This window comes from Labrenzia sp. ATLA3, assembly GCF_057180185.1.
Map to the genome: position 1 here is coordinate 171,156 of NZ_JBXUKV010000003.1, position 112,465 is coordinate 283,620.

General features: G+C 60.4%; 113 protein-coding genes, 1 tRNA gene and 1 pseudogene (2 of these 115 only partly in view). 69 read left to right on the forward strand and 46 right to left on the reverse strand.

Annotated features, from left to right (window positions below):
- Positions 1–662 carry the 3' portion of an alkaline phosphatase D family protein gene (locus AC2A6O_RS08695; RefSeq protein ID WP_498926483.1) on the forward strand. Its footprint begins 913 nt before the window's first position, so only the last 662 of its 1,575 coding nucleotides appear in the window; its start codon lies beyond the left edge, outside the window; its stop codon occupies positions 660–662.
- A gap of 144 nt (positions 663–806) precedes the next feature.
- Here the strand turns inward: AC2A6O_RS08695 and AC2A6O_RS08700 are convergent, their stop codons facing one another.
- The gene (locus AC2A6O_RS08700; RefSeq protein WP_498926484.1) at positions 807–2,018 is read right to left on the reverse strand and encodes a multidrug effflux MFS transporter; all 1,212 of its coding nucleotides are present in this window, start codon (positions 2,016–2,018) and stop codon (positions 807–809) included.
- Positions 2,015–2,476, reverse strand: a complete 462-nt coding sequence (locus tag AC2A6O_RS08705; RefSeq protein WP_498926485.1) for a MarR family winged helix-turn-helix transcriptional regulator — start codon at positions 2,474–2,476, stop codon at positions 2,015–2,017. Before AC2A6O_RS08705 ends, AC2A6O_RS08700 begins: the two co-directional genes overlap by 4 nt.
- 203 nt (positions 2,477–2,679) lie before the next feature.
- On the opposite strand from AC2A6O_RS08705, the gene typA reads away from it, so the two are divergent.
- From typA to AC2A6O_RS08745, 8 genes are all read left to right on the forward strand, one after another.
- Entirely contained in the window at positions 2,680–4,503 is a 1,824-nt protein-coding gene (gene typA / locus AC2A6O_RS08710; protein ID WP_498926486.1) for a translational GTPase TypA, read from the forward strand.
- Positions 4,504–4,935: 432 nt separating this feature from the next.
- The gene (locus AC2A6O_RS08715; protein WP_498926487.1) at positions 4,936–5,859 is read left to right on the forward strand and encodes a sulfurtransferase; all 924 of its coding nucleotides are present in this window, start codon (positions 4,936–4,938) and stop codon (positions 5,857–5,859) included.
- 1 nt (position 5,860) lies between these two features.
- Complete coding sequence (locus AC2A6O_RS08720; protein WP_498926488.1) at positions 5,861–6,991, forward strand: YeeE/YedE family protein; 1,131 nt, start codon at positions 5,861–5,863, stop codon at positions 6,989–6,991.
- Positions 6,988–7,164 (forward strand): hypothetical protein, encoded by a 177-nt coding sequence (locus tag AC2A6O_RS08725; protein ID WP_498926489.1) that lies wholly within the window; start codon positions 6,988–6,990, stop codon positions 7,162–7,164. The genes AC2A6O_RS08720 and AC2A6O_RS08725 overlap by 4 nt, the downstream gene beginning before the upstream one ends.
- Before the next feature lie 148 nt (positions 7,165–7,312).
- Positions 7,313–8,365 (forward strand): MaoC family dehydratase, encoded by a 1,053-nt coding sequence (locus AC2A6O_RS08730; RefSeq protein WP_498926490.1) that lies wholly within the window; start codon positions 7,313–7,315, stop codon positions 8,363–8,365.
- 75 nt (positions 8,366–8,440) lie between these two features.
- The gene (locus tag AC2A6O_RS08735) at positions 8,441–9,214 is read left to right on the forward strand and encodes a helix-turn-helix transcriptional regulator (RefSeq protein ID WP_148583629.1); all 774 of its coding nucleotides are present in this window, start codon (positions 8,441–8,443) and stop codon (positions 9,212–9,214) included.
- Positions 9,215–9,299: 85 nt separating this feature from the next.
- Positions 9,300–10,781 carry an indoleacetamide hydrolase gene (iaaH, locus tag AC2A6O_RS08740; protein ID WP_498926491.1) on the forward strand — a complete coding sequence of 494 codons (1,482 nt, stop codon included), beginning with the start codon at positions 9,300–9,302 and terminating at the stop codon, positions 10,779–10,781.
- Positions 10,782–10,870: 89 nt separating this feature from the next.
- The gene (locus AC2A6O_RS08745; RefSeq protein WP_498926492.1) at positions 10,871–11,488 is read left to right on the forward strand and encodes an HD domain-containing protein; all 618 of its coding nucleotides are present in this window, start codon (positions 10,871–10,873) and stop codon (positions 11,486–11,488) included.
- Positions 11,489–11,713: 225 nt separating this feature from the next.
- On the opposite strand, the gene AC2A6O_RS08750 is transcribed toward AC2A6O_RS08745, so the two are convergent.
- The 3 genes from AC2A6O_RS08750 to AC2A6O_RS08760 all read right to left on the reverse strand — a co-directional run bounded on the left by AC2A6O_RS08750 (position 11,714) and on the right by AC2A6O_RS08760 (position 15,462).
- On the reverse strand, positions 11,714–12,976 hold the full coding sequence (locus AC2A6O_RS08750; RefSeq protein ID WP_498926493.1) for a L,D-transpeptidase family protein: 1,263 nt from the start codon (positions 12,974–12,976) through the stop codon (positions 11,714–11,716).
- A 363-nt stretch (positions 12,977–13,339) separates the two neighbouring features.
- Positions 13,340–14,299 carry an acetyl-CoA carboxylase carboxyltransferase subunit alpha gene (locus AC2A6O_RS08755; RefSeq protein WP_148583633.1) on the reverse strand — a complete coding sequence of 320 codons (960 nt, stop codon included), beginning with the start codon at positions 14,297–14,299 and terminating at the stop codon, positions 13,340–13,342.
- 329 nt (positions 14,300–14,628) lie between these two features.
- On the reverse strand, positions 14,629–15,462 hold the full coding sequence (locus tag AC2A6O_RS08760; protein WP_209001029.1) for a DUF3108 domain-containing protein: 834 nt from the start codon (positions 15,460–15,462) through the stop codon (positions 14,629–14,631).
- Between the two features lie 340 nt (positions 15,463–15,802).
- Here AC2A6O_RS08760 and rpmB point away from each other — a divergent pair, with 340 nt between their 5' ends.
- The gene (gene rpmB, locus AC2A6O_RS08765; RefSeq protein WP_148583634.1) at positions 15,803–16,099 is read left to right on the forward strand and encodes a 50S ribosomal protein L28; all 297 of its coding nucleotides are present in this window, start codon (positions 15,803–15,805) and stop codon (positions 16,097–16,099) included.
- A gap of 115 nt (positions 16,100–16,214) precedes the next feature.
- Entirely contained in the window at positions 16,215–16,880 is a 666-nt protein-coding gene (locus AC2A6O_RS08770) for a VUT family protein (protein ID WP_498926494.1), read from the forward strand.
- Positions 16,881–17,037: 157 nt separating this feature from the next.
- Here AC2A6O_RS08770 and AC2A6O_RS08775 read toward each other — a convergent pair whose 3' ends face one another.
- The 4 genes from AC2A6O_RS08775 to AC2A6O_RS08790 form a co-directional block, all read right to left on the reverse strand.
- A complete protein-coding gene (locus AC2A6O_RS08775; protein ID WP_498926495.1) occupies positions 17,038–18,135 on the reverse strand; it encodes an esterase-like activity of phytase family protein in 1,098 nt (365 codons plus the stop codon).
- Positions 18,098–20,008 (reverse strand): cobaltochelatase subunit CobT, encoded by a 1,911-nt coding sequence (gene cobT / locus AC2A6O_RS08780; protein ID WP_498926496.1) that lies wholly within the window; start codon positions 20,006–20,008, stop codon positions 18,098–18,100. The genes AC2A6O_RS08775 and cobT overlap by 38 nt, the downstream gene beginning before the upstream one ends.
- A gap of 7 nt (positions 20,009–20,015) precedes the next feature.
- A complete protein-coding gene (cobS, locus tag AC2A6O_RS08785) occupies positions 20,016–21,002 on the reverse strand; it encodes a cobaltochelatase subunit CobS (RefSeq protein WP_148583637.1) in 987 nt (328 codons plus the stop codon).
- Positions 21,003–21,070: 68 nt separating this feature from the next.
- Positions 21,071–21,661 (reverse strand): DnaJ domain-containing protein, encoded by a 591-nt coding sequence (locus AC2A6O_RS08790; protein ID WP_148583638.1) that lies wholly within the window; start codon positions 21,659–21,661, stop codon positions 21,071–21,073.
- A 179-nt stretch (positions 21,662–21,840) separates the two neighbouring features.
- Here AC2A6O_RS08790 and AC2A6O_RS08795 point away from each other — a divergent pair, with 179 nt between their 5' ends.
- The gene (locus tag AC2A6O_RS08795) at positions 21,841–22,140 is read left to right on the forward strand and encodes a BolA family protein (RefSeq protein ID WP_498926497.1); all 300 of its coding nucleotides are present in this window, start codon (positions 21,841–21,843) and stop codon (positions 22,138–22,140) included.
- An 85-nt stretch (positions 22,141–22,225) separates the two neighbouring features.
- Here the strand turns inward: AC2A6O_RS08795 and AC2A6O_RS08800 are convergent, their stop codons facing one another.
- From AC2A6O_RS08800 to AC2A6O_RS08810, 3 genes are read right to left on the reverse strand one after another with little or no spacing between them, the layout of a single operon-like run.
- Complete coding sequence (locus tag AC2A6O_RS08800; RefSeq protein WP_148583640.1) at positions 22,226–23,566, reverse strand: HlyC/CorC family transporter; 1,341 nt, start codon at positions 23,564–23,566, stop codon at positions 22,226–22,228.
- Positions 23,563–24,684, reverse strand: coding sequence for a 3-dehydroquinate synthase (gene aroB / locus AC2A6O_RS08805; protein WP_498927072.1), 1,122 nt, complete (start codon positions 24,682–24,684; stop codon positions 23,563–23,565). The genes AC2A6O_RS08800 and aroB overlap by 4 nt, the downstream gene beginning before the upstream one ends.
- A 45-nt stretch (positions 24,685–24,729) precedes the next feature.
- Positions 24,730–25,377, reverse strand: coding sequence for a shikimate kinase (locus tag AC2A6O_RS08810; protein WP_498926498.1), 648 nt, complete (start codon positions 25,375–25,377; stop codon positions 24,730–24,732).
- 157 nt (positions 25,378–25,534) lie between these two features.
- On the opposite strand from AC2A6O_RS08810, the gene AC2A6O_RS08815 reads away from it, so the two are divergent.
- The 3 genes from AC2A6O_RS08815 to AC2A6O_RS08825 all read left to right on the forward strand — a co-directional run bounded on the left by AC2A6O_RS08815 (position 25,535) and on the right by AC2A6O_RS08825 (position 28,457).
- Positions 25,535–25,678 carry a hypothetical protein gene (locus AC2A6O_RS08815; protein WP_162855012.1) on the forward strand — a complete coding sequence of 48 codons (144 nt, stop codon included), beginning with the start codon at positions 25,535–25,537 and terminating at the stop codon, positions 25,676–25,678.
- 65 nt (positions 25,679–25,743) lie between these two features.
- Complete coding sequence (xerD, locus tag AC2A6O_RS08820) at positions 25,744–26,667, forward strand: site-specific tyrosine recombinase XerD (protein ID WP_498926499.1); 924 nt, start codon at positions 25,744–25,746, stop codon at positions 26,665–26,667.
- A gap of 161 nt (positions 26,668–26,828) precedes the next feature.
- Positions 26,829–28,457: an AMP-binding protein gene (locus AC2A6O_RS08825; protein ID WP_498926500.1), complete on the forward strand. Its 1,629-nt coding sequence runs from the start codon at positions 26,829–26,831 to the stop codon at positions 28,455–28,457.
- 10 nt (positions 28,458–28,467) lie between these two features.
- On the opposite strand, the gene AC2A6O_RS08830 is transcribed toward AC2A6O_RS08825, so the two are convergent.
- The 3 genes from AC2A6O_RS08830 to AC2A6O_RS08840 form a co-directional block, all read right to left on the reverse strand.
- On the reverse strand, positions 28,468–29,586 hold the full coding sequence (locus AC2A6O_RS08830; RefSeq protein ID WP_498926501.1) for a GNAT family N-acetyltransferase: 1,119 nt from the start codon (positions 29,584–29,586) through the stop codon (positions 28,468–28,470).
- The gene (locus AC2A6O_RS08835) at positions 29,576–30,997 is read right to left on the reverse strand and encodes a lipopolysaccharide biosynthesis protein (RefSeq protein WP_498926502.1); all 1,422 of its coding nucleotides are present in this window, start codon (positions 30,995–30,997) and stop codon (positions 29,576–29,578) included. Before AC2A6O_RS08835 ends, AC2A6O_RS08830 begins: the two co-directional genes overlap by 11 nt.
- A 441-nt stretch (positions 30,998–31,438) precedes the next feature.
- A complete protein-coding gene (locus AC2A6O_RS08840) occupies positions 31,439–31,837 on the reverse strand; it encodes a YchJ family protein (RefSeq protein ID WP_498926503.1) in 399 nt (132 codons plus the stop codon).
- Positions 31,838–31,943: 106 nt separating this feature from the next.
- On the opposite strand from AC2A6O_RS08840, the gene AC2A6O_RS08845 reads away from it, so the two are divergent.
- The gene (locus AC2A6O_RS08845) at positions 31,944–32,915 is read left to right on the forward strand and encodes an endonuclease/exonuclease/phosphatase family protein (RefSeq protein WP_498926504.1); all 972 of its coding nucleotides are present in this window, start codon (positions 31,944–31,946) and stop codon (positions 32,913–32,915) included.
- A 159-nt stretch (positions 32,916–33,074) separates the two neighbouring features.
- Here AC2A6O_RS08845 and AC2A6O_RS08850 read toward each other — a convergent pair whose 3' ends face one another.
- Positions 33,075–33,440: a c-type cytochrome gene (locus AC2A6O_RS08850; RefSeq protein ID WP_209001032.1), complete on the reverse strand. Its 366-nt coding sequence runs from the start codon at positions 33,438–33,440 to the stop codon at positions 33,075–33,077.
- A gap of 187 nt (positions 33,441–33,627) precedes the next feature.
- On the opposite strand from AC2A6O_RS08850, the gene ggt reads away from it, so the two are divergent.
- Complete coding sequence (gene ggt / locus AC2A6O_RS08855) at positions 33,628–35,373, forward strand: gamma-glutamyltransferase (RefSeq protein WP_498926505.1); 1,746 nt, start codon at positions 33,628–33,630, stop codon at positions 35,371–35,373.
- A 74-nt stretch (positions 35,374–35,447) separates the two neighbouring features.
- Here ggt and AC2A6O_RS08860 read toward each other — a convergent pair whose 3' ends face one another.
- From AC2A6O_RS08860 to AC2A6O_RS08870, 3 genes and pseudogenes are all read right to left on the reverse strand, one after another.
- Complete coding sequence (locus AC2A6O_RS08860; RefSeq protein WP_498926506.1) at positions 35,448–35,837, reverse strand: hypothetical protein; 390 nt, start codon at positions 35,835–35,837, stop codon at positions 35,448–35,450.
- Positions 35,838–35,849: 12 nt separating this feature from the next.
- Positions 35,850–36,005: pseudogene (locus AC2A6O_RS08865) on the reverse strand (TetR/AcrR family transcriptional regulator); the annotation flags it as partial.
- Position 36,006: 1 nt separating this feature from the next.
- Positions 36,007–36,384 carry a hypothetical protein gene (locus AC2A6O_RS08870; RefSeq protein WP_209001033.1) on the reverse strand — a complete coding sequence of 126 codons (378 nt, stop codon included), beginning with the start codon at positions 36,382–36,384 and terminating at the stop codon, positions 36,007–36,009.
- 376 nt (positions 36,385–36,760) lie between these two features.
- On the opposite strand from AC2A6O_RS08870, the gene AC2A6O_RS08875 reads away from it, so the two are divergent.
- Positions 36,761–37,546, forward strand: coding sequence for a ThuA domain-containing protein (locus tag AC2A6O_RS08875; RefSeq protein ID WP_498926507.1), 786 nt, complete (start codon positions 36,761–36,763; stop codon positions 37,544–37,546).
- 120 nt (positions 37,547–37,666) lie between these two features.
- The gene (locus tag AC2A6O_RS08880) at positions 37,667–38,683 is read left to right on the forward strand and encodes a Gfo/Idh/MocA family protein (protein WP_498927074.1); all 1,017 of its coding nucleotides are present in this window, start codon (positions 37,667–37,669) and stop codon (positions 38,681–38,683) included.
- Between the two features lie 282 nt (positions 38,684–38,965).
- On the opposite strand, the gene AC2A6O_RS08885 is transcribed toward AC2A6O_RS08880, so the two are convergent.
- The 3 genes from AC2A6O_RS08885 to AC2A6O_RS08895 form a co-directional block, all read right to left on the reverse strand.
- Positions 38,966–39,997, reverse strand: coding sequence for an urea transporter (locus tag AC2A6O_RS08885; RefSeq protein ID WP_498926508.1), 1,032 nt, complete (start codon positions 39,995–39,997; stop codon positions 38,966–38,968).
- Between the two features lie 400 nt (positions 39,998–40,397).
- Entirely contained in the window at positions 40,398–40,769 is a 372-nt protein-coding gene (locus AC2A6O_RS08890) for an excalibur calcium-binding domain-containing protein (RefSeq protein ID WP_498926509.1), read from the reverse strand.
- A gap of 202 nt (positions 40,770–40,971) precedes the next feature.
- Positions 40,972–41,046, reverse strand: a tRNA-Gly gene (locus AC2A6O_RS08895).
- Positions 41,047–41,290: 244 nt separating this feature from the next.
- On the opposite strand from AC2A6O_RS08895, the gene AC2A6O_RS08900 reads away from it, so the two are divergent.
- The 4 genes from AC2A6O_RS08900 (at position 41,291) to AC2A6O_RS08915 (ending at position 43,957) form a co-directional block, all read left to right on the forward strand.
- Positions 41,291–41,812: a prolyl-tRNA synthetase associated domain-containing protein gene (locus AC2A6O_RS08900; protein ID WP_148583651.1), complete on the forward strand. Its 522-nt coding sequence runs from the start codon at positions 41,291–41,293 to the stop codon at positions 41,810–41,812.
- A 139-nt stretch (positions 41,813–41,951) separates the two neighbouring features.
- Complete coding sequence (trxA, locus tag AC2A6O_RS08905) at positions 41,952–42,962, forward strand: thioredoxin (RefSeq protein ID WP_498926510.1); 1,011 nt, start codon at positions 41,952–41,954, stop codon at positions 42,960–42,962.
- 84 nt (positions 42,963–43,046) lie between these two features.
- Complete coding sequence (locus AC2A6O_RS08910) at positions 43,047–43,724, forward strand: LON peptidase substrate-binding domain-containing protein (RefSeq protein ID WP_148583652.1); 678 nt, start codon at positions 43,047–43,049, stop codon at positions 43,722–43,724.
- A gap of 41 nt (positions 43,725–43,765) precedes the next feature.
- Positions 43,766–43,957: a Trm112 family protein gene (locus AC2A6O_RS08915; protein WP_006937943.1), complete on the forward strand. Its 192-nt coding sequence runs from the start codon at positions 43,766–43,768 to the stop codon at positions 43,955–43,957.
- Between the two features lie 164 nt (positions 43,958–44,121).
- Here the strand turns inward: AC2A6O_RS08915 and AC2A6O_RS08920 are convergent, their stop codons facing one another.
- Positions 44,122–44,418 (reverse strand): YggT family protein, encoded by a 297-nt coding sequence (locus AC2A6O_RS08920; RefSeq protein WP_148583654.1) that lies wholly within the window; start codon positions 44,416–44,418, stop codon positions 44,122–44,124.
- Positions 44,419–44,644: 226 nt separating this feature from the next.
- On the opposite strand from AC2A6O_RS08920, the gene AC2A6O_RS08925 reads away from it, so the two are divergent.
- Complete coding sequence (locus tag AC2A6O_RS08925; protein WP_148583655.1) at positions 44,645–45,445, forward strand: MipA/OmpV family protein; 801 nt, start codon at positions 44,645–44,647, stop codon at positions 45,443–45,445.
- Between the two features lie 343 nt (positions 45,446–45,788).
- Here the strand turns inward: AC2A6O_RS08925 and AC2A6O_RS08930 are convergent, their stop codons facing one another.
- The 5 genes from AC2A6O_RS08930 to AC2A6O_RS08950 all read right to left on the reverse strand — a co-directional run bounded on the left by AC2A6O_RS08930 (position 45,789) and on the right by AC2A6O_RS08950 (position 50,832).
- On the reverse strand, positions 45,789–46,616 hold the full coding sequence (locus tag AC2A6O_RS08930; RefSeq protein WP_148583656.1) for a pentapeptide repeat-containing protein: 828 nt from the start codon (positions 46,614–46,616) through the stop codon (positions 45,789–45,791).
- A gap of 437 nt (positions 46,617–47,053) precedes the next feature.
- A complete protein-coding gene (locus AC2A6O_RS08935; protein ID WP_148583657.1) occupies positions 47,054–48,067 on the reverse strand; it encodes a patatin-like phospholipase family protein in 1,014 nt (337 codons plus the stop codon).
- A gap of 72 nt (positions 48,068–48,139) precedes the next feature.
- Entirely contained in the window at positions 48,140–48,922 is a 783-nt protein-coding gene (locus AC2A6O_RS08940; protein WP_148583658.1) for a 3-hydroxybutyrate dehydrogenase, read from the reverse strand.
- A 195-nt stretch (positions 48,923–49,117) separates the two neighbouring features.
- Positions 49,118–50,005, reverse strand: coding sequence for a 4-hydroxy-3-methylbut-2-en-1-yl diphosphate synthase (locus AC2A6O_RS08945; protein ID WP_498926511.1), 888 nt, complete (start codon positions 50,003–50,005; stop codon positions 49,118–49,120).
- Positions 50,006–50,046: 41 nt separating this feature from the next.
- Positions 50,047–50,832, reverse strand: coding sequence for a hypothetical protein (locus AC2A6O_RS08950; protein WP_498926512.1), 786 nt, complete (start codon positions 50,830–50,832; stop codon positions 50,047–50,049).
- 221 nt (positions 50,833–51,053) lie between these two features.
- On the opposite strand from AC2A6O_RS08950, the gene ispG reads away from it, so the two are divergent.
- Genes ispG through AC2A6O_RS08965 form a run of 3 tightly spaced genes read left to right on the forward strand, consistent with a single transcriptional unit; the run spans position 51,054 to position 53,961 of the window.
- Entirely contained in the window at positions 51,054–52,313 is a 1,260-nt protein-coding gene (ispG, locus tag AC2A6O_RS08955; RefSeq protein ID WP_498926513.1) for a flavodoxin-dependent (E)-4-hydroxy-3-methylbut-2-enyl-diphosphate synthase, read from the forward strand.
- Positions 52,314–52,334: 21 nt separating this feature from the next.
- The gene (gene pdxY, locus AC2A6O_RS08960) at positions 52,335–53,231 is read left to right on the forward strand and encodes a pyridoxal kinase (protein WP_498926514.1); all 897 of its coding nucleotides are present in this window, start codon (positions 52,335–52,337) and stop codon (positions 53,229–53,231) included.
- On the forward strand, positions 53,224–53,961 hold the full coding sequence (locus tag AC2A6O_RS08965) for a DUF429 domain-containing protein (protein WP_498926515.1): 738 nt from the start codon (positions 53,224–53,226) through the stop codon (positions 53,959–53,961). Before pdxY ends, AC2A6O_RS08965 begins: the two co-directional genes overlap by 8 nt.
- A gap of 92 nt (positions 53,962–54,053) precedes the next feature.
- On the opposite strand, the gene AC2A6O_RS08970 is transcribed toward AC2A6O_RS08965, so the two are convergent.
- Positions 54,054–55,118: a DNA topoisomerase IB gene (locus tag AC2A6O_RS08970; protein ID WP_498926516.1), complete on the reverse strand. Its 1,065-nt coding sequence runs from the start codon at positions 55,116–55,118 to the stop codon at positions 54,054–54,056.
- A gap of 326 nt (positions 55,119–55,444) precedes the next feature.
- Here AC2A6O_RS08970 and queC point away from each other — a divergent pair, with 326 nt between their 5' ends.
- The 4 genes from queC (at position 55,445) to queF (ending at position 58,138) form a co-directional block, all read left to right on the forward strand.
- Positions 55,445–56,134, forward strand: coding sequence for a 7-cyano-7-deazaguanine synthase QueC (gene queC, locus AC2A6O_RS08975; protein ID WP_498926517.1), 690 nt, complete (start codon positions 55,445–55,447; stop codon positions 56,132–56,134).
- On the forward strand, positions 56,127–56,501 hold the full coding sequence (queD, locus tag AC2A6O_RS08980; RefSeq protein ID WP_498926518.1) for a 6-carboxytetrahydropterin synthase QueD: 375 nt from the start codon (positions 56,127–56,129) through the stop codon (positions 56,499–56,501). Before queC ends, queD begins: the two co-directional genes overlap by 8 nt.
- A 5-nt stretch (positions 56,502–56,506) precedes the next feature.
- The gene (queE, locus tag AC2A6O_RS08985; protein ID WP_498926519.1) at positions 56,507–57,235 is read left to right on the forward strand and encodes a 7-carboxy-7-deazaguanine synthase QueE; all 729 of its coding nucleotides are present in this window, start codon (positions 56,507–56,509) and stop codon (positions 57,233–57,235) included.
- A 435-nt stretch (positions 57,236–57,670) separates the two neighbouring features.
- Positions 57,671–58,138 carry a preQ(1) synthase gene (queF, locus tag AC2A6O_RS08990; RefSeq protein ID WP_148583668.1) on the forward strand — a complete coding sequence of 156 codons (468 nt, stop codon included), beginning with the start codon at positions 57,671–57,673 and terminating at the stop codon, positions 58,136–58,138.
- Positions 58,139–58,330: 192 nt separating this feature from the next.
- Here queF and AC2A6O_RS08995 read toward each other — a convergent pair whose 3' ends face one another.
- From AC2A6O_RS08995 to AC2A6O_RS09005, 3 genes are all read right to left on the reverse strand, one after another.
- Positions 58,331–58,951, reverse strand: a complete 621-nt coding sequence (locus AC2A6O_RS08995) for a hypothetical protein (RefSeq protein WP_498926520.1) — start codon at positions 58,949–58,951, stop codon at positions 58,331–58,333.
- A 469-nt stretch (positions 58,952–59,420) separates the two neighbouring features.
- On the reverse strand, positions 59,421–60,020 hold the full coding sequence (locus AC2A6O_RS09000) for a hypothetical protein (protein WP_498926521.1): 600 nt from the start codon (positions 60,018–60,020) through the stop codon (positions 59,421–59,423).
- A gap of 196 nt (positions 60,021–60,216) precedes the next feature.
- Positions 60,217–63,009, reverse strand: a complete 2,793-nt coding sequence (locus tag AC2A6O_RS09005) for a bifunctional aconitate hydratase 2/2-methylisocitrate dehydratase (RefSeq protein WP_498926522.1) — start codon at positions 63,007–63,009, stop codon at positions 60,217–60,219.
- Positions 63,010–63,497: 488 nt separating this feature from the next.
- On the opposite strand from AC2A6O_RS09005, the gene acnA reads away from it, so the two are divergent.
- From acnA to ccmB, 11 genes are all read left to right on the forward strand, one after another.
- On the forward strand, positions 63,498–66,173 hold the full coding sequence (gene acnA / locus AC2A6O_RS09010) for an aconitate hydratase AcnA (protein WP_498926523.1): 2,676 nt from the start codon (positions 63,498–63,500) through the stop codon (positions 66,171–66,173).
- Between the two features lie 287 nt (positions 66,174–66,460).
- A complete protein-coding gene (locus tag AC2A6O_RS09015; protein ID WP_498926524.1) occupies positions 66,461–67,081 on the forward strand; it encodes a DUF4129 domain-containing protein in 621 nt (206 codons plus the stop codon).
- Positions 67,078–68,406, forward strand: coding sequence for a hypothetical protein (locus AC2A6O_RS09020; RefSeq protein ID WP_498926525.1), 1,329 nt, complete (start codon positions 67,078–67,080; stop codon positions 68,404–68,406). Before AC2A6O_RS09015 ends, AC2A6O_RS09020 begins: the two co-directional genes overlap by 4 nt.
- A complete protein-coding gene (locus AC2A6O_RS09025; RefSeq protein ID WP_148583675.1) occupies positions 68,396–69,352 on the forward strand; it encodes an AAA family ATPase in 957 nt (318 codons plus the stop codon). Before AC2A6O_RS09020 ends, AC2A6O_RS09025 begins: the two co-directional genes overlap by 11 nt.
- 53 nt (positions 69,353–69,405) lie before the next feature.
- Complete coding sequence (locus AC2A6O_RS09030; RefSeq protein WP_498926526.1) at positions 69,406–70,647, forward strand: DUF58 domain-containing protein; 1,242 nt, start codon at positions 69,406–69,408, stop codon at positions 70,645–70,647.
- Complete coding sequence (locus AC2A6O_RS09035; protein ID WP_498926527.1) at positions 70,647–71,642, forward strand: stage II sporulation protein M; 996 nt, start codon at positions 70,647–70,649, stop codon at positions 71,640–71,642. The genes AC2A6O_RS09030 and AC2A6O_RS09035 overlap by 1 nt, the downstream gene beginning before the upstream one ends.
- Complete coding sequence (locus AC2A6O_RS09040; protein WP_498926528.1) at positions 71,639–72,562, forward strand: RDD family protein; 924 nt, start codon at positions 71,639–71,641, stop codon at positions 72,560–72,562. The genes AC2A6O_RS09035 and AC2A6O_RS09040 overlap by 4 nt, the downstream gene beginning before the upstream one ends.
- 45 nt (positions 72,563–72,607) lie before the next feature.
- A complete protein-coding gene (locus AC2A6O_RS09045) occupies positions 72,608–73,543 on the forward strand; it encodes a hypothetical protein (RefSeq protein ID WP_498926529.1) in 936 nt (311 codons plus the stop codon).
- A 259-nt stretch (positions 73,544–73,802) separates the two neighbouring features.
- Positions 73,803–74,585: a hypothetical protein gene (locus AC2A6O_RS09050; protein WP_148583679.1), complete on the forward strand. Its 783-nt coding sequence runs from the start codon at positions 73,803–73,805 to the stop codon at positions 74,583–74,585.
- Positions 74,586–74,776: 191 nt separating this feature from the next.
- Positions 74,777–75,439, forward strand: coding sequence for a heme ABC exporter ATP-binding protein CcmA (gene ccmA, locus AC2A6O_RS09055; protein WP_498927076.1), 663 nt, complete (start codon positions 74,777–74,779; stop codon positions 75,437–75,439).
- Positions 75,436–76,107 (forward strand): heme exporter protein CcmB, encoded by a 672-nt coding sequence (ccmB, locus tag AC2A6O_RS09060; RefSeq protein WP_148583681.1) that lies wholly within the window; start codon positions 75,436–75,438, stop codon positions 76,105–76,107. The genes ccmA and ccmB overlap by 4 nt, the downstream gene beginning before the upstream one ends.
- 6 nt (positions 76,108–76,113) lie before the next feature.
- Here ccmB and AC2A6O_RS09065 read toward each other — a convergent pair whose 3' ends face one another.
- On the reverse strand, positions 76,114–76,746 hold the full coding sequence (locus tag AC2A6O_RS09065; RefSeq protein WP_148583682.1) for a LysE family translocator: 633 nt from the start codon (positions 76,744–76,746) through the stop codon (positions 76,114–76,116).
- 174 nt (positions 76,747–76,920) lie between these two features.
- On the opposite strand from AC2A6O_RS09065, the gene AC2A6O_RS09070 reads away from it, so the two are divergent.
- The 11 genes from AC2A6O_RS09070 (at position 76,921) to AC2A6O_RS09120 (ending at position 87,117) form a co-directional block, all read left to right on the forward strand.
- Positions 76,921–77,688 (forward strand): heme ABC transporter permease, encoded by a 768-nt coding sequence (locus AC2A6O_RS09070; protein ID WP_498926530.1) that lies wholly within the window; start codon positions 76,921–76,923, stop codon positions 77,686–77,688.
- 5 nt (positions 77,689–77,693) lie between these two features.
- Positions 77,694–77,876 (forward strand): heme exporter protein CcmD, encoded by a 183-nt coding sequence (gene ccmD / locus AC2A6O_RS09075; protein WP_498926531.1) that lies wholly within the window; start codon positions 77,694–77,696, stop codon positions 77,874–77,876.
- The gene (locus AC2A6O_RS09080; RefSeq protein WP_498926532.1) at positions 77,873–78,493 is read left to right on the forward strand and encodes a DsbE family thiol:disulfide interchange protein; all 621 of its coding nucleotides are present in this window, start codon (positions 77,873–77,875) and stop codon (positions 78,491–78,493) included. Before ccmD ends, AC2A6O_RS09080 begins: the two co-directional genes overlap by 4 nt.
- Positions 78,494–78,647: 154 nt before the next feature.
- Positions 78,648–79,568: an NAD-dependent epimerase/dehydratase family protein gene (locus tag AC2A6O_RS09085; protein WP_498926533.1), complete on the forward strand. Its 921-nt coding sequence runs from the start codon at positions 78,648–78,650 to the stop codon at positions 79,566–79,568.
- A gap of 125 nt (positions 79,569–79,693) precedes the next feature.
- Positions 79,694–80,812: an acyltransferase family protein gene (locus AC2A6O_RS09090; RefSeq protein WP_498926534.1), complete on the forward strand. Its 1,119-nt coding sequence runs from the start codon at positions 79,694–79,696 to the stop codon at positions 80,810–80,812.
- Between the two features lie 137 nt (positions 80,813–80,949).
- Positions 80,950–81,576 carry a DUF6962 family protein gene (locus tag AC2A6O_RS09095; protein WP_498926535.1) on the forward strand — a complete coding sequence of 209 codons (627 nt, stop codon included), beginning with the start codon at positions 80,950–80,952 and terminating at the stop codon, positions 81,574–81,576.
- Positions 81,577–81,585: 9 nt separating this feature from the next.
- Positions 81,586–82,725, forward strand: a complete 1,140-nt coding sequence (locus AC2A6O_RS09100) for a cyclic nucleotide-binding domain-containing protein (RefSeq protein WP_498926536.1) — start codon at positions 81,586–81,588, stop codon at positions 82,723–82,725.
- Between the two features lie 57 nt (positions 82,726–82,782).
- Entirely contained in the window at positions 82,783–83,718 is a 936-nt protein-coding gene (locus AC2A6O_RS09105; protein WP_498926537.1) for a fatty acid desaturase family protein, read from the forward strand.
- Positions 83,719–83,734: 16 nt separating this feature from the next.
- Complete coding sequence (locus tag AC2A6O_RS09110; RefSeq protein ID WP_498926538.1) at positions 83,735–84,967, forward strand: class I SAM-dependent methyltransferase; 1,233 nt, start codon at positions 83,735–83,737, stop codon at positions 84,965–84,967.
- Complete coding sequence (locus tag AC2A6O_RS09115) at positions 84,964–86,181, forward strand: glycosyltransferase (RefSeq protein ID WP_498926539.1); 1,218 nt, start codon at positions 84,964–84,966, stop codon at positions 86,179–86,181. The genes AC2A6O_RS09110 and AC2A6O_RS09115 overlap by 4 nt, the downstream gene beginning before the upstream one ends.
- A gap of 3 nt (positions 86,182–86,184) precedes the next feature.
- Positions 86,185–87,117 carry a diacylglycerol/lipid kinase family protein gene (locus AC2A6O_RS09120; protein ID WP_498926540.1) on the forward strand — a complete coding sequence of 311 codons (933 nt, stop codon included), beginning with the start codon at positions 86,185–86,187 and terminating at the stop codon, positions 87,115–87,117.
- 15 nt (positions 87,118–87,132) lie between these two features.
- On the opposite strand, the gene AC2A6O_RS09125 is transcribed toward AC2A6O_RS09120, so the two are convergent.
- Positions 87,133–88,299 (reverse strand): hypothetical protein, encoded by a 1,167-nt coding sequence (locus AC2A6O_RS09125; RefSeq protein ID WP_498926541.1) that lies wholly within the window; start codon positions 88,297–88,299, stop codon positions 87,133–87,135.
- A 348-nt stretch (positions 88,300–88,647) separates the two neighbouring features.
- Here AC2A6O_RS09125 and AC2A6O_RS09130 point away from each other — a divergent pair, with 348 nt between their 5' ends.
- Positions 88,648–89,421 (forward strand): DUF1223 domain-containing protein, encoded by a 774-nt coding sequence (locus AC2A6O_RS09130; protein WP_498926542.1) that lies wholly within the window; start codon positions 88,648–88,650, stop codon positions 89,419–89,421.
- 229 nt (positions 89,422–89,650) lie between these two features.
- The gene (locus AC2A6O_RS09135) at positions 89,651–90,538 is read left to right on the forward strand and encodes a cation diffusion facilitator family transporter (protein ID WP_148583764.1); all 888 of its coding nucleotides are present in this window, start codon (positions 89,651–89,653) and stop codon (positions 90,536–90,538) included.
- A gap of 8 nt (positions 90,539–90,546) precedes the next feature.
- On the opposite strand, the gene AC2A6O_RS09140 is transcribed toward AC2A6O_RS09135, so the two are convergent.
- Positions 90,547–91,032 (reverse strand): hypothetical protein, encoded by a 486-nt coding sequence (locus AC2A6O_RS09140; RefSeq protein ID WP_498926543.1) that lies wholly within the window; start codon positions 91,030–91,032, stop codon positions 90,547–90,549.
- A gap of 446 nt (positions 91,033–91,478) precedes the next feature.
- On the opposite strand from AC2A6O_RS09140, the gene AC2A6O_RS09145 reads away from it, so the two are divergent.
- Positions 91,479–92,303, forward strand: coding sequence for an ABC transporter permease subunit (locus tag AC2A6O_RS09145; protein ID WP_498926544.1), 825 nt, complete (start codon positions 91,479–91,481; stop codon positions 92,301–92,303).
- Positions 92,304–92,373: 70 nt separating this feature from the next.
- A complete protein-coding gene (locus tag AC2A6O_RS09150) occupies positions 92,374–93,057 on the forward strand; it encodes an HAD family hydrolase (protein WP_498926545.1) in 684 nt (227 codons plus the stop codon).
- 364 nt (positions 93,058–93,421) lie between these two features.
- On the opposite strand, the gene AC2A6O_RS09155 is transcribed toward AC2A6O_RS09150, so the two are convergent.
- Positions 93,422–94,786 (reverse strand): ammonium transporter, encoded by a 1,365-nt coding sequence (locus AC2A6O_RS09155; RefSeq protein ID WP_498926546.1) that lies wholly within the window; start codon positions 94,784–94,786, stop codon positions 93,422–93,424.
- Between the two features lie 20 nt (positions 94,787–94,806).
- A complete protein-coding gene (locus tag AC2A6O_RS09160; RefSeq protein ID WP_006938248.1) occupies positions 94,807–95,145 on the reverse strand; it encodes a P-II family nitrogen regulator in 339 nt (112 codons plus the stop codon).
- A 657-nt stretch (positions 95,146–95,802) separates the two neighbouring features.
- On the opposite strand from AC2A6O_RS09160, the gene nudI reads away from it, so the two are divergent.
- Both nudI and AC2A6O_RS09170 read left to right on the forward strand, forming a co-directional pair.
- Positions 95,803–96,234: a nucleoside triphosphatase NudI gene (nudI, locus tag AC2A6O_RS09165; protein WP_498926547.1), complete on the forward strand. Its 432-nt coding sequence runs from the start codon at positions 95,803–95,805 to the stop codon at positions 96,232–96,234.
- Positions 96,235–96,869: 635 nt separating this feature from the next.
- The gene (locus tag AC2A6O_RS09170) at positions 96,870–98,348 is read left to right on the forward strand and encodes a methyl-accepting chemotaxis protein (protein ID WP_498926548.1); all 1,479 of its coding nucleotides are present in this window, start codon (positions 96,870–96,872) and stop codon (positions 98,346–98,348) included.
- Between the two features lie 199 nt (positions 98,349–98,547).
- Here the strand turns inward: AC2A6O_RS09170 and AC2A6O_RS09175 are convergent, their stop codons facing one another.
- On the reverse strand, positions 98,548–99,099 hold the full coding sequence (locus tag AC2A6O_RS09175; protein WP_498926549.1) for a DUF924 family protein: 552 nt from the start codon (positions 99,097–99,099) through the stop codon (positions 98,548–98,550).
- A gap of 245 nt (positions 99,100–99,344) precedes the next feature.
- Between AC2A6O_RS09175 and AC2A6O_RS09180 the strand changes: the two genes are divergently transcribed.
- Positions 99,345–99,578, forward strand: a complete 234-nt coding sequence (locus tag AC2A6O_RS09180; RefSeq protein WP_498926550.1) for a sulfurtransferase TusA family protein — start codon at positions 99,345–99,347, stop codon at positions 99,576–99,578.
- 31 nt (positions 99,579–99,609) lie between these two features.
- Here AC2A6O_RS09180 and AC2A6O_RS09185 read toward each other — a convergent pair whose 3' ends face one another.
- Positions 99,610–99,909, reverse strand: coding sequence for a 4a-hydroxytetrahydrobiopterin dehydratase (locus AC2A6O_RS09185; protein WP_148583702.1), 300 nt, complete (start codon positions 99,907–99,909; stop codon positions 99,610–99,612).
- Between the two features lie 135 nt (positions 99,910–100,044).
- Between AC2A6O_RS09185 and AC2A6O_RS09190 the strand changes: the two genes are divergently transcribed.
- The gene (locus AC2A6O_RS09190) at positions 100,045–100,503 is read left to right on the forward strand and encodes a low molecular weight protein-tyrosine-phosphatase (RefSeq protein ID WP_498926551.1); all 459 of its coding nucleotides are present in this window, start codon (positions 100,045–100,047) and stop codon (positions 100,501–100,503) included.
- Between the two features lie 89 nt (positions 100,504–100,592).
- Positions 100,593–100,886, forward strand: coding sequence for a hypothetical protein (locus tag AC2A6O_RS09195; RefSeq protein WP_498926552.1), 294 nt, complete (start codon positions 100,593–100,595; stop codon positions 100,884–100,886).
- Positions 100,887–100,899: 13 nt separating this feature from the next.
- Here AC2A6O_RS09195 and AC2A6O_RS09200 read toward each other — a convergent pair whose 3' ends face one another.
- Positions 100,900–101,760, reverse strand: a complete 861-nt coding sequence (locus AC2A6O_RS09200) for a phosphatase PAP2 family protein (RefSeq protein ID WP_498926553.1) — start codon at positions 101,758–101,760, stop codon at positions 100,900–100,902.
- 81 nt (positions 101,761–101,841) lie between these two features.
- On the opposite strand from AC2A6O_RS09200, the gene AC2A6O_RS09205 reads away from it, so the two are divergent.
- From AC2A6O_RS09205 to map, 3 genes are all read left to right on the forward strand, one after another.
- Positions 101,842–102,519: a 2-hydroxychromene-2-carboxylate isomerase gene (locus tag AC2A6O_RS09205; RefSeq protein ID WP_498926554.1), complete on the forward strand. Its 678-nt coding sequence runs from the start codon at positions 101,842–101,844 to the stop codon at positions 102,517–102,519.
- Positions 102,520–102,636: 117 nt separating this feature from the next.
- Positions 102,637–102,843 (forward strand): ParD-like family protein, encoded by a 207-nt coding sequence (locus AC2A6O_RS09210; RefSeq protein ID WP_498926555.1) that lies wholly within the window; start codon positions 102,637–102,639, stop codon positions 102,841–102,843.
- A gap of 1 nt (position 102,844) precedes the next feature.
- On the forward strand, positions 102,845–103,615 hold the full coding sequence (gene map, locus AC2A6O_RS09215) for a type I methionyl aminopeptidase (RefSeq protein ID WP_498926556.1): 771 nt from the start codon (positions 102,845–102,847) through the stop codon (positions 103,613–103,615).
- Between the two features lie 11 nt (positions 103,616–103,626).
- Here map and AC2A6O_RS09220 read toward each other — a convergent pair whose 3' ends face one another.
- A complete protein-coding gene (locus AC2A6O_RS09220) occupies positions 103,627–104,790 on the reverse strand; it encodes a hybrid sensor histidine kinase/response regulator (protein ID WP_498926557.1) in 1,164 nt (387 codons plus the stop codon).
- 174 nt (positions 104,791–104,964) lie between these two features.
- On the opposite strand from AC2A6O_RS09220, the gene AC2A6O_RS09225 reads away from it, so the two are divergent.
- On the forward strand, positions 104,965–105,939 hold the full coding sequence (locus tag AC2A6O_RS09225) for an AEC family transporter (protein WP_498926558.1): 975 nt from the start codon (positions 104,965–104,967) through the stop codon (positions 105,937–105,939).
- 9 nt (positions 105,940–105,948) lie between these two features.
- Here AC2A6O_RS09225 and gluQRS read toward each other — a convergent pair whose 3' ends face one another.
- A complete protein-coding gene (gluQRS, locus tag AC2A6O_RS09230) occupies positions 105,949–106,833 on the reverse strand; it encodes a tRNA glutamyl-Q(34) synthetase GluQRS (RefSeq protein ID WP_498926559.1) in 885 nt (294 codons plus the stop codon).
- A 126-nt stretch (positions 106,834–106,959) separates the two neighbouring features.
- Here gluQRS and AC2A6O_RS09235 point away from each other — a divergent pair, with 126 nt between their 5' ends.
- Positions 106,960–107,601, forward strand: coding sequence for a DNA-3-methyladenine glycosylase family protein (locus tag AC2A6O_RS09235; protein ID WP_498926560.1), 642 nt, complete (start codon positions 106,960–106,962; stop codon positions 107,599–107,601).
- A 22-nt stretch (positions 107,602–107,623) separates the two neighbouring features.
- On the opposite strand, the gene AC2A6O_RS09240 is transcribed toward AC2A6O_RS09235, so the two are convergent.
- A complete protein-coding gene (locus tag AC2A6O_RS09240) occupies positions 107,624–108,409 on the reverse strand; it encodes an alpha/beta hydrolase (protein ID WP_498926561.1) in 786 nt (261 codons plus the stop codon).
- An 85-nt stretch (positions 108,410–108,494) separates the two neighbouring features.
- Between AC2A6O_RS09240 and AC2A6O_RS09245 the strand changes: the two genes are divergently transcribed.
- On the forward strand, positions 108,495–109,670 hold the full coding sequence (locus tag AC2A6O_RS09245) for a glycosyltransferase family 4 protein (protein ID WP_498926562.1): 1,176 nt from the start codon (positions 108,495–108,497) through the stop codon (positions 109,668–109,670).
- 46 nt (positions 109,671–109,716) lie between these two features.
- Here the strand turns inward: AC2A6O_RS09245 and thpR are convergent, their stop codons facing one another.
- The 3 genes from thpR to AC2A6O_RS09260 all read right to left on the reverse strand — a co-directional run bounded on the left by thpR (position 109,717) and on the right by AC2A6O_RS09260 (position 112,160).
- Entirely contained in the window at positions 109,717–110,253 is a 537-nt protein-coding gene (gene thpR / locus AC2A6O_RS09250) for an RNA 2',3'-cyclic phosphodiesterase (protein WP_148583711.1), read from the reverse strand.
- 200 nt (positions 110,254–110,453) lie between these two features.
- Complete coding sequence (locus AC2A6O_RS09255) at positions 110,454–111,506, reverse strand: NADP(H)-dependent aldo-keto reductase (protein ID WP_148583712.1); 1,053 nt, start codon at positions 111,504–111,506, stop codon at positions 110,454–110,456.
- 78 nt (positions 111,507–111,584) lie between these two features.
- Positions 111,585–112,160 carry an arylesterase gene (locus AC2A6O_RS09260; RefSeq protein WP_498927078.1) on the reverse strand — a complete coding sequence of 192 codons (576 nt, stop codon included), beginning with the start codon at positions 112,158–112,160 and terminating at the stop codon, positions 111,585–111,587.
- A 174-nt stretch (positions 112,161–112,334) separates the two neighbouring features.
- Here AC2A6O_RS09260 and AC2A6O_RS09265 point away from each other — a divergent pair, with 174 nt between their 5' ends.
- On the forward strand, positions 112,335–112,465 hold the start of the coding sequence (locus AC2A6O_RS09265) for an ABC transporter ATP-binding protein (RefSeq protein ID WP_498926563.1). It continues 580 nt past the right edge of the window; only the first 131 of its 711 coding nucleotides appear in the window; the start codon lies at positions 112,335–112,337; its stop codon lies beyond the right edge, outside the window.

Below are 112,465 nucleotides of genomic sequence, written 5' to 3' on the forward strand. Positions count from 1 at the left end.
GTCCATTGCTGGACGTGTTCTTCCTGGATCTGCGCTCCTATCGCGGCCCGAACGGCGCTTCGATGGAAGACAGCATGACGCCGGCGTCCCGGATCCTCGGCGCCGAGCAGCTTGCCTGGCTTAAGCGTGAACTGGTGAATTCCAACGCCACCTGGAAGGTCATCGCCTGCGACATGCCAATCGGCCTGATCGTCTGGGACAACTGGAAAGAGCAGGAAGGTGCCGAAGCGGTCGCCAATGGCGATCATGGCGCTCCGAAAGGCCGCGAACTGGAATTCGCCGATCTGCTGCGCTTCATCAAGACGGCCGACATCGACAACATCGTCTGGCTGACGGCCGACGTCCATTACACGGCGGCGCATTACTACAATCCGGACAGGGCCCAGTTCCAGGACTTCAAGCCCTTCTGGGAATTCGTGTCCGGCCCGATCCACGCCGGCACCTTCGGCCCGAATGATCTCGACATGACCTTCGGTCCGGAACTGAAATACATCAAGGCTCCGACTTCCGAACAGGGCGCCAACCTGCCCCCGTCAATGGGACTGCAGTTCTTCGGCCTGGTCGACATCGACGGCCAGAGCGAACAGCTCACCGTCCGCCTGATGGATCGTGACGACGTCGAACTGCACGCCGTCACGCTGGATCCGGTTCGCAAGGCCTGATCTGAGTTTTTCAGACAAAGAGCGGGCCGGGAAACCGGCCCGTTTGATTTTTCCACTCTCCCAGCCAGCCGCGCCGTTTCCGCAACCTCCGGCAAGGACGGAAAGGGATCGGAAGATAAGGGCGACGGGAAGCGACCCGCGCGTCTACTCCGCTGCCGCTGGCTGGCGGATCTGGCTGCGCAGGAACAGATGAAAAATGATTCCGACGATGGGCATGCCCGGCAGAATGAAGGCGAGGCCAAGGATCGGTTCGCCAAGCGCGGCAATTGCCAGGCTGGCGACGATGCCGCCGCCGAACTGAAGGAAGCCGAGCATGGAAGACGCCGAGCCGGCAATATGCGGGAAAGGCGCCATGGAGTCGGTAAAGCTGGCCGGCAGAACCAGGGCCAGCGAGAATGTGAACAACGCCACCGGCCCCATCACCGTCAGGATTGTCGGCTCATGGGTCAGCGTGACGTAACACATCAGCGTTGATGCCACGACCCACAGAGAGAGACCATAGGGCACCAGCTTGCGCGCTTCGAAGTAGCGCAGCAGACGGCCGGTCAAAATGGTGCCTGCGATGAACGAACCCGACTGGATGATCATGGTCAGCCCGAAGGCGGACGGTGTCAGGCCGACTTCATAGATCAGGATGAAGGGCAGAACGGTCGCGAGCGCGTAAAGATTGCCGAGCCCAAAACCGATGAGAAGACTTGGCGCGAGGAACCTCGGGTCCTTCAGCAAGGTCATATAATTGACCGCAAGTTGCCGCGGATTGAGGTGATGCTTGCCCGGCTTTGGATTGGTTTCGACCTGGAACACAAGCACGGCAACCATGAGCAGGGCGCCGTAGATCACCATGCACCAGAACACTTCCTGCCAGCCGAACAGCTCCAGCACGATGCCGCCGATTGTGGGCGAGATCGCCGGACCAAGCGCCAGCATCATCGCAATCGTATTCATGATCTTGGCGGAAGCCTGACCGGTAAACTGGTCGCGAACGATGGCGCGCGACACCGCGATACCAACCGCAGCGCCGACACCCTGAAGCGCACGGGCGAACACCATGAATTCGACAGTTGGCGAGAAAGTCGCCAGCACGCTTGAGACGAGATACAGGATCAGGAAGGCAATCGTGACCGGTTTGCGTCCGAAAGCGTCGGTCAGCGGCCCGCACACGAGCTGCGTGACGGCAAAACCGGCAAAATAGGCCGTCAGGGTAAGCTTGACCGCTGAATCGGTGGTGCCGAAGGCTTCGACGAGGGCCGGCATGGCCGGTGTGTAAAGCGCCATTGAAATGGGGCCGATGGCAACGAGCCCGGCCCCAAGCAGTGAAGTGCGTCTTGCGCTCATGATAGAGCTATCGGCAGTCATTTCTGTTTCCCTTTGGAAACCTCCTGCAGCAGGCTGTCCTTCATCGTCTGCAGAAGTGCTTCCAGTATCGGTCCTTGATCCGCGGGAATTCCCTCAAGCGCCTTTGAGCGCACTTGCTGAAGGGCAGTCCCAATTCTGTCAAGCAACGGATCGGCCAACGGCGTCAGCTCGATTATCTTGGCCCGGCGGTCTTTCGGGTCCTGACAACGTTTGATCAATCCGGCTTTTTCGAGCGTGTCGAGATAACCGACAAGGGTCATCGGCTCGACGTACATCGCGTCTGCCAGAACGGCTTGCCGTTGACCTGGCAGACGCCAAACATAAAACAGCGTACGCGCTTCTCCGGCAGTCAGACCAGTGTCAACCTTGGATAGTTCCGCTTCGAAGTTCCGCCGCAACAACCGCGCCAGATCAACAACCAGCATGGTAACACCGACATTCGGAGTTGGAAGTGCCATCGCCGCCCCATTTTAGTAAGGTTACCTTACGAATACGGCTCTTCTGGAAGCTCTGTCAATGCGTAGATGTGACATTGCATTGCACAATTCCCTCGCGCCACGTATAAAGGCGCCAAATTCGGCATGGATGCCGATCCATAGCAATTCAACTTCCAGACAAGCTGCGGGTCCCCAAGGGCCCGTTCTGTCTTTTGGAGCCACTCATGAAACTTCGCAATATTGCCATCATAGCGCACGTTGACCATGGCAAAACCACCCTTATCGACGTTCTGCTGAAGCAATCCGGCGCGTTCCGCGACAACCAGCGCACCGAAGAACGGATGATGGACTCCAACGACATCGAGCGTGAGCGCGGTATCACCATTCTGGCCAAGGTCACCTCCCTGGTCTGGAAAGACACCCGCATCAACATCGTCGACACTCCGGGCCACGCCGACTTCGGCGGCGAGGTCGAGCGCATCCTGCATATGGTCGACGGCGTGATCCTTCTGGTGGATGCCGCCGAAGGCCCGATGCCGCAGACCAAGTTCGTGCTCGGCAAGGCACTGAAGCTCGGCCTGAAGCCGATCGTCGCGATCAACAAGATCGACAAGCCGGAACAGCGCGCCGATGAAGTGCTGGACGAAGTGTTCGACCTGTTCGCAGCCCTCGACGCCAATGAAGACCAGCTCGACTTCCCGGTCCTCTACGGCTCTGCCAAACAGGAATGGATGGCGCTGGAGCCGACCGGCCCGCAGGACAGCATGGATCCGCTCTTCGACATGGTTCTGGACAAGGTATCGCCGCCGGAAGCCGAGCCGGGCGATTTCCGCATTCTGGCGACCACCATCGAAGCCGACCCGTTCCTGGGCCGCATCCTGACCGGCCGCATCGTATCCGGCACCGCTGTGCCGAACATGCCGATCAAGGCGCTTGCCCGTGACGGCAGCCTGGTGGAAAACGGCCGCATCTCCAAGATCCTCGCTTTCCGGGGCCTGGAACGCCAGCCGATCGAAAAAGGTGAAGCCGGCGACATCGTCGCCATCGCAGGCCTGACCAAGGCAACCGTTGCCGACACGCTGTGTGCACCGTCGGTCACCGAATCCCTGCAGGCACAGCCAATCGATCCGCCGACACTGTCCATGACCTTCCGGGTCAACGACAGCCCGCTGGCCGGCACCGAAGGCTCCAAGGTTCAGTCCCGCGTTATCCGCGACCGTCTGAAGAAGGAAGCCGAAGGCAACGTCGCACTGAAGATTGAAGACACCGCTGAGCCGGACGCATTTGTCGTTTCCGGACGCGGCGAACTTCTGCTGGCGATCCTGATCGAGAACATGCGTCGCGAAGGTTTTGAACTCGGCGTCGGCCGTCCGCGCGTTGTCTATCAGTATGACGATGCCGGCAACCGCCTGGAGCCGATCGAGGAAGTCATCATCGACGTTGATGAAGAACATTCCGGCGTCGTTGTTCAGAAACTGCAGGAACGCAAGGCCGACCTTCTGGAAATGAAGCCGTCCGGCGGTGGCCGCACCCGTCTGGTGTTCCACGCTCCGACGCGTGGCCTCATCGGCTATCAGTCCGAACTTATGTCGGACACCCGCGGCACCGCGATCTTCAACCGCCTGTTCCATGGCTACGAGCCGCACAAGGGACCGATCCAGGGCCGCCATACCGGCGTGCTCCTGTCCAACGGCACCGGTGAAGCCGTTGCCTATGCGCTGTTCAACCTGGAAGACCGCGGCCCGATGATGATCGATCCGGGCACAAAGGTGTATCCGGGCATGATCATCGGCGAGCACACCCGCGGCAACGACCTGGAAGTGAACGTCCTGAAGGGTAAGCAGCTCACCAACATCCGCTCGGCCGGCAAGGACGACGCGGTCAAGCTGACCACGCCGAAGAAGCTGACCCTGGAAGCGGCACTCTCCTACATCGCAGACGACGAGCTGGTGGAAGTCACACCGGACTCCATCCGTCTGCGCAAGGCCATCCTCGACCCGCATGAGCGCAAGCGCGCCGACCGCGCGGCGAACAAGGAATCGGCATAAGCCCGATTTGAAAAAACCAGAAAAAGCCCGGGCAGCGTCCCGGGCTTTTTGCTTTTTCAAGGCCAGTTTCCTTTGCGCCTCATCCTGAGGAGCCGCGTTAGCGGCGTCTCGAAGGATGGGCTGCTTGCTCCGAAGTCTGCCGCCAACCTTCGAGACAGCGCTTCGCGCTTCCTCAGGATGAGGTTTGGGTTTCCCTTCTCAGGTTTTCAGGGCCCCACTTATGGCGCCGGCAAACCAGAAGACTTGCGGCAATCCGCAAGCCTGCCCCGCAACCAATTGCCAAGCCACTTCTGCGCCTTGGTTTAATATGTCAATCCGCCCACCAAGTTTGAAATGCCATCCCACGCTCCGTGACGGAGAACTTCCTAAAATTCGGCAATTGAATTGAAGCGTCTGGCTGCAAGGCCATCGCGCACCAGGAAGGCCGAACCGATGAAACATCTCGCTCTCGCATTGGCGATGACTGCAAGCCTCGCCACATCCGCCGCTGCCGCAACCTTCGGCCCGCTGGTAGAGCCCGCCGAGCTGTCCGCGTCGCTGGACACCGTGGAGCCGGTGCTTCTGGACATCCGCAATGCCGGATACGAGAAGGGCCATGCCGACGGCGCCCTGTTTGCCCCCTACCGCATGTTCCGCGGACCGGCTGAAAATCCAGGCGGTCTTGTGGATGTCGAAAAGCTGGAAGCCGAACTGGAAGAGCTCGGGCTGGAACAGGACACCCCCATCGTCATCTTGTCCGAAGGCAAGACCGATACGGACTTCGGCTCGGCAGCGCGTGTCTACTGGACCCTGAAGTCCACCGGCTTCACCGATCTGTCGATCCTGAACGGCGGTCTGGAATCCTGGAAAGCGGCGGGCCTGCCGGTCAACTCCACGGCAGAATCCGCCTTTCCGAGCGAGCTGGACCTGACGTTTGACGACACCTGGCTTGCCACCACGGCAGACGTTGCCGCTGTGGCTGCAGGCGAGTCGGACGCGCTTCTGGTTGATGCCCGCCCGGCTGACTTCTTCAACGGCAAGAAAGCGCATGATGCGGCAGCGCGTCCGGGGACCCTGCCGACCGCCATCAACCATACCTATACGGCTTTCTTCAAGGATGGCTCGCCGGCCATGTCGACCGCCATCGATCCTGCCGCGCTGAAGGCCTCGCTTGGTGTGAAAGACGGCAAGGATACGGTTTCCTTCTGCAACACCGGCCATTGGGCCGCGGCTCACTGGTTTGCGGTGTCCGAAGTGGCCGGAGTGGAAAACGCGAAGCTTTACGCGGGCTCCATGGTCGAATATTCCCAGTCCGGAAACGAGATGGCGAACACCCCGGGTCTCGTACAGAACCTGCTCAACCAGATATTGAACTGACGTGACCACCACCGCTGATATTCACACAGCCGCCGCGACGCCGGTCTGGCGCCGCGGCGGTCTTGTTTTGGCCGCCCTTGCGGCGGTTCTGGCCACCGCTCTCCTCGTGGGCGGCCGCTATGGCTTGCTGCTTGCCGTCGGCCTTGGCTTCGGCATCGTGCTGGAAGGCCTGCGCTTCGGCTTTGCCGGCCCATGGCGTGCGATGATCCTGCGCCGCGACCCCGGCGGCCTGTGGGCACAACTTCTGTCGATTGCCCTTGTTTCGCTGGTAGCCTTTCCCCTGCTCGCCGCCAACCAGGGTGAATTGAGCGGCGCTCAGGGGCCAATCGGCTTTGCGATGATCGCAGGGGCCTTCGTCTTTGGCGCCGCCATGCAGGTGGTGCTGGGCTGTGGGTCCGGAACCTTGGTCAATGCCGGCTCCGGCAATGCGGTCTCTCTCGTCGCCCTGCCCTTCTTTGCCATCGGCAGCTTCGCCGGGGCTTATCACCTCATCTGGTGGACGGACCTTGGCGCACTGCCGGTTCTGACCCTGTCCGGCTGGCAGGGCGCGGCAATCACGCTGCTGGGACTTTCGGCAGTTGCCGCACTGCTTTGGAAACTGTCAGCACCCGAACACCGGCGCCTGCCACGCCGGCTGATCGTTGCGGCCGTCCTGCTGGCCGCCCTTGCGGTTCTGAACCTGATTGTCGCCGGTCAGCCGTGGGGTGTCGTTTACGGCCTTGGCCTGTGGGCCGCGAAAGCGGCGTCTGCCGCGGGCGTGGATCTGTCCGGCTCGGCTTTCTGGAGCGCGCCGGGTTCCGTCGAGCGCCTGACGCATAGCCTACTGACGGACTACACCTCGCTGACGAATATCGGCATCATCCTGGGGGCGTTTCTGGTCGCCGGTTGGCGGACGGGCGGTTTGTCCCAGAACATTCCGTCCCTGCCCGCACAGGCCTGGGTGGCTGCAATCGTCGCGGGCTTTCTGCTGGGTTATTCCTCCCGCCTCGCCTTCGGCTGCAACGTCGGGGCGTTCTTTTCCGGCATCTCGACCGGCAGCCTGCACGGCTGGGTCTGGTTTGCAGCCGCCTTTGCCGGATCGATCTATGGCGTGAAACTGCGCCCCCTCCTGAAGCTGGAGGCAAGATCATGACCCGTCTGGTGACTGCCCTCATCGCTCTCGCAGGACTGGCCGCCGTGGTCGCTCTCGACGCGTCTGCGACACCGCCCAATCCCTACAAGGCCCCGAAGCTTCTGGCCCTGGGGTCTGGCAGCGCCCCCAGCGGCGGGTTTTGCGGCGCGCTACCTGATCCGGCAAGCAAATGACCGCTGTTTTCCTGTCCTTTTTCGGGCCGGATAGACAGCTTCAATTGCCGAGACCTGTTACAAAGCGTCATCGGCAAAACGTCTGACTTGCTTGTGTGCACCGCAGCGGGCTTAATCCTCTCCAGCAAATCAGAACCGGGAGGCACAGGTGAGCAAGACCAATCGCGGCAATTTCTTCGAAGACTTCAAGGTGGGTCAGGTAATCCGCCACGCAACGCCGCGCACCATCACCGGCGGTGACCAGGCGCTCTATACCGCGCTTTACGGCTCCCGCTTTGCGGTTCAATCGTCGGACGCTTTCGCAAAATCCCTGGGTTACGCACATGCCCCGGTCGATGACCTGCTGACCTTTCACGTCGTATTCGGCAAGACCGTGCCGGACATCTCGCTGAATGCCGTTGCCAATCTCGGCTACGCCGGTGGCCGGTTTCTGGCGCCAGTGTTCCCGGGAGACACGATCTCCACCGTTTCCGAGGTGATCGGCAAGAAAGAAAACTCCAACGGCAAGACCGGCGTCGTTTATGTGCGTTCAACAGGCTACACCGCCAACGGCACCGAGGTGCTGGACTATGTCCGCTGGGTGATGGTCAACAAGCGTGTGGCGGCAAATCCGGCACCGGAACCCGTCGTGCCTGAACTTCCCGCGGCACTCGACCCACAGTCTCTCGGCACCGCCGTGCCACTGTTGGACACCGCCAATTGGGACAACGACCTGGCCGGTTCCGAGTATCGTTTTGCCGACTACGAGGTTGGCGAGCAGATCGACCATGTTGACGGCATGACGGTGGAAGAAGCCGAGCACCAGCTTGCGACCCGGCTTTACCAGAACACCGCCAAGGTGCATTTCAACCAGCATACGGAAGCACATAACCGCTTCGGACACCGACTGGTCTATGGCGGCCATGTGATCTCCATTGCCCGTGCCCTGTCGTTCAACGGGCTGGCCAACGCGTTCCACATAGCCGGTATCAACGGCGGCCGCCACGTCGGCCCGCTGGCCGCCGGGGATACGGTCTATGCCTGGTCGGAAGTGCTGGACAAGGCGGACATCGACGGACGCTCGGACGTTGGCGCGCTGCGCCTTCGCCTTGTCGCGACCAAAAACCGGACCTGCCATGATTTTCCGGGCCAGGACCATGAAGGCAACTACCTGCCGGAAGTAGTGCTCGATTTCGACTACTGGGCCTTGATGCCGAAATAAGCTGAAAACCGGCCCGATCCTTTTGGATGACGGATCTCCTCTTCCCGGCTACCATGACGCAAGAGGAGGTCTGGCATGCTGACAACGCTTTCGGGCCGGGAAACAAAGCTGATATTCGCGATCATGCAGGACATGACCGCCATCCAGGACGCGCGGCAACTCAGACTGCAGCTTGGCGCGCGTTTGCTTGACCTTCTGGAGGCCGATTATTTCGCGTCCTACGTCTGGACACGGACGGATGGCGACACCGACGGTGTGTTCCTGAACATGGACGAAAGCAATCTCGCCGCCTATCAGCATCATTTTCAGCACTGCGACCCGATCACGCCCCGGTTCCGCATGTGCCGGCGCGCCACCCATCTGGACCAGATCATTTCCCGGGAAGACTTCCTGCGCACCGAATTCTACAACGACTTTCTGGCGCGCGACGGCCTGCACCAGGGAATGAACTTCCATGCCTATGCGGCCAACGGCCATCTGGGCGACCTGCGCATCTGGCGCGGCGCCGGCAAGGAAACCTTCCAACAGCGCGATCTGGAGATGCTGAACGCAATCGGCACGGCCTTCGGGCAGGCTCTGGCCAACATGCGCTCCAATGAACAGAAACAGCGGGAAGCAGACCCCCGGTTACGCTTGGCTGCCTGGGCGACCCGCCATCATCTGACGGGCCGCGAACAGGACGTTTTGTGCCTGGTTAGCGAAGGCAAGCGCGACCGCGAGATCGCGTCAGACCTGAACATCTCCGTGACCACTGTGCGTTCCCACCTCAAGGCCGTGTTTCAAAAATCCGGGCTCACCAGCAGGGCCGAACTGCTCGCCAGCATCAACGCACGGCATTCCCTCCAGTAAACACCCTTGCCTCCTCATTTTGGAGGATGTGCAGCACAGGCTCCCGGCGTTTGCTGTTTCCCTCAAGCACAAGAAGGGGAACAAAATGAAAGTGCATCTTACAGCCGGACTGACCGCGCTCGCGGCTGCCCTGGCCTGCCCGGCCCAGGCCGCGGAAGACATCACCAACCTGAGCGCGACGGAAATGGCGAGCGCCATAGCTGAACAAACGCTCAGCGCCACGGACCTCGTCAACGCTCTGATTGCCAAGACCGGGGATGACCCTGGCAACGTCTACATATCCTTCGACACCGAAGGCGTCCTGGCGGCAGCAGCCGCGGCGGATGAAAGCGTGAAGGCGGGTGAAGCCCTCGGCCCGCTGCACGGTGTGCCGATTGTCGTCAAGGACAACATTGCCGCCGAAGGCCTGCCGACAACCGGTGGAACGCCGGCGCTGAAGGGCTGGGTGCCACGGGAGGACGCACCTGTCTTGAAGAAGCTGCGGGAGGCCGGTGCCATCCTGCTTGGCAAGACCAACCTTCATGAACTTGCCTTCGGCATCACGTCCAACAATGCCGCGTTCGGCGCGGTTGCCAACGCTTACGATCCGGACCGTTTTGCCGGTGGCTCAAGTGGCGGCACAGGTGCTGCCGTTGGCGCCCGTCTGGCGCCTGCCGGACTTGGAACAGATACAGGCGGATCGGTGCGCATTCCCTCGGCGCTTAACGGCGTTGCCGGTCTGCGTCCGACCGTCGGCCGCTATCCGACAGAAGGTATCGTGCCGATTTCCGCCACGCGCGACACCCCCGGCCCGATTGCAAGAACGGTTGCCGATCTGGTTCTCCTCGATTCGGTCATCAGCGGCAGTGCGCCAGGGCTTGAGCCGGTCGACCTCACCACTGTCCGCCTCGGGGTTCCAGCTGGCCTGACGGACAACCTCTCACCGGAAACGGACCGTCTGTTCAAGGAAGCACTGGACAAGCTGGAGGCTACCGGTGTGACCCTGGTTCCCGTCGATATCAGCACGGAGCTGGAGCTTGCCGGAAAAGCCGGGTTCCCGATCGCGCTTTGGGAAGTGAAGCGGGATCTCGCCGCCTTTCTGGAGACCCATGACACCGGGCTCGGATTGCAGGACATAGCCAATGAGGTCGCCAGCCCTGATGTCAAATTCATCTTTGACAATCTGATCCTGGGCAATCAGGCGATCCCAGATGCTGTTTACCGCGACGCCATGGACGTCATGCGGCCCCTGATCCAGTCCGGATATGCGGAGATCTTTGCGACCAACAAGCTGGATGCGCTGGTCTTCCCGACAACCCCGCTGCCGGCCCAACCCATCGCGGAGTCCGACGAGACCGTGTCGCTGAACGGAGAAGACGTGCCCACCTTCCCCACCTTCATCCGCAACACCGATCCGGGATCGGTCGCCGGTATTCCGGGCCTGTCGCTGCCCGCGGGACTGACAGCGGATGGCCTGCCCATCGGTCTTGAACTTGACGGTCCAGCCTTTTCCGACAGGCACCTGCTGGCGCTCGGTCTTGCGGTCGAAACGGTGCTGCCGGACATGCCGGCCCCGGCATCCAACTAAGCAGAAGACCCAGACAGGAAAAGGAAATTTCCTGTCTGGACTTTTCCGGATACCCTGACGCACACTCCCGCAAAACAGGAGTGTGAACCATGAAAACCGTTTCCTTCACCCAGATGAAAGACGGCACCAAGGAAGAATACGACTTCCTGACCGAGGCGGAGCGTCCCCATCACGCCATGACACCGGATCGTGTCCTGGCTGAACTGAAACGCCAGGACGAGGACACCCTGACCGGCTACAAGATCACCCGCCTGCAGCACGGCCTGCAAGCGGCGACAAGAGCACGCCGGGAAGGTGCGGATATCGACTGGATCGTCGGCGCGCTTCTGCATGATGTCGGCGACGGACTGGCCCCGCAGAACCACGACCGGTTCTCAGCCGAGGTCATCCGGCCTTTCGTGCGCGACGAGGTCGCCTGGGTGGTGGAACATCACGGCATCTTCCAGATGCTCTACTATGCGCGCCATTACGGCTGGGACGAAAACGCCCGCGACAAGTTCAAGGACCACATGCACTTTCAGGCCTGCGCCGACTTCTGCGAGCGCTGGGACCAGTCGTCCTTCGATCCCGACTATGAAATGGACACGCTGGAAAGCTTCGAGCCGCTGGTGCGCGAGGTCTTCTCCCGCAAGGCCTACGACCCTGAGGTGCTGCAAGAGGGCGTCTCCACGGGTTTGCCGCCGCTAAAGGAAACGATCGCCGGGTAGTGGAAACGCGAAGCGGGCAAATCGGCTCAGCCCGCAGGACATCGCCATTCTGAAAAAAGCCCATGGTCTGTCGCGCTGGATGGGGAACTTGCTCCCGAGAACACGTTCCCCTCAAGAAGGACGTCTCAGTCCTTCTTGCGAATGAGGCGGTCAACGGCACCGGACACTCGCGATGGAGCTGAAACCGGATCAGGGTCCGGCTACCGGATCAAATGCCGAGCCCGATCAGTTCGGCTTGGTATCAGGAACCACTTCGGTTTCGATGGGGCCGACACCGGCCCCTTCATCCGACGCTTTCGGCCCGAAAGGCACCCAGCGCTTGAAGAAGCTGCCGACAGAGCCGCCACCAGACTGGTCCTGCGGGGCAAAGGCCGTCTCGACCGCCGAGCCCGGCTGAGCTGCCGGTGCGGCTTCCGCAGGTGCTGCTGCTGTCGCCGTTTCAGCCGGCTGCCCTTCGGGAGCAGCGGTCTCGGCCGTGGTGACTTCCGGATTGGTATCGTCATCACCGCCGCCAAGCACTTCAGCAAGCCGATTGGACCGCTCTTCCCAGCGCTTCTGACGCTCTTCGCGAGCCTCGAACCGGGCCGCGAGCTGCTGGTATTTCTCGTTGTCGCGGCGCTGCTTGGAGGCCACGGCCGTCGCGATGCCCGGGCTCACCTGATAATCCGGGCACTTGGCGCTGGCCCGGAACGGCACACCCTGCACCAGCGTGGTGGCGTCGAACACGTATTTCTTCTCGCACACGGAAATCTGCGGCGGGGTCTGCGTGACTTCGAAGTGATCGTAGCCGGTCTTCAGCATCTGCCAGAATTCCATGTGCTCGCTGTCGCGATGGCGCGCCATGTTTTCCGGCGTCATGCGGAAGGGAAACGCCTGCACCTGGAAGGATCGCTGACCGCCCTTGAAGCTGTCGCGGGCAAGCGCGTAGATGTCCTGCACCTGCTCGTCTGTCATGGCGTAGCAACCGCGGGAGGAACAGGCACCATGCACCATCAGGTGCGAGCCTGTGCGGCCGTGGGAACGGTCATAGGAATTCGGATAGCCGAGATTGAAGGCCAGATGGTAATTCGAGTTCGGGTTCATCAGGGCCGGCGTGATTTCATAGAACCCTTCCGGAGCCTGACGATCGCCTTCCTTGAACTTCGGGCCGAGTTTGCCGGACCACTTGCAGATCTCGAATTCGTCCAGAAGTTTGTACTTGCCGCTGCGTGTCTGTTTCCAGACTTCCAGCAAGCTTTCCTCCTTGAAGATCCGGATCATGATCGGTGAGGACGAACTCATGTTCAGGTCGTTCATCTTGCGCTTGATCGACGCGCTGACGGGAAGTTGCGCCTTGTTCGGGCCTGCGCTGAATTCGTCTCCCTGGCAAGCGGCCAGTACTCCGGCAAGCAAAAGCGCTGCACCGAGGCGGACTGTCTTGCGACCACTCAGGCCACTTTTGCCAAAAAGAAGGCCGGCTGACGTGTTCATAAGGCGCCGAAAGACCATGATACTGTCCCAAACTTAGCGGAAACCGACGAAGGCAGACGAATTGCCTTGCCGCACTTCCTGCGTCCTCGCCCCCGCGCAGAGGCTAGGCAACTATGGTTGACGATAAGTTACTGAAACCGCATTGCCCCTGCGACCAAAATTATGGTGATAGGAACAAAAACCTGCCCAAGCGTCATCCTGCACGTCTCAACGTCGCCTGAATGACGGCAAATTCTGGCCACAGAATGGCGAAAGGGCCGCTTTTACGGCGGCCCTGCAACGTTTTTCGCATATCTGCGGCGGATTGAAGCCCTTTACGGTCGTAGCGAAGCTGTTTCACCGACCACCGCAATTGCGACGCCTTCACAGGACCGTGAAGTCCTAGCTCAGCGTCCTGCCGATGGAGAGGAATTTTTCGCGCCGCTGCTTGCGCAGTTCATCCGCAGACAGACCCGCCAACCCCTTCAATGCGGTTTCGATGGCTTTGCCCGCGTTGTCGATCACAATTTCGCTGGCACGGTGCGCGCCGCCGACCGGCTCCTTGATGATGTCGTCGATGACGCCGAGCTGCTTGAGATCCTGCGCGGTGATCTTCAGCGCGGTGGCAGCGTCCTGCGCCTTGGCACTGTCGCGCCACAGGATGGAGGCAGCCCCTTCCGGTGAAATCACCGAATAGATTGCATGCTCCATCATCAGCACCTTGTTGGCGGTTGCGATGGCAATCGCGCCACCTGAACCGCCTTCACCGATAACGACGGCGACGGATGGCGTGCCCAGACCCAGACCGACATCGGTCGAGCGGGCAATCGCCTCGGATTGACCGCGCTCTTCAGCGCCGCGCCCGGGATAGGCACCTGACGTGTCGACAAAGCTGATCAGCGGCAGGCCGAAACGTTCAGCCATTTCCATGACCCGGACAGCCTTACGGTAGCCCTCGGGACGGACCATGCCGAAATTGTGCTTGAGGCGCGTTTCCGTGTCGTGCCCCTTTTCCTGGGCCAGAACGGCAACGGACTCTCCGCGGAAACGGCCGATCCCTGCGATCAGCGCTGCATCTTCGGCAAATTTCCTGTCGCCGGCGAGCGGCGTGAAATCCTCGATCAGCCCGGCGATATAGGCAACCGCGTGCGGACGGTCCGGATGACGCGCAACGAGCGTTTTCTGCCAGGGTGTGAGTTTGGTGTAGAGTTCCTGCAGCGTTTGCGAGGATTTCGTTTTCAGCCGGTCGATTTCTCCATCGACATTGACGGCTTCGCCATCTTCACCGGCCAGAGCCCGCAGCTCCTGAATCTTGCCTTCAATGTCTGCAACGGGCTTTTCGAATTCCAAATAGCTGTGCATTTACTCGGTTACCTGAAACATGCCGGTGCCGCCTCTCGTCCGCGGCCGTTCCGGAAATTCTGTTACAAGATCGAAGGATATCCGGCCGTCAGCGCCCAGTCACCCAATGTCGATCATTTCAAAGACGTTCAAGCATCTTTGCCGCCTTTGAACAACGCAAGATGCTTCAGGCCGCTCACGCGCGCCTGAACGCATACGTGGGGGCTGTATCAAGAGACGCAAGTAGGTGCAAGCCTCGGCGTGCCGGTTGCGGGAAACCGGAACGCCCCTTCGTCCTTGTTTTCATGCCGGAAAAAGGGCCTGCAAGGAGCGTCACGAAAGACCGGAAATCAGTCGGCGGACGCCTGATCGCTGCCGGCGCCGTCGATCTTGAGCTTGTCGGCTTCAACCACTAACCGGCCGTTCTTCGTGTCGATGGAAATGCGGTAAGGCACCAGCACGTTGTCGCGGCCCATGGGCGCGACCCAGACTTCCATCTTGGCCTTGGCCATGTATTTGACCGAATCCTTGGACGGACGGTGACCCGCGACCGGCACCCAGCGGGCCTTGCACACCACCACCGGGCCGTCATAACCGTGGCCGGAGACTTCCTTGGTACCGGCGTAGCTCAGCTTGATATCGAACCGTGTCCAGCCGTCGAACACCGGCAGACGGCGGGAACAGGCTTTCGGTCCGAGGCTGTCCTTGGCCCGGCCAACGGGCATCAGCGCCGCGCTCAGCGGATCGATCGCGTTCCGCGTATGTCGGCTCGTCACCTTGATCCGTTCCGGATTCGGCTTGAACTGGGGCGCGACCTCCATGGACCGGATGCTGCCCGACCCCTGGCTGAGATTGACGTAGAAATCGAGATTGGAGGCGTGCGAGGCCATGCGGTATTTCGACGGCACGACGCGTGAACCTACCATCCACCCGGATGCTTCCGCCCCACCCTTGCCGGTGGAGAACAGCGTGCCGATGCCCGCGGGCTCAAGGCTGACCTTGGCCGAATAGGCATTGCCCTGCATCACGAGCGACAGTGTTCCGCGCCCGACCTTGAAGCCGGCAATCGAGATATTGTACAGGCCACCGACGCTGTTTTTCTTGGCTTCCGCCGGTGTCGTCAGCAGTGCCGCAGCAAGCATTGGCAGGGCGACCAGCCGCCCGAAAGACATCAAACCGAACACTTCAAAACCTCCGGACTGCCGCCTGGCAGCGAATTGCGCCCCCGCGCCATGAGAGTTCCGCGACGGAAAGATACCATGAATCCCGGTCGTTGAACGACCCCAATCATTCTCAATTATGGTAACTCACTGGTTAACGGCAGGGCATCATGCAAATAAAAGCAGTGAATCTCGGCAAAGCGGCTCAGATGTCTTGACGTTGGCTTCCAGTCCCATTATAGCGGGGCAACTTTTTCCGAGAAATGCCGGAGACGATGTCGCCGGGCCTCAGGTCCGCGCCGGTTCCGGTTGGACTTGCTGGGTTCAAAGTAACGGCCCAGCCACGAAAACAAAAGGTGATATCATGGCACGCCGTTGCGAACTCTCCGGCAAAGATGTGATGACGGGCAACAACGTCTCTCACGCGAACAACAGGTCCCGCCGCCGGTTCCTCCCGAACCTGTGCAACGTGTCTCTCATCAGCGACACGCTTGGCGAAACCTTCAAGCTGAAGGTCTGCGCACACGCTCTGCGCTCCGTCGAACACCGCGGTGGCCTGGATGCCTACCTGATGAAGGCCAGCGACGCTGAGCTTTCCGACGCTGCCCGCAAGATCAAGGTCAACATCAAGCGCAAGCAGGCTGAAGCCGCTGCTGCTTAAGGCCTGAAGCGCCTGCCAGGCCGTTCTCGGCAGCAGGCCGCTCTGACACTTGCAAAGACCTTTTCAGAACGCCCAATCGATATCGGTTGGGCGTCTGTCGTTGTGAGGTGAACACATGACCGACACTCGGACATTTTCCGCAAGCCATCACGTTGTTGCCATTCTGGCGATGGCGGCTGTGGTCGTGGCCTCCAACTTTCTGGTCCAGTTCCCGGTCGAACATATCATCGGCGGCATCAACCTGGCCGATACGCTCACCTGGGGCGCCTTCACCTATCCGGTCGCCTTTCTGGTAACCGACCTTACCAACCGCCGCTTCGGCCCGGCAGCCGCCCGCAAGGTGGTGATGGCCGGCTTCCTGATTGCCGTTGCCCTGTCAGTGTGGCTGGCAACGCCCCGCATCGCCATCGCCTCCGGCACGGCCTTCCTTGTGGCGCAGTTGCTGGACGTGACCATCTTCGACCGCATGCGCAAGCTGGCCTGGTGGAAGGCACCGGTCACCTCCTCCTTCATCGGCTCGGTCATCGACACGCTCCTGTTCTTCGGCATCGCCTTTTCCGCCAGCTTCACCTTCATCGACAGCCTGTTCGGCATGAAAGACAGCTCGCTCGCCTTCCCTGTGCCGTTTCTCGGCATCAGCGAAGATACCCAGACGCTGTTGTGGGTCTCGCTGGCCGTCGGCGACTTCCTGGTCAAGATGCTCGTCGCCGTCGTCCTGCTCGCCCCTTACCGGATCGTTCTGGGCCTCTTTCGAGCGCTGCCGGATGAGCGCGCGGCCTAAGGGTCCAGAAGGTTCAACCTATCTGCGGCATGGATGAGGGAAAGGCGCTTCACAGCGCCTTTTTGCTTTTCGGCTTCTGATGACCTGCCTGTGCAGGCGAAATTTCCGAAAAAGAAGGAAGGAAGCCAAGCCGCACAGACAGCGGGCTTGAGATCCCCTATTCCTCCAGCCGGAACCTCAGAAACAGGGTTCGCTGCAGGATCGAGCGGTTGTTATCGGAGACGAGCGTCAGGATCGTCTCACCCTTTTCATTGGTGTGAACGCCGAGCGCTTCCATGTTGTCGATCTGGGAGTTGAAGTCAGCCTCCAGCAGCAACTCGCCTTCCAGAACCGCTCCGGGAACGATGTCCGCTCCCTTGAACCGGCGCAGACGCATGCCGATCAGGTCGCGCAGGGTGAAGCGCCGCTCCATCAGAACCATGTCGCCACCGGGCAGAAACGCGGCATCGGTTGCATCGAAACGGTCATGCCGGCGGATGGAGAAGCGTTCCGTGCCCTCCGGGCCGATGATGAAGCCCGACAGGTCGTGCAGATCGCTTGGCGCGGATTCCGCGACAGCAACGAGCTTGCCCGCCAGCGGGCTGTCTTCCGGCCCGGCAGCCAATGCTTCCAGCCCGGTGTTGCGTGGCAAATCGCGAATATCCTGCGGCAGTGCGACTTCGCCGATCATCTTTTCCTTGCCTGTCGAGATCGGCCAGGGGAAATGATAGATGGCATTGCGGGTTTCGGCGGTTACATAAAGTCCGGAGCCCGACAGTGTAAGCGCCTCCGTATCGTGCCCCCAGCGCTTGTCCAGCTTTTTGCCGTTCGCACCAAGCAGCGGGGCGAAACGCAAGTCTGCAATCCCCATGGGCTTGCCGTCCGCTGTCTGTTCGATCCGGCCGCTGACCCAATGGCCGTTGTCCGTGACAGCCAGAAACCCGTTGCCGCCATCCAGACTGATCATCCCGGACAGTCCGCCAACCTTGCGGTCGGCAGCAATCAGCTCAAGACCCCCCAGATAGGTAAGCTTGCCGAATGTCGCATCTTCCGCCCCGATGCGGAACGTCTCAATGGGCCGGGTGCGCGACTGGACCGGCTGTCCGGCCGACAACAGCTCCTGTGCAAAAGCGCGGAGAGGGACCGCACACAACAGAGCCGAGAGAAAGGCGGCTGCCAGCGCAATGCCAACTGCGGGACGACGCCCTTCTGCTGCCATGTGGTCCCGGTCCTGCCGACTAACGACGACCCGCACGGCGTCGACCGCCACGCGCATTGAAGGATGTGTCCACCTCGTCGTCGAAAAGATCGGCAAGCTGGTCCGTCATGGCACCCGCCAGTTCTTCGGCATCGACGATGGTCACGGCGCGGCGGTAGTAGCGCGTCACATCGTGGCCGATACCAATAGCGATCAGTTCGACCGGCGACCGGGTCTCGATTTCCTCGATGACATAGCGCAGGTGCCGCTCCAGATAGTTGCCCGGATTGACGGACAGCGTGGTGTCGTCCACCGGAGCACCGTCGGAAATCATCATCAGGATGCGGCGTTGTTCTGGCCGCGCCATCAGCCGGTCATGAGCCCACAACAGGGCTTCGCCGTCGATGTTCTCCTTCAGCAGACCTTCACGCATCATCAGGCCAAGGTTCCGCCGGGCGCGCCGCCAGGGAGCGTCCGCGGACTTGTAGATGATGTGGCGCAGATCATTAAGCCGTCCCGGAGTGGGCGGCTTGCCGGCACCGATCCAGCTTTCGCGCGACTGGCCACCTTTCCAGGCCTTGGTGGTAAAGCCGAGGATCTCGACCTTCACACCGCACCGCTCCAGCGTGCGTGCCAGAATGTCGGCACAAGTGGCTGCAACGGTGATCGGCCGGCCGCGCATTGATCCGGAATTGTCCAGAAGCAACGTCACGACCGTATCGCGGAAATTGGTGTCCCGTTCCTGCTTGAATGCAAGCGGCGCCATCGGATCGGTCACGGCTCGCGTCAGCCTGGCCGTGTCCAGAAGCCCTTCTTCCAGGTCGAAGTCCCAGGCCCGATTCTGCTGCGCCATCAGCTTGCGCTGCAGCCGGTTGGCCAGGCGCGCCACGGCCCCTTGCAGATGGGTCAACTGCTTGTCCAGGAACCCGCGCAGACGCTCGAGCTCCGCAGAATCGCAAAGTTCTTCGGCGGTAATCGTCTCGTCGAACTGGGTGGTGAACACCCTGTAGTCGGTTTCCGGCCGGTTGGAGGTCGGCAGGTCAGGCCGGTCGCTTTCGCCCGGCTCCTCTGTGTCCTCCGACATGTCCTGGTCGGCGAAGTCTTCCATGTCGGCTTCGGCGGCTTCCGTATCGCCGCTGTCCTGCTCTTCGCCGGAAAGTTCCATCTCCTGCGGAGAGGCATCCTGTTCGCCGCTGTCTTCTTCGCTGTCGTCGCCGGATTCGGCTTCGTCGTTGTTGCCCTGGTCCTCGTTTTCTTCCGGGTCCATGTCCTGGTCTTGGTCGCCAAGCTCATCGCCCATGTCGAGCGATTTCAGGACGTCACGCAGACGAGCCGCGAAGGAATTCTGGTTCTCGACCTCCGCTTCCAGCCGGTCGAGGTCGGCACCAGCCTTGTCCTCGATCCAGCCACGCCACATGTCGACAAGCTTTTCCGCACTTTCCGGAGGCTTTGCCCCGGTCAGGCGCTCACGTACCAGCAGGGACAGGGCGTCCTGCAGCGGCGCTTCTTCCCGGCTGCTGATATCCGGCGCACCGGACTTGCGGAACCGGTCGTCAAGCATCTCCGACAGGTTGTCGGCGACGCCCTGCATGCGGCGTGCACCAACCGCTTCACAGCGGGCCTGCTCGACCGCCTCGAAAATCGCCCGGGCGTCCGGGCCCTGCGGCATGTTCTTGGAATGCACGGCCTTGTCGTGGCAGGCGATGCGCAACGCAATACTGTCCGACAAACCGCGGGTAATGGCGATTTCCCGCGCGTTGATCTTGCGTGAAGGCTCGGGCAGGCGCGCGGACATGCCGCTGAGACCGGGCCGGTCGCCGGAAAAGATGACTTCCAGTTCCGACTCACCGGAAATCGCCCGCATGGTGCCGGTCACCGATTGCTTGAACGGCTCGGTGCTCGGTGCGGGCTTGTTGCCCGGAAGGGAATTATGACCCGGCCGTGGTGCCATCGGGACCTCAGCTCATGACTACGTTGACAGAGGATTCCGGCAGATCTTCGCCGAAGCAGCGCTGATAGAACTCGGCCACCAGAGACTGTTCCATGTCGTCGCACTTGTTGAGGAAGGTCAGACGGAAGGAGAACCCGATATCGCCGAAGATCTGCGCGTTTTCCGCCCAGGTGATGACCGTACGCGGGCTCATGACGGTCGACAGGTCGCCGTTGATGAAGGCGTTCCGGGTCATGTCTGCCAGGCGCACCATTTTGGAAACGGTGTTGCGGCCTTCCTCCGACTGGAAGTGCTTCGCCTTCGACAGGACGATATCCACCTCGTTGTCGTGCGGCAGATAGTTCAGCGTGGTGACGATCGACCAGCGGTCCATCTGTGCCTGGTTAATCTGCTGCGTGCCGTGGTACAGGCCGGAGGTATCGCCGAGACCGACCGTGTTGGCCGTGGCGAACAGCCGGAAGGCAGCGTGCGGTCGAATGACGCGGCTCTGGTCCAGAAGCGTCAGGCGGCCGGAAGATTCCAGGATACGCTGGATCACGAACATCACATCCGGACGGCCGGCGTCATATTCGTCGAACACCAGCGCGACATTGTGCTGATAGGCCCACGGCAGGATACCGTCGCGAAATTCAGTGACCTGCTTGCCGTCCTTGATCACGATCGCGTCTTTACCGACGAGATCGATACGGGAGATATGGCTGTCCAGGTTGACGCGGATACACGGCCAGTTGAGACGCGAAGCCACCTGTTCGATGTGGGTTGATTTGCCGGTGCCGTGATACCCGGTCACCATCACCCGCCGATTGTGGGCAAACCCCGCCAGAATCGCCAATGTGGTGGCACGGTCGAAAAGGTAATCCTCATCACGCTCAGGCACGTGTTCTGACGGCGCGGAAAATGCAGGTACCTTGAGGTCGGACTTGAAACCGAAAACCTCTTCTACGGAAATTTCAGTGTCCGGCATGGCCATGGCCGCAGTCGTCGTCTCAGTCATCAGTCCTCCGCAGTCCCGCATTTTTCGGGAAGGGTCGTTTGGAAAAAGCCGGCAGGAACCTGCAGGCTCTAAAGGAAACCGGCTTTTTTCAGAACGTTATACGCCTGAATGATTTCCCGCAGGCGGTCTTCGGAAGACCTGTCACCGCCGTTGGCATCCGGATGGTTCAACTTAACAAGCTCCTTATAGCGCGCTTTGATTTCGGCGCCACGGGCTGTGTAAGGCAGATTGAGCACATCCAGGGATCGTTTTTCAAGCGTTAGTAGCTTTCTTTCGCGCGGACGGCGCACTTGCTCGGCTCGTCGCTGCGCGTTGGAGCGCATGTTGGAGCGTGCGTCGAACCCGTCAGGACCATCGGCGGCCTGCCGGTTTACACCCATTTTCCAGGTTGGCCGGTGCCCTGTCAGACTGTCCTTCTGATAGGTGCGCACGTCGTCATCGCCCATGCCCGTAAAATAGTTGTAGGACTTGTTGTATTCGCGCACGTGGTCAACGCAGAAATTGAAATACTGCCCTTCCCGGTCGCGCCCTTTCGGCGCCCGGTGCGTGCCCGGTCGCTTGCAACCCGGATGATCGCACACGGGATGACGGCCCTTGTCGGCCCGTTCCTTGTCCGGTTTCACGCGGATGCTGTCGAAAAGTTTTGAGTCCAGTTTCATGCGCCGAAATATTGAAGTGTGAGAGCATGTGGGCAAGCCACAGGCCGTTGCATTGTCCCGGTATCCAAAGTTAATTTCCTCGGACCGGACGTCGAAAGTCGAAGAGCCCGGCACTGTATCAGGCAGGGTCGGACCATGAAAGACTTGAACTTCGAAAACAGCTACGCCAAATGAGACAAATGAGCACGAAGCAAACGATCACCGACAAACTGTCTGCAGCTTTTTCACCGTCTTTTCTGAACGTTATTGACGAGTCGGACAAGCACAAGGGCCATGGCGGCTGGCGCGAGGGTGGAGAAACCCACTTCCGTGTACAGATTGCCGCAGCCGCTTTCGAAGGTATGAACCGGGTTGCAAGGCACCGGGCGATCAACGATCTGCTTGCCGACGAGATTGCCGGCGGTGTTCATGCCCTGGCGCTGGAAATCCGCTCCGACAGCGAACCCGACCCGCGCGCCGCCCGGATGGCAGGCGGCTGACAGGCCGCTTTCTCGCAACCTCCCGGATCTGCACTCAATCAACTTGGTTAGCTCCACCCGGCCCTCAGAGCCGGGTGTTTCTCGTTTACCCGCCCGCTTTCGCAGCCGCACCGGCGACTGCTTGGGCGGCGCCTGCCGGCATTTTGACGCCTGGCGTCTGGCCAAGCGGCATGATGCGCAGGCGCGTGATGCGGTTCTTTTCCCGGCGCAGCACCGTGAAGCGGAAGCCGTGGAAGGTGAAGATCTGGCGCTCGTCCGGGATCATTCGCGCTTCGTGAATGACCAGACCGGCGATTGTGGTCGCCTCGTCATCCGGCAGGCTCCAGTCGGCAGCGCGGTTGAGGTCGCGAATCGGCACCGAGCCGTCGACAATCACCGAGCCGTCCGCCTGCGGCCGCAGGCCTTCCAGTTCCACGTCGTGTTCATCGGCGATCTCGCCGACGATTTCTTCCAGAATGTCTTCCAGCGTGACGAGGCCCATCACCTCGCCATACTCGTCGACCACCAGAGCAAAATGCGACTTGTGCCGCAGGAAGGCGTTGAGCTGATCCTGCAGCGAGGTCGTGTCGGGAACGAACCAGGCCGGGGCGGCGATATCGAGAACGTTGATCTTCGCAGCATCCCCACCGGCAGCCTGCAGCGCGCGCAGCAGATCCTTGGCATGAAGCACGCCGACGAAATTATCGCTCTCCCCGCGCCAGAGCGGCAGGCGGGTGTAGGGCGATGCCAGTGCAGCGTTGACCAGCTTGTCCGGCGCATCGTCCGCATTCAGCGCCACCATGTTGGTGCGGTGAACCATCACGTCCGAGACCTCCAGCTCTGCCAGATCGAGCAACCCGCCGAGACGGTCGCGCTCGCCCTTTTCCAGGCCGCCTTCGATATGTTGCAGATCGACAGCGCCGCGCAGTTCCTCGTGCGGCGAAAGGATCGAGGTGTCGTCACCGATGTTGACGCCAAGCAGCTTCAGAATGTTGCGGACGATCCACTCCACCCCGACGACGATCGGGCCGAACACCGCTACAACGAAGCGCACGATCGGCGCCACAGCCAGCGCAAAACGCTCCGGGTTCGATATGGCCCAGGTCTTGGGCAGCACTTCGGCAAAAACCAGAACAAGGGCGGTCATCACCAAAGTCGCAAGCGCAACGCCGGCGTCGCCGAAAAGCGACAGGAACACACTGGTTGCCAGCGCAGACGCCAGGATATTGACCAGGTTGTTGCCCAGAAGTAACGCGCCGATCAGCCGTTCACGGTTGGCGATCAGCAGGCTGACCACCCGGGCGCGCCAGTCGCCGGTTTTTTCCATCTGGTGCATGCGCGCGCGCGATGCGGCGGTGAGCGCCGTTTCCGAGCCGGAAAAGAAGCCGGACAGGAACAGGAGAACGAAGACGGCGACAATCGCCAGCCAGAGAGCCGTTTCCGTCATGCCTCGAGTTTCTCCTTCAGGAAGTCAGATACCAGCGCGGGATCCACGCCTTTTTCGACAAAGGCTTCGCCGATGCCGCGCGTAAGAATGAAGGTGAGCGCGCCCCGGCTGACCTTCTTGTCCTGTGCGATGATATCCATGAGGGTCCCGGCCGGCGGCAACTGGCCGGGAATGTCCTGCAGACGCACAGGCAGACCGACATCGCTCAGATGCCTGTGAACGCGATCGACGGTGTCCTGACCGATAAGGTCGAGACGTTGGGAAAACTCATGCGCCAGCATCATCCCGATGGAGACACCTTCGCCATGCACCAGACGCTCGGTCTCGTAGGCGACGGCCGATTCCAGCGCGTGACCAAACGTATGCCCCAGATTGAGCAGCGCCCTGCGTCCGGACTCCAGTTCGTCCGCAGCCACCACATCCGCCTTTGCCTGACAGGACCGGGCGACGGCTTCGTCCCGCTCTGCCCCACCGGCAAACACCGCCTGCCAGTTGGCTTCCAGCCAGCTGAAGAAGTCGGCATCGCCCAGAAGACCGTATTTGGCAACTTCCGCATAACCGGCACGAAAATCGCGCAACGGCAGCGTATCCAGAATGGCCGTATCGGCCAGCACCAGCGCGGGCTGATGAAAGGCGCCGATGAGGTTCTTGCCATGACGTGAATTGATGCCGGTCTTGCCGCCGACGGAGCTGTCGACCTGGGCAAGAAGCGTTGTCGGCACCTGAATGAAAGCCATGCCACGACGCACGGCGGAGGCGACAAACCCGGTCAGATCGCCGACGACACCACCGCCAAGCGCCACCACAGCGTCACCGCGTTCCAGCCGGGCAGCCAGAACCTCGTCGCACAGGCGCTCGAATTCACGGAAGCATTTGGTGCTTTCCCCTGCAGGCACCGTAATGACGGTGTGCTCTAGCCCGGCGGCCTTCAGGCTTTGCGAGAAGGCCTTCAAGTGAAGGCCCGCGACGGTCTCATCGACAACGACCGCCAGACGCGCACCAGGCATGACGGCGGCAATTTCCGCTCCCGCCCCCTCAAGCAGCCCCCGGCCGATCTTGATGTCGTAACTGCGTGCGCCAAGATTGACCCGGACGATCTTCTCGTCCCGGCCCAACATTGCTTTTGCCACTACCGTGTCTACCATGCCGTCACGCTTTATCATTCAAGACATTGATGTTTGCGCGGCGCCAGGAGCCCCGCGCTTGAAGAGATGATCCGCCAGGGCAGCGACGATCTGATCGACCACAGCCTCATGCGGAACGTCCCTGGAAGTCACCGTCAATGCCGCCTTGGCATAAACGGGTTCGCGGTCAGCCATCAGCTTGCGCATGGTGCCCTCGGGATCGGGGTTCTGCAGCAGTGGCCGCGTGGACCTGCGCCGAACCCGTGCCATGACCGTGTCGAAATCGACTTTCAGCCAGATGGACAGGCCATGTTCGGCGATTTCCGCCCGCGTCGTTTCCCTCATGAACGCACCGCCGCCCGTTGCGAGCACCTGCGGACCTTCACGCAGAAGACGGGCGATCACCCGTTCCTCACCGCTGCGGAAATAAGGCTCGCCGTGCTCAGCGAAAATTTCCGCAACGCTCATGTTGGCCGCGCGCTCGATTTCGGTATCGGCATCGACAAATTCAAGTCCAAGCCGATGCGCCAGCCGCTTGCCGACCGTCGACTTGCCACACCCCATGATTCCCACCAGAACGATGGACCGTTGCCCCAGGGCGGCTACCAGCCGGGCCAGATCAACGGGTTTTACGTCTGTCTCCGCGGATCCTCCTTCGGAAGACCGCGCCTTGTCGTATTCTGTCATGGCGGCGTTTTAGCATATTCGTCAAAAAAGACACGGGGGAACTCCGCCTCACAAACTGCTGCTTTGCCTTGCATGCACCCCCGCCTTGTTGAAACAATCCCGTATCCGATTCGCTTGCCCGCAAGGGAACCGATACCCTGACCTGGAGACAGCCGACGTGCCGACCCTGACCCGCCTGTTGCTCGTGCTGCTGCTGCTCGGCGCACTCGGTTATGGCGCGATCTATTCCCTGGCCAATCTCGTCGAACCGCGCGAACGGCAGATCGAGGTGCGGGTGAAAAAAGACGGCTTCGGCCGATAGGCCGCATATTCAACTGACAGGTCATCCACGGGACATGCATCAGGTCCTTTCCGAAGGCATACGCAATGGCAACCGGTTTCGATCTTGAAAACTTTCTGGAAATGCTGGCCGCCGAACGCGGTGCGGCGGAAAACACGCTGGCCGGATACCGCCGCGACCTGGAGGACTTCTCTGGCTTTCTCGGGCGCAAACCCCTCGCGTCTGCGCAATCCGAAGACATTTCGGCCTACATGGGCAATCTCAACCGGCGCGGGTTCGCCGAAACCTCGCAGGCAAGACGTCTGTCCGCGCTGAAGCAGTTCTACAAGTTCCTTTACGCGGAAGGCACGCGGGAAGACGACCCGACGCGCACCCTGTCCGCCCCGAAAAAACGCGCGAGCCTGCCAAAGGTGCTGTCGATGGAAGATGTCGACAAGCTGATAGAGACCGCGCGGACGGAAACCGAAAAGCCCCAGAAAAGCGCCGCGGCCGGTTTGCGCGCGCAGCGCATGTACACGCTGATAGAGGTCCTTTATGCCACCGGCCTGCGCGTTTCGGAACTGGTCGCCCTGCCGGTCACCGCAGCCCTCAGAGATGCGCGCCTGATCGAAATCAAGGGCAAGGGCGGCAAGGAACGCCTGGTGCCGCTGTCCCGTGCCGCGCAAGTCGCCATGAAGGATTATGTCGGTTTGCGCGCTGCCGAAGGTGCTTACGAAAAAAGCCCCTGGCTGTTTCCCTCTCACGGCGACAGCGGACACCTGACCCGCCAGCATTTCGCGCGCGAGCTGAAAGACCTTGCCATCGCCGCCGGGCTCGATGCCGGCAAGATTTCTCCTCACGTTCTGCGTCACGCCTTCGCCTCTCACCTTTTGCAGAACGGTGCCGATCTCAGAGTGGTGCAGCAGTTGCTGGGCCATGCCGACATTTCCACGACGCAGATCTACACCCATGTTCTGGACGAACGCCTGCGCGAACTGGTCGAAAGCGCCCATCCGCTCGCGAAGAAATGACTGCCCGGCAACTTCCCCAAAATGCTCTGAATTGGCGGAAATCCGGGTATTGAGACTAGGGGCCGGACCCCGATTTTCGTCAAAGACGTCGGCTCTATTGCACTGCAGCAATGACCACCCTAAACTCCGCTGCTTAAAATTGATGCACCGGACGCTCTGACATGCTGCAGCCAACATCCAACTACGACGCGCTGAAAGAAACGTTCCGCTGGCCTCGGCCCGCGCAGTACAACATGGCCGCAACCGTCAGCGACCAGTGGGCCACGCAGGATCCCGGCCGTCTTGCCATTCGTCAGGTTCTTGAAGACGGCTCGCACCGGGACTGGAGCCACCTTGCCCTGAACCGGGCGGCCAACCGCTTTGCCAACGCCCTGGAGGGCCTTGGCCTGAACCGCGGCGACCGGGTCGCCCTGCTGTTGCCGCAGATCCCCGAAACCGCCATCGCGCATCTGGCGGCCTATAAGTCCGGCGCAATCGCCGTGCCTTTGGCGGCCCTGTTTGGACTGGAGGCCCTACGCTACAGGCTCGCCGATTCCGGGGCGCGTGTGCTGGTGACCGATTCCACAGGTCTTGCAAAGCTTGCGGATATCCGGCCCGACCTTCCCGGTCTCGATCTGGTGATCTCCGTCGACGGCCCGCAAAGCGGTGTGTTCGGCTTTGACGACCTTTTGGAAAAGGCCTCCGACGATTACCAGACCCTTGCGACCACTCCCGACGACCCGGCGCTGATGATCTACACCTCCGGGACCACCGGACAGCCCAAAGGCGTGCTGCATGGTCACCGGGTGCTGCTCGGCCATTTGCCCGGCATAGAGCTTTCGCAGAATTTCCTCGGCCGTGACGGCGACTTGCTGTGGACCCCCGCCGACTGGGCCTGGGCCGGCGGCTTGCTGAACGCACTGTTTCCAGCCCTGTCGCTGGGCGTGCCGGTGGTCTGCAACGCGTCGCGCAAGTTCGACCCGGAGTTCGCTTTCCGTCTTCTGGAACAACAGAAGATCCGCAACGCCTTCATTCCGCCAACGGCCTTGAAAATGCTGCGGTCCGTTGAAAATCCATCCAAGCGCTTCAACCTGGTCTGGCGCAGCGTTGGCTCCGCCGGAGAAGCCCTCGGCAAGGAAACCTACGATTGGTTCGCTGCGGAATTCGGCTTCAAGGTCAATGAATTCTACGGCCAGACCGAATGCAATGCCGTTCTCGGCTCCGTAGCCGCCCTTGGCGTCAGCCGGTCAGGTGCCACCGGCAAGGCAACGCCCGGCCATCAGGTTGCGATCATTGACGATGAAGGTCGTGAGCTGCCGGCAGAAACCCTCGGCCAGATCGCCATCCGGCGACCCGATCCGGTCATGTTCCTGGAATACTGGAACAAACCGGAGGCAACACGGGAGAAGTTCATCGGCGACTGGATGATCACCGGCGATCAGGGCCTGATGGACGAGGACGGCTATATCCATTTCGTTGGCCGCGACGACGACATCATCACCTCGGCCAGCTACCGGATCGGCCCGGGCGAGATCGAGGATTGCCTGTTGAAACATCCCGCCATCGCGCTTGCTGCTGCCGTCGGCAAACCGGATAAGCTGCGCACGGAAATCGTCAAGGCCTTCATTGTCCTGAAACCGGGTGCCGAAACAGGCTCGGCTCTGGAAAACGACATCCGCACCTTTGTCCGCAAACACCTGTCTGCCCATGAATATCCGCGGGAGATCGAATTCGTCACCTCCCTGCCCCTGACCACCACCGGCAAGATCATTCGCAGAAAATTGCGGGATCTGGAAAGCGTGGAGGGCTAGGCGGGGAAGGCTAGGAGCTCACTCGCGCTCTAACGGCCCTTGCGGCCTTGCGCAGGGTTTGTTCAAGCCGGAGATCCGTCTTGCAGAGCACCCGTTTGAGACCGTCGGCATAGAGCAGCGTACCGGTCTCCAGCCGGCCGCGCCACAGCGGCTCGATCATCGAATGTCCCGGGATGGCAAGGGAATCCGCCACCCTGAACCCCGGAATTGCAAGATTTGTCTTCAGGGCCTGCAGCGCGAGCTGGGCTCCGGGCGAATACCGCGCGAACGCCTCGTCAAAGCCGATTTTCCAGGCAAACACCTTGCCTGACTGCAAGAACAGCACTAGAGCGGCAACCAGCGTCTCACCCGACCAGAGCTGATCGATCCGCACCGCGTTTCGCCCTGCCAGATTGGCAATGGCAGTGCGGGCAAAGTCCGCCGTCTCTGGCTGACTGACGAGTGCGGTTCCCGACCGGCCTTTCCAGCCGGAAGCTTCAAGTTCCAGAAACGCCTCGAACCCGGCGACGGCGTCCGGTCCGGACAAGCTGCGGAACGTGGTCTTGCCATGATCGCCCAGCCGCCGCATCAGCCGTCGCATTTCCTTGCGCCGTTTGCCGCTGTCAGCCTCCGCAAGCTGCGCCTTGCCCGTGGCGCCACCGTTATGGCTCGCTCGGAAGGATTTTGCGAGAACCGACCTTTTTCCGGGCTCGGCCGCCTTCAACCGGACGGCCGATTGCGAATGCAGCGGCAAATACGGAATGGCGAGCGCGTGTCCCGGCTCCCTGGCAGCACTGAGGAAAGCGGTAATGACATCAGCGCTCGCCTCCAGATGGATCAGCGGAGTGCCGAGTGGTGCATAGTCTGTCGCCCAGGTGGTGTTGACCGGAACGGCCAATCCGAATCGGCGGCGGCCGATGGGAGCCGCCACCAGCCAGCGACCAGCCGGCTGTTCGCGAACCACCACAAGCCGCACGGGCTGTTTGTCCATCTTTTCCAGAAACGGACAGAGGAAATCCGGACCGAAAAACGGGTTCGGGCTGAGGGCAGCCGCGCAAAGCGTCTGCCAGTCGTCCAGCGGCACCTCGGCACTTAATGGATCAAGGGACAAGACCTCAAACGGCACGGAAGGCGGAGTATTACTGGTCAACCTGACGGTCCCTGGAAAAAAGCAATGGCAAAACGAACGTCGTGATATTGAGCTTCCGTTTTGCCACAACCGCAAGGGCGGTGGCTTCAAAAAGGATCGCAATGCTTGTGGCAATGGCCGCACCGGCGAGGCCGAGCAGCGGAATCAGAATGAGATTGAGGATGACATTGAGGAAAAACGTCCCGGCATAAATGCCGGCGCAGGTTTTCTGGTGCCCGGTCATCGTCAACAGCGCATCGGCCGGTCCGACGGATGCCCGCGCAAGCACGCCGATCATCAACAGGGCAATCAACTCGTAGCCGCTTTCAAAGTCGCTGCCGAACAGGGCCAGCAGCAGGGGCGCAATCAAAAGCAGGCCCGCCCCCGCGGCCACTGACGGACAGAAGGTCCAGAGGGTCGCCTGCCGCATGTAACCGGCAAGCCCCGAAAGATCCTCGTTGTGAGTGAAGCTGGAAATGCGATGGGCCGAAGCCGCCCGCACGGCAAAATAAACGAAATGCACCAGGGCCAGCGTTTTGGACGCAGCGAAATAGACCGCGACCTCGTCCGGATGCTGAAAGAAGCTGACCATGATCACGTCGGCGCTGGTAATCAGCTGCAGGAAACCGTCGACCATCAGCATCGGCATGGACACCGCCAGCCAGGACCCGAACTCGGTCTGTCGCGGCCCGAGCGGAACGCAAGGAGACAGCCGCCGGCGCAGATGAAGAAACTGGTAGAGCGCGACCAGGACAGTGGCCACCACGGCCACCACGGCAGCCGTCAGCGCGTCGGGCTGAAAACCCGCCAGCACTGCGCAAACCAGTAGAAACAGAATGGCCAGCGGTCGCCAGATATAGGTGGGCAACATCGCCAGCGACGACCAGTCGTAACTGCGGGCGATCCCGTCCTGCACCAGGCCGAATGCAAAAAATGGCAAGGCCAGCAGAACGACGGTCAACGGCTGGAAATAGGACGGATCGAGGAACGACCGGAACAGGGCAACGCAGCCGATGCCGATGACCGCTGCCGCGCCGCCCAGTAAGAACGCCATTTGACGGCTGGTGTGCAGGAACCCGCGCAGGCGCGCCATGTCACCGTTTTGCTGATACTGCGGGATGAACCGGCTGGCGGAAGTGGAAAACCCTCCGCATGCCATCACGCCCAGAATGATCACGAAGGTCCAGGCGACCGAATAAAGACCGTAATCATGCGCCCCCAACAGGCGGGCAAGCACGATTTGCGACAGATAGGCGAGAGCCGCACCAGCGATCCGTACGGCGAAGGTCGACACCGCCATCCGGCCTGCCGCATGCCGGTCGCTTCCGTCACCCTTCAGGAAATCCAGGACCTGGTCAGCCCCTTGCCCCAATCCCAGCGACGAGGCGGCGCATTGCAAACGCTTGGTCCAGGAATTGGCCGAAAAACGCACTGATGGGTCCCTTATGAGTAGTCTTCCGTATTTGTGACATGACTGGCTTAATAATCTATGGCAATCGTTCAAACGCAGCCGGTCAGGTTTCACAGATGTGTGATAACGTCCTGGAGGCTGACGGCGCGTTGATTTTCCCTCATCGTGGCAAGCACCTTCTTGCACCCCCTACCTGCCTATTGGTCGATTCCCTGCTTGACGCTGGGCCAGTGAATCATGCTAAAAAGAACAAACAGAGAACGAGAGTCGATTCGACCCTGTCGACTGCCCTCCGGCTGCCTCTTGCCGTGGGCCTTCCCGATCTCCTTGTTGCGGATGTTGAGGGCTGCCTCCCCTTCTATCCGCAAATTGGTCCGGTCCCTGCCCCCGCCGCCAATCGCAGGGACCGGACGATTTTTTCATGAGCAACAATCGTAACAACCCGCCAGACAGCCGAACAGCCTATTCCGGCACGGCTTCCACATAGTACCAGCCTCCGCCTTTCTTGCGGAAGCGGCTCAGTTCCCGGTGTGTGTGAAGCTGGCCCGCGGACAGGTATTTCGCCTCGAAAAGCACGGTGCCGTCCCGATCGGTCGGGCCGCCCTTGTCGGTGGCCAACACGCTGAGACCCGTCCAGTGGCTTTCCGCCGCCCAGCGCGCGGTGCCTTGTGCATCGAATCCAGGCTGATACTTCGGCCAGAGCGTTTCCTTCAGATAAGGGATGAGTTGCCGGGTATAGGCACTGTAGCGCGAGCGCATGAGCGCCTCCGCGGTTTCCGGCACAGCCTTGCCGGAAAGATACGGCTCGCAGCACAGATCGAAATCTTTGCCGCTGCCACAGGGGCATGCTTCGCCGCTCATTTGCCTCTCCCCTCTGGACGGACCATTCTTGAACCAGCGCTCTCTACCACTTGATCCGTCGTGCCGCTATGGTTTCACTCATGCGTCCAAGCTGCGGGTCTTCGGAATGAAACTTGCCACCTTCAACATGGAATCTTTCGGCGCGGACCGGCATGACCCGGATGCCCTGACGCCGCGGCTGGACGCACTTCGGCCCAAAATCCTGGAACTTGAAGCCGACATCCTGTGCCTGCAGGAGGTCAACGCCCAGAAGATAAGAGGCAAGACCGCACGGCAATTCCAGGCGCTGGATCTGCTCCTGAAAGGAACGCCCTATGAGAACTTTCACCGGGCGACCAGCGAACGCCCTTCCGGAAAAGGCCCCGGTGACCGTCACAACCTGGTGGTACTCTCGCGATTTCCGATAACCGGGTTCTCCAGCCTCTATCAGGACCATGCCCACCCACCCCAGTGGCACCCCAAAACCGCCGAGCCAGCCTACGATAGCCCGCAAACAATCCTGTTCGACCGCCCTGTCCTGCAGGTGGAAATCGATATCGGCACCGAGCGGCCCATCCATGTCTTCTGCGTTCATCTGCGCGCGCCGATTGCGGCCATGATCCGTGGAGGCAAGAAGAAGGACCGGACGTGGAAATCGGTCTCCGCATGGGCGGAAGGCTACCAGCTATCCGTCCTGAAACAGACCGCCCAGGCACTGGAACTGCGACTTGCCGTGGAAAGCCTGTTCGATGCAAACGAGAACAGCCACATCGTGCTTGCGGGGGATTTCAACGCAACCGGTGAAACAGGAACACTCAGGCTGCTGCGCGCCGACCCGGACGACACCGGTTCGCCAAAGCTTGACGGGCGCCGCCTCTATCAGCTCGACGCCTCACTGCCAGCGGAACGACGCCAGACCGTCATTCACAAGGGCAGGGGCCTGGCGCTGGACCACATTCTCGCCAGCGCCTCCATGGCCCACCGGACGATTGACCTGAAAGTGTTCAACGTCGGCCTGCCCGATGAAGTCTTCGACGCGGATGAAGAGGCCTATGCTGGCTCCTTCCACGCCGCCATGCTGGCCGAATTCGAGCTTTAAAGCGCGGACTGGCTGGAAATTCTCAGTCTGGAAAACCTGATATCAAAACAAAGACCCAGCCAATCCCGCTCCCTCATCCTGAGGAAGCGCAAACGCGCTGTCTCGAAGGATGGGCCGCGCACTCCTGAAACGACGCTTCGTCTGTCGAATCGACCCGCCTCAGGGTGCCAGGGACGTGATGTAGCTGGCGAGATTTGCGATCTCGATGTTGCCGAGCGTCATGTTCGGCATTTGTGGATGAGGATTGGCGAGGAAAGTCGCGAGTTTTTCCTCAGACCAGCTCGTGTCCTTCGCCATGTCGTAAAAGCTGGGCAGGGACGCGCTGGAGGCCCGGTCCTGGTCCTCGGAGACAAGGTGGCAGGCAGAGCACCATTGCAGGGCCAGCGCTTTGCCGGCGGCGGCATCCCCCGCCTCGGCAGCCCCGGCACCGGACAGGACAACGGCACACACAAGGGCGGCTCCGCCCAGGAACACTCGAACTCTTGCAGGAAAAGGCCGCGTCGAAATCGCAATTGCGTTGCTCATGGATCCTCCTTCAACCAGTCGCGAGCTGGCCTCTTGCAGCTTGCCGCGTTCAGACTGCAGCCTATCTGATCATCTGGCCTTGCGCTGAATCAAGAACGACTTAAAGTTGCTCGAAAGACCGCCACGCCCGCTGCGCGATCTGCTTACCACCTGCAAGCTCCCGCCATTCCGGCGACCGGAGGACCCCATGAAACACTGTCTCAAATCCAGCTTTGCCGCCGTTTCCCTGGCAGCTGCGCTCGTTGCCGGCCTCGCGGCACCCCTTGCCGCGCAAGAAACGCCGATCTACTCGCTGAAAGACCGGTTCCAGCCGGAAACGGCGCAAAACGGCATGGTTGCCAGCCAGGAGGCCGTCGCAACCCGCGTCGGTGTCGACATCCTGAAAAAAGGCGGCAACGCAGTCGATGCCGCCATTGCCACCGGCTTCGCGCTGGCGGTCACGCTGCCCCGGGCCGGCAATCTGGGCGGCGGTGGCTTCATGATGATCCACCTTTCCGACAGCGGTGAAACCGAAGCGCTCGACTATCGGGAAAAAGCACCGGACGCTGCCTTCAAGGACATGTTTCTGGGAGACGATGGCGAGCCGGACAATCAGAAGTCCCGCTTCTCCGGACTTGCCGTTGGGGTTCCGGGCACAGTTGCCGGTTTTGCCGCGGCCTTTGAAAAACATGGCGGCGGCAAGCTGACCTGGGCCGAACTCGTGGCTCCTGCGATCGATCTTGCCGAAAACGGCATCGAAGTGACACCGGATCTTGCCGCCTCGCTGACCGCCTCCGCAAAGCGGCTTCTCAAGGACCCGGCAACCGCCGCGATCTTCTACAAGACCGGCGGCCTGCCGTTCGTACCAGGCGATACACTTATGCAGCCCGACCTTGCCAACACGTTGAAACGCATCGCCGACAGCGGCGCGGCAGGCTTTTACACCGGTGAAGTTGCCGAAAAAATCGCGCAGAAGGTGCAGACCTCAGGCGGCGGCATGACCACGGAAGATCTGGCCGGTTACAAACCCATCTGGCGGGAGCCCGTCACGGGCAGCTATCGCGGCTATGAAATCGCATCGATGCCACCGCCGTCTTCCGGCGGCGTCCATATCGTGCAGATCCTCAACATGCTCGAAAACTTTCCGCTCGCCGAATATGGCCCGAACTCCGCCGACAGCATCCACGTGATGGCCGAATCCATGCGCCGCGCCTATGCAGACCGCTCCAAGTATCTGGGCGATCCGGATTTCGTCGAGGTTCCAGTGAAAGGCCTGACCGATCCGGCCTACGCGGCAGAACTGGTCAAGACCATCAAGATGGACGTGGCAACACCCTCTGTAGAGGTGAAGCCGGGTGACCCTTTCCCCTATGAAAGCAACCAGACCACGCATTTCTCCGTCGTCGACAAGGACGGCAATGCTGTCTCCAACACCTACACGCTGAACTTCTCCTATGGCGTCGGCCTGACCGCCGACGGCACCGGCGTGCTGCTCAACAACGAGCTGGACGACTTTTCCGCCAAGCCCGGCGTCCCCAACGCCTACGGCCTCGTCGGCGGCACGGCAAACGCGGTCGAGGGCGGCAAGCGGCCGCTGTCTTCCATGAGCCCGACACTGGTGTTCAAGGACGGCGACCTGTTGCTGGCAACGGGTTCTCCGGGCGGCAGCCGCATCATCACCACCACGTTGCAGATCATCCTCAACGTCGTTGACCACGGCATGAACATTGCCGAGGCAACCGCCGCCCCGCGCATCCACAATCAATGGCTGCCGGATGAGATCCGCATCGAGGAAGGGCTTTCGCCGGACACCATCCGCCTTCTGGAAGAGCGCGGACACAAGGTCGAAGTCAAGAACGCCATGGGGTCGACCCAGTCGATCATGCTCGTTGACGGCGTTCTGGCCGGGGCCTCCGACCCGCGCCGCCCAGGCGCTCTGGCCGCCGGATACTAGGACACCGCGTCCCCGCAAATCTGCCCCGGGCCCTCTTCGAGCGCCCGGGGCTTTTTCATGCCGGAGTTCCAGATTTACGTTTCGGATCCCTCAGCCGTCGCCATTGCAACAAGCTGCGCGAACCGCAGGTCAAGGGCGGCGCGGTCTTCCGCCGGCATGTCCGGCCAAACGATCTGGCTGCCGACAAAAGCGGCGTATTCGATTTTTGCAACATCCGCTGCAAGCGCTGGCGCGAGCCCTCCGATTTCGTAAAGCTGGGCGATGAAACCGGTCCGCAGGTCGTCAACATCCCGGACAATCTCCTGCGCCTGCCGATCTGACTGCGCGAATCGGCGCACCGCCCGCTCCTGCCGATGGTCCAGACGGTTGGCAAGGTCAGACAGTTTGCGGGTGCGCAATGCACTTTCTTCGGCCAGGGTCTGATCGACAAGGTCCAGCGTGTGCCGCTGTTTCCAGGCAAGCATCAAGGCTTCCACAAAGGCACCGTGATCCTTGAAGTGATGATAGAACGAACCGCGGGTACGACCGGCCGCAGAACAAAGCGCTTCGATGGTCAGTCCCGCCGGCCCGTCCTTCGCAAGCTGCGTCAGGCCGAGATCAAGCCAGTCCGATTTTCCGAAACGCTTCTTCAGGTCAGCTCACTCCACCCAGAACACCCAGCACGACAATCGGCAGAAACAGCCAGCCCTGCGGCATCTGGCTGTATTTCTGCTTCTTCAGCGGCGGCACCGCAAGGCCCAGCAGACAGAAAGACGCGGTCAAGGCCGTGGCCACCCAGCCAAGGTCGAGGCTTTCGGGTCGTGTTCCCGCAAGGACGAACATGACCGCGATCATCGCCAGGACAATCGTGACGATGTGCCAGCAGTAGTAAGCGACATATTTTGGCACCGGATGCAGATCCGCCGCATTCAGCAGCGGCACGGCAATCGTGCGCCCTCCCGCGAATGTGTGGATCAGGCAGACGGCAGCAGACAGACCCGCAGCCGCCAACAGGAGACCATTCATTTCCATGCTCACCTTCATAACAAACCATAACATATGGTATGTTTTCACAAGTGAGCATGACGAGAAATGCGGCGGTGGGTCACAGCCGGGACGGTCTGGCCTCACGGAGGCGTTGGTGTCTGGTGCGGCTTTTTAACGGCGTGTGGTTTTCGCCGGCTGGCCTTTTGCCCGGAAGGCCCAGCAGCAATCCTCTGGTTCTCCCGCGCCGGTTTGGAGCCCTCGATGCGAACTGTGATCGAATATTACAGCCCGTCCGATTGACAGCATAAAACCCTGATGCTAGCGCTATCCAAAGCGCTTTGGAGGATCATTTCAGGGAAAGCGCTTCAGTTCTGAATTTGCCAACAATTCTGCCAACATCTGAACAACGGGAGAGGCTGACATGCCGATCAGAGCCGTGGTCTGGGGCGAAAACGTCCATGAACAGCACAACAAGATCGTCGCGGGTGTTTATCCGGACGGCATGCATCAGTGCATCGCCGATACGCTGAATACCGATCCCGAAATCAACGCCACCACGGCAACTCTTCAGGAGCCCGAACACGGCCTGACGAAGGAACGCCTTGCCGAAACGGACGTACTGCTGTGGTGGGGTCACGCCGCCCATGGCGACGTTGCCGACGAGGTGGTCGAGCGGGTCTGCGACGCTGTCTGGTCCGGCATGGGCATGGTGTTTCTGCATTCGGCCCATTTCGCCAAGCCGTTCAAAAGGCTGATGGGCGGCCCGTGCAACCTCACCTGGCGCGAGGCCGGGGAACGCGAGCGCCTTTGGGTGACCAGCCGCAACCACCCGATCACCACTGGCCTACCGGACAGCTTCGAGCTGGAAATGGAAGAAATGTATGGCGAGCCCTTTGGCGTGCCGGAACCGCTGGAAACGGTCTTCATCAGCTGGTTCCAGGGCGGTGAGGTGTTCCGCTCGGGCCTGACCTACAAGCGCGGCGCCGGCAATGTCTTCTACTTCCGCCCGGGCCACGAGACCTATCCGACCTATCACAATGAACATGTGCAGACGGTGCTGAAGAACGGCGTCAAATGGGCCTTCAACCCGATGGCCCGTATCGCCGATCCGAACGCGGCCCCCAATGTTCCGGTGGAATCAGCGCCTGAAAAGATCGAGGAGCGTGGCCCCAAGCTTCACGCTGAAGGTGAAGAAGGCTTCCGCTGATCCGAATGCCCTTCCGGACCGGCAGCTTTTCGCCGGTCCGGCCAGTCCCAAACGCTGAGGGAGATCCCCGTGACCTCTGCTACAACTCCTCTCCGGATCCTGATTGTCGGAACCGGCAACATGGCGCGTACCCACGCGGATGCCTTTTCGAAAATCGACGGCGTTGAAATCGTCGGCGGTGTCGACAGCCGCCCGGACGTTCTCACCCAATTCTGTGACACCTTTGCCATTCCGAACCGCTTCGCGACGCTGGACGAGGCAATCGCCTGGGGCGGCTTTGACGCTGCAGCCAACGTGACGCCGGATGCTGCGCACCATCCGACCACGATGGCCCTGATGAAGGCGGGCAAGCACGTTCTGTGTGAAAAGCCGCTGGCGACCAATGCTGCCGACGCCCGCGAAATGGCGGATCTGGCCCGCGCGCAGAACCTGATCGGCATGGTCAACCTCAGCTATCGCAATGTCGCCGTGCTGCAGAAGGCGGCCGAGCTGGTCGCCGAAGGCACCATTGGCACCCTTCGCCATTTCGAGGCTTCCTATCTGCAAAGCTGGCTGACCCAGCCGGCCTGGGGCGACTGGAAAACCGAAAGCCAGTGGCTTTGGCGCCTGTCGAGTGCACATGGCTCCAAGGGCGTCCTCGGCGATGTGGGCATCCATATCCTCGACTTCGTCATCTTCGCTGCCGGCAGCCCGGTGAGCGAACTTTCCTGCCGGCTGAAGACTTTCGACAAGGCCGAGGGCGGCAAGATCGGCGAATACACGCTGGACGCCAACGACAGCGTCACCTTGCAGGCGGAACTGGAAAACGGCGCGCTCGGCACAATCAGCGCCACAAGGTTCGCCTCCGGTCATCTGAACGACCTGCGTCTGCGCCTTTATGGCGACAAGGGCGGCCTGGAAGTGCGTTTCGAAAAGGGCATCGAAGGCCTTCGCATCTGCAAGGGCGAAGATCTCCCCTCCGCCACATGGACCGACATCGAGGTTGGCCCGGTGCCGACTGTCTACCAGCGCTTTGCCGCCGCGATCCTGACCGGAGCCCCGGCAGACCCGGACTTCGAACACGGCGCCCGGCTTCAGGTCGCCCTCGACCTCGCCGAACGCTCACACGCGGAAAACGGCTGTTTTCTGAAAGTTTGAGTGAGACAGGTGAATAGCGAGCGGAGCAACTCTGCTCCACTCGCTCGACAGCCCTTCCGCCGTCATCCCGGACGCAGCGAAGCGAAGATCCGGGATCGGAGAGCCCCTGATCTGGCAGTCTCGAGGAACAGGAAAGCCTCTTGCCTCCCCGATACCGGCTGCACTTCGATTGGCCAGGATGACCATGGAGAGGTTTGAGCTTGGCGTCGGGCTGCTTGGGGGCATTGCCCCATCCCCACTATAGCCTCTCTGGCTCACAGGGTGTCTGAGCCGTCCACCCACTCACCTTCCCCGCGCCGCCTGCAGATAGCGCCTGCGGTTGGCCTCCGGCGTAACGGCGTCAGCCGGCGCAACCGGGACAAGAACCGCAAATCCGTTGACGCCGATCAGCATCAGCCAGGTCACGATCACGAAGGCCGAGGTCAGCACCGGCATGCCGATGGGCTCCAGAAAGATCGCGACGGACGCCCAGAGCCAGGTCGACACGACAACGCCAAACAGCGCGTAGAGCGCGGAGGCTGGCGTCAGCACCAGGAAGAAGCCCCCGAGCGCGATCGCCGTCAGGGCCGCGTTGTAGCCGAACAGGCCATCACTGATCGCCCCTTCCGGCGCGCCGTAAACAACGGCGACAAAGGCCGCCACATTGGCACCCAGCAGTGCCATGAGCGCGCTGATGCGCGAGTTCACCGCAATGCCGAGCACGATCAGATACCCGCTGATCCAGTTGTCCTGAAAGAAGATCTGGCCGATGGCATTGCCAATGCCCTTATACCAGGTTGCCAGAGTGTACTGGACCGTCCCGTCATATTGGGTGGGCGACACGGGTTTCGCCAATGGGCCGGCATCGATGCTGTGGAACTTCAGAACGGCAAACAGGAACAGCCAGCCGACCAGCACGAACGGCATTGTCAGCGGCGCGACCCTGTGCGGGCCAAGCAAGTTTGCAAGACTGGTGAACACCATCGCCGTCATGGCGCAACCGAAGGCGATATAGACCGTCAGATAGGCGGACGGCAGGGCGCCATAGTGAAAGTCCTCACTCGTATACGCAATCAATGCCAGCGCGACGAGCGCCCCGTTGAAACCGAACAGGCCATCGCGGATCAGCCCCTTGTCCGCCTTCAGAAGAACTGCCGTCGCAGTTGAAACCACTACGCCGAAGACAGCAATGGCACCGTAGATCGGCGAATTGAAGAAAAGCGCGCCCAGGATAATCAATCCCGAGACGGGGTTGTTCTGAAACACAACCTGCCCGACGCCCCGCAGGCACCAGTCGGCAAACCCGAAAACCGGATGATCCTTCAATGCGTTCATGCCTTCCCCCCAACTGCAATCGGCATGAGAGGACGGTAACACGGCCCGACAAGAGGCGCGGCACTATTGAATGCGGTGAGATGTTTATGGCAACAGCCCCGAAAGGCCAGACGCGCAATACGGGCGCAGCTTTTTCGCGCCGGCAGCCATTGGGGCTGCAGCGGAACCGGAAGGCACCGCTGCAGCCAAGTTGGGTACTTGAGGCATGGCAAAAGACGAAGGCCACCGGTTCAAGGCGCCTCCGTATCACGCTCCCCGACACTACTCCCGAGCCCCTGCAACTTCGTTCCGGTTGGGAGGTGGGTTTGTTTTAATGTTTAGGTGAAACTCGAAATATTGCCACCAAACACGGACTTTTGCCCATGACAGCAAGCCAAAGAACTTTGAGCTGCCCCGACATCTAACGCGGCCATGGTTCACATGCGATCCCGTCATTGTCAGCATCGTGTTTCGGCCAATAACCGGGTTCGCCCCGATTGGCCGGTGCCAAGCCAACTGTACGTGCTGCATCGCAATTCGGAGCAGACGCAAGATGCAGCAAGGTAACGCTTCGGGACCAGGGACTGAAGAATGGCAGCGCCCAATATGTGAGCGAAAGAAACGCCAGAACAAATGCCAGCGTCAGCAAAGGGGCCCAGGCGCTGAAAGCCTGCGAAGAACGATGCCGAAAGCTATTGGACGACACTTCACGGAACCGATTTTTAAGCCGCAAAGCTTTTTCGTCTGCCGTACTGCGGTCGGTCACTCGCATGTTGCGCAAGATCTTGCTCATGTCACATCGAATTTGTTTTCGACAAGACCAACATACTAGGGAGACTATGTTTTAGTTCCGATTGCGCAATTTGTTCGATTTTTAGCGGATCTGGGTCTCAGGTCTGATGAACTGACGGCTGCACGGAAATTTCATTGAAGACCAAGAAACAAAAAAACCAGCATTCTTTCGAATGCTGGTTGATCGGACCGTTCGGTCAAATTGGAGCGGGCGATGGGATTCGAACCCACGACCCCAACCTTGGCAAGGTTGTGCTCTACCCCTGAGCTACGCCCGCATAGCGTCCCTAGTCCGTGGCGGTGACCGCCTCGGCGTCGGTGGCGCAGTATATGAACTATGCTGAGACGGATTGCAACACCGAAATTGAAGAATTTTTGCTGGCCATCCATTTGTGGATTTCCTGTGAAATCAGCGCCGGAAAATCGCAGATTTCTGCCGCTTTTTCTACTCGCCACCTCTTGTGGCCGGTAGCCAAATCGCGTTAGACAGCGCAAAAGCTCTCAAAATTCTCAGGAAAACACATGCCGGCGACACGCGACGACCTACTGGCCTTTTTCGAGGAACTCGGGATCCCTGTCACGACCGTGGATCACGAGCCCGTCTTTACCGTTGCCGAGTCCGGCGACCTGCATGAACGCATTCCCGGTGGCCACACCAAGAATCTGTTCGTGAAGGACAAGAAAGGCCGGCTGTTCCTGATCGTCGCCCTGCATGATGCGGAAATCGACCTGAAGAAAGCGCACCAGATCATCGGTGCCCAGGGGCGCGTGTCTTTCGGCAATGCAGATCTTCTGATGGAAGTGCTTGGCGTGGAACCGGGCTCGGTGACGCCTTTCTCGCTGATCAACGACCGCGAAGCCCAAAGGGTCACCCCCGTCTTCGACGCGGCGATGATGCAGCATGAGGTGCTGAATTATCATCCGCTGAAGAACAACGCGACCACGTCGATCTCCTCGGCCGATCTTCTTAAATTCGCGTCTGCTTGCGGCCACACGGCACAGGTTCTGGCAGTCAGTGAGGAAGCCAAGGCGGCGGGGCTTTAGCCGCCCGCACTCATCGGCAGGGAAAGGCGTTTGTATTTCGCGCCCACTGGCTCCATGTTATGGACCAACTCAACCATTCAACGGCATTCACTTTGAGCCGGAATGCCTCAGGCACCGGCGGGACATTTCGAGGCGGCACATGAGCAACGGCAATTACAGCATCGGTGGCCAGGTCGGCGGCGGCTTTGGCGCAAGTATGGGCGGCGGCTACGGCGGTCCGGGTGGCGGAAGCATGGGCGGCGGCAGCATGGGCGGCGGCAATGGCGGCGATGCCCCAGCCGGTGATCTCATCTTCGACGTTACCACGCAAACGTTCATGGCCGACGTCATGGAAGCATCCCGCCAGCAGACGGTTCTGGTGGATTTCTGGGCGCCATGGTGCGGGCCGTGCAAGCAGCTGACACCGGTCATCGAAGCCGCGGTGAAGGCAGCAGGTGGCCGCGTCAAGCTGGCCAAGATGAACATTGACGATCATCCGGAAATTGCCGGCCAGATGGGCATCCAGTCGATCCCCGCCGTGGTCGCCTTCAAGGACGGACAGCCTGTGGACGGCTTCATGGGCGCGCAGACGGAAAGCCAGGTCCAGGAATTTATCGAACGCGTTGCCGGCCCTGCCCCGGTCAGCCAGACCGAAACCTTCCTGGAGCAGGCAGCTGAACTTCTGGTGGCCAAGGATTACGGCCAGGCTGCACAGCTTTTCGGCGCCGTGATGCAGATGGAGCCGGACAATGTGACCGCAATTGCCGGTCTCGCGCAGTGCTATCTGGGCTCCGATGACCTGGAACGTGCCAAGCAGGCACTGGAACTGGTGCCGGAAGAAAAGCACACCGAAGAAGCCTATGTCGCGGCCAAGACGGCAGTGGAACTTGCCGAACAGGCGGCGTCGCTGGGCGACCTTGCGGAGCTGCAGGACCGGATCGCAAAGGATCCGCTCGATCTGCAGGCCCGGTTCGACCTTGCGCTTGGCCTCAATGGCAAGGGCGACAAGGAAGGCGCTGTCGACCAGTTGATCGAGATTGTTCGCCGGGATCGCGAGTGGAATGAAGACGGTGCGCGCAAGCAGCTTCTGCAGTTCTTCGAAGCCTGGGGATTCAAGGATCCGGCCAGCGCCTATGGCCGGCGCAAGCTTTCCTCCGTTCTGTTTTCTTGACGACCGCAACAACTGACACACATTTAGGAAACAGCACGAAGCTGGCAGTCATGCGGCGATAAAGACGAAAAAGAAGGCACCGGAATGCAGGCGGGAAATGCGATTTATGAAACCATAGCGGATCTGCCGCCAATCCTGCCCGTGTTTCCGCTGCCAGGAGCGCTGCTGTTGCCGCGCACCCAGTTGCCACTGAACATTTTCGAACCGCGCTACATCGACATGGTGGATGCTGCATTGGCCGGCAACCGCCTTATCGGAATGGTGCAACCATCTCCCGACCGCCCGTCGGACGATCCGGATAATCCGCCCCTTGCCAGCATCGGCTGCGTTGGCCGGCTGACCAGTTTCCAGGAAACCGGAGACGGCCGCTATCTTATCACCTTGCAGGGCATTACAAGGTTTGCCCTTGGCCGGGAGGTCGAGGACTTCAGCAAGTTCCGCCAGATCGAGTGTGATTTTTCCGCCTTTGCGCATGACCTGAAATGCGGCCAGGGCGAGGAAGATGTCGACCGGACAGGCCTGCTCAGAACCCTGCGCGAATATCTGGACGCCAACAATCTGGAAGCCGACTGGCAGAGCGTGTCGGAAGCCGAAACGGAAGTGCTGGTGAACGCGCTGTGCATGATGTGCCCTTATGGCCCGCAGGAAAAACAGGCCCTGCTGGAAGCTCGCGATCTGAAGACCCGTGCGGAAACCCTGATCGCCATCACCGAGATGGACCTTGCCCGCACACAAAATGACGGCGGCACCACGTTGCAGTGAGTGGACTGATCATGGCGCCTCAACCTGAAAGACACCCGGACATGACTGAACCGACCGAACGCCCGGTGGACCGCAAGCTGCTGGAACTGCTGGTGTGCCCCGTGACCAAGACCACGCTCGAATATGACGCAGACGCCAGGGAACTGATCTCGCGCACCGCCAAGCTTGCCTACCCGATCCGCAATGGCATCCCGATCATGCTGCCGGACGAGGCGCGCAAGCTGGAAGACTGAAACGCCTGAACAGCAAAAAGCCCGGGCGGCCGACCCGGGCTTTGAACACTAAGCGCCGCCTTTCCGCCACCGGACGCGGGCGCATCCGGCATGTCCATCTGGCAAAAGCGGAACATGTGACTGGACGCCCGGACGAAATGCCCGGGCTCTGCACAATTGACCCGTCAATAGCCCCGGAACATCGGCAGGATGTTCAGGATGATCAACTGGCGGACAAAAATAATCAGAAGCAGCAGGATCACCGGGGAAATATCGACACCGCCGAGATCCGGCAGGAACCGCCGGATCGGCCTGAGCGCCGGCTCCGTCAGGTTGTAGAGAACCCGCCCGATGGAATTGATGATCTGGTTGCTCGAATTGACAATATTGAAGGCATAGAGCCACGAGAAGATCGCGCTGGCGATGATCACATAGGTGTAAAGTTCCAGGGCGAGCAGTATCACGTTGAAGAGTGCGGTCATGGTCCGGTCCGTTGCCGTTCAAAATCTGGTCTGCCCTCATGTAGCTTCCCGACAGCCCCGCCGCAAGACGCCAGCGTTCCCAACGTTTGAATGTGCTTAAGCTTTGCCCCCGCGTTCGGGCGATGCGGAAATGCAACAGTCCGGCAAAACCCATTCTCCTTAGGGTTTGTATAAGCACTTCTCGTGCTATCTTCCTGGCAATGGAATTCCTTTACTGGTGGGTTGAATGTTCAAGTTGATGACGCGCGCTACGCTGGCGCTGGCTCTTAGCGCTGTGTCCGGGGCCGCTCTGGCGCAAAGCGGTGACTTGTCCGAAGAGGACGCAAACCGCCAGTTCGTGGTTGATCTTGGCGCTGGCGCCATTGTCAAGCCGCGGTACGAAGCTGCGGACTCCTACCTGGTCTATCCTTTCCCGATCATCGCTGTCGGTCGCTTCTACTTCCCGGGTCTTGGCCAGGTTGTCGACGGCCGCCGCAAGTCCGGTGTGTTCTTCTACCCGTCTTTCAACTTTATCGGCGAGCGCAAGGCCAGCGACAGCACCGACCTGACCGGCACCAACACCATCGACTGGGCACTTGAACTCGGCCTCGGCGGCGGTTTCCGCACCGAGCACTTCCGGGCTTTCGCAGAGTTGCGTCAGGGCATCAACGGGCACACAGGCCAGGTTGGTCAGCTTGGGCTCGACGGCATCGTCTATCCTGCTGAAAAGTGGGAAATCAGTGCTGGTCCGCGCGCAAGCTTTGCCTCGGACGAATACATGGACACCTATTTCGGCGTGACTTCCACCGAAGCTGCCAACAGTGGCGGACGCCTGACGAAGTTCAATCCAAGCGCGGGTTTCAAGAGCGTCGGTCTGGCGGCACGTGCCAGCTACGATTTCAGCGACGACATTCGCCTGCACCTGCAAGGTGGCTATGATCGGCTTATCGGCGATGCAGCGGACAGCCCGATTGCCAAGAACGGCAGTGAAAACCAGTTCAGCATCGGCGCTGGTGTTACCTATCGCTTCGCTTTCGACCTGTTCTAGAAGCATATCGCCAAGAGCGGCGCCGGTTGCCGGCTCTTCGCCAGATGACACGCGTCGACAACGTGAAGACACCTGTCACCTGAAGGCATTGCCCCCCCAAGGGAACCATCCCAGGCACGTTCTGGTATGACTTGAGCTGCTGCTGACCCTGGCGGGACAGCAGCAGTTTTCGTTTGACCGGAAGGTTCAACCGCCGACGGAAGAATGCAGGCGCGAAGGAATTGCCACAGGATCGACATCAGATGAGCCGCCTCGCGCACAGGCGCGTCATTGCAGGATGCGCCGGACGGGCAAGGGCAGCACAGGATCGAAAGACCCTGTCTACCCATCCGTTCCTGAGGACTTACCAGGCGCAGGGAACGAGTGTGATGCCACGCGGCAACTTGGTGGTGTCGTCACCACAGGCGCCCAGAATGCGCTTTGGATCAAGATTGTAGGCGCCGGACAGATCGGCACCGGCAAGACGGGTACGCCGCAGCAGAGCTCCGTCGAAATTGACGCCTTCCAGGTTAGCGCCCGTCAGATCTGAACTGACCAGACGCACACCGGAAAAATCCGCTCCTGAAAAATTCGCATTGTGAGCCTTGATCCTGTCGAGCTTGGCCTGGCGCATGCGGGCGCCCTGGAAGTTCGCCCCGCTCATGTCGACGCGCTCCAGGTTCGCGTCGTCCATCTTGGCACCCTTGAAGGAGGCATTGTTCGCCATCGATCGGGTCAACAGGACATTGCGCATGTCTGCGCCGTCAAAAATGGCTCCATTCGCCTCGACCGTGTTCAGATCCCCGTCCCGGAGGTCCGCATCCTGAAAATTCGCCTTGTTCAGATTGGATTTTTCAAGATCGACAGATCGCATGTTGGAACCGGTGAAATCACTGCCGGAGAAATCAGCCCGTTCGGCTTCCGTCCGACGAAAATCGGAATTCGTGAAATTCGCGTCCGGCAGCATCGCTTCCTTCAGATCGACTTCCCGCAGATTGACACCGGCGAAATTTCCATTTTGAAGCACCAGTCCGCGAAGTTCCGCCAGTTCGAGATCGCAACGGGGGCAACCGCCCTTTTCCTTGATCTCGGCCATGCGCGCTGCATCGCTTCCGGCTTGCACGCCATTGGACGCCAGCAGAACCATTGCGCCGACGCACCCTGCAAGAACCCGGGTCACCCTGTTTTTCATCGCAAATCCCTTTGCCAATCTCATCTAAACATAGGTCGCACTTCTGGCGGTTGAAGGACTGTATCCGATCACAAGGTTGAAAAAATGAGAAAAGTCGGAAGATCCACGTCACATCGATGCGATGCTGTGACGCGTGTGAGGTTTTGGAAGGTCATGAAAAAAAGGGAGGGAAGAAGCAGGCGGGGTCGCAGATGCCCACTCCTTCCATCCATCTAGGCGCTGACGACGCACTACCTGACAATCAGCGTATGGTGCACATCGCAAAAGCCTTGCCAATTTGCTTTCACGGCGTTTTAAACCAGATCTGCCCCTGGCAGGAGCTGTCGGCACAAGATGCTGAATATGTTTAGGCTTTGTTGACAACTGCTGCATTGCATTTTGCAACGCCACTTGCGAACACGGCTAACAGATAGTTAAGAAACCCAGAAGCCTGCCCGTCAGGAAATCTCCCCCTTGACGTCAATCGTCGAGCGTTTGCCGATATCGTCATAGTGCCGCTCGAGCCATTCCTGTGCGGTCTTGCGCCCAAGTTCCTTCAGGTCGGTCAGGAACGCCCATTCGGCATTCATTTTCGACGAGGCTTGAAGCGGCTTCAGTTCACCGGCGGAAATCCGGTGCATTTTCACCTTCATGTATTCCTCGCCGGACAGCTTGCCTTCCTCGACCAGACGCGTGACGAAATCGATCGCCCTGAGCTCGCGAAGCAGTGTGGAATTGAACGTGATCTCGTTGAGCCGGTTAACGATCTCCCGCGCTGTCTTGGGCACGTTGCGCCGTTCGATGGGGTTGATCTGAATGAGCATCACATCCGGTGTATCCGTGCCGTAAAACAGCGGATAGAGCGGCGGATTGCCCATATATCCACCATCCCAATAGGGCTCCCCATCGATTTCCACTGCCTGAAACACCTGCGGCAGGCAGGCCGAGGCCATCACCGCGTCCAGGGTGACTTCCTTTTCGCTGAACACGCGGATCTTGCCGGTAAAGACATTTGTCGCCGCAACGAAGATCTTCATGTGCTCGCATTCATTGACCCGGTCGAAATCGACCGTCTTTTCCACGACATCGCGTAGTGGATTGGCGTTGAGCGGGTTGAATTCGTAAGGCGACGCAAAACGCGTCAACACGTCGAAGAAGAGATAGCTGGGCGAATGATCCAGGCTCCATTCCCCCAGGAAGACGTCCAGAGGCGACCGCTGGATCGGGCTGTATTTGGCCTGCTTGCTGACTTCGTACCAGAAAGCTTCCAGGCTCTCACGCGCACCGTCTTCACCGCCCTCCTGCATACCGCTGGCAAGGACAACCGCATTCATCGCGCCAGCGGAAGTACCGCTGATGGCGTCGATCTTCAGCCGCCGATCTTCCAGAAACCAGTCCAGAACGCCCCAGGTGAAGGCGCCATGCGCACCGCCACCTTGAAGGGCAAGATTGATCTTCTTCGGCGCGGCCATGGCGGCTCCTCCATTTTGGGGCTTTGGCGAAACTCGCGGGCGGGTAGCAGCCCGCGCCGCGAGAAGCGCAGGTCAGTGCGCGGTCCAGCCGCCATCGATGGGCAGGATGGATCCGGTGATCGACGCGGCGGCGTCGGAGCACAGGAACACTGCATAGGCAGCCACCTGCTCGATGGTCACGAACTCCTTGGTTGGCTGAGCGGCGAGCATGACATCGTTCTTGACCTGCTCTTCGGTCATGTTGCGCGCCTTCATCGTGTCGGGTATCTGCGCCTCCACCAGAGGGGTCCAGACATACCCCGGGCAGATGGCGTTGACCGTGATGCCCTGCTGCGCCACTTCCAGCGCCACTGTTTTGGTGAGGCCGGCAATGCCGTGCTTGGCCGCCACATAAGCGGACTTGTAGGGCGAAGCGACAAGCGCGTGGGCGGAAGCGGTGTTGACGATCCGGCCCCAGCCTCTGGACTTCATGCCCGGCAGCGCGGCCCGAATGGTGTGGAAGGCGGACGTCAGATTGATCGCGATGATCGCGTCCCATTTTTCAATCGGGAATTCATCGACCGGCGACACGAACTGGATACCCGCATTGTTGACCAGGATATCAACCCCGCCGAATTCCTTTTCCGCATCGGCGATCATGCCGGCGATCTCGTCGCCCTTCAGCATGTTCGCCGGCGAATAGGTGCAACGCACCCCGAAGTCGGCCTCAATGGCGGCGCGGGTCTTCTCGATCTCGTCCTGATCGCCCAACCCGTTGATAACGACATTGGCGCCCTTTTCCGCAAAAGCGCGTGCATAGCCCAGACCGATGCCTGAAGTGGATCCGGTAATGACGGCGGTTTTGTTGGCAAGCATTTGGGGTCTCCCTTGATCGGCGGACCACCAGCCGGAACGGCCCGGTCTTCCGCAAACGGATCTTTGAAAAGTGGAGAGGCCTCATTCATTCCACGGGATAGAAGGAGGCATCCGTACTGAAATTTCAGGAACACATTCGACCAGTTATCGCCGCACCGCAACATCGGAATGATGATTTTTCACCTGGCCGGATCATCAGCGCCTGTTCATGCGCTGCGCTCCAGCCAGCGCCTTGCGCGCCCGTTCCCGCGCGGCGTCCCTCTGTGCTTCAGCCCTGGAAAGATCTTCCTGTTTGAGACCGAGCTGCGAGGCAAAGCGTTCGCGGATCAGGCCGTAGAAAGTCGCGTGCAGACTGGCGAATGCCCACACCAGGATCAGCATGGTGCCCATCGGAAAGACCGCCGAACGGATCTGCTGCCACAGCACGCTGGCAGGCATCAACCCATCGCTCACCCCGAGCACGACCGCCAGGATTCCAACCAGGAACCCCGCGAGCAGGCTCATCACCAGCGCCGCAAAGGCCATCGCCCAACCAAGCCCGGACGTTGCCCGCCAGCTTTCCCTGAGCGTCAGCGGATCGTCCACCGCCGACGCCGGCAGCACTACGGAAAACCGTTGCACCACCATCAACGCAATGAACGGTGCCAGAAAAAGGAGCAGCAAGCCGAGGCCCGCCGTTACCGCGGCCAATAGCAGCGAAACGATCACAAGCGGCAGCAGCGACAGAGCCCCGATCAGCGCAAGTATGATCATGTTGAAAATGACCCGGATGTTGCGCGCCCCGAAGGTGACCGGAAAATCCCGCGCGTCGATCAGAATGCGCCGGACATAGGCAATGGCGATGGAAAAGCCGACAAGCAGATTGGCAATGGCTGCCAGCGCCCTGAGCGCGCCCTCATCTGCGGCGGCGACCGGCTCGGTCATGTAGGAAACGGTCTTGAAGCCGCTTTCCGGCATCAGCGATCCGCCGATGGCGAAATTCAGGGCGACCAGAAGCAGGATATAGGCCCAGCCGGTTTTCAGAAGCGTCCCGAAATTGTGCTGCGCCAACGACAGCGAACGTTCCAGAACGGTGAAAAACATGGTCAGCTCCGGTTGCTTGCAACGGCCGCAGGATACGCGATTCAGGCCGGCGCACCAGCCCCTTCAGGCCGCTCCATCGCGATCCGGTACCCTGCCGTCAGGATCGAGATTCCCAGCACGGTAACGATGATCTGCACCAGCACGTTGAGCACGAGGATCTTCATCTGGATGAGGGCCGCCGGCAGGCCGCCGGACAGAAGACCAAGAAGATACTGCAGCCCCTCGCCAACGGCGACAAAAGGCAGGATCAGGATGAGCGCAGCCAGGAACATCGGCATGCCGAGGCCTTTTCCGAACTGAAGCATCTGACTGAAGCCGAGCGGTCGCTCAACGGCAACGGCCGGCAGGCTGAGGTTCAGCCGGAACAGGAACGGGGCGAGAATGAAAATCGCGACGATCCACAGCATCACAGTCAGGACGTTGCTTTTGAACAGGCTCGACAGCACGCCGATCACCAGTGCGGCAGGCAGCACGACAACGACGGCGGCAAGCGAGAGCAGAAGCATTTGCCCGATGAAGCGGAACTCGACCGCTCCGACGCGAAAGTGCAGTGCCCCGGGGCGCTCGTTCAACAGACCGAACCGGTGCCAGGCGACCGAAATGGAAGCGGACGACAGCAGCGCAATCAGCATGGAGGTCAGAAGCAGCAGGACCGTCGTTCCGGAAATATCTTCCGGCGCAGTCGCCGCGTCGATGTTCGCGCCATTCGCCAGAATGAGAAGAGAGAGCACGAATTGCAGAAGAAACCAGCCGCCACACACCTTGAACACGGTTTCCAGATTACCAAACACAATGGAAACCGAGTCCGACAGCAACCGTTTCAACATGCAGTACCCTCCGAAAAAGCCGGTCGGCGAAGTGGACCGCCGCTGTGAAGCTCATAGCGGGCTGAAATCCATGTGGCAATGTCCGCATGACGAAGGATCGACCTGTCTTCGCTTCGCACTACCATTGCCCTTTTTTGCCGCACACCCTAATCATGCGCTGGAAAGTCGGCCCCAGTTCCCTCATATGAGGGGCAAACGCTCAAAACCTGTTGGTTCCTGTGATGATCGATGATTTCGCGAAAGCCCTGCCCCGCCGCTCCTCCGTCGGTGTGAAGGTCGGCGATGTGATGGTTGGCGGCGATGCGCCCATCGTGGTGCAATCCATGACCAATACCGACACGGCGGATGCCGATGCCACCGTTGCACAGGTGGCGGCCCTTGCCCGCGCCGGATCTGAAATCGTCCGCATCACCGTGGACCGCGCGGAAGCCGCCGCCCAGGTGCCGCGGATCAAGGAACGGCTGGAGCGGATCGGCATCACGGTGCCGCTGGTCGGAGACTTCCACTACATCGGCCACAAGCTGCTGACCGACTATCCCGATTGCGCCGCAGCCCTCGACAAGTACCGCATCAACCCGGGCAACGTCGGCTTCAAGGCCAAGCGCGACACGCAATTCTCGCAGATCATCGACATCGCGCAGAAATACGACAAGGCCGTCCGGATCGGCGTCAACTGGGGTTCCCTCGACCAGGAACTCCTGACGAAACTGATGGACGAGAATGCCGAAAGTGCAAATCCGGTGTCGGCAGCGGCCGTCATGCGCGAAGCGATCATCCAGTCCGGGCTCCTGTCGGCCGAGCGCGCCGAGGGCCTTGGCATGGGCCGCGACAAGATCATCCTCTCGGCCAAGGTCAGCCAGGTACAGGACCTGATCGCCGTTTATGCCGATCTCGCCCGCCGTTGCGACTACGCCCTGCATTTGGGGCTGACCGAGGCCGGCATGGGCACCAAGGGTATCGTTTCCTCCGCCGCTTCCATGGGTATCCTTTTGCAGCAGGGCATCGGCGACACCATCCGCGTGTCGCTGACGCCGGAACCGGGCGGCGACCGCACCCGCGAGGTGCAGGTGGCACAGGAGCTGTTGCAGGTGATGGGCTTCCGTGCCTTCGTGCCGGTGGTGGCCGCCTGCCCCGGCTGTGGCCGCACCACGTCCACGGTCTTCCAGGAACTGGCCCAGGACATCCAGGGCCATATCCGCGATTCCATGCCCAAGTGGCGCGAGCAGTATCCGGGCGTTGAAAGCCTCAACGTCGCCGTGATGGGCTGCATCGTCAATGGCCCGGGCGAATCCAAACATGCCGATATCGGCATTTCCCTTCCCGGCACCGGAGAGACCCCCTCCGCCCCCGTTTTCATCGACGGCGAGAAGGTCATGACCCTGCGCGGCCCCGGCATTGCCGACGAGTTCAAGCAGATGGTTCTGGACTATATCGAAAAGCGCTACGGCACCGGCAGCAAGTCGTCCTCCGACGCTGCCTGACCCCAGAAGGAACACGACCCCATGATGCAGCCGGGCGCTCCCGAGCCACAGAGAAAGCCGGTTCTGGTGATCACGTCACAGGTGGTACGCGGTGGCATCAGCGGCCGCGGACTGACCTTCGCGCTGGAGCGGATCGGCCATGATGTCTGGTTTCTGCCGACCATCCTGCTGCCTTGGCATCCCGGACAAGGCAAGGGCAAACGCATCGTCGCCCCTGTGGCCGACTTCGCAGCGATTGTGGAAGATCTTGCGGCTTCGCCGAAACTGGCGGAAATAGGGGCGATCATTTCCGGCTATCTCGGCGATCCGGACCAGGCAGGCCCCATCTCCGCGCTCATCAAGGCAGTGAAGGCACACAATCCGGAAGCATTTTACGTGTGCGATCCGGTGATGGGCGACGAACATGACGGCAGCGGCAACCTCTATGTGCCCACGGCAACGGCCGAAGCAATCCGCGACCAGCTTGTGCCGCTGGCCGATGTGGTCACACCCAATGCCTTTGAACTCGGCTGGCTGACAGGCCGCGAGATCGACAGCGAAACGCAGGCGCTCGAAGCGGCCCGCAGCCTCGGCAACGAGCGCGTGATGGTGACCTCGTCCCCGGCCCTGCGCCGCAATGCCATCGCCAATCTTCTGGCAGGCCCGCGCGGTGCCGTTGCTGCCGAACATGCCGCCATCGCCAATCCGCCGCACGGCACAGGAGACCTGATCGCAGGCCTGTTCCTGTCCAACCTGCTCGCCGGTCAAAACGACGAGGAAGCCCTGAAACGCGCCTCAGCCTCCGTTTTCGAACTGGTTGCCCGCAGTGTACGCAAGGGGGCGGACGAACTTCTGTTTGCCGAGGAACAGAACTCCGTGGTGAAGGCAATGGCCCTCGTCACCTCGCGCCGGGTTCTGGAAGCAAAGGCCCGTGCCTGACGGTGCAGGCACATGGGTTGCCGGTGTCGACGGCTGCAAGGCCGGCTGGGTGGCGGTCATCCGCAATCTTGATGCTCCTACCGATCTGAAACTGATTGTCGTCCCGACTTTCGAGGATATCGTCGGCTACACCCCGCAGCTTTCCACCATAGCCGTCGACATGCCCATTGGCCTGCCGGACCGCATGGGCCCTGGCGGCCGCGGCCCGGAAAAGGCCGCCCGCAAACATCTGGGCATGCGCCAGTCCTCTGTCTTCACGGTGCCGTCCCGGGCCGCCGTTTATGAGGACGACTACGTAACGGCCTGCGACACGGCCCTTGCGACCTCCGACCCGCCAAAGAAAGTCTCCAAACAGTGTTTCTTTCTGTTCCCGAAGATACGGGAAATCGACACACTGATGACACCGGAGCTGGAAGCGCGTGTCCATGAGGTTCACCCGGAACTTGCCTTCTGGCGCCTCAACGGCGAAGCGGAAATGAGCCTGCCCAAAAAGGTCAAGAGCCGCGCCAACCCGGCTGGCCTCGACCAACGCCGTGACTTGCTGGTGTCAAAAGGGTTGCCGAAGGACTTCCTTGATCAAGCCCCGCCACGCGGTTGCGGGCGCGACGACCTTCTGGATGCCGCCGCCAACAGCCTGATTGCCGAGCGGATCTTGCTTGGAGAGGCTGAGCCGTTCCCCAAGGACTTTCGCCGGGATGAGTGCGGCCTGAGGATGGCGATCTGGGCGTGACGTGAGGGGTCTGACGCCAACGCGGGAAGGGCGTTCTCCGTGTGATCAGCTTTCCGGAAAGCCTTCTCGCAAAACCGCAATACCTGGAACTTTCAGATGCCTGAAGAGGTCCAGGGTTCCCCGCTGAACCGCTCCAGAAACCTGAGCGCCCGCCCCTCGGCAGCCCTCAGGCCCGCTCTGGTCTGATCCTGACGCGCAAACCATTTTGCGCTCGCCGGCAATGCGTCCTTTGAAAGCTCGATAACGGCGGGATGAATGTAACTCGACCGGCTGATCGCCGGAGTGTTGGAAAGAACCTCCGCAGATGCTTCTGCCATGGCCCGGATGGTGGGGCGGCCGCCTTCGCAAATCGCCTCGTGGGCCACATCGTAAGCCGCCACGCTGCCCGCCCAAGTCCGGAACGTCTTCGCCGTGACGTCGAGTTCCGTCACTTCCGACAGATACGCATTCAGCCGGCCGGAATCCACGGGTCGAAGCTGGTCGTCCCCGTCCCGCCACGCAAAAAGCTGGCGGCCCGGCAAATCGGAAATTTGCTCAAGGACACGGCTGAGACGTGGGTGACGCAAGCGACGCCGCACCCGTTTGCCGCCCTTGCCGGTAAAATCAAGCTCTAGCCGATCACCTTTCAATCTTAAATGCCGTTTCAGAAGCGTCGTTGCACCATAGCTGCCGTTTTCCTCCGCATAGGCCCGGTTGCCGACACGAAGATGTGCGCGGTCGAGAAGCATGCACAGCGCGGCCAGCACGGTTCGCTCCTCCGTGGCATCGCCTTCAAGGTCCCTGAGCACCCGTCGCCGAAGACGCGGCAGGGCGTTGCCGAAGGCGGCCAGCTGCTCAAACTTGTTGTGGGTGCGAAACGTCTGCCAGTCTGAGTGATAGCGGTACTGCTTGCGTCCGCGGGCATCAAGGCCCGTTGCTTGAAGGTGTCCGTTTGCCCGCGTGCAGATCCAGACGCTTTCATAGGCGGGTGGCAATCCCAAGCTCTTGACACGCTGGAGCTCCGCCCCTTCCCGCAAAAGACCGCCGTCCGGCAGGTGATAGGAAAATCCCCGGCCCCGGCGAATACGCCGGATCCCCGGCTCGCTGTCGCTGACATAGACCAGCCCTATGGCGCCGACCTGCGCCGCGGGATCACAGGGATTGAAATGCGCGTTCATGGCAGTTTCCTCCCCTTGGTGCGCCGACTGCGTTCCCGTCTCACGCACAGGAAACCGCAAACGCCACTGGCCGTCCGTCCGGGTGGTAGTGGCAACTCCATCTTCAAGGTAACCCGTTCGCGAAAGGAAGGTTCCGAAGGTCGGAACGCCGCGCGAACGGGCGCACCTGCGCAAAGAGAGGAGATTTCCAGGAGCCTCAACCCTTCCCTTTTCGCAAAAACCTGCTAAAACGCGCGCCGTTCCCCACAAGGGAACCACCGGTCGCAGCCTACCCGGTGACGAGCGTCTCAACGGGCGTTCAACAGCGAAAACAAGGGACCACATCGTTGAAAACACTTGTCATCTGTTCCGGCGGAATGGATTCCGTCACCCTTGCGCACAAGGTTGCGCGAGAACATGAGCTGATCGGCCTCGTTTCTTTCGACTATGGCCAGCGCCACAAGAAGGAGCTGGACTATGCGAAGGCCTGTGCCGATGAGTTGAAAACCGAGCATATCCTGATCGACATTTCCAATATCGGTCGCCAGCTCACAGGCTCGGCGCTGACCGACGATCTGGACGTGCCGGACGGGCATTATGCCGAGGAAACCATGAAGATCACCGTTGTGCCGAACCGCAACGCGATCATGCTTTCCATTGCCTTCGGCATTGCCAGCGCGCGCGGTGCCGAGGCGGTCGCAACCGCCGTTCACGGCGGCGACCACTTCATTTATCCGGACTGCCGTCCGGCCTTCACCGAAAGCTTCGAGACCATGCAGCGCCATGCGCTGGAAGGCATGGGCGAGATCAGCCTCTATACGCCTTACGTCCACACCTCCAAGGCGGACATCGCTACCGAGGGACTGAAGCTCGGCGTCGATTACCGCAAGACCTGGTCCTGCTACAAGGGCGGCGAGGTTCACTGCGGGCGCTGCGGCACCTGCGTGGAACGGCGCGAAGCCTTTCACCTGGCCGGCGGCATCGATCCGACGGTTTACGCCGATGAAGCGTTCTGGAAGGAGGCGTGCAATGTTTAGGATCACCAAGGAATTCCATTTCTCCGCCAGCCACCAGATTCTGGGCCTTGGCGAAGACCACCCCTGCGCCCGTCTGCACGGCCACAATTACGTGGTCGAGGTGGAGCTGATGTCGGAAGAGCTGAACGACACCGGCTTCGTGCGCGATTACCGTGAACTGTCCGAGTTCAAGCGCTTCATCGACGACACGCTCGACCACCGGCACCTGAACGATGTGCTTGGCGACGATTGCGTGACCGCCGAAACCATGGCGCGCTATTTCTACAACTGGTGCCGCCAGCGCTGGCCGGAAACCTCGGCGGTGCGCGTCAAGGAAACACCGAAGACTTGCGCCGAATTCCGTCCTCTCGTTTATCCGGGGGCATGAGCGGCATGAGCATCGAACAGATCCGGGTCAGCGAGATATTCGGCCCCACCATTCAGGGCGAAGGCGCCCTGATCGGCCAACCGACCGTGTTCGTGCGCACCGGCGGCTGCGATTACCGCTGCTCGTGGTGCGACACGCTGCACGCAGTCGACAGCGCGCACCGGGGCGATTGGTGCCCGATGACGCCGCAAGCCATACTGATGCAGGTGGAGATCCTGTCCGGCGGCACTCCGCTGACCGTATCGCTTTCCGGTGGCAACCCGGCGATCCAGCCGCTCGGCGGCCTGATCACGCTCGGCCGGAAGGAAGGCTACCGGTTCGCGCTGGAAACGCAGGGCAGCCTGGCAAAGGACTGGTTTGCCGATCTCGACGTCCTGACGCTGAGCCCCAAACCGCCTTCTTCAGGCATGAAAATCGACTGGCAGCGCTTGGCCGAATGCGTCGAGGCAGCAGGCCCTGAAACCCAGACCGTGCTGAAGGTCGTCGTCTTCGATGAAACGGACTATGCCTTTGCGCGGGACGTTTCCGACCGCTACCCGCATCTGAGCTGCTTCCTGCAACCGGGCAATCACACCCCGCCGGAAGCTACGGAAACCGATGCCACCATAGACATGTCCGGCATCATGGAGCGCATGCGCTGGCTGGTGGACAGAGTTAGCTCCGACAGATGGTACACAGCGACGGTCCTGCCCCAGCTTCACACGATGATCTGGGGTAATTTGCGGGGGGTTTAGCAAGCTCTTCTGTTGGCCACCCTGATCCTGAGGAAGGCCGAGGCCTGTTTCGAGGGAGGGGTGGCAAACTCCGAACAAGCGGCCGATGCCGAAACCGGGGCGTCACCGGCACATCGATCGCTTCGCAGCAGAACCGAAAGGCCGTTGCCTCCCGATCCCGGATCTCCAACCGGGATGACGACGGAGAGAACGGTCTTTCGAAATTCACTCCCTCATCCTGAGGAGCCGCGGCAGCGGCGTCCCGAAGGATGGGCGGCACGCGCAGAACAAGCGACCCATCCTTCGAGACGGACCTGAAGGTCCTCCTCAGGATAAGGGCGCAGGGAAGCGAAAGCCCGAAGGTGGGTCTTTGCGAGCTTATTCAGGAACACGGAGCCCATCCGCCGACAGCGCAAAAGCGCCTCCCCGGAACAGGCTCAAATTCAGGAGACAGTCATGTCCGACAAGAGCATCTATGAAAACCTGACCCAGCTCGGGTCTTCCACCGAACTGCCGGATGATCCGGACAAGGCGGTTCTGGAAAAGGTGCCGAACCCGCAGGCAGGCACCGGCTATATGGTTCGGTTCGTCGCACCGGAATTCACCTCGCTGTGCCCGATCACCGGCGCACCGGATTTCGCCCATCTTGTGATCGACTACGTCCCGCGCGATTTTCTGGTGGAGAGCAAGTCGCTGAAGCTGTTCCTCGGCTCCTTCCGCAACCACGGCGCCTTCCATGAAGATTGCACGGTCTCCATCGGCAAACGCCTTGTCGACCTGCTCGATCCCCAATGGCTCCGCATCGGTGGCTACTGGTATCCGCGCGGCGGCATCCCCATCGATGTCTTCTATCAGACCGGCCCGGCGCCGGAAGGTGTCTGGATCCCCGAGCAGGGCGTCGCCCCCTATCGTGGACGCGGCTAAAGCGGCACGGCTGCCTCTGCGAATGTGACGATCCCGATTTCCGTGGAGAAGTTCGGCACCGTCGATCAACGCCAGGCGCCGCCCCTCCCAGAAGCGTCACCCCGGACGAGCACCGCGAGATCCCAGGACCCGCACATTTCCGGAGTTTCAGGGTTTTGCACATGCACAGGCTGGTCGCCGCGCAGCCCCTTGTCACTCCGGCACTGGCAGGCTCAGGCCGGGGGCTTTTTCGATGACGTGGGTGGTCACCAACTCTAACGACGGTGTCTTTTCTGACGACGGTGTCCTGGTGTCGTAGATGGCCTTGACGATGAAATCGTCGCTGCGGCGGATAAAGTAGGTGAAGCGGTTCTCCGTGACCATGCCCTGGCTTAAGGTGATATCTGCTGCCACCACTTCCACAGCCTCGCCGTCCAGCTCTTCCTCGCTGCAAGTCGCATTGCGGATCGTCGCCGCGTTGGCCTCCTTGTCGGCCCGCGCCTTGTCCGCGTTCTGGCGGGGGTCCACCTCGCTGATCTTCTCCCAGGTCGCTCCCTGGTCGGCGGATTGATAGACCGCGTTGTCGTAGCCAAGCACCCACGGGCGTTCCGGCGCGCTCGGCACGATCATATAGTGATCCTGCGGCGCATGGAAAAACTCATCGGTGGTCGGCGGCTCACCCTTGAAGGCGGTGGTCACCTGGGTCTTGGTCGGTGTTGCCTGATTGAGCTGCAGATATAGCGCCGTGAAGCGATCCTGGCATGGATCTGCCAGGGCACTCTGGATCGATCCGGCGAGAAAAAGAAAAAGAACTGCGGGCACGCAGTATGTCATGAAAGCTTCCCTGTGAAAATGCACTGAAGACCTCTGTCGAAATTACCAATGCTCCCCATGGAACATTTTTTCCGCCGCCAGACAATCACCCCGGTGCGTTCAATGCCGCAACCCGGCCCACAAATACGACAGGGCCGCCCGATCGGCATCGACCGGACGGCCCTGACAGCGTCTAGATCCCCGAGCAGGGCGTCGCCCCACCCAGAAGTGCTCCCTCGGGCGAGCATCGCGAGATCTCAGGGCCTGCTCATTTCCAGAGCCTCGAGACTTGTCCAAGGCTCAAAGCGGCTGCGGGAACACAATAGAGGTTTCCGAACGCGCCGCGATGGGGATTGGATCCTGGGTCAAGCCCGGAATGACAGCTTTGGGTAGGGAGAGCCTCGCTTACCAGAAACACCTGTTGTACCGAACGAGTGACCGCGCGACGGGTACACCGCCGTCCGCGGCACGATCCATCCGCCTGGCTGCCTTACTCCGGCACCGGCAGGTTTAACCCCGTCGCTTTTTCGATCTCCTGGGTGGTCACCATCTCGAACGACGGCGCCTTGGTGTCGTAGATCGCCTTGACGATGAAATCGTCGCTCCGGCGGACAAAGTAGGTATAGCGGTTTTCCGTGACCATGCCCTGGCTGACGGTGATATCCGCTGCGACCACCTCCACGGCTTCACCGTCCAGTTCTTCCTCGCCGCAGGCGGCGTTGCGGATGGTGGCGGCATTTGTCTCCTTGTCGGCGCGCGCCTGGTCCGCGTTCTGGCTCGTATCCATCTCGCGGATCTTTTCCCAGGTCGACCCCTGGTCGGCGGATTGATAGAGCACGTTGCCGTACCCCAACACCCACGGGCCTTCCGGCGAAGTCGGCACCGTCAGGTAATGATCCTGCGACAGATAGAAAAAGTCATTGGTGGTCGGTGGTGCGCCCTTGAAGGCGGTGGTCACCTGGGTCTTGGTTGGCGTCGTCTGGTCGAGCTGCAGATAAAGCTCCCTGAAACGATCCTGACACGGATCTGCCAAAGCCCCCTGGATCGATCCGGCGAGAAGAAAAACAACTGCGAGCAAGCGGCACGTCATGAAAGCCCCCGTGAAATCACTTCGAGAAATCGGCCGCAACTCCCGGCCGTCTCCATGGAACACGTTTTCCCGTCGCCGGACAATGCCCCGCGCTTTCAATGCCACAACCCGGCCGACGAATACGACAGGGCCGCCCGATCGGCATTGATCGGGCGGCCCTGACTGCGTCTGCGTTCTGAGTAAACTCAGCTTGCTCTTAGAAGTGAACCGAACGTGCGTCGAGCGGCTTCTGGTTCGGCGGTGCGAACTTGGTCAGATCGATCCCTTCAACGGCAGTCTTGTACTCGTCGAGGCTCGGCGTCCGGCCAAGGATGGCCGAAAGAACCACAACCGGCGTCGAGGCCAGCAGGGATTCGCCCTTCTTCTCGGAGGAGTCTTCCACGACGCGGCCCTTGAAGAGACGCGTGGAGGTTGCCATCACCGTGTCACCCTTGGCGGCCTTTTCCTGGTTGCCCATGCAAAGGTTACAGCCCGGGCGTTCCAGATAGAGAATGTTCTCATATTCGGTCCGGGCGGTATTCTTCGGCGCACTGTCGTCGAATTCGAAGCCGGAGTATTTCTGCAGAATGCTCCAGTCGCCTTCTTCCTTCAGCTCATCGATGATGTTGTAGGTCGGCGCGGCCACCACGAGCGGTGCCTTGAACTCGATCTTCTCACCAGCCTTCTCGAGGTTCTTCAGCATCTGCGCGACGATCTTCATGTCGCCCTTGTGAACCATGCACGAGCCGACGAAGCCGAGATCCACTTTCTTCTCGCCACGATAATGGGAAACCGGGCGGATCGTGTCGTGGGTGTAGCGCTTGGAAACATCCTCGTTGTTCACGTCCGGGTCGGCGATCATCGGTTCGTCGATCAGGTCCAGATCCACAACGACTTCCGCGAAATATTTCGCGTTGTCGTCTGGCGTCAGGGCCGGCTTCTCGCCGGAGCGGATTTCGGCAATGCGCTTGTCGGCCTTGTCGATCAGCCCCTGCAGAACCTTGTTGGCATTGTCCATGCCCTTGTCGATCATGATCTGGATACGGCTCTTGGCGATTTCCAGGGATTCGATTAGCGTCTCGTCGTTGGAAATGCAGATGGAGGCCTTGGCCTTCATTTCCGCGGTCCAGTCGGTGAAGGTGAACGCCTGGTCGGCGAGCAGCGTGCCGATGTGAACTTCGATGATGCGGCCCTGGAAGACGTTGTCACCGAACTGCTTCAGCATCTGGGCTTGGGTGGCATGGACGACATCGCGGAAGTCCATGTAATCCTTCATGGCGCCCTTGAAGGTGACCTTCACGGATTCAGGGATCGGCATGGTTGCCTCACCGGTGGCCAGTGCCAGCGCGACCGTGCCCGAATCCGCGCCGAAGGCAACGCCCTTGGACATGCGGGTGTGGCTGTCGCCGCCGATGATGATGGCCCAGTCGTCCACGGTGATGTCGTTCAGCACCTTGTGGATCACGTCCGTCATCGGATGATAGACACCCTTCGGGTCGCGCCCGGTGATCACGCCGAACCGGTGCATGAAGCTCATCAGCTTCGGAGTGTTGGCCTGTGCCTTCAGGTCCCAGACCGACGCCGTGTGACAACCGGACTGGTAGGCGCCGTCGACGGTCGGTGAAATCACCGTGGCCGCCATGGCTTCCAGTTCCTGGGCAGTCATCAGGCCGGTGGTGTCCTGGGAACCGACGATGTTGACCTTCACACGAACATCGGAACCCGCATGCAGCACCTTGCCTTCCGCAACACCGACAGCGTTGCGGTTGAAGATCTTTTCAACCGCCGTCAGGCCCTGGCCTTCGTGCGACACTTCCTTGTTGGGTGCGAACACCGGCGGTGTCTCGATGCCGAGGGTTTCTGCGGCAAAGCTCTGCAGTTTCTTGCCGAAGACGATGGCGTAGGAACCACCGGCTTTCATGAACTCGACCTTCTGCGGGGTCAGCGCGGAAGACACATCAGCCAGCTCTTCGTCGCCGGCGTCGTTATAGAGTTTCTTGCTCTTGGTGTTGATGGTCAGCACCGTGCCGGTTTCGACGGAATATTTCTGCTCCAGAACCGGACTGTCGTCATTGTTCAGGATCGGCTTGCCGTTTTCGTCCAGCTTCTTGACCCAGTTCTTCAGGTCAATGCCGATGCCGCCGGTCACGCCGACAGTGGTCAGGAAGATCGGCGAAATGCCGTTGGTTCCGGCAACGACCGGGGCAATGTTCACGAACGGCACATAGGGGCTTGCCTGCTTGCCGGTCCACAGCGCCACGTTGTTGACACCGGACATGCGCGAGGAGCCCACACCCATGGTGCCCTTTTCGGCGATCAGCATCACGCGCTTGTCCGGGTGCTGCAGCTTCAGCGCCTCGATTTCCTTCTGCGCGGCTTCGGAGATCATGCACTTGCCGTGCAGCTCGCGGTCGGAACGCGAATGCGCCTGGTTGCCGGGAGACAGCAGGTCGGTGGAAATATCGCCTTCGGCGGCAACATAAGTGACGACCTTGATTTCCTCGTCCACATCCGGAAGCTTGGTGAAGAATTCGGCCTTGGCGTAGCTGTCCAGAATATCGCTGGCGATTTCGTTGCCGGCCTCATAGGCGGCCTTCAGACGATCCGTATCGGCATCATAAAGGAAGACCTGCGTCTTCAGCACTTCGGCCGCGTTCATCGCGATCTGCGGATCGTCGCCAAGCGCCAGATCCAGAAGAACCTCGACAGACGGACCGCCCTTCATGTGGGACAGAAGTTCAAGCGCAAAGGCCGGACTGATCTCGTCAACGACAGAGGTGCCGAGAATGATCTCTTTCAGGAACTGCGCTTTCACGCCGGCCGCGCTCGTGGTACCCGGCAGCGTGTTGTAGATGAAAAACTTGAGTGACTCTTGCCGGTGCTTGTGCCCGGTATCCTTGATCTGGGCGACGATCTCTTCGACAAGAGCCCCGTCTTCGATAGGCTTGGGATGCAGGCCCTGGCCTTTACGGGTCTCGATCTCTTTCAGGTAGTCTTCATACAAGCTCATGGTGGTCCCGGCGTCCTCGGTTTGGATCAGGCTTGAACTCCGGTTCGCAGTCGAACTGACGCTCCGGAACAAGCTGGCTGAGCGGCGTTTTAATTCAGTATACAATGGTATGCAATATCTTCCCATCCAATAAATGATGCCTATATACCGAATGACGCATCTGCCCGCACCCCGGGCCGCACCTTTGGTTTTTCGAAGGTGTTTCCCGGCTCCGATCTCCGGAAGACGCCGTTCAAGACGCTGAAACTTCACCCGAAGTATCGACAGCGGCTTCGGCGACATGACTGGCGATTGGTGCCAAAGGTTGCTATAGGTGCGGCGCATCAATTTGCGGCGTCGACTGAGGGAGAGGCTCTCATCGTACCCGCGCGGAAGGATGACGGATCACGCAGCGCTGCGCTTCGTGTCCGCAGCCTTGAGAGAGAGTATGCCGGGCACTGATACACACACGGCCCGGGCCTTTTGGACAATGAAGGAGATCGCAAGTCGTGACCCAGTCCCTCGACAGCTTCAAGTGTAAGAAAACACTGACCGCCGGCGGCAAGACCTACACCTATTTTTCCATTCCCGAAGCGGAAAAGAACGGCCTTGAAGGCGTTTCCAAACTGCCGTCTTCGCTGAAGGTGGTTCTTGAAAACCTGCTGCGCTTCGAAGACGGCCGCACGGTGACCAAGGCAGACATTCTGGCCTGTGCCGAATGGCTGAAGACCCGCAAGTCCGATCACGAGATCTCCTACCGCCCGGCCCGCGTGCTGATGCAGGATTTCACCGGCGTTCCGGCCGTGGTCGACCTGGCCGCCATGCGCGACGCTGCCGTGAAGCTTGGCGGCGATCCGGAAAAGATCAACCCGCTGGTTCCCGTCGACCTCGTCATCGACCACTCGGTGATGATCGATTACTTCGGCACCAAGGACGCCTTCCGGCAGAACGTCGAGCTGGAATATGAGCGCAACCGCGAGCGCTATGAGTTCCTGCGCTGGGGCCAGTCCGCCTTCAACAACTTCCGTGCCGTTCCCCCGGGAACCGGCATCTGCCACCAGGTGAACCTGGAATACCTGGCCCAGACCGTCTGGACCAAGGACGAGGACGGCGAAACCATCGCCTATCCGGATACGCTGGTGGGCACGGACAGCCACACCACCATGGTCAACGGCCTTGCCGTTCTGGGCTGGGGCGTGGGCGGGATCGAAGCGGAAGCCGCCATGCTCGGCCAGCCGATCTCCATGCTGATCCCGGAAGTCATCGGCTTCAAGCTGACCGGCAAGCTGAACGAGGGCATCACCGCGACGGACCTTGTGCTGCGCGTTGTGGAAATGCTGCGCCAGAAGGGCGTTGTCGGTAAGTTCGTCGAATTCTATGGCCCCGGCCTCGACAACCTGTCTCTGGAAGACTCGGCTACCATCGCCAACATGGCGCCGGAATACGGCGCGACATGCGGCTTCTTCCCGGTCGACAAGGAAACCCTGAAGTATCTGGAAGCCACCGGCCGCGACAAGGACCGTGTTGCCCTGGTTGAAGAATACGCCAAGGCACAGGGCATGTACCGTTCGGGCGCCGAGGAGCCGGTCTTCACCGACACGCTGGAACTGGACATCTCGACCGTTGTTCCGGCGATCTCCGGCCCGAAACGTCCGCAGGACCGCATCAACCTTGCCGACGCCGCAGCCGGTTTCGCCAAGACAATGACCGAAGAGTTCAAGAAGGCGGACGAACAGTCCAAGCGCGTTGCCGTTGAAGGCAAGGACTACGACATCGGCAACGGCGACGTCGTGATCGCCGCCATCACCTCCTGCACCAACACCTCCAACCCGTCCGTTCTGATCGGTGCCGGCCTTGTGGCCCGCAACGCGCTGAAGAAGGGCCTGAAGGTGAAGCCATGGGTAAAGACATCGCTCGCCCCCGGTTCTCAGGTGGTGACGGACTATCTGGAAAAAGCAGGCGTACAGGACGACCTCGACGCACTCGGCTTCACGCTGGCCGGTTACGGCTGCACCACCTGTATCGGCAACTCCGGCCCGCTGGATCCGTCGATCTCCAAGGCGATCAACGACAACGACCTGATTGCCTGCTCGGTGCTGTCCGGCAACCGTAACTTCGAAGGCCGCGTCAACCCGGATGTGCGCGCCAACTATCTGGCCTCGCCCCCGCTGGTGGTCGCCTATGCCCTCGCCGGCAACCTGAACATCAACATCACCGAGGATCCCCTCGGCGACGATCAGGACGGCAACCCGGTCTACCTGAAGGACATCTGGCCGACCACGGAAGAGATCACCGACCTGATCCGCGCGTCGATCAACGAGGAAATGTTCCGCACCCGCTATTCCGACGTCTTCAAGGGCGACGAACATTGGCAGGGCATCAAGGTGGAAGGCGGTCTGACCTACACATGGCCGGTATCCTCGACCTACGTCCAGAACCCGCCCTACTTCGAAGGCATGACCATGGAGCCGAAGCCGCTTCAGGACATCGACAACGCGGCGGTCATGGGCCTGTTCCTGGATTCGATCACCACCGACCACATTTCTCCGGCCGGCTCGATCAAGGTGGACAGCCCGGCAGGCACCTACCTGTCCGAGCACCAGGTCGCCCAGAAGGACTTCAACTCCTACGGCTCGCGCCGCGGCAACCACGAAGTCATGATGCGCGGCACCTTCGCCAACATCCGCATCAAGAACCAGATGGTTCCGGGTGTCGAAGGCGGCGTCACCATGAAGGATGGCAAGAAGGAATGGATCTACGACGCCTGCATGGAATACAAGGAAGCAGGTGTTCCGCTGGTCATCTTCGCCGGCAAGGAATACGGCACGGGCTCATCCCGTGACTGGGCCGCAAAAGGCACCAATCTCCTTGGCGTGCGGGCGGTCATCGCCCAGTCCTTCGAGCGTATCCACCGTTCCAACCTGGTTGGCATGGGCGTTGTCCCGCTCACCTTCAAGGAAGGCGAGAGCTGGCAGTCGCACAACATCACCGGCAAGGAACGCGTGACCATCAAGGGCATCGCCGACATCAAGCCGCGCCAGATGATGGACGTGGAAGTCACCTATGAGGACGGCACCACCAAGACCATCGAGTGCCTGTGCCGCATCGATACGCTGGACGAGCTGGAATACATCAAGGCCGGCGGCATCCTGCACTACGTGCTGCGGAACCTCGTCACGAGCTGACGCCGACAACCGTTAATCACACAAGAATTCAGCGGGCCCTACGGGGCCCGTTTTGATTGGTGTGCACTGCAAAAGCCTGCCGTCCTGCGGTCATCCCGCCCCGGCAAGGCGTGCGCCGAAATTAGCGAGAGTGGTCCTAACGTCACTTTGGCGAAAGCTGTCGGTTGCGCAGGTCAGGTCGAGCGGCTAATAGATCCGGCATGCGCCGATTTTCGCTCGTCTGTTTTTTATTGATCCTTTCAGGGACTTCGCTTCCCTCCTATGCACAGGAAGCCGTTCAGGAACCGATGGAAATCGGCGACTCGGGCGAGGAATACCTGCGTGCGATCCGCCTGCGCGGGATCGATACGGACGTGACCTATTTCGATCCCTCCGCGCCGCCCCCCAAACTGAACACGGAGCAGGAACCGCCGAAACCGGCGGAGGACAAACCGCAACCGGATAGCAGCAACAATCGCGTGATCCCTGGCCTGATCGTTGGCGCCATCCTTCTGGCCGTTGCCTATCTCTTCCTGCGCCTCGGCGGGCGGCTGACGGTTTCGCTCGGCCGTGAGGCCGGCAATCCGGACAGCACCCGCCCCAAGATACGCGGGCAGGCCCCCGTCTGGGCGGAAAAGCTGGCTCCGCTCGATGAGATCCTGCGCATGCAGGACCGGCGCAGGGCGCTGGTGCTGCTGACACAGAAGGTGCTGGCCACCGCCATTGCGGCCAACGGCATATTGATGCAGCGCAGCTGGACGGCGCGCGACGCGTTGCGCCAGTTGCCTGAAAGCCAGGGCAGGGAGCTTCTGCGCAAACTCGTGACGATGGCCGAACGGGTGCAGTTTGGCGGCAGGGACGTGAGTGAGGACGAGTTCAAGGATCATGTCGCGAACTGCCGTTACCTGCTCGGACCGGAGGCGTCATGAGCGAGAGCACGGCAAACACGAAAGCAAAAGGCCCCAGCCTTGAAGCTGCGGTCATCGCGGTGATCTGCGTCGCGGTTCTGCTGGCCGGTTGGTACATCCTGTCCCAGCGCCAGCAGGGTTTGCGCCGATCGCCCGCCGGGCTGGACGGGCTTCAGGTATGGCTGGTGAAAAACGGCGCCAGCGCCCAGAATTTTGCCGGTGGCTGGCTGATGGACCAGACGTCGGTCGGTCTGCTGGTGGTGCCGCTTTACGATACGCTGCCGGAAACCGACCGCAGCACCCCGGGCACCAAGGAAGAACTGCTGCAACAGCAGGACGAATACGATCTGGAAACCGCCGCCATTGCCGCAAAGGCCGAGCGTGTGCCGACTTTGCTCGTGCTGCCGAAATGGCGCAGCGGCATGCGCCTGACGGGTCTTGCCCACCCCGCACTGAAGGTTGAGGCGAATCGCCTGCAGACCATCGTCGACAAGATCACCGGCACGCGCGGCACAAAGATTGGCGCGTCGGACCGTCCCTTCACCGATTTCCGGTACCGGTCACAAACAGGCGAAACCCTGAGGGCAGAGATTTATGCCGCCCAGACCTTCGCAAACGAAAGCTGCCGCCCGATCGTCGGCGACACCGACGCCATGCTGCTGGCCGATTGCCCGCTCGCGCCCCCTGAAGACGATACTGCCGAACAAGAGCGCATCCTGGTGCTGTCCGATCCGGACCTGATCAACAACCACGGCCTGCGGCTGGGCGAGAATGCCGGAATTGCGCTTGATGTGCTGACCGAAAAGGCCGGCACCCGGAACATCGTCATCGATTACAGCCGGTACTCCTGGCTGCGCGACCCCGTAAGCGAACCCAGGCGCGAACGCACCTGGGACGACCTGCTGCGTTTCTTCGGCTCACCCTTCCGGGCCCTCTGGCTTGGCGCTGCGCTGTTGCTGGGGTTGGCGTTGTGGCGTGGTTTCATCCGCTACGGCCCCATACGCGACGAAGAGGCCGGCCCCGGCAATGGCAAGGATCTGGCGGTTCTGGCACGCGCACGCCTGATGCGGCTTTCCGGGCAGGATGGCGCCCTCGTCCGCGAATATGCGACCGCCCGCATTTCGGCAACCGCGTCGGCTCTTTTCGGCCCGGCCCATGCCCGTCACTACGCCGGTGAAGACGCCTTTCTGACCTTTACCGAACGCCGGCACCCGGCCCTCGCGCCGCGTCTGCGCGCGATCCTCGCCGACATTCGAAAACTGCCTGCCCGGCTTCCAGCCACGGAAGCCATCCAGCATATCGACCAATTGGAACAGGTATTGGAGCAAATAACTCATGACGCTTGAAGCGCTGCGCGAACGGACCGATGCCTTGCGGACCGAGATCGGCCGAACCGTTCTCGGCCAGGATGATATCATCGACCTGTTGCTGATCGCCTTGTTTGCCCGCGGCCACGTGCTGCTGGAAGGCCCTCCCGGCACAGCCAAGACGTTGCTTGCCCGCAGCTTCTCGGCGGCGCTCGCACTCGATTTCGGCCGTATCCAGTTTACGCCGGACCTGATGCCCGGCGACGTGCTCGGCACCTCGATCTTCGATTTCAGCACCAACACCTTCGTGCTGACCAAGGGGCCGGTGTTCTCGCAGGTCCTGCTGGCCGACGAAATCAACCGCGCTCCGCCCAAGACCCAGGCCGCCCTTTTGCAGGCCATGAGCGAACGCATGGTCAGCATCGACGGCACCGATCATTCCCTTGGACGGGAATTCATCGTCGTGGCGACGCAGAACCCGATCGAGCAGCAGGGCACCTATCCCCTGCCGGAAGCGCAACTTGACCGGTTCCTGTTCAAGCTGGTGATCGACTTTCCGCCGGAAGACATCGAAATGGCAATCCTGCGCCAGCATGCGGACAAGCCGCTGGAAGCCGGCATGGAAACCGCATCGCTGACCAAGGTGCTCGATTCCTCCACTCTTGAGGAAACAAGAGCGCTGGTCGACAGCATCATCCTGAAAGACGATATCCTGGCCTATATCCTGCGCCTGATCCGCGCGACCCGCGAAAGCTCCGAGATTGCCTTCGGTGCCTCGACGCGCGCGGCCGATGCGCTGGCAAGTGCGGCGCGGGCAACGGCGGCGCTCAACGGTCGCGACTTTGCCATTCCCGACGACGTCAAACGCCTGTTCGTTCCGGCGCTTCGCCACAGGATCGTCCTTGGCCCGGCGGCGGAGATCGAAGGCCGCAGCACGGCGCAGGTCCTGGAAAACATTCTCAACCAGATCGAGGCCCCCCGCTGATCCGGCCGTCCAAACGACTGCTCGCCTTTGGCGCGGTGGCTCTGGCCATCTCGGTGATCACGGTTGTCACCGGGGGCGCTGCGCGTGAAATCAGCGCGGTGCCCTGGGTCGTGCTCGTGCTCCTGGTCGTCGTTGATCTGGTGATGTCGCTTCGGCGGCCGAAGAACCTGACCTTCAACGCCCCGGCAGAGGTCTTCGTCGGCGAGACCGCAAAGCTGGAACTGGATCTTGATCGGGCCCCACAGGGTCTGAAAGGCACAATCGACTGGCCAGAGGGCCTTGGCGGCGTCACGGAATTCGACTTTGCCCCGGCAGCGGCCGGCTCTGCCCGGGTGGAAGTTGCCTGCCGGGCGATCCGGCGCGGCGTCTGGAATGTCGATCATCTCTGGCTGATCTGGCGCTCCCGGCTCAAACTGCTGGAATTCGTGCCGAAATTGGCCGTCGGGGCAAAAATCCGCGTTGTCCCGAACATCCGGATGGTGCAATCCGGGCAGATCACCACCACGGTGCTGTCGACGCTTTACGGCGTGAAGGAAAACCGTGCCGTCGGCGAGGGATCGGAGTTCCAGCAGCTTCGCGATTTCGTTCAGGGCATGGACATCAAGACCATCGACTGGAAACGCTCCGCGCGGCGCCGCTCTCTTGTTGCCAAGGAGTTGCGCGCCGAGCGGAACCACCATGTCATCGTCGCGCTCGACAATGGCTATCTGATGCGCGAGGAGATCGGCGGCCTGCCGAAGATCGATCACGCCGTCACCGCCGCGCTTGCAACCGCCTGGGCGGCAGCCATCGGCGGCGATCTGGTCGGCTATTATTCCTACGACGTCAAACCGCGCACCTTCTCGGCTCCCACCGCGGGCCGCGCGGCATTTGCGCGGCTGCGCAGCTGGACGGCGGAGCTTTCCTATGTCAACCGCGAAACCAACCACACCCTGGCCCTGACCGAACTGAACGCCCGCACGCCCAAGCGCAGCCTTCTGATCATCTTCACCGATTTCGTGGACACGACTTCGGCCGAACTTCTGGTGGAAAACATTGGCATTCTGGCCAAGCGGCACCTGCTGATTTTCGTTGCCATCCGCGATCCGGACCTGGAACAGCTGGTGGAAACGGCGCCGGGCGATCTCGATGGCGCAGCGACGCTTGTGGCGGCCAACCAGGCGCTCAACGAACGTCGGCTGGTGTTTGAAAAACTGTCCCGCATGGGGGTCACCATCGTTGACGCCAAACCGAATGCCGTGACCGCGCGGCTGATTTCCGCCTATCTCGAAATCAAGGCCCGGGAGCTGATCTGATGGACACACAGGATCTGATACGCTCCGCCCGGTTCCGCAAGGAACGGGAAGCCGACTGGCAGAAGCTGGAAACCCTGGTCCGCAAAGCGGAAGGCAGAGGCCTTCAGCACATGGAATTCGCAGAGACCCGGGATCTCGCCTCGCTGTACCGGCAGGCAACGACCTCACTGGCGATTGCGCGCGAAATCTCGCTCGACAAGGCTCTGCTCGGCTATCTGGAAGCGCTCACGGCGCGCGCGTACCTGTGTGTTTACGCCCCGCAGGAACGGCTCGGCGGATTGCTGGGCCGCTTTTTGAGGGAAGGCGCACCAAGGGCCATGCGCCGGTCCTGGTTCTATATCCTGCTCGGGTTTCTGTGCATGGGGCTCGGCGCCCTGACGGGCTACCTGCTCTATTTCGAGAACAACGACTGGTTCTACGTGATGATGCCGTCCGAACTTGCCGGCGGCAGAGGCCCGGACGCGACCACGACTTCCCTGCGTTCGATTCTCTATGACACCGATCAGGCGAGCGGGCTCGGTGCGTTTGCGACCTATCTGTTCTCCCACAACACAAGGATCGCAATCTTCGTTTTCGGGCTTGGCGTCTTTGCCTGCGCGCCCGCCATTTTGCTGACGTTCTACAACGGCCTGTCTCTTGGCGCCTTCCTTGCCCTTCACTACGACCGGGGGCTCGGCCTCGACCTTGTCGGCTGGCTGTCGATCCATGGCGTGACGGAAATCTCAGCCATCTGCATCGCCTGCGGCGGCGGCTTGCAACTTGGAACCGCGGTGCTGTTTCCCGGCAACAGATCCCGCAGCGTCGCCCTCCGCGAAGCCGGTCACGATGCTGTAAAACTGGCGATTGTCGCGGCCATCATGCTGGTGGGGGCCGCGCTTCTGGAAGGCTTCGCCCGGCAACTGGTCCAGGACCGTGAGGCCCGGCTGTTCATCGGCTGGGGCATCGGCGCGCTCTGGCTATCCTGGTTCCTCCTGGGTGGGCGGAGCCGGCGATGAGAGTGCGCTTCTGGAAAAGGGCCAAAACCGACAAGCCTTCCCCTTCAACGCTGGTCCCGCCGGAAGGCGTGCCGCTGACACTGCCCATTGCAGGCATTGGCGTGCGCTTTGCGTCCCAGCTCACTGATATCGTCCTGACCGTGATAGCCGCGGTCTGCCTGGTGATTCTGCTTGGCATCATGGACCTCACGTCACCACAGACGCTGATGGCCCTCGCTGCCCTGCTGTTCTTCCTGATCCGCGTTCCCTACTACGTAATGTCCGAGCTGGCCTGGAACGGCCAGACCATCGGCAAGCGCCTGATGAAGATCAAGGTGGTCTCCCATGACGGCGGACCGCTGACCGCCCGTGCGCTTGTCCTGCGCAACATGATGAAGGAGGCGGAGGTCTTTCTTCCCGGAACACTGCTCCTGACGCTGGATTCGGCCACGCCGTTCGCCTCGCTCGCGGCCTTTTCCTGGGTCACCATGGCGTTGATGATACCGCTGTTCAACCGCTACCGGCGCAGGCTGGGGGACATGATGGCGGGCACCCACGTGATCCACCTGCCCGTGCCGGTGCTCTTGAAAGATCTGGCCAGCGAAACGGTTGCAGCCGGAACAGACCGCAAGAAATTCGTCTTCCTGTCGCACCAGCTCGACCACTATGGCGCCTTCGAACTTCAAACACTGGAAAGCCTGCTGCGCGCCCAGAACGCACCGTCCGGAGCCGATGCAGCCCGCCAGCGCAACGCCACCCTGGAAGCTATCGTGGAGAAGATCCGCAAGAAGATCGGCTATGCCGCACCGGTTCCTCCGGTGGACCGGCTGCCGTTCCTTCAGGCGTTCTACAACGCGCAGCGGGAACATCTCGAGCAACGCCAGCTCTTCGGTGACAAACGGGAAAACAAACACTACGCCCAGTCCGGCGAAGAACGTTAGCCACGCCCCCTCATGCACTTACAGTTACCCAGTGGACCAACCAGTTTGCAGAAACAAGACAATCACTCCCTGAGGACCTATTTCCTCGACCAGGTTAACCAGAACGAGGACGCGCGCGAAGGCTTTACCCGTCAGCCACTCGGGGTTGGCGCGCTGATAGGCGGCAGTTTTTCCATCACATTCCGGCACCGCACGCCCGTGCTCCTGATCGGCTTCGTGATTAGTCTGCTCGGAGCATTTCTGACGATCGCAGTGGTTGACATCAACGCGGCTCTCGGTCTGGAAGGGGACGGCACCAGCGATCTGGGCGGGTACGGAGATCTTGTCACGGCCTTTATCGATGTTCTCGTATTTTCTGTCATGGCGGCCTGTCTGGCGCAGCTGACCTATGATGCGAAGCTGAACCGACCCATATCGATTACCCGCTATCTGCTGCCGGCGCTCAGGGCAAGCCCGGCGATCTGTCTGCAAAACAGCCTGCTTCTCATCTTCATATTTTTGATAGCCCTGCCACCCGTCATCGTTACCTTCAGTTTTGATTCGACACTCATCTCCCTCGTGCCGCTTGTGGCTCTACCCTTTCTTGCCCTTTGGGGATGCTCGGTCTTTCTGGTTCTGGTGCCCGCAGTCGTCATTGAGCGCGCCGGGTTCGGCGGACTGCGGCGCAGCTGGTCGCTGACGAAGACCTACCGCTGGCAAATTGCCGGGGCCCTGCTGGCGGTTTGGCTGTACTCGGTCGTGGTTGCGCTTGCCGGCGCCCTGCCGGTGGAGCTTCTCGCCAGGGAAGGACGTTACGCCTTTGCCCCGCAGGCGGGGCTTTTCGCCGGACAAGGACGTTTCGCCTGGGCCCTGCCCGTCTATGCAGCAACCAACGCGCTGGCAAACGGGCCACTCGCAATTCTGGCCTCACTGGTCTACGTACGGCTGCGCGAAATCAAGGAAGGCACCAGTGTCGACCAGGTTGCCGACGTTTTCGACTGAGTGCCAGGAGCCTTTTTTGCCCTCCAGACCCGTTTGAGGGCTGTTGCAGAAGAATTTATCGTGGATAACCGCAATTTGGTGTGCCCTTGTCGGATGGCTGACAAGATGTTCGCACAATCAGAGTTTCACGGTTTTCGGACGGTCCATGGCCTCTGGCGGATAGTATTCGTCCCGCTTGGCGTGCATTTCCTGTTGGCATATGAGCTGAATTTGGATAACCGCTTTTTGAAAAACGATTGAAAGATTACGGAGCAATTGAATGAGCGACACAACTCTAGGTCAACCCAAAGCTTCCCTCGGTGTAGGCACCCTGGTCGGCGAAACTTTTTCTATCCTCTTCAAGCATTTCATCCAGGTTGTCATCGTCGGTTTCGTACCGAGCCTTTTCGGCTTTCTGATTTCCGGCCTTCTGGTCGGCTTCGGTGAAGCGCTTGGCATACGGCAGCAGGATTTCTCCGGCGGCGGCAGCATTGTTGCCAACGTTCTTTCGGTCCTGGTCAGCATGGTGGTCTATTCCATCACCACCGCCCTTCTGGTCCAGCTTGCCTATGACGCCAAGCTTTCGCGCCCGGTGCGTCTCGGCCGCTATTTCGGCCCGGCGCTGAGCACAGTTGTGCCGCTGGCCATCCTCACGATCGTTGTCACGATCCTGGTCGGTATCGGCATGGCCTTCCTGGTCATTCCGGGTCTTTGGGTCTATGCAGTGTTCGCCGTCATGGCACCGGCTGTCGTGATCGAACGCGCAGGTTTCGGCGGCCTCAGCCGCAGCAAGTATCTCACCAAGGAATACCGCTGGCCGATCGCAGGCGCGCTGGTGCTGGCCATCATCTGCGCCAGCATCCTCAACCTCGTCGCGCTGTTCGTCGTCGGCCTCATCGCCGCGGCCGGCTCCATCGGCATGGTCATCGGCGTCGTCCTGTTTGCCGCCATCTCCACTGTCGGCGCAGGCTTCCTGAGTATCCTTGTCGCACTGATCTATGCGCGCCTGCGGGAAATCAAGGAAGGCGTCAGCGTCGACCAGATCGCGGCCGTCTTCGACTGATCGCTCAGGAACGCTGGCTATCAGCCTTGCGTCTCCAAGTTTGTCCGCCCGACGGGTCAGGACATCGAAACACCCGGGGCCTGCCCCGGGTGTTTTGTCTTTGAGCAAGGACAAGGCGGGGAATTTTCCTTGCATCATAACAGGGCAGCCAACTAACAAGGTTCAACCCAATCTGCCGTCGGAGCATTCCCCTGAAACTGATTGCCGAAAACCTGACCATTGACCGCGGCGGACGCCGGGTGTTTCAGGACCTGTCGTTCGCGCTTCCCTCCGGCACCGCGCTGGTCGTGACGGGGGCGAACGGTATCGGCAAGTCTTCCCTGCTGCGCACGCTGGCGGGTCTTGTTGCCCTTGCCGGCGGAACCTTGCGGCTGGAAGACGGCGAGGATGACCGGCTGCCAGCCGAACACGCGCACTATTTCGGCCACCAGAACGCGGTCAAGGCAGCGCTTTCCGTGCTGGAAAACCTCTCGTTCTGGCAGGGCTTTACTTCACCTGTCACGACATCAGCCTACCAGGCGACCGCGCTGTCTCCCGAAGCCGCGCTCGATCTGCTCGGCATTGGCCACACGATTGACCTGCCGGCAGGGTTTCTGTCCGCCGGCCAGACCAGGCGCCTGGCCCTTGCCCGGCTTCTGGTGACCCCGCGCCCGATCTGGCTGATGGATGAACCGACATCAGCCCTCGACAAGGCATCGGAAGGCCAGCTTCTGGACCTGATGAACGGACATCTGGCTGCCGGTGGCCTGATCGTGACCGCAACCCACACCGAACTGGCCCTTGCCAAAACCAGCATCCTGCATCTGCGCACCACCGATCCCGTTTTCCCGGAAGAGGAGGATCTGCCCGCATGAGTTCCTGGGCTGCAGTTCTGTTTCGGCGGGATCTTCGGTTGTCGGTGCGCGTCGGCGGCAGCGCGCTGGTTGGCGTATTGTTCTTCCTGGCCGTTGTCACCGTCATACCCTTCGGCGTCGGACCGGACCTGAACCTGCTGTCGCGCATCGGTCCCGCCATCTTGTGGATCGGCGCGCTTCTGGCGACCCTGCTTGGCCTGGACCGGCTGTTTCAGGCCGACCGGGAGGACGGCACGCTGGACCTGATGCTGATGGCCGGGCGTCCGCTGGAACTTCTGGTGCTGATCAAATGCCTGGCCCATTGGGTCGCAACCGGTCTGCCGCTGGTGATTGCCGCCCCCTTGCTCGGCATCTTTCTCAATCTCGACCCTGTCGCCACGGGCTCCGTCACGCTGACCCTGCTGGTCGGCACGCCTGCGCTGACGCTGATCGGCGCCATCGGCGCGGCCCTCACCGTCTCCCTGCGGCGCGGCGGCCTGCTACTGGCCGTTCTGGTAATACCGCTGGCCATTCCCGTGCTGATCTTTGGCGTCAGCGCTGCGGACGCCGCCATTCACGACCCCGTGCCGTTTCTGACGCCGTTCCTCATCCTGTGTTCGCTGTCCTTGATCGCAGCGGTGATCGGCCCGCTTGCCGCCGCCGCCGCGCTCAGGTTTGCTGGCGATTGACGCCGCCTAGTTACGTCCACTCAGGGCAAGACGGCAGGCAAGACCTGCAAAGACGGTCGCCAGCAGATATTGGGGCAACTTCGGGAAACGCGTGAGACCGGCAAGACGGCTGCGGATGTGGCCGCCAAGCAGAACGACTGAACCGTTCACCAGAAATCCGATGCCGTTGATGACGGACGCCAGAACAAGCATCTGAGCGGTCAGCGACCCGCCGTCGACGGAAATGAACTGCGGAAACAGAGCCAGCACGAACAGCGCCATCTTCGGATTGAGAAGATTGGTTGCCAGACCTTCCAGGAAAATGCGCCGGCCGCTGAGACGCTTCAGACCACTCACCGGCGCCAGGGCCACTCCTTCCGAGCGGAGGGCCTTCCACGCGAGGTAAAGCAGATAGGCGCATCCCGCCCAGCGAATCGCCTCATAGGCAGCCGGCACCGTCGTCAGAAGCTGCGACAGGCCCATGGCCGCCGCAAGCGCATGACAATAGGTCCCCAGCGCGATCCCCGCATAGGTGAGGAAGCCCGCGGCTTTTCCCTGGCTGATGCTGCGCGAGGCAATGAGCAGCATGTCGGGACCCGGCGTGGCGGTCAGAACCAGCGAAGCGGCGGCAAATACAAATAGGGTGGAAACATCCGGCATGATCAGATCCTTGAAGTGGAAGCCGGAACACCCCTTTACCAGCACTGGCCGCAAACACAACCCGCAATTTAATCCGCCCGATCACTCATTTGCGTACAGGCTTGATACTGCGCAAAGCGCACTGCGGCATACTCATCCATTGAAGCGGGCAACGCTCTCGATTAGAACGGTTTCATGGCAATTTGGGATTATGCAAATCCGACGCGATTTTTGAGGCTGGTGCAGGTGGTTCTGCCCTGGCTCATCGGCCTGTGCGTCATCACGTTCGCCGCAGGGCTCTACATGAGTTTCTTCGTTGCGCCGGAGGACTATCAGCAGGGCGACACCGTACGGATCATGTATATCCATGTGCCGGCCGCCTGGCTCAGCATGATGTGCTATTCCATCATGGCACTGTCTTCTCTCGGAACGCTCGTCTGGAAGCACCCGCTGGCCGATGTTTCGGCGAAGAGCGCGGCACCCATCGGCGCGGCCTTCACCTTCATGGCGCTGGTGACGGGATCGCTCTGGGGCAAGCCCATGTGGGGCACCTACTGGGTGTGGGATGCGCGGCTGACCTCGGTTCTGGTTCTCTTCATCATGTATCTGGGCCTGATGACGCTTTGGCGCACGATGGAAGACCCCATCAAGGCCGGCAAGGCGGCGGCTGTGTTGACGCTCGTCGGCGCGCTGAACCTGCCGATCATCAAGTTTTCGGTCGACTGGTGGAACACGCTGCATCAGCCGGCCAGCGTCATACGCATGGACGGCCCGACCATTCACCCCGACATCCTCTGGCCCCTGCTGGTCATGGCGCTCGGCTTTACGCTGCTGTTCTTCGTGCTGCACCTGATGGCAATGCGCAACGAGATCCTGCGCCGCCGCGTGCGTGCCTTGCGCCTGCGTGCCGCCAGCGCCGCCCAGCCGGGCACGGCGGCTGCAACGGCACAGCCTGCGGAGTAACTCTCATGGATCTAGGCCCACACGCTGGCTTCATCTGGGCCTCCTACGGCCTTTGTCTGCTTACGGTCCTCGGCCTGATTGCCTGGGTTCGGATCGACAAGGCGCAGCAGGAAAAAGCCCTCAAGGACCTGGCTGCCCGGGGCATCGGGCGTGCCCGGTCGGCTGGCGAAGGAAAAACAGACTCATGACGTCCAACGATACCGGTACCGGACAAGCCGAGCCCCAGGCCTCGAAACGCGGGTTCCCGGTTCTGGTGCTTCTGCCGCTGGTGGTGTTCGCCGGCCTTGCCGCCCTGTTCCTGTTTCAGTTGACCCTTGGCGGCGACCCTCAGAAAATTCCCTCCGCGCTGATCAACAAACCGGCGCCGGAATTCGACCTGCCACCGGTCGAAGGTCTGACCAGGGGTGATACCGCCGTTGCCGGTTTTTCCCGGCAGGATCTCAACGGCAAGATTTCCGTCGTCAACGTGTTCGCCTCCTGGTGCGTTCCCTGCCGCCAGGAACATCCGCTTCTGGAAGATCTTGCCAAGGTCGAGGGCATTCAGCTTCTCGGCATCAACTACAAGGACAAGCCGGAAAACGCGCGCCGGTTTCTGGGTAGCCTCGGAAACCCCTATCAGCGCGTTGGTGCCGATACCGGCGGTCGCACGGCCATCGAATGGGGCGTCTACGGTGTTCCGGAAACCTTCGTCATCGATGCGGACGGCATGATCCGGTACAAGTTCATCGGCCCGCTGAGCCTTGAAACCTATCAGGACGTCTTCCTGCCCGAACTGCGGAAGATCATGGCCGGCGACAAGTCCTGAGCCAGCGAATGTCAGAAACCTCGCTAGACTGGTCTTGATACCACCTGTCTCGGTGAGTGCCCGGTTTCTTCAGCCCTGCCGCATTTACAAATGCCTGCGCGACCGCTCTAACATCCGGAACATTTTTTAAACGCCGTTTGCGAAGAGGCCTGTCTTGAAAGTTCTTGTGATTGGCGGCTGCGGGTTCATCGGCTCTCACGTGGTGGACAAGTGCGTGCAGGAAGGCCTTTCGGTGCGGGTGATGGACACCCGGCCGGAACTCTACCGACCACCGCTCCCGGACGTCGACTACGTGTTTCAGGACCTGTCCGATCATCACCGGCTTGCGGACGCCTTGTCAGGTGTGGACGCCGTGGTGCATCTGGCAAGCACGACCGTTCCCTCGACATCGAACCTCGATCCGGCGGCGGATATCTCCGGCAACCTCATTCCAACGGTGCGTCTTCTGGAGGCCATGCGGGCAAGCGGCACGCGAAAACTGGTCTTCTTCTCCTCCGGTGGCACGGTCTACGGCATTCCGTCCCAGGATCCAGTGCCGGAAGACCACCCGCTGAACCCGATTTCCTCCTATGGCATCGTCAAGGCAGCGATTGAACAGTACCTGCGCATGGAGCAACAGCTCCACGGGCTGGAGTTCGTCGCGCTGAGGCCGGCGAACATCTATGGACCACGCCAGGCGCAGGTTGGCCTGCTTGGCGTGATCGGAACCTACCTGCGCAAGGTGGCGGAAGACGAGCCGATTGAAATCTGGGGCGACGGCAGCATCGTGCGCGATTTCGTTCACGTCGAAGATGTTGCCAGCCTGTGCCATCGGGCGCTGATCTCCAACACCACCGGCAGCTTCAACGCCGGAAGTGGCGAGGGCACGTCCATTTCACAGATCGTCGAGATCATCAGTCAGACCACGGGCCATCCCCTGCAACCGATCTACAAGCCGGGCCGGAACTTCGATGTGCCACGGGTGGTGCTTGATATTGCCAGGGCACGGACGGCTTTCGGCTGGCAGCCCGTTGTATCGCTTCAGCGCGGCATCCGGGAAACCTGGGATTGGGTGAGACAGCACAGCGCGCCTTGATGGACCAGCAAGTTTGACTGGCCGGGACAGACCTTTTCACAACATTAAGCCATCATAAATCGACACCGTTTTAGATAAAGCAGGGCTTCGGGTCCTTATTGACCCAGGGGAAAAGGGAAATTCTGATGAACGGAACCGGCAGCGCGGCAAAAGTTCGGCTGGAACAACTGACCGGACTGCGCTTTTTCGCTGCCTTGCTGGTGTTCGGAGTGCATTTTCGCTGGGACACGAGCGGCGACTTCGTCAAGACCATTGCGGAACAGGGCTACGTCGGCGTCTCGTTCTTCTTCATGCTGTCCGGCTTCGTGCTGACGCAGTCCTACAAAACGAGAATCCTGACCGGCGCGATTTCCTTCCGCAGATACTTCCTGCTCCGGATCGCCCGCCTGACACCCTTGCATTTCCTCACCGGCCTGCCGTTTCTCTACTTCTCGATCATGCAGGTTCAGGCGATCTATTCAGAGGAATTCAGCGTTATCAAGACGGTCCTCAACCTGACCTATCTGCAAAGCTGGATTCCCGTCTCGTCGATCTATTTTTCCCTCAACGCACCGTCCTGGTCGCTGTCGGACGAGATGTTCTTCTATCTGTGTTTCTTTGCCCTGGTCGCGCTCTCACCGCGAAAGCTGCTTGCGGCAACGCTGTGGCTTGGCCTTGTGGTGGTCATCTCCGCCCTTCTTGTTCAGGTTTTCCTGGGCGACGTGATCTTCTTCGGCAAATATCCGTTCTCCCATTGGCTGTTCTACATCTTTCCCGGCTTCCGCATTCTCGAGTTTCTGGTCGGCATGGTGCTGCACGAAGTCTGGCGCCGCGGCTTCCGGCTGCCCGGCGTGGTTCAGCCGGTCAGCTATCTTCTGTTGTTCCTGACCATGTGGCTGGCACCGGATGTACCGGACCCGTTCCGCTATTCCCTGTTCTACCTGCCGGTGATCACGCTGTTCTTCTACGCCCATCTGACGGAAGGCAGCGTACTCACACGGGCATTTGCCTCTCGCCCACTCGTGCTCTTGGGCAACGCGTCTTTCGCCTTTTACCTGGTCCACCAGCCGTCCCTCCACCTGATGAACCTCTTCCTGAGGCCAGCCATCCCGGCAGATGTCATTTTCTTTCCGGTTTCGCTGTGCATTACCGCTGCGTTTTCGATCTTCCTCTACCGGATTTACGAGATGCCGGCAGAGCGTGCCTTGAAGGCCTGGGTCAACGGCAAGAGACCCGCTTCAGCACCGAACAAGACGGTGCCCTGATCCTTCAAGAATCTGATCCCCCAGAGGCAAACCGTTTAACAGTATCTCAATGCTGACGGCGGATTATTGCGACCAACTAACGCCTATCAGATCGCCAGCCGCCACAGGCCAGATTGGCACCAACCACGAGTAATCCGTTGCTTTCCGAATTAGCCCTTTCCGCCCTGACAGACGTGATCCTGGCGTGCGAGCTTTTTTTCCTCGCTGGCCTCAGCTTTCGCCCAGGTGTTCAGCCGTTGTCTCCCGCCTGGATCTGGGCTCTGACACTGACCCTGATCGGACTGGCCTCAATGCTGGGTGCGATTGATCATGGCTTCTTCGAAGCCATCGGCCACGAAGGGCACCGCCCGTTCGTGATCGCCACCCGGATCGTCATTGTCCTGGGCAGTCTCAGCATGATTGTCGCGGCCAGCTTTCAGTACCTCTCCGCCCCACTGCGTCTGGGATTTGTGGTCGCAGGCGCCTTGGGCGCACTCTGGCCGGTCTTCATGATCCTGACCTCCGACGATTTTCTGTCCGTAATCCTCTATTACTCTGCAGGTCTTGTTTTCCTGCTTGTGCTCAGCCTCATTCATTTCCGCCAGAACAGCGGCACGCTGGCGATGATCGCCGGCATTCTGCTGACACTGGGCGTGTCTGCGATGATCCCGATGCAAAGCCCGGGCTTCTGGGGCCTTGGCCTTTATGGCAGCTACCATGTTCTGCTGATGCCAATCGTCGTGCTTTTGTATTTCGGCGGCCGCTGGTTCAGGACCACAAGGTAGGGCAACCGCATGCAGAGCGCTTCCACACCATTTGAAGAAGAGGTCCAGGAAACGGACGATCTTCAGGCGATCTTCGAGAAGATGACGGAGTTCATGCCGCGACGAGTCGCCGAAGCGGTTCAGGCGGCCTCACGCAAGGTGCCGGTCGCGGCTCATCAGGACGTTATCGTCGAGGGGGAGACCAGCGACGCGCTCTACATCGTTCTGGATGGCACCTTCGGCATTTACCGCAAGGGCGACGGTACGGCCTCGGACCACCGTGTTGCGGAAATCGGGCCCGGGCAGCCCTTTGGCGAAATGGCTCTTCTGGACGGCGAACCACGTTCTGCGACGGTGCGCTCGGAAACAGGCGGTGCCGTGCTTGAAATCGAGCCGGATCGGATCCTCGAGCTTTCTGACGGGGAAGCCAGACTTGCCGAGTTCAAGGGCGCTCTGGCCTCCTTCGTCACTCGGCGCATGCGCGCTTCCACGCAAGAGCACGTGGCCGCGCTGCAGCGCGAACTGGATCTTCGAAACGAACAGCAGCAGTTCGGCAAGTTCTTCGTCTACTCGCTGATCATGATGTGTATCGGCACGTTGGTGAACAACGTACTGGCGCGGACCATCGTCCATGTGGATGTCTACACCGAGGTCTTCGCCTGGCAATATCTCGCCGTCCTGCTGGTACCCAGCCTGTTCGTCATCCGGCACATGGGCATTTCGGTCGCGTCACTCGGGATAACCACCGTCGGCTTGAAGAAATCCCTCATTGAGGGGGCGATCTTTTCCGCCGGGCTGTGCATCTTCGCCTGGGGTCTGGCGGCCGTGCTCAAGTCCTTCGACGCGCTTCCCGGCAAACCGCTGCCGTTCAACCTCCTGGGAACCCTGAGCTACTTCCTTCACAGTGCGCTGCAGGAGATCATCGCAAGAGGCTTCTTGCAGTCTTCCTTCCAGCGGTTTCTGGGTGACAAGGGCAAATGGCGCTCGGTTCTGCTCGCCTCGATCCTGTTCGGGATGTTTCACCTGCATTTCGGCATTCCGGCCGTCCTGATGACCATTGGCACAGGCTTCATTTTCGGCTGGATCTACATCCGGCATCAGAACATCGCCGGCGTGATACTCATTCATTACATGATGGGTGTCGCGGCGTTCAATACTGGCTTGATTTGAGATGCGAGCCTAAGCTAGTGCTGCTTGCTTGACCCTATCGTACGAGGTTGGAAATCCATGATTGCCCGTGATTATTTCATACCTCGACCCGCCATCTATTTCCGCGATTTCGGTATTTATCTGGCACTCTTCATCATCGGGTTCTTTTGGGGTGTGAACGCGTCCTGGCCCATGGTCATCCTGCCCTGGCTGCTGGCGACCTTCGGCCTCCACCGGGCGGGCCTTTTCTGCCACGAGATCGTTCATATCAAGGACGAAAAGCTGCGCAGCTTCCGGACCCTCTACACCTGGACGGTGGCGCTGATCGTCATGGTTCCGCCGCTGCGGTTTCAACTGCCGCATCTGGCCCATCATCGGCTCGGCATATTCGGTACACCGGAAGATCCGCAATACCCGCTGGTACGCGGCAATCCGTTTGCCATGACCATGGTTCTGCTGGTCATTCCCTTCGTGGTGCCCTTCACCAATCTTCTGATGACGATAACCGCCGCCTTCGGCGCGTTCCGGCTGGAAGCGGCGCTCGACCGTTGGGCAACAGAGAAGCTCGGCTTTTCGCTCAGCTCGTCGCTGACCCCGGAACAGCAGGCTGAAGTGAGCCGGCACGCCCGGGTCACGCTCGCGCTCTTTGTTGCCGCAATCATCTTCTTTCCCGGTGCGCTGCCTTTCTATTATGCAGTGCTGGTTCTGGGATGGGCGCTTCTGACCGCGCGCATTCCGCTGGAACACGAGCTGGAACGCCTGGCCGAAACCTCCGGCCGGGAAGACCAGATGATCGACAGTTTCACGATCGAGTCGCCTCTGGCTCTGATCGTGCAGCCCGTGGGCTTTCGCTATCATACGGCACATCACATGTACCCCGGTGTGCCCTATCACAATCTGCCCGCGCTCCACGACGAGCTGAAGCGGACCATGCCGGAGTACAGGGACAGCATCATTTCGATTTGGACTGCGATCAGCGGGCCCAAGCGCCGTCCTGCCAATTCTCTTCGTTGATTCAGAAAGCCCACCGATGAAAGACGTTATCCGCCAGCTTGCAGAAGCCATGTCTGCGGCTTCTCCTGACGCACAGTTCGAGGTTCGCTATTGGGACGGAACCGGCTTCTCCATCGGGACAGAGCCGGAGTTCATCCTGATTTTCAAGAACGAACGGGCGCTTTCCAGGGTGCTTTCGGATGCCTTCATGGGCTTTGGCGAGAGCTACATGCTGGGCGACATCGAAGTGGAAGGCGACATCAAGAAGCTCTTCTACCTGGGCTTTGCCATCGACTTCGCGGAACGGCCCATGTCGCTGATGCTGCGGCTCAAGCTGGCGTTTCATTTCCTGCGCGCACGTAACACCATCGCCCGCTCGCGCGAGAACATTTCCTTCAGCTACGACATCGGCAACGAGTTTTACGAGATCCTGCTCGGAAAGGGCATGATCTACACCTGCGCCTATTTCACCTCGCCGGACAACACGCTGGACGAAGCCCAGAACAACAAGCTGGAACTGGTTTGCCGCAAGCTGTGCCTGAAGCCCGGCGAACATGTTGCCGATCTCGGTTGCGGCTGGGGTGGGTTCCTGATGTATGCCGCCGAAAACTACGGCATCACCGGTGTCGGCTTCACCATTTCGGCAGAACAGCGCGACTATGCAATTCAGAAGATTGCCGAGCGCGGCCTGTCCGACAAGATCGAGATCCGCCTGAAGGACGCCCGCGAGGCGGATGGTCTTTACGACAAGGTTGCCTCGATCGGCATGGTCGAGCACATGGGCAATGCCCAGATCGCACCGGTCTTCGAACGGATCGCCCACATTCTCAAACCGCGGGGCCTTGCCTTCGTGCACACGATCGGCAACGAGATCCCCCGGCCAATCGACCCATGGATCGACAAATACATCTTCCCCGGAACGCAGGCCTCCCCGCTGACAACCATGGTCGAGGCCGCCGGCAACAATGATCTCTACATGATCGACCTTGAGAATATCCGGCTGCATTATCCGCCGACGGTCAAATACTGGCTCGCCAATTTCGACGCCAACATCGACCGTATCCGCGAGATGTATGACGACACCTTCGTCAGAAGCTTCCGGCTGTACCTGGAAGTGGCAAGCTCCTCCTTCAGCTGGGGCGACAACCGGCTGTACCATCTGCTGATGACCAAGGGGCTGAACAACGATGTCCCGATGACACGCGAGCATCTGGTTCTGCCCAAGTCCGGCAACAGCCCGGCCGGTACTTCTTCAGAAGGTGGTGCATGACGGATCCCGTCCATGTGGCAGTGATCTATACGGACGCAGGCGGTGGCCACAGGGCCAGTGCCTTCGCGCTGAAAGCATGCCTCGAAGGGTCCGGCAGATACAGGGTCAGCCTGATAAACCCCTACACCTCGCTGATCCCGCATCTCGACCTCTTCAGCCGCTTTGGCTCACGCACAGGCGAGAATATTTATAACGAAATCATCTTGCGTCAGGGGCGCACGGGCCTCACCTGCTGGCTTTTCTATGCGGGCCTGCGCCTGAACTATGTGTTCTGCGAACCGCCCGCCATCAAGATCCTGGCCCGGCACTTCGAAGAGATCCGCCCGGATGTCGTGCTGTCAGTCATGCCGCTCGGCAACCGGGTGATGCTGGAAGCCCTGAAACGCTACCGCGCCACCATTGACGAAGGTCTTCTGCCCGAAGGCGCTGTCATGATCACGGACTGGGCGGAGCTGGCGAAGGGCGTCTGGTTTCCCAACCGCGCAGACTATCATGCAATCTGCGGCACGCAGGATTCCGTACGCAATGCAGAAAAACTGCCGAAGCTTGCCGGCAAGGTCCATGAGATGGGCGGCTTGCTGATCCGGCCGGAATTCACCGACCCGGCCCAGCGCGCCAGCAAGCAAGCGCTGAACCTCGATCCTGCCAGACCCGTTGTGACCGTCCTTTATGGTGCCCAAGGCAGTATGCGGATGATCGAGCTGGCACGGGCAATGCGCGACGTTCAGCACAGCGCGCAGGTGGTGTTTCTGTGTGGCCGGAACGAAGCGCTTGCCGATGAACTGCGTTCCATGGACCTGCCATACCCGGTTCAGGTTCTCGGATTTACCGACAAGGTTGCGCAATTTCTTTCCGCCAGCGATCTCTTCATCGGCAAACCCGGTCCGGGCAGCACAAGCGAGGCCATGGCGCTTGGCCTGTTGATGCTGCTCGACAAAAGTCTGGCGCTGCCTCAGGAAGCCGCGGTCCTGCGCCACGTGATAAAGACAGACGCCGGACAGGCCTTTTCGACATCTGCCGATTTTAGCGAGCACTTCAGGAAAGCCATCTCCGCTATCGAGACCGGCCAATCACGGCAGCCGATTGCCGCCAACACCTCGCCCGCCGACATCCTGGAGATCATGGACCGCATCGCCGCTTCCCGCGTCCCGGTCGCAGATACTTTGCGGTCGTCCGATGACGTGCCGCACACCCGGCACGTGTCCAGAGTCTGATCGATGCCTGCCGACGATCAGAGCCCCGCGATGAGAGGCAAGAGCTCGCAAGGGCAGGGCCATAAGATCCGGGTCGTCTACAACCCTCGCACCGGGCACAAGCGCGAGAAGCGGTTCCGGACTGTCTTGTCTCTGCTTGAAGCAGGCGGACACACCTGCGAGATCCTGACCACGAGAGAAGCAGGCGATGCCGCCCGTTTCGTGCGGGAAACAACTTCAGACGAAGCCGATATTCTGGCAATTGCCGGCGGCGACGGCACGATCAATGACGCGATCCAGGGCGCCGGTCCGCAGACACCGCCACTCGGCCTCATTCCGCTCGGAACAGCAAATGTGCTGGCCCACGAACTTGGCATCGGCACAGAGCCACGCCGGATTGCAAGTTGCCTCACGGAAGCGCAGGTCCTCAAGGTCCAGCCCGGTCTGATCAACGGTCACCGTTTCATGATGATGACCGGCATCGGGCTCGACGCCCAGGTGGTGGCTGACCTGAACCGCGCGATAAAAACCCGGTTTGGCAAGGCTGCCTATCTGATCGAGGTTTTCCGCACCCTGCGGCACTGGCCCTGTCCGCCGCTGGATATCCGATTGGACGGAGAAACCCAGAAGGCTGCCACGCTGATCATCAGCCGCGGCAAACGGTATGGCGGCACGTTTGTTCTTGCGCCGCACTGCGACCTCGCGACCCCGTCGTTATGCGCAACACTATTTCCTGCCGGTGGCTCCCTGTCGGTCTTCGGACGGTTCTTGCTGATACCGGCAGGTCTTCTCCTGCGGCTTGGGCTCGCGGTCCAGCGCCCTGTCCGGACAGTCGAAATCCTGGGTCCGGTGGGTGACCCGATACAGGCCGACGGCGACATTGTTGCTCATGTTCCCGCGCAGATTTCGGTCTGCGACCAGACGATCAGGCTTTGTGTTCCAAAGCCACTACGCTGAAACGACGCCTGACGCTCAGCCCCGGCCTCCCAGCCCGGCAAGACAGGCCAGCCGGCGACAGGCACTCATCCAGTCGAAATCCTCACGAGCGGCAACCGGCGGCTCCGGCAGTGTCTTCAAGGCGTGTTCCAGCGCCTCGATGGCGCCCTCCAGGTCGGTGTAGAAATGCGCGTTGGGATAAGCCTTGTAGGGAAGGTTGCCCGGACAATCTGGCAAAATGACATGCCGTCCGGCGACAAGTGCATCGGCGGTGGCCGTGCACAGGATTTCACTGCGTGAGGGGTTCACCATGATCCGGTAGCGTCCGATATCGGACCAGAACCGGCGGTTAGGCCCGAGGAACCGCAAATCCGCGCCTTCCTTCCGTGCAAAGGCGCGAAACGCCGCTTCATCCCGGCCTCCGCCGATGACATCGATGGACTTGCCGGCACGCGCGGCGATACGGGCCAGGTCGTCCAGGCCCTTTTCCCAGAGGAGCGCCCCCAGAAAATAGATACCTTCCGTCTCGTCCGTAACGAGTGGCACCTGCGCATAACCGGGCATGACGCCGGTCACCCGTTCCACCGGCATGGTGACGCCCGGCAGGGTCAGCGCCGGAGACAGGCTGAGCGGCAGATCGATACGCAGCCGCAGGGCGCGTCCGTGAAGATAGGACACCAGCCGTGCAAGACTGCTGGCAAACGGCAACCCGGACATACGGATGTAGGTTTCGTAATCGGTCATGCAGAGGCCGATTGTCTTGTCCGCGCGAATCCCCCTGCGTCCGGTCGTCAGCGGATACCAGCACAGGTGCTCCGGTTCGCTGGCCACCAGGCATCTGGCCGGTGGCGCGGCGCGGTAGACGTCCTCCATTGGAACGATCGACCCCATGCCTGCAACGTACCGCGCGCGGTACGGCCGACAGTCCGGCAGCTTGTAGGGCCCGAAAGACTCAAGCTCGGCCTGAAGCCAGGCAAGCTGTTCCTCAAAATCGGCAAAGCGCACCTCGCCCCAAAGGCGCTGCTGCGAGTTTGCGTCAAGCCAGGGAAGAACATAGACGACACGATAGCCGAGGGCTGACAGACCGCAGGCATGCCACAGCGAGATAAAGGAGGGGCCGGTCATCCAGGGAAGTGCGGCGCTTGTCAGAACCGCAAAGTCACAGACCTCATGACCTTTGTTTTGTTCACCACGCAGGGGCACTTGTCTCCAGTGTCAACGGGCAGGACTACGGACCGAACCCGGCCGAGACCTGGCAGACTAAGCGATAAATGCCAGGCATGACACGCGATAACAGCTTGGTGCAGGCCATCAAAACACATGTTTCTCGGTCCCGGACAATCCACCTTGGCCTGATCAGACAGCCAGCCCGGCCGAAATGCCGATATCCGCGCCGGATGCTATTTTCTGAAGGCCAGCCCCCGCCAAATGGTGAAGCCCTGTCACAAACGCGCGAATTGCGACGTCTATTGGCAAAGTCACCGGCTCGTGACTTTCGGTTGAGTGCGCGATTGCATATTTTGGAAGCACTCGAACAAGGATATGAACCAAATGGTGGGATCGTTCTCCCGGAAGGTCGGCAAGGCCCTCCGAACAGCGTTTTTTGTAACCGGCGGAATAGTTGCCCTGTCCGCTCCGATGGACAGCGCTCTGGCACAGCCCGAAAAGGTCATTGAACTGTTTACCAGTCAGGGTTGCTCCTCCTGCCCTCCGGCAGACCGGCTGGCGGAAAAGCTCGTGGACGAGGACAACGATGTCCTGACCTTGCTGCTGCCCGTCGACTACTGGGATTATCTCGGCTGGAAGGACACGCTCGCAAGCCCGGTCAACTCGCAGCGCCAGCGCGCCTATGCAGCCCGGCGCGGCGACCGGTCGGTCTACACCCCTCAAATGGTGATCAACGGCGAAGAACATGTCGTTGGCAGCCGAGAGGGTGACGTCAGGGCTGCCTTGGCACGAACGGAGCCCTTCACCGCCACAATCGATCTGAAAATCACTGACATGGTTGTTCAGGCGACGGTGAACGGCACTCTGCCAAGGGGCTACACCATGGCGACGGTCTATTTCCTGCGCATGCAGGATGAAGCGCTGGTCGATATCGGCCGTGGCGAAAATGCCGGCCGCAAGGTGCGTTACGTAAACGTGGTGCGCAACCTGCAGCCCATGGGAATGTGGTCCGGCGGCCAGGAAACCTTCCGGATGCCCAAGTCCAAACTGATGCTCAAGGGCGATGCCCGTTGCGCGATTGTCGTGCAGCTTGAAAACCCCGATGGCCCTGGCCGGATCATTGGTGCAGCCATGATGAACAAGAGCGGCGGTCTGTGAACCGCCTCTTTTGGTGTGACCAAATATCAATTCCCTCTGAAAATCAGGGTATTTGCCTTCGAAGCCGGGTTGTAACACCGGAGAAAACTGCTACCCCTTGCCCCGTTCGGCCAGCCTTTGGACCGTGAACGCCTGAATGGCACACGGTTTGCGAAACGCTGAGACCGGTTACGTTCTCTGCTTTGCCCTCATCCGGCGAAGCGAATCGGTCCTGGGGGAACGCATGAAATTGAAGCGCAGGCTTCGGATTGCCTTTTTGAGCATCATCGTCGGCGTGGCTGTTCTCGGCCTGAAGATCGGTGCCTATCTGCTGACGGGATCCGTAGCGCTCTATTCCGATGCGCTGGAAACCATCGTCAACATTGCCTCCGCTATCGCAACGCTTGCTGCCGTCTGGTTCGCGGCCAAACCGGCCGACAACAACCACCCCTATGGCCATGACAAGGCAGAGTATTTCGCTGCGGTCCTCGTCGGCGTCATGATCGTGCTTGCCGCCCTGTCGATTTTCCGCGCGGCATGGCTCGGCCTGGTCAGTGGGGAAAGCCCGCAATATTCTCCCGCCGGCATCGGCATGAACCTGCTTGCCGCCCTGATCAACGGCGCCTGGGCACGTTACCTGATGCAATACGGCAAACACGCACGCTCACCTGCCCTGATTGCCGACGGCAAGCATCTGATGACGGATGTCGCCAGTTCCGTGGGGGTCCTGGGCGGCGTTGTGCTGGTGATGCTCACCGGCTGGAAGGTCATGGATCCCGCGCTTGCGGTTCTCGTCGGCCTGACCGTGCTGTGGTCCGGCTGGGGGCTCGTCAAGGAATCCGTCGGCGGCCTCATGGACGAAGCGGCCTCGCAAGACGTATTGGACAAGATCCGCGTTCTGATTTCCGAACATGGCGAAGGCGCACTGGAGGCGCACGACCTGCGCACCCGCATTGCCGGCAAATCCACCTTCATCGATTTTCACCTGGTGGTGCCGGGCGAAATGTCGGTGGACAAGGCACATGAGATCTGCGACCGCATCGAACTTGCCATCGTTGACGATGTGCCCGGAGCACGAATTACCATTCACGTCGAACCGGAACACAAGGCCAAGCACTCCGGCATTGTGGTGCTGTAGGCCAGCTTTCAAAAATAGTAGGGATAGCCGCGCATCAGTGACGGGTTGTTGTACTCGTAAACGCCGGACGTCTGATCGCCCAGCCCACCGCATACCCGCTTGCCACTGCCGATCAGGCGACTGAGATACTGCAGCAGATGCGCGCCCGCGCGCCCTTCCGCGATCGAGCATGCATTCAGTGAAAGAACGCCACCAGGCCGGACATACTGCCCGAGCGTTCTCCAGAAATTCTCCATCCCGGAACCATTTATAACGCGGCCGACCGCGCTTGCCGCGGTAAAGCCTGAAATGCAGTCGGCATCCAGCAGGGTTACCTGACCGGGAACGCCACTGTGAAAGACCAGTTCAACCACACTGAAACCATTGGAAGGCGCATTTTGAACCAGATGGCCCAGAATTTCCTCAGTCGAGGAATAGCTGTAGCCGCCGTGCGCGCCCATATAGCCCCGTGTCAAAAATCCAAGCTCACCGTTATAAAGAAGTATCCGAGCCATAGCGCTCCCCCAGCACCAGTGTGAAAGACGATCTCCTAAAAGACGTATTTTCTGTATTACATCGAAAAACTGCCAGAAGGCCTGCGGCTTGTCACCAATTGGACACTTCACAATTCACACAGCAACCAGCATTAAAGCTCCTGATTACCCGTAGACTTTCGATACGCTACGTCACTAATCAATCTTTTTTTGTACTGCACCAGGACGCGAAATTTGGGCTGCAAGCGTCGGCAAACCGCCCGAAATCCCGCTTGCCCTTGCCTGTGACTATCCATAATACTCTGCACCCGGCGATCGTCGCCGTCCCATTGGCAGCGAGCCCGCATAGACGGTTGCGCACCAGGTATCTTCACCGGTGTACCCCCTTGCGAAGTTGACCCCAGTGCTCCGGCCCCGCAGCATACGAACCCCGGTTACTTCGGATCGATTTGAGGAACCAATCGCATATGCCCAACTGGCGGCGCTGGCATGCCCAGCTTGTTGATCACCTGATCCTGATTGGCGGCGCACTCCTGATGACGCTGCCTGTTTATTCGATCTTTGCCGCGACCACCCATGAGGGTGGACCGGTTCGGCCGAGGCTCGATCTGGGCGGCAACGCGCTGGAAAACTACGGAAACTTTCTGCAGGCGGGCGCAGGCTTTTCCGGTGATGTCACGGCATTGACCATGATGTGGAACTCCTTCCTTCTGGGGGCAGGCTTTGCAACGCTGAAGGTCGTTCTGTCCCTCATGACGGCCTATGCGTTGATCTATTTCCGCGTCCGGTTTGCCAGCGCCATCTTCGCCGTGCTGCTGCTGACCCTGCTGCTGCCACTTGAATCGCGGTTTTTGCCAACCTACGCCGTGACCACCGAACTCGGCCTCGTCAATACGCGTGCAGGCCTGATCCTGCCGCTGCTGGCCTCCGGTCTTGGTACGCTGTTTTTCCGTCAGTTTCTGATGACAGTGCCGGACGCGCTGCTGGAATCGGCCCGGATCGACGGTGCCGGCCCCTTGAAGTTCTTCAAGGACATTCTGGTGCCCCTGTCCCTTCCAACGGCGGCTGCCCTGTTCCTGGTAATGTTCGTCAACGGCTGGAACCAGTACCTGTGGCCAGTGATAATCACGTCCGACGAGAGCAGCTACACGCTGGTGCGCGGCATGCAGTTTTTCGGCAATTCGAGCCTGCGGGGATTGATGCTGGCAGTGCTCGCCTTTGTGCCACCAGCCTTGCTTGTCATATTGTTTCAACGTCAAGTCGTTAAAGGCCTGTTCGACGGCTCACACTGACAACGACCGGGCTTGATGCCCGGCAGCCCCTTCCTCGATTATCCCGGAACACCCGAAAGGCCCCTCATCCATGGCATTTGAAGCGATCCTGTTCGACTGTGACGGCGTTCTGGTGGATTCGGAAATCATCTATGTCGAGGTCGAGCGCGAGCACCTGGCCCGGATAGGCCTGAAATATGAGCTTCACGACTATATGGACCGGTTCCAGGGGCTTGGCAGCACGGATTTCTGGGCAGCGCTCGACCGGGACTACCAGACATTGGGCAAGGGCCCGCTGCCTGAAACCTTCGGACCCGAGCTGGACGCGGCCACCAAGGAACGGATGGACCGGGAACTTGAGGAAATCAGCGGCATCAAGCAATTGCTGGAAGCGCATGACGGCTTGCGCGCCGTCGCCTCCTCCTCCCGTCTGCAGAGGCTGACCCACAAGCTGCAGCACACCGGGCTCTTTCCCTATTTCGAACCGCATATCTATTCTGGCGAGCAGGTTGCCAACGGCAAGCCGGCGCCTGACCTGTTCCTGTTCGCAGCTGACAAACTGGGCGTCGACCCGAAAGCCGCGCTTGTGGTGGAGGACAGCGTCAACGGCGTGAAGGCGGGCCTTGCCGCCGGGATGACCGTGTGGGGATTTGTCGGCGGCGGCCATTGTCATGATGGCCATTGCGAACAATTGCTGGCTGCCGGGGCCCACAAGGTGGTGGACAGCCACGACAACCTTGCCGGTCTGCTGCGCGGTGAAAGCCCCGCTGCCTGAGCCTGACTGAATTCCAGCCTGCTTTCCCGCTTGAGTTCAGGCCGAACTCCTTATGCCCCCAAGCCCCCCGCGCGCCGTTACCCGGCACGCCGCCTGGCAATACAACCGGCGATGATCACTGGAATTGCCTTTGCAAGTGCGGGCAGGGAAAAACGCGGGACAGAGCCACCGGTGTCGAGACGAAAAGTCGGCTTGTCATTTCCGTCACGCAATCGGGTTGATGTCCGATCATTCGCTTATTCTTTTGGATGCGTCGCAAGCAAACGGCGATCTGGCAAAAAAAGAGCCCGGGGTTACCCCCGGGCTTTCCAAGTTTGCGGTCTGAGCCAATAGACCGCCTGGGAGATATTTTCGGCCGGTCGCCTTACATGCGACCGGAGCCGATACCGAATTCCGGATAGGCTTCCACTCCGACTTCGACTTTGTCGAGACCCAGAGCTTCTTCTTCCTCGGACACCCGGATACCCATGGTGGCCTTCAGGACGAACCAGATCACGGAGCTCACGACCAGGGTGAAGACACCGATGGACACGATACCGATCAGCTGGGTGAGGTAGGAAGCGTCGGAGTTGGACAGCGGCACGATCAGCGTACCCCAGATACCTGCGAGCAGGTGAACCGGGATGGCACCGACAACGTCGTCGATTTTCAGCTTGTCGAGCATCGGAACCGCGAAGACCACGATCACACCACCGACACCGCCAACGAAGACGGAGATCCACACGCTCGGTGCAAGCGGTTCAGCCGTGATGGCAACCAGACCAGCCAGAGCGCCGTTCAGAGCCATGGTCACATCGACCTTCTTGTAGAGGATCTGGGTGAGGATGACCGCGACGACGACACCAGCGGCAGCAGCCATGTTGGTGTTGGCGAAGATGCGGGAGATGTCGGAAACGTCACCGATGGTGCCCATAGCAAGCTGGGACGCACCGTTGAAGCCGAACCAGCCCAGCCACAGGATGAACGTGCCGAGGGTTGCGAGCGGCATGGAAGAACCCGGGAACGGATGTACGGAACCGTCCGCACCGTATTTGCCTTTACGGGCACCCAGGATAACCGCACCGGCCAGAGCAGCCCAGCCACCGACGGAGTGAACGAGGGTCGAACCGGCAAAGTCGGAGAACTCGGCGCCGCCGATAGCCTTCACGGCTTCGCCGTTGAGCCAGCCGCCGCCCCATTCCCAGGAACCGGTGATCGGGTAGATGATGCCCGTCAGGATGACGGTGAAGGCCAGGAACGGCCACAGCTTGATGCGCTCGGCAAGCGTACCGGACACGATCGACGCGGTGGTCGCACAGAAGACCATCTGGAAGAACCAGTCGGACGCCGTGGAGTAACCGGTGTCGAGTGCGTCGCCGCCAACGGCGTCAAACGCATACGGGCCGAAGGAGCCCATGAAACCGCCATCAACGCCGGTGTACATCAGGTTGTAACCGGTGATCCAGAACATCAGGCCCGCAATTGCATAAAGCGTGATGTTCTTCAGGCACTGCATCGACACGTTCTTGGAGCGAACGAGACCGGCTTCGAGCATGGCAAAGCCAGCGGCCATCCACATGACCAGGAAACCGCCGATGAGGAACAGCAGCGTATTGAAGATGTAGGCAACCTCGGGAGAAACCGCGGCCGGAGCAGCGGCTGCAGCCTCGGTATCCTGCGCGAGCACCGGCAGAGCCGTGAGACTCAGCAGAGCCAGCGACGCCGCGCCCTTAGCGACAAGTTTTTTCATGATACGTTTCCTTACCTAAATCACAGAGCTTCGGCGTCGGTTTCGCCGGTGCGGATGCGCACGACCTGATCGATCGAATGGACGAAGATCTTCCCATCCCCGATTTGGCCGGTCTTGGCAGCGCCGGAAATCACTTCGACCACCTTGTCGACGGAGGCGGCATCCACAGCGACTTCAATCTTCAGCTTCGGCAGGAAGCTGACGGCATATTCGGTGCCGCGATAGATTTCGGTGTGCCCCTTCTGGCGGCCATAGCCTTTCACTTCAGTCACCGTCAGCCCCTGGATGCCGATGCTGGTCAAGGCATCGCGCACTTCGTCGAGCTTGAACGGCTTGATGATGGCCATCACTATTTTCATTGCTCGTTCCATTCCCCTTCTTAGCGCCCCTTCCCGTCGAAGAAGCTCGGCCAACCACCCCGGAAACTGCGCCTGGTTCTGTCCCCTCTGGAAGGATCTTCTCAGGTCTTCGGCTTCACCACGTGCCGTGGCCCGGGCGGTGTCGAAGCCTGATAATCAAGGACCGTGCCAACTTTGCTTTTTTAGAAGTCGATTCGCAGAATCCTGCGGTTTTGCAGCGCAAAAAACACCGGAGAGCCCTTTGTGACCAAAATGAGATGACGAGTTTTCAGGCAGCTTTTTTGCCTAAATTTTAAACAAATACCGATTCAATGATTGCAATTTAGGCATATTCAGAAAACGGCCTTCAGGCGCATAAAAATTCAGCACTCGCACTGCAACAAGATGCGCGCGACCGCCCGACAGCAGCAGACCGCATTGAACACCACGCCCGCAATCCCGCCGACACCAAGGCCGCGACGTCGCCCCCCCCGGAGCTGCACATTTCAACAAGGAATGCAGCCAAAAGAAATGGAGTTGCAGCCAACAGGGCTTTGGACCGCTTGAGATGGCCGGGCATTGCCGCCATACTTGGAGAGCCGCCTTATTCCCTGGGCGGACCTTGCCGCGATTTCAGCCCCAAAAACTCCTCGAATGTTCAGATAAATCGAGAAAGCCATGCGCCAGAGAATTATTGTTTGCCCTTTGATCGAAAATGAAGGCGCGTACCTTCTGTGCAAGATGCCAAGCGATCGGGGCGTCTTTCCGGGCCAATGGGCCCTGTCCGGTGGCGGCCTTGAACAAGGCGAAAAGATCACGGAGGGGCTGCTTCGGGAAATCTCGGAAGAACTGGGGTCCGATCTGACCATCGAAACGGTGCAGCCCTGGACCTTCAGGGACGATATCCGAACAAAAACCTATCCGGATGGCACGACCGAAGAGATTTACATGATCTATCTCATCTTCGATTGCAAAGCCTCCAACCGCGCCGTTTCCATCAACGACGAATTCGAGGACCATGCCTGGGTTCTTCCCGCAGATCTTGAAAAATACGATCTCAATGAAGCAACGCGCGTGACACTCAAGGCCAAGGGCCTGCTCCCCTCATAGAGGAAACGGCAGCACGTCCGCCCCTTTTGCAATGACCGGACGAAAGAAGAACCCGACACAGTCGCGGCACATCCCGATGCGGCGTCACCCCTGCTAGGTCAGAAGAAACGTCACACACCGTCGAAACGATAGGGAAGTTGTCGGGTTTCTTGCCGGAGAGCGCCCTCCCGGCACGCCGGCTAAGGAAGCGGACCCGCTCACGGCCGCTTTCACGCCGACACATCTGCCCGAACCGGGCCCAAACCCCGGCTGTTTCCCGCGAGATTTCAACCTGAATTAGGCCCGGCCCATCAGGGCACAGCCGCCTTGCCACAAGTATGAACGCTTTCTTACTTTCAGGAGCTTCATAGTTGTCGAATTAAGTAGATAAATTGGCATTTCACGCCATAGGATCTCGACTTAAGTCTAAAATATACGTGTGATTACGTACAGTTATTAGAAGCCGCAGTCCAAAACCAAAACACGCACCGAAAGTCTTGTAAATTCTAGCTTTTGTCGGTTTCGTTGAAAATGATATTTGATTTAAGCAGGGTTTCACAAAACATATACGGCCAGCTCTACCCCAGCGTAACTTTTGTTTAAGGTCACCGCGTTTAAATTTATCGCTACAGGTTTAAGGGTAGGAAACAACAAGAATGCTGGGAATTCTAGACAACGCAGGTCAGGCGACGCTGGACGCAATCGGCCAGTCCCAAGCGATTATCGAGTTCAAACCGGACGGGACAATCCTGACAGCGAATGAAAACTTCCTACGCCTCATGGGCTATACGCTTGAAGAAATCCGGAACAAGCATCACAAGATGTTTGTCGATGCAGAGTATGCAAACAGCTCTGACTATCGAGACTTCTGGAACAAGCTCGCGCAGGGTGAATACTGGTCGTCAGAATTCTTGCGGTTTTCCAAGAACGGTGACGAAGTGTGGATTCAAGGATCCTATAACCCGGTCAAGAACCGCTCGGGCAATGTAGTCAAAGTGGTCAAGGTTGCCACCGACATTACGGAGCAGAAGCGCCGGAACGCCGACTATCTTGGCCAGGTCAACGCGATCGGCCGGTCTCAGGCGGTCATTCAATTTGATCTCGAAGGCAAGATCCTCGATGCCAATGACAACTTTTTGTCTGTCATGGATTACACGCTCGACGAAATAAAGGGCCAGCACCACAGCCTGTTCGTTGAGCCGGAATTCCGCAACAGCCCGGATTACAAGCGCTTCTGGCAGGATCTCGCCAATGGTGAGTTCAAGGCTGATGAATTCAAGCGGATCGGCAAAGGCGGCAAGGAAGTTTACATCCGTGCAACCTATAACCCGATCATGGATGCGGCTGGCCGCCCTTACAAAGTGGTGAAATTCGCCACCGACGTGACTGCACAGGTGCGCGAGCGTCACAGACGCATCAACACACAACGCGAAATCGATGCCGACCTTGAGGAAATCGCTCGGGCAATTGCAGAGACGACAGAACAAGCGACCAGCTCGGCCTCCGCCTCCGAGCAGACGTCTTCCAGTGTTCAGACAGTTGCCGCAGCCTCTGAAGAACTGGTGGCCTCCATTCAGGAGATCAGCCGTCAGGTTCAGGTTGCGCTAGATGTGTCCAACAAGGCCGTTGGCGAAGCCGAGCGGTCCAGCCAGATCATGTCCGGGCTTTCAGAAGATGCCAAGACCATCGGGTCCGTGATCGAACTCATCGATGGCATCGCAAACCAGACCAACCTTCTGGCGTTGAATGCCACCATTGAAGCCGCGCGTGCGGGAGAAGCCGGCAAGGGCTTTGCTGTTGTCGCTTCGGAAGTCAAAAGCCTGGCCTCGCAAACCAGCAAGGCAACCGAAGAAATCTCGACACAGGTCAATTCCGTTCAGGAAACCACAGACGATGCGGTGACCGCGATTTCGAATATCATGGATGTGATCAACAGCATCGGCGAGATAGCAGCCAGCATATCGTCGGCGGTCGAGCAACAGGCCGCCGTCACGAACGACATTTCGTCGAACATGCAGGCAGCAGCTCAAGGAGTTGAACTGATCACCAACAACATGCAGTCCATCTCTTCGGCAACCGCACAGATCGACGCTTCCACTCAGAACGTCCGACAGGCTTCCCAGTCTTTGCTGTAGGCGAACACGCGCGGAACCTTCCACGGAGAAAGGCTGCGCGACCAAACAGACGCGTTTGATACATCAGGCGGGCGGTTGTTTCGTGGTGAGGCTCAAAGCCCAGCCATGCACCGCCCGCAAGCGTCTGTACGGCTCCTTCGAACGTGATGGTCGCTGGAGCGGGAGCTGCAAGATCGATATCCGCTCCGCCGCACGGCCCTCAGGCCGAGAACCCGCCGCTTTTCAGGTAGGAGATTTCTTCGGGCGTCGATTGCCGGCCGAGAACGTCATTGCGATGGGGAAAGCGGCCGAAGCGTCGAATGACGTCGAGGTGGATCAGGGCGTAGTGGTAGGTTTGCTGGTCTCCGAGAACCCGGCAAAGATCGACAGACCTTTCCTGGTGAGCCATGTCTTCTGAATGTTCGAACGGCAGGTAGAAGAAGCTGCGCGCTTCCTTCGGGAAAGCCCTGTCAAAACCGCGATCAAGCGCGATTTCGGCAATCTGAACCGCCTTCGGATCCGCGCGGAACGCCTTGGGGCTGTCCCGGAAGACATTGCGCGGAAGCTGATCGAGCAGAATGAGAAGAGCGAGCGCGCCATCGGCCGTCTCGACCCAGGCATCGAGCTTGCCTTCGGCCGCATCCTCGATGGCTGGCAGGAACCTGTCCCGGCACCGCTTGTCAAACTTGTCGCTCTTGGCGAACCATTTTTCCGGACCGGCCTGCCACCAGAAATCGAGGACATCGAACGAAGTGATCGGCAGGTCTGTCATGAGGGCAACTTCCGAAAGAGGAAACGGTGAAACGGGTACAGTCCGTTCCTGCCAGCTTCCCTTGCCCGCTGTCAACGCACCGCAAGGCCGGACGCTGCCGGCATCCGATCCGGACATCAGCGATGTGCATGCCTGCGCCTTGCCGGTTCCCGCAAATCAAACTGGTTTTGACGATCCATTCTTGTATGTATGACATACAAAGGGAACACCCTGTCCCGGCTGGAACGGCCACTTTCACGGAGACTGTGTTGACGACCGGAACGACACTCGATCTGAAGGGCCTGAAATGCCCGCTGCCTGTGCTCAAGACCCGCAAGGCCCTTACCGGGCTCGCCAGCGGCGAACAACTGACAGTGCTGACCACCGACCCGATGGCGGAAATCGACATCCCCCATTTCTGCAACGAACAGGGCCACACCCTGCTGGAGGCAGAACGTGTCGAGGGCGGTCACCGGTTCGTGCTGACCAAAGGCAGCTAGGCGAAAGGCGCTCGGCAACCGGCCCAAAGGATCATTGCATCTTGCCGGCAATCTTGTCGATGTCCGCCGCAAGCTGAAGATCCAGTTTGCTCAGCCCGCCGACATCATGGGTCGACAGCGTGATATCGACGCTGCGGTAGACATTGAACCATTCGGGATGATGGTTCATCTTTTCCGCCACCAGCGCAACCTGCGCCATGAAGCCAAATGCTTCGCGAAAGTTTTGAAACTTGAAGGATTTCGAGATTGCTTCCCGGTCTTCGCACATGTGCCAATCCGGCAAGTCGTTCAGTCCGGCTGCCCGGTCTTCCGGCTTCAGTCGTTCAACCATATGATCCTCCTTGTTTTGCGTAACGGCCCCGCTTGAAAGCAAGCCGTGCGCCTGCTGTGCATTTAGTCCAGTTCTGTGTCAGCCCGAAGGCGGGCCCGCAGCATCCGCCTTGCGACTGTTCAAAGGATAACTCCCTTGCCCCAAACCGTTCTCTTCGTTTGCCTTGGCAACATCTGCCGGTCACCGCTTGCGGAAGGCGTCTTCCGGACCATCGTAAGCGAAGCAGGCCTGGAAGACAGGTTCGAGATCGATTCCGCAGGAACCGGCGCCTGGCACATCGGCAACCCGCCGGACCCGCGCTCTATCGAGATCGCAGCGCAGCACCACATCGACATCTCTTCTCAACGGGCCCGCCAGGTGAAGGCTGAAGACTTCCGCCTTTTCGAGACCATTGTTGCCATGGACCGTGACAATCTCGCAGCCCTCAAGCGTATGGGCGAGACCGGCTCCGCCCGCCTGCAGCTTCTGTTGAACACACCGCCGCAGGACGTTCCCGACCCCTACTACGGTGGACCGGACGGCTTTGAAAAAGTGTACCAGCTTGTGCGGACCGGAGGTGAACGGCTCCTGCGGGATCTGACAGCCGGCGCGTGATGCAGCCTGGATCTTTTTTCCGAAAAGACTGAGTGACGGGGAATTGCCGGGCCCAGGTTCATAAATCCGTCTCAGACACCGATGTAAGAGTGTCTGACCTGCATGGCTTCCTTGGCACGAAAATGAAAATTCTGTGGTGGTCTCTCGCGGCTGCGTTGATCCTGGCCGGACTGGCGACGGTCTGGCTGCCGATCCCGACCGGCGTTCCGCTGCTTGCGCTCGGTATGATTGTCATCGTCGGGACGAGCCGAAGCGCTGCGCGCATGCTGCGAAGCCGCAGGCGCAAGACGCCGCCGCTCAATGCGGCTATCATCTGGGTGGAGGACCGCTCGCCCCTGCGCTTTGCCCGCATCCTGAAACGGACAAGACCACGCAAGAAATAAAGAACAAGAACGTTCAGCGTTCGGACAGAGCCTGGCCGACCCTTCGGAGCGTCCGCCGCCCCCGCGATGCCAGCCCTTGCAAGACGTTCTGCAGCCGCCGTCCCCACACGGTGAACCATTCATCGAGCTGACGATCACTCACCAGGGGCGGCGTCTTGCGATACAGCAGATAATGGACCGCAAGGATCAGCAGCAGCGTTACGCCCCAGGACAACAGCGTATCAGACAGGAAGTGACCGCCGAAGGCGACCCGGTTGGCCGACAGGATCAGGCCGAGCGGGATCAGAAAGGCAAGAGTTCCCTTTCGCCAGGTCGCGGGCACAAGCAAGGCAACCGCTGCCACCAGCCACATGGCAGCCGAGCCTTCGCCGGAAACGAAGGAGCAGTTTTTGTCGCAATAGCTCGAGATCTTCCAGACCGGCTGATAGGGCAAGTCACCGCCGAATATCTCGACCGACCGAGGCCGCGGGCGGCCCCAGTTGTCCTTGAGGACCAGATTGACCAGCACACCCGGACCGAGGATCAGCGTGGAGAGCAGAAACACCGGCTGGCGCAGCGGCATCAACGGTGAGCGGCCCGGCACCAGCAGCTTGATGAGCAAAACCGCCACGCACGCGATGGCGATCACCCGGACGAGAAACGGCCCAAGATGACGGACATCGCGCAAAAACGCGATGTTTTCGGCCTTGAAGCCTTCAGCGCCGAAATGGAAAAGCCCGCTCGCCCACAGATCGACGCCGGGAAAGGCCAGAAAAAACAGCGACACAAGACAGATGTACAGCCCGGTACAAAGCATCGAATGCGTGACGCACCACTTGGCAGTTTTGCTCAAGCCGGTGTTGGGATTATGCTGTTGCTGACGGGGCTGCGACATGGCTGCTCTTTAGCGCATCCAATGGTCCAGTCCAATCCCTTACTGACACCGGCCGGGTCAGATTTTACGGAGTTGCGGAATGTGAAAAATAGTCAGCCGCCCGCGGCCCCTACAGGCACGAACATTGTGTCATTGCAGCAGGACCAGAAGCCGGTGGTGGAATTCTGGTACGAGTTTGCATCCACTTACAGCTACCTCTCGGCCATGCGGATCGAAACACTGGCGAGCGACTACGGCGTTACCATTGCCTGGCGGCCGTTTCTGCTTGGGCCCATTTTCAAGAAACAGGGCTGGGCAACCTCCCCGTTCAATCTTTACCCCGCCAAGGGCCTCAATATGTGGCGCGACATGGAACGGCTCTGCGAACGCTACGGCCTGCCGCTCACCATGCCCTCGCCTTTTCCGCAGGATTCCCTGCTGGCCGCCCGCATTGCACATGGAAGCCAGAACCAGCCCTGGATTGGCGCCTTTACCCGGGCGGTCTATATCGCCGAATTCGGACAGGGGCTGAACATTGCCGACGAAAGCCTGATGGCAGAGCTGCTTCTGGAAACTGGCGCTCCGGCCAGGCAGGTTCTGGAAACCGCGCACAGCCGGGAAACCAAGATAAGCCTGCGTGCCGCCGTGACTGAGGCGGAGAAACTGGGCATCTTTGGCGCCCCAAGTTTCGTCCTTCCGGACGGTGAGCTTTACTGGGGGGACGACCGTCTGGAACATGCCCTTGAATCGGCTGGAAATATGGCTGCGACAGACAGTTGAGGCCCGCCTCACGACCTTTCCGAGACTCCATCGATATACCGACTTGCACGACCCTTGACTACGGAATATATACGAAACGTATACGTTTTATATATTCGCTCATCTCAGGAGACACTCATGGGCATCGTCAAGATCGATGAAGACCTGCACGAGCAGGTGCGCCGGGCCAGCACGGTCATGTGCCGCTCCATCAATGCGCAGGCCGAATACTGGATGAAGATCGGCATGCTGGCAGAGGCCAACCCGACCCTCTCCTACAGCGACATCGTGAAAATGCAGCTCGAAGCAGCACAGGTTCCTTCAGCGAATGCGGCGGTTGCCTGACATGGTCAAGACCCCGGAAGAACTGGACCTCATGCGCAACTCGGGCAAATTGCTCGCCTCCGTTTTCGAGATGCTCGATAACCTCGACCTTTGCGGCCTGTCGACCCTTGCCGTCAATGACATCGTGGAGCGCTTCATAACCGAAGATCTTGCCGCCCGTCCGGCCAGCAAGGGGCAATACGGGTTCGAGTATGTCCTGAACTGCTCAATCAATCAGGTCGTGTGCCACGGCATTCCCGATCAGGACGAGATCATCCGCGACGGCGACATCATCAATCTCGACATCACGCTGGAAAAGGACGGTTTCATTGCCGACTCCAGCAAGACCTACGTGGTTGGAAACGCCAGCGCGGCCGCAAAACGTCTGGTGCGCGTTGCGCAGAAAGCAATGTGGAAAGGGATCGGACAGGTCCGCCCCGGAGCCTATCTGGGCGACATCGGCTACGCGATCGAAAAGCACGCCAAGAAGAACGGCTACTCGGTGGTTCGCGACTATTGCGGCCACGGCATCGGCCGGGAAATGCACGAAGAACCCAGCATCCTGAATTTCGGGCGGCGCGGAACCGGCATGAGACTGCGCGAAGGGATGGTCTTCACTGTCGAGCCGATGATCAATCAGGGCACCAGCAGAGTGTTGACCGAAGACGACGGCTGGAAGGTGGTGACCAGAGACGGCAAACTGTCCGCACAGTTCGAGCACACGGTTGCGGTCACCGCCGATGGCGTCGAGGTCCTGACCCTGCGCCCCGGCGAAACAGCCCTGACAGGCTAGGGCTCTCCCCCCTAACCTGCGCTACGTCCGCTGGCCTGTTTCATCGCCTCGAAAAGAGCAGCGGGCGACAACGGTTTTGTCAGAACATCCCGGAAACCGGCCTCACGCAGGCGCTTGTCGCCAACCGATTCCAGCGCTGCCGTGACGGCGATCAATGGCAGATCCGGGCGAAGAGCGCGAAGTGCCACAGCCGTTTCAACACCGCTCATGCCGGGCATATGCAGATCGAGCAGAGCGGCACCGAAGTCGGTTTTCTGAACAAGATCCACCGCCTGTTCGCCGGATCTGGCAGCCTCTGACGAAATGCCGAAGGATTCCAGCAGCGCCGCCAGCAGGCGGCAATTGGTTTCGTTGTCATCGACGATAAGCACATGCGCCGACAGCGGCCCGGCGGGGGAAGCACCAGCGGTTGCCGCCGCTGTCCCGGTCGGCTGGACCTCGAGCTGCATCGGACCGTCAACACCTGCAAGCAGCGGAATTTCAACATTGAACCGGCTGCCGCCGGTTTCCGAACGCTCCAGCGTCAGCCGGCCGTTCATGTCCCTGACGAATTGCGCCGTGCCCCATAGGCCAAGGCCTGTTCCTGGCGCGGTTTCCCGGCCATGCCGGCCCCGCACAAAGGGTCGGAACAGCCGCGCGCCTTCCTCCGGCTCGATGCCGGGCCCGCTGTCGGCAACGGAAATCAGAATGGAGGACGGCTCGGCCTGGCCAGGCGTCTCGTTAGCATCGCCGCCGCTTGCCCGAACCTCGACCGTGACACCACCTTCGGCGGTATATTTCACCGCATTGTCCAGCAAGGTCGTGATTACACGGCGCAATGTCCCCCCGCTGAAGGTCACCGCTTCGCCAGCCCCCTCGTCGATCCGAACCGTCAGGGTCAGGTTTTTCGCTTCGGCCGCCACCTTGAAAAGATCGGCAATTTCCGTGACGACGTCGGCGATCCGGGCAGATGCCAATTCACCGTGCGATCCCGGTTCGGCGGCAGTGACCAGTTCGCCCGTCATCTGCGTCAAGGCGTCGATGGATCGAATCAGGATCGACAACTGCTCCTTCTGCGTCCCGTTCAAAGGGCCGGTTCCGATCAGTTCCGCGGTCAGACGCATGGCGGCAAGCGGCGTTCTCAGGTCGTGGGCCAGAAGCGCAAGTTTGACGCTGTCCTCGTCATGATTTGCCATACGGCCAGAGTTCCTTCGCCTGAACGGGGCTCAACCGGGCTTGCCAGACAAGCGGCAAAAAGCCAAGTTGGTCGAAATTCTGCTTACCTTGCCGTGTGGCCGCTGTCCATCCACACCGGCATCCACCAATGCCCTGTCCCAAAAACCGGAAACAGCCTTCGGGTTGCTGCTTAGATGCTTGCACAAACACTTACGATCGTCGCCCCGGTATTCCTTCTGATTGGCATCGGCTACTGCCTCGCCAAAACACGCATCCTTGCCCAGAGCGTCAGTGAAGCTCTGGGGCAGTTCGTCTACGTGGTGGCGATTCCGGTGCTGATCTTCCGAACGCTGATCAGCGCAGACCTGAGCGCGGGCGTACCGCTGGCGCTTTGGGCAACTTACTTCATTGGTGTCGGCTTTGCATGGGTTCTGGGGTCGCTGATCATTCGAAAGGTGTTCGGCCGCGATGCCAGGGCAAGCGCAATCGGCGGGATTTCCGCCGCTTTCGCCAACACGGTTCTGGTCGGCCTGCCACTGGTGGCTTCGGTGTATGGCGACAAAGGCCTTGCTCCGCTGCTGCTGATCATCTCGATCCACCTGGCCACGATGACGGTGCTGATGGCAGTGACGATGGAACGGGCGGCGGCAATCGACAATGGCACGACCTCTCCCCCCACCTCCCAATTGCTGATGGGCGCGGGAAAAAGCCTGGTGAAAAACCCGCTTGTCGTCACCATTGTCGCCGCCTTTCTCTGGCGGCTGACTGGACTGAACCTGCCGGAGATCGCCCTTGACGTGCTCAGCCGCGTCGCCGCAACGGCCCTGCCTCTGGCCCTGCTGTCACTGGGTATGAGCCTCGTGCAATACGGCATGCGCGGCAACATTGTGCCAGGCCTGCTGCTCAGCGTCATCAAGATGCTGCTCATGCCGATCGTCGTTTTCGCGGTTGGGGCCTTCGTATTCCACCTGCCGCCCTTGTGGACGGCGGTTGCGACCTTGACGGCAAGCTGCCCCACGGGCGTCAACGCCTATATTTTCGCCAACCGCTATGGCACCGGCCATTCCATGTCCGCAAATGCGATCACCACGACCACGCTTTGCGCCATCGTGTCGACCAGCTTGTGGATCTGGTTCCTGGACCACTGGTTCGGCATGAGCCTGCGCTGAATCCACACCCTAAAGCCCGACGCGCTTGCGCAGCTCAGCGTGGCTCATCCCGGCCTCCCGCAACGACCTCAGGCTGGTGTCTTTGCTGGATTTCGACAGTTTGCGCCCGTCCGTGCCGAGGATCAGCCGATGATGCCGGTAGACCGGCGACGGCAGACCAAGCAGCACCTGCAAGACCCTGTGAACGCTAGTGGCATGATAGAGATCCTGTCCGCGCAAGACGTCGGTTATGCCCTGCCTGGCATCATCGACTACAACAGACAGATGATAGCTGGTCGGCGTGTCCTTCCGGGCAAGCACAACATCGCCCCAGGCTGCCGCATCGACCGGCACGGCGACCGGTTCGGCGAACAGCGCATCGCCTTCCGCCCCCGTTTCCTGCCATGTCAGCGTAACGCCGATCTTTGCAAGCGCGCGTTTCATGTCGAGACGCAGTGAAAACGGCGCGTCGCTGGCAGCCCGGCGCTTGAGCTCCTCCGGCGGCAGGACCTGTGCATCCCCCGGGTAGAGCGGTGCCCCGTCAGGATCGCGTGGCCAGCTTTGTCCATCAGCCTCAGCATTGGAAACATAGGCCTTGATTTCTGCGCGCGTCAGATAGGCGGGATAGACCAGCCCCATGTCCTGCAACTGTTCCAGCGCCGCCCGGTACTGCGGGAAACTGTCTGACTGGCGCAGCACGGGCTCATTGAGCGGCACGCCCAGCCAGGCTAGATCCTCGAACATGTCCCGCTCAAGCTCCGGCGTGCAGCGCGTCTGGTCGATATCCTCCACCCGCACGAGAAACCTCCCGCTGAGGGCAACGGCGGCGCGCGCGTTCAACAACGCCGACAACGCATGGCCGACATGCAGGTGCCCATTGGGCGAAGGAGCAAAGCGGAACACGGGTTGGGTCATGAGATCTGCAAAGTCTGTTGACGCGGAACGGGCCGATGGGTGAAGTCCTACCTATCATTCCCATGCTGCCGCGCAAGAGACAGTCTCAAACCGCAGCCTCAGACATTTTCGGACCAGACCCGCCGCATGATGCCGATTGCCACCGAAAAAGATATCGAAACCGGCCTTGAGTCCCTGATCCGTCTCGACCCTCGTCTGCGGGAGATTTCCGCAACGGCGGGCCCTGTCCCCCTGCGCCGCCGTGCGGCGGACTTCGAAGGCCTTGCCCAGATTGTCACCGGTCAACAGGTGTCGGTTGCCAGCGCGACGGCCATCTTCGCACGGCTCCAGGCGCTGATCTCCCCTCTGACGGCAGAAAACCTGGCACGTTTCACCGATGAAGACCTGGCTGGCGCCGGCCTGTCGCGACCGAAAATACGGACCCTGCGCGCATTGACGGCAGCTTGCGACAAAGGCCTCGACCTGACGCATCTGGCGGAAGCCCCCGCGGAGGAAGCCCACCGCGCCTTATGCGAGATCAAGGGGATCGGCCGCTGGACCGCCGATATCTTCTTGCTGTTTTGTGCGGGGCATCCGGACGTCTTCCCGAGCGGCGATCTTGCCCTGCAGGTGGCGGTTCAGGACTCTCTCGGGCTTACCGAACGCCCAGCACCGAAGGATCTCGACGTTATCGCGCAAGCCTGGTCACCACACCGCGCCATCGCCGCCCGCCTGTTCTGGGCCTGGTACAAGGTGAAGAAACAGGGACGGGAAAGCCTGCCGGTTTAGAGACTGGACGCCTAAAGCGCCCCTATCCGGCAGACATCTCCCCAACCGCCCGAAGCAGAAGGTCGATGTCCTGTGGCCGGGACAGACGATGGTCGCCGTCCGGTACCAGCGAAAAGATGACATCATCCAGCGGCAAGGCGTCGACAAGACGGCGCGCGTGGCTTTCCGGCACATCCGGATCCTGCGCGCCCTGCAGGATGGTGACGGGAGCGCCAAGATGGAGCGGTGCTCCGAACAGAAGGTGTTTGCGCCCGTCCTCGATCAGCTTGCGCGTGATCACATAGGGCGCGTCGCTGTAGGCTGATGGCTGTTCCCAGCGCCCATCCGCAAGGATGGTAGAGCGGATCTCGTCGCTGAAGCGCTGTTTCCACATCAGCTCCTCTGTAAAATCGACCGCTGGAGCGATCAGCACCAGACCCTTGATCCGGCCACAGCCCTTGCGGGCCAGTGCCAGCAGCAAGGCGATCCAGCCGCCCATGGAGGAGCCGACCAAGATGGTCTCGCCCAGGCAATAGGCGTCGAAAACGGCAATCGCCTCCTCCAGCCAGTCGGAAACGCAGGCATCCTCGAAATCACCATCCGACAGGCCATGGCCGGAGTAGTCGAACCGGACAACCTCCTGTCCGTTTCGCTCGCCCGCCTCTGCCAGGGCCTCGGCCTTGGTGCCGGACATATCCGACTTGAAGCCGGACAACCAAAGGACGCCCGGCGCAGAACCTTCCGCGGAACCCGGGGTTTTCCGCACGGCAATCCGGCGACTGGCATCCTTTTTTCCAACCTGGATGAATTGCGGTTCGGACTCACCCATATTAAGGCTCTCATTCTGATAGTTGTTTCCGTCCTGCCATTTGGCACGGACACCCCCGCCTTGACCAGTTCACCGGAGATCCGATTTGGTTCATCTGCCCGCTGAGACCACGATTTTGCAAGTGATCCCGGATCTCAACTCCGGCGGCGCTGAACGCACGACGCTTGATGTGGCCAAAGCGGTAGTCGCGGCGGGAGGAAAGGCGCTTGTTGCAAGCCAGGGCGGCCAGATGGTACCGGAACTGGAAGCGCTTGGCGCAGAACATATCGTCCTGCCCGTCAAATCGAAGAACCCGGCTGTCCTCTGGAAAAACGCGGCGAGGCTGGCGGACATCGTGACCATGCGCAAGGTCAGCCTGCTGCATGCCCGCAGCCGGGCCCCGGCATGGTCGTGCCTTTGGGCCGCACGGCGCACCAAAACACCCTTCGTGACCACCTACCACGGCACCTATAATCAATCGAACGCACTCAAAGGCTGGTACAATTCGGTCATGGCCCGGGGCGATGCGGTGATCGCCAATTCGCACTTCATCTGCAGGCTGATCGAAGAGCGACACCCGTTTGCAAAAGGCAAGATCACCGTCGTCCAGCGCGGGTCCGATCTGAAGGGGCTTCTGCCGGAAAACGTCAGCGCTCTCCGGCTGCAGGCGCTGAAGGACCAGTGGGGCATTCCTGCCGGACGGCCGATCCTCATCAACATGGCCCGGCTGACCGCCTGGAAGGGCCAACGTATCGTGATCGAGGCGATGGCACTCTTGAAAGACAAGACCCTGACCGACCCGATTGCGATCCTCGCAGGCGACCCCCAGGGGCGCGACGGCTATCTGGCGGAATTGAAAAAGCTGGTTGCGGACAACGGCCTGCAGGACAAGGTCCGGATCGTCGGACATTGCGCGGACGTTCCCGCCGCCATGGCGCTGGCCGATATCGCGATCATCGCCTCGGTTGAACCGGAGGCTTTCGGCCGGGCGGCCGTGGAGGCACAGGCCGCACGGGTTCCGGTGATCGTCTCCGATCTCGGAGCAGTGCCCGAAACCGTTCTCGCACCGCCCGATACGCCTGAAGCCGACCGCACTGGATGGCGGGTACCGCCTGGTGACCCTCAGGCCCTGGCGGACAGCATCATCCAGGTGCTGAGCCAGAGCGACGAGGAGAAAAAGAAAGTTGCGGACCGGGCGCTCGCCCACGTCCGCAAGAATTTCTCTGTCGAAACCATGTGCGAGCGTACGCTCGGCGTTTATGCCGACCTGCTGGGCAAGTGATGTCAGCCAGCGCAGCCGCCATATTCAGCTGCGCGCCGAGCAACACTCACGCTGCCAGAGGATAGGCCTCTTCCACCAGATAGGGGCCGCCACCGACGCTAGACTTTGCCGAAAACAGCACGAAGCGCCCGGCGATAAAAGGCTGCGCCTGGAAATTGCCGCGCTCGCTCAGCCACTTGGCCACATCCTCGTTGGTCGAGGTCTTGCAGCGGGCCAGGGTGACATGGGGCACATATTTGCGCCGCTCGGCCGGCAGATGCAGGCGCTGGAGAATGCGCTCCTGCTCGGCCTGCAATTCGGCAAGCTGAGCCGTCGGCTCCACCCTTGCCCAGACCGCATGCGGTTTGCCGTTGCCGAAGGAGCCAAGTCCGTTGAGCCGGATTTCCACCGGGTCCCTGCGGATACGGTCGAGCGCCGCAACAACCTCGTCGGCCGTACGGTCGTCGATGTCGCCGATGAAGCGCAAGGTGATGTGATAGTTCTCCTGATCGATCCAGCGGGCGCCCCGAAGGCCTCCCCGGAGCATCGAAAGCATGAGGGCTGTCTGGGACGGTATCTCAAGGCCTGTAAATAGGCGCGGCATGGGTATTCCCTCCGCTATCGCTGACAAATCCCATGAGGAATCAACTTCATGAAAATCGCAAGACAAAAAGCTAAGGCTTTGAGCGTGTTGAAAAATTCAGCGTAACGCTCAAATGAAAACCGGGCTGGTTCTTCACCAGCCCGGCTTCCGGTTCGCAATTGATTCTCTAAAAAGATCTATCGATCAGGCAGCTAAAGCAGTTACGGCGCCGGGTTGCCGAATTGCTGGTGCAAGGCGTCGATTTTCTCCAGAACATCCTCGCTGAGCGTGATGTCGGCGGCGCCGATATCGGTGTCCAGTTGCTCCAGTGAGGTGGCCCCCAGAATGAGGGACGTCATGAACGACCGCGACACGGCAAAGGCCAGCGCCATCTGCGACGGATCGAGCCCCGCCTCCTGCGCAAGATCCACATAAGCGTCGAATGCCTCGATGGAGCGCGGATCCTCGTAACGCTGCAACCGGTTGAACAACGTCTTGCGGGCGCCTGCCGGCAGAGCGCCATTGCGGTATTTGCCCGTCAGATATCCCTGCGCCAGCGCGGAATAACCCAGCAACCCGACATTTTCCCGCTGAGCAATTTCCGCCAGGCCGGTTTCAAAGGTCCGGTTGACGAGCGAATAGGCGTTCTGGATGGAGACGACCCGCGGCACGTCATACATTTCGGACGCTGCCACATAGCGCATCGTGCCCCAGGCACTTTCATTCGACACGCCCACATGCCGGATCTTCCCGGCCTTGACCAGATCCCCCAGAATTTCCAGCGTCGACTGAATGCTGTTTTCGTCCGCTGCGGGTTCAACATCCGTCCAGCGCGTCGGATTGGAGCCGAAGCCGCCGACGTTCCGGTCCGGCCAGTGGATCTGATACAGATCGATATAGTCGGTTTGGAGGTTCTTCAGGCTGCGATCGACCGCAAATTCGATTTGCTCGCGGACCAGTTTCGCCTTGGCACCGTTTTCGCGGAACCAGTCCATGTCGGTCCGCCCGACCACCTTGGTCGCCATGACGATCTTGTCGCGCATGCCGGTCTTCTTGAACCAGGTGCCGATGATGCGTTCGGTTCGGCCCTGGGTCTCCTTTTTCGGCGGGATCGGATAAAGCTCGGCAGCATCGAAAAAGTTGATGCCCTTTTCGACCGCGCGATCCATCTGGGCGTGACCTTCGGCCTCGGAGTTCTGTTCCCCGAAGGTCATGGTCCCCAGGCAAAGAGCACTGACGTTTATATCGGTGCGGCCAAGACGGCGCTGTTCCATAAGACTATCCTTCAAATTGTGAAAAGGGGGCATTCCGGAAGCCGGGACGGCGTCCACCCCGTGTCCAGGGCAAAACCCCTAGGATTGGGCTTTGGCCAAAAGCTCTTCCACTTTCGGCATGATGTTTTCGACGATGATTTCCACCCCTTTTGAATTGGGATGCATACCGTCGGACAGGTTGAGATCGGGATTGAGGGCAACGCCCTCCAGGAAGAAGGGATAAAACAACGCATCGTGCGCCTTGGCAACATCGGAGTAGATCGGATCAAATGCGTCGGCATATTCCGGCCCAAGATTGCGCGGGGCCATCATGCCAGCGACAAGCACCGCAATGCCCCGGTCTGTCAGCCTGCGGACGATCTCGTCGATGTTCTTGCGCGTCAGCTCCGGCGAGATGCCGCGCAACGCGTCGTTTGCCCCCAGTTCCACGATAACGGCATTCGCGTCCGGCCCGACGGACCAGTCCAGCCGGGACAGCCCGCCGCTGGAGGTATCCCCCGAGACACCCGCATTGACAACCTCGACCGACTGCCCCCTGGCGTCGAGCGCTTTCTGGAGCTGATCGGCAAACCCCTCACCCGCGGAAAGCTGATATCCCGCGGACAGACTGTCCCCAAGAACCACCAGCTTCAGATCGGCCGACTGGGCCGCCATGGGGAGGAAGGACAGGATGATTATCGTCAGGCAGGCAATAAACCGGTTCACTTGAACACTCTTTTGGGACTGGAAGACGCTTTACAACAGGCCCATATGGTCGCAGAGCGTCCAATTGTCGAGGGCTTGTATCTGTCAGGAAGACGATCACACGCCCAATGTAAAGGCCAGAGAATGACAAATTCGCCCGCGATCGCCCTTAAAGACGTTCACCTGACCCTCGGCGAAGGCGCCGGTCAGGTGCATATCCTGAAGGGGATCGACCTTCAGATCGAGAAGGGGGCCTCCGTCGGTCTTGTGGGCCC

Coding starts and splice junctions, on each gene's coding strand:
- gluQRS (WP_498926559.1), bottom strand. CDS start 106,833: ATGACCCAACCCGTGTTCCGCTTTGCTCCTTCGCCCAATGGGCACCTG.
- AC2A6O_RS09040 (WP_498926528.1), top strand. CDS start 71,639: ATGAGAGTGCGCTTCTGGAAAAGGGCCAAAACCGACAAGCCTTCCCCT.
- AC2A6O_RS09000 (WP_498926521.1), bottom strand. CDS start 60,020: ATGACGTGCCGCTTGCTCGCAGTTGTTTTTCTTCTCGCCGGATCGATC.
- queF (WP_148583668.1), top strand. CDS start 57,671: ATGTCCGACAAGAGCATCTATGAAAACCTGACCCAGCTCGGGTCTTCC.
- AC2A6O_RS08930 (WP_148583656.1), bottom strand. CDS start 46,616: ATGAAAAACAGGGTGACCCGGGTTCTTGCAGGGTGCGTCGGCGCAATG.
- AC2A6O_RS08745 (WP_498926492.1), top strand. CDS start 10,871: ATGAAAACCGTTTCCTTCACCCAGATGAAAGACGGCACCAAGGAAGAA.
- AC2A6O_RS08825 (WP_498926500.1), top strand. CDS start 26,829: ATGCTGCAGCCAACATCCAACTACGACGCGCTGAAAGAAACGTTCCGC.
- AC2A6O_RS09015 (WP_498926524.1), top strand. CDS start 66,461: ATGGAAATCGGCGACTCGGGCGAGGAATACCTGCGTGCGATCCGCCTG.
- trxA (WP_498926510.1), top strand. CDS start 41,952: ATGAGCAACGGCAATTACAGCATCGGTGGCCAGGTCGGCGGCGGCTTT.
- AC2A6O_RS08700 (WP_498926484.1), bottom strand. CDS start 2,018: ATGACTGCCGATAGCTCTATCATGAGCGCAAGACGCACTTCACTGCTT.
- AC2A6O_RS08870 (WP_209001033.1), bottom strand. CDS start 36,384: ATGGAAATGAATGGTCTCCTGTTGGCGGCTGCGGGTCTGTCTGCTGCC.
- AC2A6O_RS08890 (WP_498926509.1), bottom strand. CDS start 40,769: ATGAGCAAGATCTTGCGCAACATGCGAGTGACCGACCGCAGTACGGCA.
- AC2A6O_RS09090 (WP_498926534.1), top strand. CDS start 79,694: ATGAACGGAACCGGCAGCGCGGCAAAAGTTCGGCTGGAACAACTGACC.
- AC2A6O_RS08910 (WP_148583652.1), top strand. CDS start 43,047: ATGCAGGCGGGAAATGCGATTTATGAAACCATAGCGGATCTGCCGCCA.
- AC2A6O_RS09185 (WP_148583702.1), bottom strand. CDS start 99,909: ATGGTTGAACGACTGAAGCCGGAAGACCGGGCAGCCGGACTGAACGAC.
- AC2A6O_RS08790 (WP_148583638.1), bottom strand. CDS start 21,661: ATGAAACTGGACTCAAAACTTTTCGACAGCATCCGCGTGAAACCGGAC.
- aroB (WP_498927072.1), bottom strand. CDS start 24,684: ATGTTGGGCCGGGACGAGAAGATCGTCCGGGTCAATCTTGGCGCACGC.
- xerD (WP_498926499.1), top strand. CDS start 25,744: ATGGCAACCGGTTTCGATCTTGAAAACTTTCTGGAAATGCTGGCCGCC.
- nudI (WP_498926547.1), top strand. CDS start 95,803: ATGCGCCAGAGAATTATTGTTTGCCCTTTGATCGAAAATGAAGGCGCG.
- AC2A6O_RS08880 (WP_498927074.1), top strand. CDS start 37,667: ATGGCGCGTACCCACGCGGATGCCTTTTCGAAAATCGACGGCGTTGAA.
- pdxY (WP_498926514.1), top strand. CDS start 52,335: ATGATGCAGCCGGGCGCTCCCGAGCCACAGAGAAAGCCGGTTCTGGTG.
- rpmB (WP_148583634.1), top strand. CDS start 15,803: ATGGCACGCCGTTGCGAACTCTCCGGCAAAGATGTGATGACGGGCAAC.
- AC2A6O_RS09235 (WP_498926560.1), top strand. CDS start 106,960: ATGATGCCGATTGCCACCGAAAAAGATATCGAAACCGGCCTTGAGTCC.
- AC2A6O_RS09155 (WP_498926546.1), bottom strand. CDS start 94,786: ATGAAAAAACTTGTCGCTAAGGGCGCGGCGTCGCTGGCTCTGCTGAGT.
- AC2A6O_RS08735 (WP_148583629.1), top strand. CDS start 8,441: ATGCTGACAACGCTTTCGGGCCGGGAAACAAAGCTGATATTCGCGATC.
- AC2A6O_RS08750 (WP_498926493.1), bottom strand. CDS start 12,976: ATGGTCTTTCGGCGCCTTATGAACACGTCAGCCGGCCTTCTTTTTGGC.
- AC2A6O_RS08940 (WP_148583658.1), bottom strand. CDS start 48,922: ATGCTTGCCAACAAAACCGCCGTCATTACCGGATCCACTTCAGGCATC.
- AC2A6O_RS08850 (WP_209001032.1), bottom strand. CDS start 33,440: ATGAGCAACGCAATTGCGATTTCGACGCGGCCTTTTCCTGCAAGAGTT.
- map (WP_498926556.1), top strand. CDS start 102,845: ATGGTCAAGACCCCGGAAGAACTGGACCTCATGCGCAACTCGGGCAAA.
- AC2A6O_RS08970 (WP_498926516.1), bottom strand. CDS start 55,118: ATGAACGCGCATTTCAATCCCTGTGATCCCGCGGCGCAGGTCGGCGCC.
- AC2A6O_RS09255 (WP_148583712.1), bottom strand. CDS start 111,506: ATGGAACAGCGCCGTCTTGGCCGCACCGATATAAACGTCAGTGCTCTT.
- AC2A6O_RS09210 (WP_498926555.1), top strand. CDS start 102,637: ATGGGCATCGTCAAGATCGATGAAGACCTGCACGAGCAGGTGCGCCGG.
- AC2A6O_RS08875 (WP_498926507.1), top strand. CDS start 36,761: ATGCCGATCAGAGCCGTGGTCTGGGGCGAAAACGTCCATGAACAGCAC.
- AC2A6O_RS08945 (WP_498926511.1), bottom strand. CDS start 50,005: ATGTTTTTCACCGTTCTGGAACGTTCGCTGTCGTTGGCGCAGCACAAT.
- AC2A6O_RS08950 (WP_498926512.1), bottom strand. CDS start 50,832: ATGTTGAAACGGTTGCTGTCGGACTCGGTTTCCATTGTGTTTGGTAAT.
- AC2A6O_RS08755 (WP_148583633.1), bottom strand. CDS start 14,299: ATGCACAGCTATTTGGAATTCGAAAAGCCCGTTGCAGACATTGAAGGC.
- cobT (WP_498926496.1), bottom strand. CDS start 20,008: ATGGCACCACGGCCGGGTCATAATTCCCTTCCGGGCAACAAGCCCGCA.
- AC2A6O_RS09035 (WP_498926527.1), top strand. CDS start 70,647: ATGGACACACAGGATCTGATACGCTCCGCCCGGTTCCGCAAGGAACGG.
- AC2A6O_RS09100 (WP_498926536.1), top strand. CDS start 81,586: ATGCAGAGCGCTTCCACACCATTTGAAGAAGAGGTCCAGGAAACGGAC.
- AC2A6O_RS09145 (WP_498926544.1), top strand. CDS start 91,479: ATGCCCAACTGGCGGCGCTGGCATGCCCAGCTTGTTGATCACCTGATC.
- AC2A6O_RS09240 (WP_498926561.1), bottom strand. CDS start 108,409: ATGGGTGAGTCCGAACCGCAATTCATCCAGGTTGGAAAAAAGGATGCC.
- ispG (WP_498926513.1), top strand. CDS start 51,054: ATGATCGATGATTTCGCGAAAGCCCTGCCCCGCCGCTCCTCCGTCGGT.
- AC2A6O_RS09220 (WP_498926557.1), bottom strand. CDS start 104,790: ATGGCAAATCATGACGAGGACAGCGTCAAACTTGCGCTTCTGGCCCAC.
- AC2A6O_RS09225 (WP_498926558.1), top strand. CDS start 104,965: ATGCTTGCACAAACACTTACGATCGTCGCCCCGGTATTCCTTCTGATT.
- AC2A6O_RS09130 (WP_498926542.1), top strand. CDS start 88,648: ATGGTGGGATCGTTCTCCCGGAAGGTCGGCAAGGCCCTCCGAACAGCG.
- AC2A6O_RS09005 (WP_498926522.1), bottom strand. CDS start 63,009: ATGAGCTTGTATGAAGACTACCTGAAAGAGATCGAGACCCGTAAAGGC.
- AC2A6O_RS09025 (WP_148583675.1), top strand. CDS start 68,396: ATGACGCTTGAAGCGCTGCGCGAACGGACCGATGCCTTGCGGACCGAG.
- AC2A6O_RS09070 (WP_498926530.1), top strand. CDS start 76,921: ATGGCAATTTGGGATTATGCAAATCCGACGCGATTTTTGAGGCTGGTG.
- AC2A6O_RS08885 (WP_498926508.1), bottom strand. CDS start 39,997: ATGAACGCATTGAAGGATCATCCGGTTTTCGGGTTTGCCGACTGGTGC.
- iaaH (WP_498926491.1), top strand. CDS start 9,300: ATGAAAGTGCATCTTACAGCCGGACTGACCGCGCTCGCGGCTGCCCTG.
- AC2A6O_RS09170 (WP_498926548.1), top strand. CDS start 96,870: ATGCTGGGAATTCTAGACAACGCAGGTCAGGCGACGCTGGACGCAATC.
- AC2A6O_RS08770 (WP_498926494.1), top strand. CDS start 16,215: ATGACCGACACTCGGACATTTTCCGCAAGCCATCACGTTGTTGCCATT.
- AC2A6O_RS09020 (WP_498926525.1), top strand. CDS start 67,078: ATGAGCGAGAGCACGGCAAACACGAAAGCAAAAGGCCCCAGCCTTGAA.
- AC2A6O_RS09105 (WP_498926537.1), top strand. CDS start 82,783: ATGATTGCCCGTGATTATTTCATACCTCGACCCGCCATCTATTTCCGC.
- AC2A6O_RS08925 (WP_148583655.1), top strand. CDS start 44,645: ATGTTCAAGTTGATGACGCGCGCTACGCTGGCGCTGGCTCTTAGCGCT.
- AC2A6O_RS08810 (WP_498926498.1), bottom strand. CDS start 25,377: ATGACAGAATACGACAAGGCGCGGTCTTCCGAAGGAGGATCCGCGGAG.
- typA (WP_498926486.1), top strand. CDS start 2,680: ATGAAACTTCGCAATATTGCCATCATAGCGCACGTTGACCATGGCAAA.
- cobS (WP_148583637.1), bottom strand. CDS start 21,002: ATGACTGAGACGACGACTGCGGCCATGGCCATGCCGGACACTGAAATT.
- AC2A6O_RS09150 (WP_498926545.1), top strand. CDS start 92,374: ATGGCATTTGAAGCGATCCTGTTCGACTGTGACGGCGTTCTGGTGGAT.
- AC2A6O_RS09065 (WP_148583682.1), bottom strand. CDS start 76,746: ATGCCGGATGTTTCCACCCTATTTGTATTTGCCGCCGCTTCGCTGGTT.
- AC2A6O_RS09260 (WP_498927078.1), bottom strand. CDS start 112,160: ATGGCGGCCCAGTCGGCCGATCTGAAGCTGGTGGTTCTTGGGGACAGT.
- AC2A6O_RS08900 (WP_148583651.1), top strand. CDS start 41,291: ATGCCGGCGACACGCGACGACCTACTGGCCTTTTTCGAGGAACTCGGG.
- queD (WP_498926518.1), top strand. CDS start 56,127: ATGTTTAGGATCACCAAGGAATTCCATTTCTCCGCCAGCCACCAGATT.
- AC2A6O_RS09050 (WP_148583679.1), top strand. CDS start 73,803: ATGAGCGACACAACTCTAGGTCAACCCAAAGCTTCCCTCGGTGTAGGC.
- queE (WP_498926519.1), top strand. CDS start 56,507: ATGAGCATCGAACAGATCCGGGTCAGCGAGATATTCGGCCCCACCATT.
- AC2A6O_RS08845 (WP_498926504.1), top strand. CDS start 31,944: ATGAAACTTGCCACCTTCAACATGGAATCTTTCGGCGCGGACCGGCAT.
- AC2A6O_RS09160 (WP_006938248.1), bottom strand. CDS start 95,145: ATGAAAATAGTGATGGCCATCATCAAGCCGTTCAAGCTCGACGAAGTG.
- AC2A6O_RS08795 (WP_498926497.1), top strand. CDS start 21,841: ATGAGCACGAAGCAAACGATCACCGACAAACTGTCTGCAGCTTTTTCA.
- AC2A6O_RS08920 (WP_148583654.1), bottom strand. CDS start 44,418: ATGACCGCACTCTTCAACGTGATACTGCTCGCCCTGGAACTTTACACC.
- AC2A6O_RS08840 (WP_498926503.1), bottom strand. CDS start 31,837: ATGAGCGGCGAAGCATGCCCCTGTGGCAGCGGCAAAGATTTCGATCTG.
- AC2A6O_RS09080 (WP_498926532.1), top strand. CDS start 77,873: ATGACGTCCAACGATACCGGTACCGGACAAGCCGAGCCCCAGGCCTCG.
- thpR (WP_148583711.1), bottom strand. CDS start 110,253: ATGCCGCGCCTATTTACAGGCCTTGAGATACCGTCCCAGACAGCCCTC.
- AC2A6O_RS09115 (WP_498926539.1), top strand. CDS start 84,964: ATGACGGATCCCGTCCATGTGGCAGTGATCTATACGGACGCAGGCGGT.
- AC2A6O_RS08860 (WP_498926506.1), bottom strand. CDS start 35,837: ATGCTTGCCTGGAAACAGCGGCACACGCTGGACCTTGTCGATCAGACC.
- AC2A6O_RS08800 (WP_148583640.1), bottom strand. CDS start 23,566: ATGACGGAAACGGCTCTCTGGCTGGCGATTGTCGCCGTCTTCGTTCTC.
- AC2A6O_RS09175 (WP_498926549.1), bottom strand. CDS start 99,099: ATGACAGACCTGCCGATCACTTCGTTCGATGTCCTCGATTTCTGGTGG.
- ccmB (WP_148583681.1), top strand. CDS start 75,436: ATGAGTTCCTGGGCTGCAGTTCTGTTTCGGCGGGATCTTCGGTTGTCG.
- ccmD (WP_498926531.1), top strand. CDS start 77,694: ATGGATCTAGGCCCACACGCTGGCTTCATCTGGGCCTCCTACGGCCTT.
- AC2A6O_RS08715 (WP_498926487.1), top strand. CDS start 4,936: ATGAAACATCTCGCTCTCGCATTGGCGATGACTGCAAGCCTCGCCACA.
- AC2A6O_RS08995 (WP_498926520.1), bottom strand. CDS start 58,951: ATGACATACTGCGTGCCCGCAGTTCTTTTTCTTTTTCTCGCCGGATCG.
- AC2A6O_RS09120 (WP_498926540.1), top strand. CDS start 86,185: ATGCCTGCCGACGATCAGAGCCCCGCGATGAGAGGCAAGAGCTCGCAA.
- AC2A6O_RS09200 (WP_498926553.1), bottom strand. CDS start 101,760: ATGTCGCAGCCCCGTCAGCAACAGCATAATCCCAACACCGGCTTGAGC.
- AC2A6O_RS09140 (WP_498926543.1), bottom strand. CDS start 91,032: ATGGCTCGGATACTTCTTTATAACGGTGAGCTTGGATTTTTGACACGG.
- ggt (WP_498926505.1), top strand. CDS start 33,628: ATGAAACACTGTCTCAAATCCAGCTTTGCCGCCGTTTCCCTGGCAGCT.
- AC2A6O_RS09110 (WP_498926538.1), top strand. CDS start 83,735: ATGAAAGACGTTATCCGCCAGCTTGCAGAAGCCATGTCTGCGGCTTCT.
- AC2A6O_RS08775 (WP_498926495.1), bottom strand. CDS start 18,135: ATGCGCGTGGCGGTCGACGCCGTGCGGGTCGTCGTTAGTCGGCAGGAC.
- AC2A6O_RS08915 (WP_006937943.1), top strand. CDS start 43,766: ATGACTGAACCGACCGAACGCCCGGTGGACCGCAAGCTGCTGGAACTG.
- AC2A6O_RS08725 (WP_498926489.1), top strand. CDS start 6,988: ATGACCCGTCTGGTGACTGCCCTCATCGCTCTCGCAGGACTGGCCGCC.
- AC2A6O_RS08705 (WP_498926485.1), bottom strand. CDS start 2,476: ATGGCACTTCCAACTCCGAATGTCGGTGTTACCATGCTGGTTGTTGAT.
- AC2A6O_RS08935 (WP_148583657.1), bottom strand. CDS start 48,067: ATGGCCGCGCCGAAGAAGATCAATCTTGCCCTTCAAGGTGGCGGTGCG.